The sequence below is a fragment of the Pinisolibacter sp. DMC100 genome, assembly GCF_056313705.1.
In genome coordinates, this window is record NZ_JBQUZT010000004.1 from 55,477 (window position 1) to 168,111 (window position 112,635).

General features: G+C 69.2%; 104 protein-coding genes and 2 tRNA genes (2 of these 106 cut by a window edge). 44 read left to right on the forward strand and 62 right to left on the reverse strand.

All coding sequences use genetic code 11. The features are described 5' to 3' along the window. Together ACT541_RS15770 and ACT541_RS15775 are read left to right on the forward strand one after the other, a co-directional pair. Positions 1 to 2,876 carry the 3' portion of an efflux RND transporter permease subunit gene (locus ACT541_RS15770; protein ID WP_476138052.1) on the forward strand. The gene continues 298 nt to the left of window position 1, outside the view, so only the last 2,876 of its 3,174 coding nucleotides appear in the window; its start codon lies off the left edge, out of view; its stop codon occupies positions 2,874 to 2,876. A gap of 88 nt (positions 2,877 to 2,964) precedes the next feature. Then, positions 2,965 to 4,935, forward strand: a complete 1,971-nt coding sequence (locus ACT541_RS15775; protein WP_476138053.1) for a PhoX family protein — start codon at positions 2,965 to 2,967, stop codon at positions 4,933 to 4,935. A gap of 78 nt (positions 4,936 to 5,013) precedes the next feature. Here ACT541_RS15775 and ACT541_RS15780 read toward each other — a convergent pair whose 3' ends face one another. The 3 genes from ACT541_RS15780 to ACT541_RS15790 form a co-directional block, all read right to left on the reverse strand. Beyond that, positions 5,014 to 5,313, reverse strand: coding sequence for a rubredoxin (locus tag ACT541_RS15780; protein WP_476138054.1), 300 nt, complete (start codon positions 5,311 to 5,313; stop codon positions 5,014 to 5,016). 71 nt (positions 5,314 to 5,384) lie between these two features. Further along, positions 5,385 to 5,978 carry a malonic semialdehyde reductase gene (locus ACT541_RS15785; RefSeq protein ID WP_476138055.1) on the reverse strand — a complete coding sequence of 198 codons (594 nt, stop codon included), beginning with the start codon at positions 5,976 to 5,978 and terminating at the stop codon, positions 5,385 to 5,387. A 112-nt stretch (positions 5,979 to 6,090) separates the two neighbouring features. Beyond that, positions 6,091 to 9,471, reverse strand: a complete 3,381-nt coding sequence (locus ACT541_RS15790) for an EAL domain-containing protein (protein WP_476138206.1) — start codon at positions 9,469 to 9,471, stop codon at positions 6,091 to 6,093. Positions 9,472 to 9,815: 344 nt separating this feature from the next. Here ACT541_RS15790 and ACT541_RS15795 point away from each other — a divergent pair, with 344 nt between their 5' ends. The 4 genes from ACT541_RS15795 (at position 9,816) to eutC (ending at position 14,601) form a co-directional block, all read left to right on the forward strand. Next, the gene (locus tag ACT541_RS15795; RefSeq protein WP_476138056.1) at positions 9,816 to 11,183 is read left to right on the forward strand and encodes a protoglobin domain-containing protein; all 1,368 of its coding nucleotides are present in this window, start codon (positions 9,816 to 9,818) and stop codon (positions 11,181 to 11,183) included. A gap of 127 nt (positions 11,184 to 11,310) precedes the next feature. Beyond that, positions 11,311 to 12,372, forward strand: a complete 1,062-nt coding sequence (locus ACT541_RS15800; protein WP_476138057.1) for an alkene reductase — start codon at positions 11,311 to 11,313, stop codon at positions 12,370 to 12,372. Between the two features lie 73 nt (positions 12,373 to 12,445). Beyond that, on the forward strand, positions 12,446 to 13,852 hold the full coding sequence (locus ACT541_RS15805) for an ethanolamine ammonia-lyase subunit EutB (protein ID WP_476138058.1): 1,407 nt from the start codon (positions 12,446 to 12,448) through the stop codon (positions 13,850 to 13,852). After that, on the forward strand, positions 13,849 to 14,601 hold the full coding sequence (eutC, locus tag ACT541_RS15810) for an ethanolamine ammonia-lyase subunit EutC (RefSeq protein ID WP_476138059.1): 753 nt from the start codon (positions 13,849 to 13,851) through the stop codon (positions 14,599 to 14,601). The genes ACT541_RS15805 and eutC overlap by 4 nt, the downstream gene beginning before the upstream one ends. Before the next feature lie 54 nt (positions 14,602 to 14,655). Here eutC and ACT541_RS15815 read toward each other — a convergent pair whose 3' ends face one another. After that, positions 14,656 to 15,300 (reverse strand): methyltransferase family protein, encoded by a 645-nt coding sequence (locus ACT541_RS15815; protein WP_476138060.1) that lies wholly within the window; start codon positions 15,298 to 15,300, stop codon positions 14,656 to 14,658. 452 nt (positions 15,301 to 15,752) lie between these two features. On the opposite strand from ACT541_RS15815, the gene ACT541_RS15820 reads away from it, so the two are divergent. Continuing rightward, on the forward strand, positions 15,753 to 16,544 hold the full coding sequence (locus tag ACT541_RS15820; RefSeq protein WP_476138061.1) for a hypothetical protein: 792 nt from the start codon (positions 15,753 to 15,755) through the stop codon (positions 16,542 to 16,544). Beyond that, a complete protein-coding gene (locus ACT541_RS15825; RefSeq protein WP_476138062.1) occupies positions 16,541 to 17,206 on the forward strand; it encodes an imm11 family protein in 666 nt (221 codons plus the stop codon). The genes ACT541_RS15820 and ACT541_RS15825 overlap by 4 nt, the downstream gene beginning before the upstream one ends. A gap of 242 nt (positions 17,207 to 17,448) precedes the next feature. Here the strand turns inward: ACT541_RS15825 and ACT541_RS15830 are convergent. The 8 genes from ACT541_RS15830 to ACT541_RS15865 form a co-directional block, all read right to left on the reverse strand. Then, positions 17,449 to 17,523, reverse strand: a tRNA-Val gene (locus ACT541_RS15830). A gap of 232 nt (positions 17,524 to 17,755) precedes the next feature. Then, positions 17,756 to 18,031 (reverse strand): HU family DNA-binding protein, encoded by a 276-nt coding sequence (locus ACT541_RS15835; protein WP_476138063.1) that lies wholly within the window; start codon positions 18,029 to 18,031, stop codon positions 17,756 to 17,758. A 333-nt stretch (positions 18,032 to 18,364) separates the two neighbouring features. Further along, positions 18,365 to 20,803, reverse strand: a complete 2,439-nt coding sequence (lon, locus tag ACT541_RS15840; RefSeq protein WP_476138064.1) for an endopeptidase La — start codon at positions 20,801 to 20,803, stop codon at positions 18,365 to 18,367. A gap of 488 nt (positions 20,804 to 21,291) precedes the next feature. After that, positions 21,292 to 22,554 (reverse strand): ATP-dependent Clp protease ATP-binding subunit ClpX, encoded by a 1,263-nt coding sequence (clpX, locus tag ACT541_RS15845; protein WP_476138065.1) that lies wholly within the window; start codon positions 22,552 to 22,554, stop codon positions 21,292 to 21,294. A 428-nt stretch (positions 22,555 to 22,982) separates the two neighbouring features. Continuing rightward, positions 22,983 to 23,615, reverse strand: a complete 633-nt coding sequence (gene clpP / locus ACT541_RS15850; RefSeq protein WP_476138066.1) for an ATP-dependent Clp endopeptidase proteolytic subunit ClpP — start codon at positions 23,613 to 23,615, stop codon at positions 22,983 to 22,985. Positions 23,616 to 23,963: 348 nt separating this feature from the next. After that, positions 23,964 to 25,313, reverse strand: a complete 1,350-nt coding sequence (tig, locus tag ACT541_RS15855) for a trigger factor (RefSeq protein WP_476138067.1) — start codon at positions 25,311 to 25,313, stop codon at positions 23,964 to 23,966. Between the two features lie 201 nt (positions 25,314 to 25,514). Then, a complete protein-coding gene (locus ACT541_RS15860; RefSeq protein ID WP_476138068.1) occupies positions 25,515 to 26,462 on the reverse strand; it encodes an AEC family transporter in 948 nt (315 codons plus the stop codon). 59 nt (positions 26,463 to 26,521) lie between these two features. Beyond that, a tRNA-Leu gene (locus ACT541_RS15865) sits at positions 26,522 to 26,606 on the reverse strand. Between the two features lie 137 nt (positions 26,607 to 26,743). Between ACT541_RS15865 and ACT541_RS15870 the strand changes: the two genes are divergently transcribed. Further along, a complete protein-coding gene (locus ACT541_RS15870; RefSeq protein WP_476138069.1) occupies positions 26,744 to 27,604 on the forward strand; it encodes a DMT family transporter in 861 nt (286 codons plus the stop codon). Between the two features lie 28 nt (positions 27,605 to 27,632). Here ACT541_RS15870 and ACT541_RS15875 read toward each other — a convergent pair whose 3' ends face one another. Next, a complete protein-coding gene (locus ACT541_RS15875) occupies positions 27,633 to 29,198 on the reverse strand; it encodes an NAD(P)H-hydrate dehydratase (protein WP_476138070.1) in 1,566 nt (521 codons plus the stop codon). 387 nt (positions 29,199 to 29,585) lie between these two features. Between ACT541_RS15875 and ACT541_RS15880 the strand changes: the two genes are divergently transcribed. Then, the gene (locus ACT541_RS15880) at positions 29,586 to 29,924 is read left to right on the forward strand and encodes a P-II family nitrogen regulator (protein WP_217926929.1); all 339 of its coding nucleotides are present in this window, start codon (positions 29,586 to 29,588) and stop codon (positions 29,922 to 29,924) included. Positions 29,925 to 30,026: 102 nt separating this feature from the next. After that, positions 30,027 to 31,436 carry a type I glutamate--ammonia ligase gene (glnA, locus tag ACT541_RS15885; RefSeq protein WP_476138071.1) on the forward strand — a complete coding sequence of 470 codons (1,410 nt, stop codon included), beginning with the start codon at positions 30,027 to 30,029 and terminating at the stop codon, positions 31,434 to 31,436. A 253-nt stretch (positions 31,437 to 31,689) separates the two neighbouring features. Here glnA and ACT541_RS15890 read toward each other — a convergent pair whose 3' ends face one another. From ACT541_RS15890 to ACT541_RS15970, 17 genes are all read right to left on the reverse strand, one after another. Beyond that, the gene (locus tag ACT541_RS15890) at positions 31,690 to 32,823 is read right to left on the reverse strand and encodes an acyltransferase family protein (protein ID WP_476138072.1); all 1,134 of its coding nucleotides are present in this window, start codon (positions 32,821 to 32,823) and stop codon (positions 31,690 to 31,692) included. Between the two features lie 232 nt (positions 32,824 to 33,055). Beyond that, positions 33,056 to 34,645 (reverse strand): peptidoglycan DD-metalloendopeptidase family protein, encoded by a 1,590-nt coding sequence (locus ACT541_RS15895; protein WP_476138073.1) that lies wholly within the window; start codon positions 34,643 to 34,645, stop codon positions 33,056 to 33,058. Positions 34,646 to 34,850: 205 nt separating this feature from the next. Beyond that, on the reverse strand, positions 34,851 to 35,543 hold the full coding sequence (locus ACT541_RS15900; protein ID WP_476138074.1) for a protein-L-isoaspartate(D-aspartate) O-methyltransferase: 693 nt from the start codon (positions 35,541 to 35,543) through the stop codon (positions 34,851 to 34,853). Between the two features lie 123 nt (positions 35,544 to 35,666). Further along, positions 35,667 to 36,428: a 5'/3'-nucleotidase SurE gene (surE, locus tag ACT541_RS15905; RefSeq protein WP_476138075.1), complete on the reverse strand. Its 762-nt coding sequence runs from the start codon at positions 36,426 to 36,428 to the stop codon at positions 35,667 to 35,669. A 61-nt stretch (positions 36,429 to 36,489) separates the two neighbouring features. Then, positions 36,490 to 36,624 (reverse strand): hypothetical protein, encoded by a 135-nt coding sequence (locus ACT541_RS15910; RefSeq protein ID WP_476138076.1) that lies wholly within the window; start codon positions 36,622 to 36,624, stop codon positions 36,490 to 36,492. A gap of 99 nt (positions 36,625 to 36,723) precedes the next feature. Beyond that, positions 36,724 to 36,993 (reverse strand): hypothetical protein, encoded by a 270-nt coding sequence (locus tag ACT541_RS15915; RefSeq protein WP_476138077.1) that lies wholly within the window; start codon positions 36,991 to 36,993, stop codon positions 36,724 to 36,726. Positions 36,994 to 37,266: 273 nt separating this feature from the next. After that, complete coding sequence (locus ACT541_RS15920; protein ID WP_476138078.1) at positions 37,267 to 37,968, reverse strand: glutathione S-transferase N-terminal domain-containing protein; 702 nt, start codon at positions 37,966 to 37,968, stop codon at positions 37,267 to 37,269. Between the two features lie 20 nt (positions 37,969 to 37,988). After that, positions 37,989 to 38,609 carry a glutathione S-transferase family protein gene (locus ACT541_RS15925; RefSeq protein WP_476138079.1) on the reverse strand — a complete coding sequence of 207 codons (621 nt, stop codon included), beginning with the start codon at positions 38,607 to 38,609 and terminating at the stop codon, positions 37,989 to 37,991. Between the two features lie 190 nt (positions 38,610 to 38,799). Next, positions 38,800 to 39,660, reverse strand: a complete 861-nt coding sequence (locus ACT541_RS15930) for a flagellar motor protein MotB (RefSeq protein WP_476138080.1) — start codon at positions 39,658 to 39,660, stop codon at positions 38,800 to 38,802. Positions 39,661 to 39,681: 21 nt separating this feature from the next. After that, the gene (locus ACT541_RS15935; RefSeq protein WP_476138081.1) at positions 39,682 to 40,452 is read right to left on the reverse strand and encodes a motility protein A; all 771 of its coding nucleotides are present in this window, start codon (positions 40,450 to 40,452) and stop codon (positions 39,682 to 39,684) included. Positions 40,453 to 40,647: 195 nt separating this feature from the next. Then, a complete protein-coding gene (gene gatB, locus ACT541_RS15940; RefSeq protein ID WP_476138082.1) occupies positions 40,648 to 42,129 on the reverse strand; it encodes an Asp-tRNA(Asn)/Glu-tRNA(Gln) amidotransferase subunit GatB in 1,482 nt (493 codons plus the stop codon). Between the two features lie 105 nt (positions 42,130 to 42,234). Next, on the reverse strand, positions 42,235 to 43,449 hold the full coding sequence (locus ACT541_RS15945; RefSeq protein ID WP_476138083.1) for an MFS transporter: 1,215 nt from the start codon (positions 43,447 to 43,449) through the stop codon (positions 42,235 to 42,237). Positions 43,450 to 43,614: 165 nt separating this feature from the next. Then, positions 43,615 to 44,583, reverse strand: a complete 969-nt coding sequence (locus ACT541_RS15950) for a hypothetical protein (protein ID WP_476138084.1) — start codon at positions 44,581 to 44,583, stop codon at positions 43,615 to 43,617. Continuing rightward, on the reverse strand, positions 44,583 to 46,073 hold the full coding sequence (gene gatA / locus ACT541_RS15955) for an Asp-tRNA(Asn)/Glu-tRNA(Gln) amidotransferase subunit GatA (protein ID WP_476138085.1): 1,491 nt from the start codon (positions 46,071 to 46,073) through the stop codon (positions 44,583 to 44,585). Before gatA ends, ACT541_RS15950 begins: the two co-directional genes overlap by 1 nt. A gap of 55 nt (positions 46,074 to 46,128) precedes the next feature. Then, positions 46,129 to 46,416: an Asp-tRNA(Asn)/Glu-tRNA(Gln) amidotransferase subunit GatC gene (gene gatC, locus ACT541_RS15960; RefSeq protein ID WP_476138086.1), complete on the reverse strand. Its 288-nt coding sequence runs from the start codon at positions 46,414 to 46,416 to the stop codon at positions 46,129 to 46,131. Positions 46,417 to 46,609: 193 nt separating this feature from the next. Further along, complete coding sequence (locus ACT541_RS15965) at positions 46,610 to 46,987, reverse strand: hypothetical protein (RefSeq protein ID WP_476138087.1); 378 nt, start codon at positions 46,985 to 46,987, stop codon at positions 46,610 to 46,612. 240 nt (positions 46,988 to 47,227) lie between these two features. Next, the gene (locus ACT541_RS15970; RefSeq protein ID WP_476138088.1) at positions 47,228 to 47,932 is read right to left on the reverse strand and encodes an alpha/beta fold hydrolase; all 705 of its coding nucleotides are present in this window, start codon (positions 47,930 to 47,932) and stop codon (positions 47,228 to 47,230) included. Between the two features lie 289 nt (positions 47,933 to 48,221). Here ACT541_RS15970 and ACT541_RS15975 point away from each other — a divergent pair, with 289 nt between their 5' ends. Further along, a complete protein-coding gene (locus tag ACT541_RS15975) occupies positions 48,222 to 49,826 on the forward strand; it encodes a DEAD/DEAH box helicase (protein WP_476138089.1) in 1,605 nt (534 codons plus the stop codon). 371 nt (positions 49,827 to 50,197) lie between these two features. Beyond that, positions 50,198 to 51,262, forward strand: a complete 1,065-nt coding sequence (locus ACT541_RS15980; RefSeq protein WP_476138090.1) for a GGDEF domain-containing protein — start codon at positions 50,198 to 50,200, stop codon at positions 51,260 to 51,262. A gap of 76 nt (positions 51,263 to 51,338) precedes the next feature. Here ACT541_RS15980 and ACT541_RS15985 read toward each other — a convergent pair whose 3' ends face one another. The 3 genes from ACT541_RS15985 to gyrA all read right to left on the reverse strand — a co-directional run bounded on the left by ACT541_RS15985 (position 51,339) and on the right by gyrA (position 55,370). Then, positions 51,339 to 51,896, reverse strand: a complete 558-nt coding sequence (locus ACT541_RS15985) for a peptidylprolyl isomerase (protein WP_476138091.1) — start codon at positions 51,894 to 51,896, stop codon at positions 51,339 to 51,341. Positions 51,897 to 51,936: 40 nt separating this feature from the next. Next, entirely contained in the window at positions 51,937 to 52,437 is a 501-nt protein-coding gene (coaD, locus tag ACT541_RS15990) for a pantetheine-phosphate adenylyltransferase (RefSeq protein ID WP_476138092.1), read from the reverse strand. A 176-nt stretch (positions 52,438 to 52,613) separates the two neighbouring features. Next, positions 52,614 to 55,370, reverse strand: a complete 2,757-nt coding sequence (gene gyrA, locus ACT541_RS15995; RefSeq protein WP_476138093.1) for a DNA gyrase subunit A — start codon at positions 55,368 to 55,370, stop codon at positions 52,614 to 52,616. Positions 55,371 to 55,652: 282 nt separating this feature from the next. Between gyrA and ACT541_RS16000 the strand changes: the two genes are divergently transcribed. Further along, positions 55,653 to 56,285, forward strand: a complete 633-nt coding sequence (locus tag ACT541_RS16000; protein ID WP_476138207.1) for a MarC family protein — start codon at positions 55,653 to 55,655, stop codon at positions 56,283 to 56,285. A gap of 356 nt (positions 56,286 to 56,641) precedes the next feature. On the opposite strand, the gene ACT541_RS16005 is transcribed toward ACT541_RS16000, so the two are convergent. Further along, entirely contained in the window at positions 56,642 to 57,238 is a 597-nt protein-coding gene (locus tag ACT541_RS16005) for a single-stranded DNA-binding protein (RefSeq protein ID WP_476138094.1), read from the reverse strand. Positions 57,239 to 57,652: 414 nt separating this feature from the next. Here ACT541_RS16005 and uvrA point away from each other — a divergent pair, with 414 nt between their 5' ends. After that, positions 57,653 to 60,625: an excinuclease ABC subunit UvrA gene (uvrA, locus tag ACT541_RS16010; RefSeq protein ID WP_476138095.1), complete on the forward strand. Its 2,973-nt coding sequence runs from the start codon at positions 57,653 to 57,655 to the stop codon at positions 60,623 to 60,625. Between the two features lie 590 nt (positions 60,626 to 61,215). On the opposite strand, the gene ACT541_RS16015 is transcribed toward uvrA, so the two are convergent. Continuing rightward, on the reverse strand, positions 61,216 to 61,917 hold the full coding sequence (locus ACT541_RS16015) for a hypothetical protein (protein WP_476138096.1): 702 nt from the start codon (positions 61,915 to 61,917) through the stop codon (positions 61,216 to 61,218). Positions 61,918 to 62,067: 150 nt separating this feature from the next. Between ACT541_RS16015 and trmFO the strand changes: the two genes are divergently transcribed. Then, on the forward strand, positions 62,068 to 63,504 hold the full coding sequence (trmFO, locus tag ACT541_RS16020; protein ID WP_476138097.1) for a methylenetetrahydrofolate--tRNA-(uracil(54)-C(5))-methyltransferase (FADH(2)-oxidizing) TrmFO: 1,437 nt from the start codon (positions 62,068 to 62,070) through the stop codon (positions 63,502 to 63,504). 4 nt (positions 63,505 to 63,508) lie between these two features. On the opposite strand, the gene ACT541_RS16025 is transcribed toward trmFO, so the two are convergent. From ACT541_RS16025 to yajC, 5 genes are all read right to left on the reverse strand, one after another. After that, positions 63,509 to 64,471: a phytoene/squalene synthase family protein gene (locus ACT541_RS16025; protein ID WP_476138098.1), complete on the reverse strand. Its 963-nt coding sequence runs from the start codon at positions 64,469 to 64,471 to the stop codon at positions 63,509 to 63,511. Positions 64,472 to 64,486: 15 nt separating this feature from the next. Continuing rightward, the gene (locus ACT541_RS16030) at positions 64,487 to 64,873 is read right to left on the reverse strand and encodes an Mth938-like domain-containing protein (RefSeq protein WP_476138099.1); all 387 of its coding nucleotides are present in this window, start codon (positions 64,871 to 64,873) and stop codon (positions 64,487 to 64,489) included. Continuing rightward, positions 64,870 to 65,802, reverse strand: a complete 933-nt coding sequence (secF, locus tag ACT541_RS16035; protein ID WP_476138100.1) for a protein translocase subunit SecF — start codon at positions 65,800 to 65,802, stop codon at positions 64,870 to 64,872. The genes ACT541_RS16030 and secF overlap by 4 nt, the downstream gene beginning before the upstream one ends. A 21-nt stretch (positions 65,803 to 65,823) precedes the next feature. Continuing rightward, positions 65,824 to 67,425 (reverse strand): protein translocase subunit SecD, encoded by a 1,602-nt coding sequence (gene secD / locus ACT541_RS16040; protein WP_476138101.1) that lies wholly within the window; start codon positions 67,423 to 67,425, stop codon positions 65,824 to 65,826. Positions 67,426 to 67,543: 118 nt separating this feature from the next. After that, positions 67,544 to 67,888, reverse strand: coding sequence for a preprotein translocase subunit YajC (gene yajC, locus ACT541_RS16045; protein WP_476138102.1), 345 nt, complete (start codon positions 67,886 to 67,888; stop codon positions 67,544 to 67,546). Positions 67,889 to 68,120: 232 nt separating this feature from the next. On the opposite strand from yajC, the gene ACT541_RS16050 reads away from it, so the two are divergent. The 4 genes from ACT541_RS16050 to ACT541_RS16065 all read left to right on the forward strand — a co-directional run bounded on the left by ACT541_RS16050 (position 68,121) and on the right by ACT541_RS16065 (position 71,124). Continuing rightward, the gene (locus ACT541_RS16050) at positions 68,121 to 69,059 is read left to right on the forward strand and encodes an ATP-binding protein (RefSeq protein ID WP_476138103.1); all 939 of its coding nucleotides are present in this window, start codon (positions 68,121 to 68,123) and stop codon (positions 69,057 to 69,059) included. A gap of 36 nt (positions 69,060 to 69,095) precedes the next feature. Continuing rightward, entirely contained in the window at positions 69,096 to 69,629 is a 534-nt protein-coding gene (locus ACT541_RS16055; RefSeq protein WP_476138104.1) for a DinB family protein, read from the forward strand. Between the two features lie 10 nt (positions 69,630 to 69,639). After that, complete coding sequence (ruvX, locus tag ACT541_RS16060; RefSeq protein WP_476138105.1) at positions 69,640 to 70,173, forward strand: Holliday junction resolvase RuvX; 534 nt, start codon at positions 69,640 to 69,642, stop codon at positions 70,171 to 70,173. Positions 70,174 to 70,485: 312 nt separating this feature from the next. Continuing rightward, entirely contained in the window at positions 70,486 to 71,124 is a 639-nt protein-coding gene (locus tag ACT541_RS16065) for a glycoside hydrolase family 19 protein (RefSeq protein ID WP_476138106.1), read from the forward strand. On the opposite strand, the gene dprA is transcribed toward ACT541_RS16065, so the two are convergent. The 6 genes from dprA to ACT541_RS16095 form a co-directional block, all read right to left on the reverse strand. Beyond that, positions 71,125 to 72,225: a DNA-processing protein DprA gene (gene dprA / locus ACT541_RS16070; protein WP_476138208.1), complete on the reverse strand. Its 1,101-nt coding sequence runs from the start codon at positions 72,223 to 72,225 to the stop codon at positions 71,125 to 71,127. 368 nt (positions 72,226 to 72,593) lie between these two features. Beyond that, positions 72,594 to 72,893, reverse strand: a complete 300-nt coding sequence (locus ACT541_RS16075; RefSeq protein WP_476138107.1) for a DUF3303 domain-containing protein — start codon at positions 72,891 to 72,893, stop codon at positions 72,594 to 72,596. A gap of 31 nt (positions 72,894 to 72,924) precedes the next feature. After that, positions 72,925 to 73,527, reverse strand: coding sequence for a glycerol-3-phosphate 1-O-acyltransferase PlsY (gene plsY / locus ACT541_RS16080; protein ID WP_476138108.1), 603 nt, complete (start codon positions 73,525 to 73,527; stop codon positions 72,925 to 72,927). Positions 73,528 to 73,541: 14 nt separating this feature from the next. After that, on the reverse strand, positions 73,542 to 74,876 hold the full coding sequence (locus ACT541_RS16085) for a dihydroorotase (RefSeq protein ID WP_476138109.1): 1,335 nt from the start codon (positions 74,874 to 74,876) through the stop codon (positions 73,542 to 73,544). 11 nt (positions 74,877 to 74,887) lie between these two features. Then, positions 74,888 to 75,844: an aspartate carbamoyltransferase catalytic subunit gene (locus ACT541_RS16090; RefSeq protein ID WP_476138110.1), complete on the reverse strand. Its 957-nt coding sequence runs from the start codon at positions 75,842 to 75,844 to the stop codon at positions 74,888 to 74,890. Between the two features lie 100 nt (positions 75,845 to 75,944). Next, the gene (locus ACT541_RS16095) at positions 75,945 to 76,151 is read right to left on the reverse strand and encodes a hypothetical protein (protein WP_476138111.1); all 207 of its coding nucleotides are present in this window, start codon (positions 76,149 to 76,151) and stop codon (positions 75,945 to 75,947) included. A 510-nt stretch (positions 76,152 to 76,661) separates the two neighbouring features. Between ACT541_RS16095 and topA the strand changes: the two genes are divergently transcribed. The 10 genes from topA to ACT541_RS16145 all read left to right on the forward strand — a co-directional run bounded on the left by topA (position 76,662) and on the right by ACT541_RS16145 (position 86,630). Continuing rightward, positions 76,662 to 79,349 (forward strand): type I DNA topoisomerase, encoded by a 2,688-nt coding sequence (gene topA / locus ACT541_RS16100; protein ID WP_476138112.1) that lies wholly within the window; start codon positions 76,662 to 76,664, stop codon positions 79,347 to 79,349. Between the two features lie 219 nt (positions 79,350 to 79,568). Beyond that, positions 79,569 to 80,351: a GGDEF domain-containing protein gene (locus ACT541_RS16105; protein ID WP_476138113.1), complete on the forward strand. Its 783-nt coding sequence runs from the start codon at positions 79,569 to 79,571 to the stop codon at positions 80,349 to 80,351. A 76-nt stretch (positions 80,352 to 80,427) separates the two neighbouring features. Beyond that, the gene (rnr, locus tag ACT541_RS16110) at positions 80,428 to 82,755 is read left to right on the forward strand and encodes a ribonuclease R (RefSeq protein ID WP_476138114.1); all 2,328 of its coding nucleotides are present in this window, start codon (positions 80,428 to 80,430) and stop codon (positions 82,753 to 82,755) included. Positions 82,756 to 82,766: 11 nt separating this feature from the next. Next, the gene (locus ACT541_RS16115; protein ID WP_476138115.1) at positions 82,767 to 83,384 is read left to right on the forward strand and encodes a glutathione S-transferase family protein; all 618 of its coding nucleotides are present in this window, start codon (positions 82,767 to 82,769) and stop codon (positions 83,382 to 83,384) included. Positions 83,385 to 83,435: 51 nt separating this feature from the next. Further along, positions 83,436 to 83,891, forward strand: coding sequence for a DUF983 domain-containing protein (locus ACT541_RS16120; protein WP_476138116.1), 456 nt, complete (start codon positions 83,436 to 83,438; stop codon positions 83,889 to 83,891). Then, entirely contained in the window at positions 83,891 to 84,661 is a 771-nt protein-coding gene (locus tag ACT541_RS16125) for an NUDIX hydrolase (RefSeq protein ID WP_476138117.1), read from the forward strand. The genes ACT541_RS16120 and ACT541_RS16125 overlap by 1 nt, the downstream gene beginning before the upstream one ends. A gap of 4 nt (positions 84,662 to 84,665) precedes the next feature. Beyond that, positions 84,666 to 85,277, forward strand: a complete 612-nt coding sequence (locus tag ACT541_RS16130) for a LysE family translocator (RefSeq protein ID WP_476138118.1) — start codon at positions 84,666 to 84,668, stop codon at positions 85,275 to 85,277. Between the two features lie 192 nt (positions 85,278 to 85,469). Next, a complete protein-coding gene (locus ACT541_RS16135) occupies positions 85,470 to 86,003 on the forward strand; it encodes an EF-hand domain-containing protein (RefSeq protein ID WP_476138119.1) in 534 nt (177 codons plus the stop codon). A gap of 141 nt (positions 86,004 to 86,144) precedes the next feature. Further along, positions 86,145 to 86,312 carry a 50S ribosomal protein L33 gene (gene rpmG / locus ACT541_RS16140; protein WP_131311142.1) on the forward strand — a complete coding sequence of 56 codons (168 nt, stop codon included), beginning with the start codon at positions 86,145 to 86,147 and terminating at the stop codon, positions 86,310 to 86,312. Positions 86,313 to 86,465: 153 nt separating this feature from the next. Next, positions 86,466 to 86,630, forward strand: a complete 165-nt coding sequence (locus ACT541_RS16145; protein ID WP_476138120.1) for a hypothetical protein — start codon at positions 86,466 to 86,468, stop codon at positions 86,628 to 86,630. Between the two features lie 75 nt (positions 86,631 to 86,705). On the opposite strand, the gene ACT541_RS16150 is transcribed toward ACT541_RS16145, so the two are convergent. Further along, on the reverse strand, positions 86,706 to 88,703 hold the full coding sequence (locus tag ACT541_RS16150; protein ID WP_476138121.1) for an OmpA family protein: 1,998 nt from the start codon (positions 88,701 to 88,703) through the stop codon (positions 86,706 to 86,708). Between the two features lie 190 nt (positions 88,704 to 88,893). Here ACT541_RS16150 and ACT541_RS16155 point away from each other — a divergent pair, with 190 nt between their 5' ends. Continuing rightward, complete coding sequence (locus ACT541_RS16155) at positions 88,894 to 89,109, forward strand: hypothetical protein (protein WP_476138122.1); 216 nt, start codon at positions 88,894 to 88,896, stop codon at positions 89,107 to 89,109. Between the two features lie 333 nt (positions 89,110 to 89,442). Here the strand turns inward: ACT541_RS16155 and ACT541_RS16160 are convergent, their stop codons facing one another. Both ACT541_RS16160 and ACT541_RS16165 read right to left on the reverse strand, forming a co-directional pair. After that, positions 89,443 to 90,813, reverse strand: a complete 1,371-nt coding sequence (locus tag ACT541_RS16160) for a PleD family two-component system response regulator (protein ID WP_476138123.1) — start codon at positions 90,811 to 90,813, stop codon at positions 89,443 to 89,445. 15 nt (positions 90,814 to 90,828) lie between these two features. Further along, positions 90,829 to 91,200 (reverse strand): response regulator, encoded by a 372-nt coding sequence (locus ACT541_RS16165; RefSeq protein ID WP_476138124.1) that lies wholly within the window; start codon positions 91,198 to 91,200, stop codon positions 90,829 to 90,831. Positions 91,201 to 91,309: 109 nt separating this feature from the next. Between ACT541_RS16165 and ACT541_RS16170 the strand changes: the two genes are divergently transcribed. The 3 genes from ACT541_RS16170 to ACT541_RS16180 all read left to right on the forward strand — a co-directional run bounded on the left by ACT541_RS16170 (position 91,310) and on the right by ACT541_RS16180 (position 93,718). Continuing rightward, complete coding sequence (locus tag ACT541_RS16170; RefSeq protein WP_476138125.1) at positions 91,310 to 91,618, forward strand: DUF3572 domain-containing protein; 309 nt, start codon at positions 91,310 to 91,312, stop codon at positions 91,616 to 91,618. Continuing rightward, positions 91,615 to 92,280, forward strand: coding sequence for a hypothetical protein (locus ACT541_RS16175; RefSeq protein ID WP_476138126.1), 666 nt, complete (start codon positions 91,615 to 91,617; stop codon positions 92,278 to 92,280). Before ACT541_RS16170 ends, ACT541_RS16175 begins: the two co-directional genes overlap by 4 nt. A gap of 73 nt (positions 92,281 to 92,353) precedes the next feature. Then, a complete protein-coding gene (locus ACT541_RS16180) occupies positions 92,354 to 93,718 on the forward strand; it encodes a DNA polymerase IV (RefSeq protein ID WP_476138127.1) in 1,365 nt (454 codons plus the stop codon). Positions 93,719 to 93,900: 182 nt separating this feature from the next. Here the strand turns inward: ACT541_RS16180 and ACT541_RS16185 are convergent, their stop codons facing one another. After that, complete coding sequence (locus tag ACT541_RS16185; protein ID WP_476138128.1) at positions 93,901 to 94,740, reverse strand: cell envelope integrity EipB family protein; 840 nt, start codon at positions 94,738 to 94,740, stop codon at positions 93,901 to 93,903. 193 nt (positions 94,741 to 94,933) lie between these two features. On the opposite strand from ACT541_RS16185, the gene ACT541_RS16190 reads away from it, so the two are divergent. From ACT541_RS16190 to ACT541_RS16220, 7 genes are all read left to right on the forward strand, one after another. Continuing rightward, the gene (locus ACT541_RS16190) at positions 94,934 to 95,392 is read left to right on the forward strand and encodes a RidA family protein (RefSeq protein ID WP_476138129.1); all 459 of its coding nucleotides are present in this window, start codon (positions 94,934 to 94,936) and stop codon (positions 95,390 to 95,392) included. Positions 95,393 to 95,406: 14 nt separating this feature from the next. Beyond that, positions 95,407 to 96,177 (forward strand): glycerophosphodiester phosphodiesterase family protein, encoded by a 771-nt coding sequence (locus tag ACT541_RS16195; RefSeq protein ID WP_476138130.1) that lies wholly within the window; start codon positions 95,407 to 95,409, stop codon positions 96,175 to 96,177. A gap of 90 nt (positions 96,178 to 96,267) precedes the next feature. Continuing rightward, positions 96,268 to 96,534: a hypothetical protein gene (locus ACT541_RS16200; RefSeq protein ID WP_476138131.1), complete on the forward strand. Its 267-nt coding sequence runs from the start codon at positions 96,268 to 96,270 to the stop codon at positions 96,532 to 96,534. Positions 96,535 to 96,726: 192 nt separating this feature from the next. Next, the gene (locus ACT541_RS16205) at positions 96,727 to 97,050 is read left to right on the forward strand and encodes a hypothetical protein (RefSeq protein WP_476138132.1); all 324 of its coding nucleotides are present in this window, start codon (positions 96,727 to 96,729) and stop codon (positions 97,048 to 97,050) included. A gap of 158 nt (positions 97,051 to 97,208) precedes the next feature. Next, positions 97,209 to 98,378 carry a GNAT family N-acetyltransferase gene (locus tag ACT541_RS16210; protein WP_476138209.1) on the forward strand — a complete coding sequence of 390 codons (1,170 nt, stop codon included), beginning with the start codon at positions 97,209 to 97,211 and terminating at the stop codon, positions 98,376 to 98,378. Between the two features lie 54 nt (positions 98,379 to 98,432). Beyond that, a complete protein-coding gene (locus ACT541_RS16215; RefSeq protein ID WP_476138133.1) occupies positions 98,433 to 98,858 on the forward strand; it encodes an HIT family protein in 426 nt (141 codons plus the stop codon). A gap of 32 nt (positions 98,859 to 98,890) precedes the next feature. Beyond that, positions 98,891 to 99,142 (forward strand): GlsB/YeaQ/YmgE family stress response membrane protein, encoded by a 252-nt coding sequence (locus tag ACT541_RS16220; protein ID WP_476138134.1) that lies wholly within the window; start codon positions 98,891 to 98,893, stop codon positions 99,140 to 99,142. Between the two features lie 4 nt (positions 99,143 to 99,146). On the opposite strand, the gene ACT541_RS16225 is transcribed toward ACT541_RS16220, so the two are convergent. The 6 genes from ACT541_RS16225 to ACT541_RS16250 form a co-directional block, all read right to left on the reverse strand. Continuing rightward, the gene (locus ACT541_RS16225; protein WP_476138135.1) at positions 99,147 to 99,515 is read right to left on the reverse strand and encodes an AzlD domain-containing protein; all 369 of its coding nucleotides are present in this window, start codon (positions 99,513 to 99,515) and stop codon (positions 99,147 to 99,149) included. Then, positions 99,512 to 100,432: an AzlC family ABC transporter permease gene (locus ACT541_RS16230; protein WP_476138136.1), complete on the reverse strand. Its 921-nt coding sequence runs from the start codon at positions 100,430 to 100,432 to the stop codon at positions 99,512 to 99,514. The genes ACT541_RS16225 and ACT541_RS16230 overlap by 4 nt, the downstream gene beginning before the upstream one ends. Positions 100,433 to 100,797: 365 nt before the next feature. Further along, positions 100,798 to 101,184, reverse strand: coding sequence for a VOC family protein (locus ACT541_RS16235; RefSeq protein WP_476138137.1), 387 nt, complete (start codon positions 101,182 to 101,184; stop codon positions 100,798 to 100,800). 664 nt (positions 101,185 to 101,848) lie between these two features. Then, on the reverse strand, positions 101,849 to 104,302 hold the full coding sequence (clpA, locus tag ACT541_RS16240; protein ID WP_476138138.1) for an ATP-dependent Clp protease ATP-binding subunit ClpA: 2,454 nt from the start codon (positions 104,300 to 104,302) through the stop codon (positions 101,849 to 101,851). A 10-nt stretch (positions 104,303 to 104,312) separates the two neighbouring features. Further along, positions 104,313 to 104,642 carry an ATP-dependent Clp protease adapter ClpS gene (gene clpS / locus ACT541_RS16245; protein WP_476138139.1) on the reverse strand — a complete coding sequence of 110 codons (330 nt, stop codon included), beginning with the start codon at positions 104,640 to 104,642 and terminating at the stop codon, positions 104,313 to 104,315. Positions 104,643 to 104,981: 339 nt separating this feature from the next. Then, the gene (locus ACT541_RS16250) at positions 104,982 to 105,305 is read right to left on the reverse strand and encodes a phasin family protein (protein ID WP_476138140.1); all 324 of its coding nucleotides are present in this window, start codon (positions 105,303 to 105,305) and stop codon (positions 104,982 to 104,984) included. Positions 105,306 to 105,647: 342 nt separating this feature from the next. On the opposite strand from ACT541_RS16250, the gene ACT541_RS16255 reads away from it, so the two are divergent. Continuing rightward, the gene (locus ACT541_RS16255; protein ID WP_476138141.1) at positions 105,648 to 107,444 is read left to right on the forward strand and encodes a serine hydrolase; all 1,797 of its coding nucleotides are present in this window, start codon (positions 105,648 to 105,650) and stop codon (positions 107,442 to 107,444) included. On the opposite strand, the gene ACT541_RS16260 is transcribed toward ACT541_RS16255, so the two are convergent. Further along, on the reverse strand, positions 107,438 to 108,238 hold the full coding sequence (locus tag ACT541_RS16260) for a DnaJ domain-containing protein (RefSeq protein ID WP_476138142.1): 801 nt from the start codon (positions 108,236 to 108,238) through the stop codon (positions 107,438 to 107,440). The two genes, ACT541_RS16255 and ACT541_RS16260, sit on opposite strands and share 7 nt — an antisense overlap. A gap of 243 nt (positions 108,239 to 108,481) precedes the next feature. On the opposite strand from ACT541_RS16260, the gene panC reads away from it, so the two are divergent. Next, positions 108,482 to 109,357: a pantoate--beta-alanine ligase gene (panC, locus tag ACT541_RS16265; RefSeq protein ID WP_476138143.1), complete on the forward strand. Its 876-nt coding sequence runs from the start codon at positions 108,482 to 108,484 to the stop codon at positions 109,355 to 109,357. A 65-nt stretch (positions 109,358 to 109,422) separates the two neighbouring features. Here panC and ACT541_RS16270 read toward each other — a convergent pair whose 3' ends face one another. The 4 genes from ACT541_RS16270 to ACT541_RS16285 all read right to left on the reverse strand — a co-directional run bounded on the left by ACT541_RS16270 (position 109,423) and on the right by ACT541_RS16285 (position 111,449). Further along, positions 109,423 to 109,851 carry a hypothetical protein gene (locus ACT541_RS16270; protein ID WP_476138144.1) on the reverse strand — a complete coding sequence of 143 codons (429 nt, stop codon included), beginning with the start codon at positions 109,849 to 109,851 and terminating at the stop codon, positions 109,423 to 109,425. A 59-nt stretch (positions 109,852 to 109,910) separates the two neighbouring features. Beyond that, positions 109,911 to 110,198, reverse strand: a complete 288-nt coding sequence (locus tag ACT541_RS16275) for a hypothetical protein (RefSeq protein ID WP_476138145.1) — start codon at positions 110,196 to 110,198, stop codon at positions 109,911 to 109,913. A 59-nt stretch (positions 110,199 to 110,257) separates the two neighbouring features. Next, positions 110,258 to 110,689 carry a DUF1489 family protein gene (locus tag ACT541_RS16280; protein WP_476138146.1) on the reverse strand — a complete coding sequence of 144 codons (432 nt, stop codon included), beginning with the start codon at positions 110,687 to 110,689 and terminating at the stop codon, positions 110,258 to 110,260. Positions 110,690 to 110,780: 91 nt separating this feature from the next. After that, complete coding sequence (locus ACT541_RS16285; RefSeq protein ID WP_476138147.1) at positions 110,781 to 111,449, reverse strand: glutathione S-transferase family protein; 669 nt, start codon at positions 111,447 to 111,449, stop codon at positions 110,781 to 110,783. A 145-nt stretch (positions 111,450 to 111,594) separates the two neighbouring features. On the opposite strand from ACT541_RS16285, the gene ACT541_RS16290 reads away from it, so the two are divergent. Beyond that, positions 111,595 to 112,344: a DUF599 domain-containing protein gene (locus tag ACT541_RS16290; protein WP_476138148.1), complete on the forward strand. Its 750-nt coding sequence runs from the start codon at positions 111,595 to 111,597 to the stop codon at positions 112,342 to 112,344. Here ACT541_RS16290 and ACT541_RS16295 read toward each other — a convergent pair. Further along, positions 112,299 to 112,635: the end of a YdcF family protein gene (locus tag ACT541_RS16295; RefSeq protein WP_476138149.1), read on the reverse strand. Its footprint extends 467 nt past the window's final position; only the last 337 of its 804 coding nucleotides appear in the window; its start codon lies off the right edge, out of view; the stop codon is at positions 112,299 to 112,301. The two genes, ACT541_RS16290 and ACT541_RS16295, sit on opposite strands and share 46 nt — an antisense overlap.

The window sequence follows — 112,635 nt, forward strand, 5'->3', positions numbered from 1 at the left end:
CCGACCTCAACAAGGCGCAGGTTCTGGTGCAGAACCGCGTCGCCGTCGCCCTGCCCCGCCTGCCGACCGCCGTGCAGCAGACCGGCGTCACCACCAACAAGTCGTCGCCAGACATCATGATGGTGCTGACGATGTACTCGCCCGACGGCACGCTCGACCCGCTCTACGTGTCGAACTACGCCCGCGCCAACGTCCGCGATCCCCTGCTGCGCCTCGACGGCGTCGGCGAGGTGACGATCTTCGGCGAACGGCTCTACAGCCTGCGCATCTGGCTCGATCCGTCGAAGCTCGCCGGTCTCGGCATGGTCGCCGACGACGTCATCAAGGCGGTGCAGGCGCAGAACGTCCAGGTGTCGTCGGGCACGCTCGGCGCCCAGCCGGCGCCCAAGGACAACGCCTTCGAATTCGTGGTGCGCACGCAAGGGCGCTTCGCCGAGCCGAAGCAGTTCGAGGACGTGATCGTGCGCTCGACCTCCGACGGCCGCGTGGTGCGGCTGAAGGACGTCGCCCGCGTCGAGATCGGCGCCCAGAGCTACACCAACACCTCCGCCTTCTCGGGCAAGCCCGCGGTCAATCTCGGCGTGTTCCAGCGGCCAGGCACCAATGCGCTCGCCGCCGCCAAGCAGATCCACGACCAGATGACGGAGCTCTCGGCGTCGTTCCCGCCGGGGCTCGCCTACACGATCGGCTTCAATCCGACCGACTACATCCAGGCCTCGGTCGACGCGGTCTACGAGTCGCTGTTCGAGGCGATCGTGCTGGTCGTCATCGTCGTCATCGTGTTCCTGCAGTCCTGGCGCACGGCGCTGATCCCGCTCGCGGCGATCCCGGTGTCGCTGATCGGCACCTTCGCGGCGCTGGCGGCGCTCGGCTATTCGCTCAACACGCTGACGCTGTTCGGCCTCGTGCTGGCGATCGGCATCGTCGTCGACGACGCGATCGTCGTGGTCGAGAACGTCGAGCGCAACATCCGCGACGGCATGCGGCCGCGCGATGCCGCCCATACCACGATGGACGAGGTCGGCACCGCCGTCATCGCCATCGCGCTGGTGCTGGCGGCGGTGTTCATCCCCACCGCCTTCGTGTCGGGCATCACCGGGCAGTTCTATCGTCAGTTCGCCGTCACCATCGCGGTGTCGACGATCATCTCGGCGATCAACTCGCTGACGCTGTCGCCGGCGCTGGCCGCGCTGCTGCTCAAGCCGCATGCGCCGGGCGAGCCGGAAGGCTTCCTGACTCACCTGTGGCACGGCTTCACCAACCGCTTCAACGCCGCCTTCGACGCCCTGTCGAACGCCTATGCGATCGGCGTCGGCTTCGTCGTCCGCCACCGGGTGACGGCGCTCGCGGTCTATGCCGGCCTGATCGTCGGCACGCTGTGGCTCGCCAAGGTCCTGCCGACCGGCTTCATCCCCAACCAGGACCAGGGCTATGCGCTGGTCATCGTCCAGCTGCCCGACGGCGCCTCGCTGACCCGCACCCAGGCGGCCGTCGACGAGGCCGGCAAGCGGGTGCGCGGCATTCCGGGCATCCAGGCGACGGTCGAGATCGCCGGCATCAACGCGTCGACCTTCACCCCGGCCTCCAACGGCGCGGTGCTGTTCACCCCCTTCATTCCCTTCGACGAGCGTCTGAAGAAGGGGCTGACGGCCGACAAGATCGTCGGCGACATCCTGAAGGCGCTGGCGCCGATGCAGGAGGCCTTCACCATCGCGGTGCCGCCGCCGCCGGTGCGCGGCCTCGGCAACCAGGGCGGCTTCAAGCTGCAGGTCCAGGAGCGCGACAGCGCCGACATGCGGCGCATCCTCGGCCTCACCTATCAGATGATGGGCGCGGCGGCGAAGGATCCGCAGCTGGCACGCGTCTTCACCACCTTCACCGCCTCGACGCCGCAGGTCTGGCTCGACGTCGACCGCACCAAGGCGCAGATGCTGAACGTGCCGATGGGCGCCGTCTTCGACGCCCTGCAGCAGAACTTCGGCTCGGCCTACGTCAACGACTTCAACGCCTTCGGCCGCGTCTACCAGGTCCGTGCCCAGGCCGACGCCGAGTTCCGCATGACCGCCGACGATCTCGCCCAGATTAAGGTCCGGTCGTCGAACGGCGCGCTGGTGCCGCTCGGCACGGTCGTCTCGGTGCGCGAGGTGGCGGGTCCGTCGCTGATCCAGCGCTACAACATGTACACCTCGATCCCGCTGCAGGGTCAGGCGGGTCCGGGCGTCTCGTCCGGCGTCGCGCTCGACCGGATGGAAGCGCTGGCGCGGTCGATCCTGCCGTCGGGCACCGGCTTCCAGTGGACCGAACTGGCCTTCCAGGAAAAGGTCGCCGCCGGCTCGACGATCGGTATCTTCGCGCTGTCGGTGCTCTTCGTCTTCCTGGTGCTCGCCGCCCAGTATGAGAGCTGGACGCTGCCGATGTCGATCATCCTGATCGTGCCGCTCGGCGTCGGCGCGGCGCTGCTCGGCGTCTGGGGCCGGGGGATGGACAACAACATCCTGACCCAGATCGGTCTCATCGTGCTGATCGGCCTCGCCGCCAAGAACGCGATCCTGATCGTCGAGTTCGCCGCCCAGCACGAGATCCAGAAACGCGACGGGCCGATCGCTGCGGCGATCGAGGCCTGCCGCCTGCGTCTGCGTCCGATCCTGATGACGGCCTTCGCCTTCATCCTCGGCGTCGTGCCGCTCGCGTTCGCCACCGGCCCCGGCGCCGAGATGCGGCGCGCGCTCGGCACGGCGGTGATGTGGGGCATGATCGGCGTCACCATCGTCGGCCTGTTCCTGACGCCGGTGTTCTACGTCGCGATCCGCAAGACCTCGGGCTGGTTCCGCACCCGGATGAAGCGCCGCGCCGTCGCCGACGCCCGCGGCGCCTGACGCCGACGCCCGCCCGACGGCGGGCGTCATTCCTCCGTCACCGGAGCCTTTCAAGACTGGCACACCCATTCTCGAGAGGACCCGGCCGATGACCGATCATCCGACTTCCCGGCACGTCGAAGGCGCGAGCGACGACGTCTCCAGCAACGACTCGGGCAACACGCCCTTCGCCGTCGTGCTCGAGCGGGCGCTGTCGCGGCGCGGCTTCCTCGGCGGCGCGACCTCGACCGCCGTCCTCGCCGCCGCCGGCGCGCTCTCCGGCACGGTCGGCGCCTCGGTGCTCGCCTCCAAGACGGCGGCCGCCGCGGGCGGCTCGACGCTCGGCTTCAAGCCGTTGCCGCACGGCTACGACGCGACCCACCACGTCGCCGAGGGCTACGACGCGACCGTCCTCATCCGCTGGGGCGACCCGGTGGTGAAGGGCGCCCCCGCCTTCGACCCGATGAAGCAGACCGCCGCGGCGCAGACGCAGCAGTTCGGCTACAACAACGACTTCGTCGGCTACACGCCCCTGCCCTACGGCTCGGGCGACCCGGCCCACGGCCTGCTCTGCGTCAACCACGAATACGTCAACCGCGAGCTGATGTTCCCCGATCCGGCGGATCAGGACCCGAAGACCCAGTCGAAGGCCTCCGTCGACATCGAGATGGCGGCGCACGGCCACTCGGTCATCGAGATCGTCCGCGACGCCGAGGGCAAGTGGGCGGTCGTGCCCGGCCCCTACAACCGCCGCATCCACGTCGGCACCGAAATGGCGATCTCCGGCCCCGCCGCCGGCCACGACCGGCTGAAGACCTCCGCCGATCCGACCGGCCGCAAGGTCTTCGGCACCGTCAACAACTGCGCCGGCTCGATCACGCCGTGGGGCACGGTCCTGATGGCGGAGGAGAACTTCAACAACTACTTCGGCGGCGACGCCGCGAAGACCAAGGAAGCGCGCAACTACAAGCGTCTGGCGCTCGCCTCGGGCGAGGCCGAATACGCCTGGAGCCGCTTCCACGACCGCTTCGACGTCGAGAAGGAGCCGAACGAGGCCAACCGCTTCGGCTGGATGGTCGAGATCGATCCCTACGACCCGACCTCGACGCCGATCAAGCGCACCGCGCTCGGCCGCTTCAAGCACGAGGGCGCCCATGCCCTCGTCGACAAGTCCGGCCATGTCGTCGCCTATTCGGGCGACGATCAGCGCTTCGACTACATCTACAAGTTCGTCTCGAAGAACAAGTACGACGCCAAGGACCGCAAGGCCAACTTCGGCATCCTCGACGAGGGCACGCTCCACGTCGCCAAGTTCTCCGACGACCACACGCTCGAATGGCTGCCGCTCGTCTTCGGTCAGGGGCCGCTGACCGAGGCCAACGACTTCCACAGCCAGGCCGACGTGCTGATCGAGACGCGCCGCGCCGCCGACCTCCTCGGCGCCACGCCGATGGATCGGCCCGAGGACATCGAGCCGAACCTCGTCACCGGCGTCGTCTATTGCGCGCTCACCAACAACGGCAAGCGCAAGAAGGAACAGGTGGACGCCGTCAATCCGCGTGCCGCCAACGAACACGGCCACATCCTGGAGATGATCCCGCCCGGTGGCCGCGGTGCCGACAAGGACCACACGGCGACGAAGTTCACCTGGGACATCCTGCTGCTCGCCGGCAACCCGGCCGATCCCAAGGACGGCGCCAAGTACCATCCGGCGGTCGGCGCCGGCGACTGGCTGTCCTGCCCCGACAACGTCGCGGTCGACACCAAGGGCCGGCTGTGGATCGCCACCGACGGCGCGCCGAAGTTCGGCATCGCCGACGGCGTGTGGGCGACCGACGTCGAGGGCGACGGGCGCGCGCTGGTGAAGCTGTTCTTCTCCACCCCGCGCGGCGCCGAACTCTGCGGCCCGTCGTTCAACACCGACGACAGCGCCTATTTCGCCACCGTCCAGCATCCCGGCGACGAGAAGGGCTCGACCTTCGCCAAGCCGTCGACCCGCTGGCCGGACTTCAAGGACGATCAGCCGGCGAAGCCGTCGGTCATGGTCATCACCAAGCAGGGCGGCGGCCCGATCGGCTGATCGCGCGGCGTACCGGATCCATGCACGAAAGGGCGGCCTCGCGGCCGCCCTTTCTCGTCTCTTCGAGCCCCGCCGCCCTCAGTCGAAGGGTTTCCAGGGGCGATCGGTCGGCGCGAACCACGCCTTCGGCGAGCCGCAGACCGGGCAGCGCCAGCCCTCCGGCAGATCGTCGAAGGCGATCCCCGGCGGGATCGGTCCGTCGCCGGCGATGTTCGCCGGATCGCCGTGGAGGGGATCGTAGACGTAGTGTTCGCACTCGTTGTAGGTGCAGAGCCAGCGCCCGGCTTCGGCCCGCGCCCCGCCTGCGGCCCCGGTGAGGAGGCCCAGGAAGGCGACGAGCCGGGCGAGGACACGGCGGCGGTTCGGGGGCTGCGGCATCGACGGGCTCGCGGGCGTACGGGACATGCGGTCAGCATGGCCCGCTTCCGCGAAACCCGCATGAACCGAGGTCAGGCGACGGCGGCGACGTCCTCGAAGGCGAGGCGCGGCAGGCGCGGATGCAGCTTGGCGGCATCGCCGTAGCCGATGTTGACCAGCATGAAGGACTTGGCCGAGCCGTCGGCGAAGAAGGCGGCGTCGCAGGCGGCGGCATCGAAACCGGTCATCGGGCCGGCGTCGAGGCCGAGCGAGCGCAGGGCGAGGATGAAGTAGCCGGCCTGCAGCGCCGCGTTCATGCGGGCGGTCGGCTCGGCGTGCGGCTGGCCGGCGAACCACGAACGGGCGTCGGCATGGGGGAAGAGTTTCGGCAGCTGGTCGAAGAACTTCGGGTCGTAGGCGACGATCGCGGTGACCGGCGCGGCCATGGTCTTGTCGACGTTGCCGGGGGCGAGCGTCGGGCGCAGCTTCTCCTTGGCCTCGGCCGAGCGGACGAAGACGAGGCGCAGCGGCACGCTGTTGGCGGCCGTCGGGCCCCACTCGGTCAGTTCGACGGCCTGACGCAGCGTGGCGTCGTCGACGGGGCGGTCCTGCCAGGCACCATGGGTGCGGGCTTCACGGAAGAGAAGATCGAGGGAAGCCGCGTCGAGGACGGGACGAACGGTCATCGGACACTCCTGGGAGAACATGCGACAGGGAGGCTGTCGCTTCCCCTCCCACATGCGCCCGACGGCACCGCGCGACTAGACCGCGGACGTCGAACGATGCGTCCAATTTCCCTCAACCGGCATCGCGGGCGGCGACGGGCGGCTTGCCGCCGAGCCGCTCGAGCAGTTCGGCGAGCGGTACCGGACGGGCGACGTGGTAGCCCTGCACCATGTCGACGCCGATGGCGCGGAGCTGCTCCAGCGTCTCCTCGTCCTCGACGAACTCGGCGATGGTGGTGGCGCCGATCTTGTGGCCGATGTCGTTGATGCTCTCGACGATGGCGCGATCGACCTGGTTGGTGGTCAGCTTGCGCACGAAGGAGCCGTCGATCTTCAGATAGTCGGCCGGGAACTGCTCGAGATAGGCGAAGGACGAGAGACCGGCGCCGAAGTCGTCGAGCATGATGGCGTAGCCGGCGGCGCGCAGCTCTTCGACCAGCTTGCCGGCGTGGGTGATGTTGTTGATCAGCGAGGTCTCGGTGATCTCGAAACGCAGCCGGTGCGGCGGCAGGCGCGAATCCTCGAGCTCGGCGGCGAGGAAGGCGAGCAGGCCGGGGTCGTCGAGGCTGTTGGCCGACAGGTTGATCGACACCGACAGGCGCGGCACCGCCAGGATCGCGTCGTCGAGGTGATGCAGCACGGAGTGGATCATCCAGCGATCGATCGACGCCATCAGGCCGTAACGCTCGGCGGCCGGGATGAAGGCGCCGGGCGGCAGGATCGCTCCCGCGTCGTCGCGCATGCGCACCAGCAGTTCGGCATGGGACTGGAGATGGCCGGCGGGGCGCAGGTCGAGGATCTCCTGGGCGTAGATCTCGAACCGATCGGTGTCGAGCGCGGCACGGATGCCGGCGGCGGTGTGCAGTTCGTGGTGATGGCGGCGGGCGTCGCCCTCGGAGAGATGATAGAGCGACACGCGGTTGCGCCCGGCGGCCTTGGCGGCGTAGCAGGCGACGTCGGCACGGCTCATGACGTCGGCGGCGAGCGGGATCTCGGCGTCGACGCGGGCGATGCCGACCGAAGCGCCGACCTCGTAGACCCGGCCGCCCCAGGAGAAACGGACCCGGCCGATGCGTTCGATCAGCCGCTCGGCGATCAGACGGGCATCCTCCATGTCGCAATCGACCAGCAGGAGGCCGAACTCGTCGCCGCCGAGGCGGGCGACGACGTCGTTGCGGCGCATCTCGCCGCGGATCAGCCGGCCGATCTCGCGCAGCAGTGCGTCGCCGGCGGCGTGGCCGGCGGTGTCGTTGATGATCTTGAAGCGATCGAGGTCGACGAAGCAGAGCGAATGGCGCGAGCCGTCGAGATGGGCCGCGGCGCAATAGTCGGAGAGCGTCTGCTCGAAGGCGGAGCGATTGCGCAGGCCGGTCAGCGCGTCGTGGGTGGCGAGCTGGGCGAGCTCCTTCTGCAGGGTGCGCGCGCGGGTCACGTCCTGGAAGACCAGCACGGCACCGAGCAGTTCGCCGTTCTTCTTCAGGACCGGCGAGGCCGTCGCCTCGATGTCGAGGCGGGTGCCGTCGCGGGCGACGAGAACGAGGCCGTCGTCCTCCGTGACGCGCTCGCGCTTGTCGAGCGCGCGAGTGACGGCGCAGACCGTGTCACGGCTCACCTCGCCCTCGCGCGCGACGCGGAAGACGGCGGAACAGATGCGCCCGAGGGCATGAGCCTCGCTCCAGCCGGTGAGCCCTTCGGCGATCGGGTTCATCAGCGAGATGCGACCGGTCTCGTCGGTGCAGATCACGCCGTCGCCGATCGAATGGAGGGTGATGCGCAGCCGCTCCTTCTCGGTCTGCAGTGCCTCGGTCAGGCTGCGGTTCTCGGTGATGTCGGTGTGGGTGCCGATCATGCGCAGCGGCTGGCCGTTCTCGTCGCGGGCGATGACGCGGCCGCGGTCGAGGATCCAGACCCAACGGCCGTCCTTGTGCCGCATGCGGAATTCGCACTCGAACTGCGTCGTCTCACCCTCGAGGTGGCGCTTCTCCTCGCGCAGCAGCATCGGCAGGTCGTGCGGGTGGACGAGCGAGAGCCAGGCGTCGGCCTCGCCCGAGATCTCGCCCGGCTCGTAGCCGATCATGCGCGCCCACATCGGCGAATAGAACGTGTCGCGGCGGCGATAGTCGTAGTCCCAGACGCCCTGGCGCGCGCTCTCCAACGCGAAGTTCCAGCGGCTCTCGGACAGTTCGAGCGCCTGTTCGACGCGGCGGCGGGCCTCGATGTCGTTGAGTTGGGCGATCAGATAGGCAGGCTTGCGCTCCGGCCCTTCACGCACGATCGCCACGGCGACGAAGGCCCAGATCGCCGAGCCGTCCTTGCGACGATAGCGGCGCTCGGCGGTGAAGACGTCGTATTCGCCGGCCAACAGACCGCGCAGACGGACGTCGAAGTCGTCCCGGTCGTCGACGGTGATGTCGCCGGGGCGCTTGCCGACGAGATCGCCCGGTTCGCAGCCGAGCATGTCGCAGAGCGCGCGGTTGACCGAGAAGCAGACGCCGTCGAGGCGCAGCAGCGCCATGCCGAAGGGCGAGTGCTCCATGGCGTCGCGGAAGCGGGTCTCGTTGCGGCGGGAGCGCGTGCGCTCCTTGTCGAGTTCCTCGCGCAGCAGGGCGAAGGCGACCGGCAGACCGGCGACGAGGGCGGTGGCGCAGAGCTGGACCACCGAGGCGGAGACCTCGACGTCGCCGAGGGCGACGATGCCCCAGTGGTGCGACCACGCGATGCCGATCGCCACGACGAGCGAGCCGGCCGCCGTCGCCGCGACCGAACCGCGAATGCCGACGATGGCGAGCGGCAGCACGCACATCGGCATCAGGGTCGGCAGGAAGGCCCGGCAGAAGCCGATGATCGCGAAGGACACGACGACGCCGAACAGCGTCTCGGCGATGCGTCGGACGAAGAGGTCGCGCCCGGCGCAGTGCTCGACGACGGCGACGGCCATCAGGACCATCAGCGAACCGGCGGCCTCGGAGCCCCATCGATCGAGAACGACGACGAGAAGGCCCTCCTCGACGTCGCCGACCACCATGCCGGCGGCGAGCGCTCCCAGACCGGGAACGAGAAAGCCGAAGGCGGCGACGCGGCGCAGCCAGTCGGTCGCCCAGCGCCCGGACCGCACCGAACGCGGCCCGACGAGCGCAACGAGGCCGCCGAGCAGCTCGACGACGGCGATCAGCGACAGCGGCAGGACACGGTCGAAGGGCTCGCCCGCGTAGGAAAGCGCGAAGAAGGTGGAGGCGAAGACACCGACCGCCGCGGCGACGAGACCGGCGCCGCCGAGGCCGGTGGCCATCAGCGTGGCGAAGCCGAGGGCGAACCACGGAATGTCGCGGGAGGCACGAAGGTCGTCCCAATGCACGGTGGCGAGCATCAGCACGAGGTGCCCGACGATCAGGGCGACGACCGCCCACGATCCGAACCGGCCCGTCGCCGCCGAACGTACAGGAAACCCAACCACCAAGACGGCCTCCGCAGGCGCAAACCCCGCCGGCCGACTCTCGACGATCATCCCTAACAATCGGTGAAGGTGCGGAAGGACCACCTAGACCAAAGCTCAATAATGGTTACGTTACGAAAACTCGCGAAATTTCACACGTCACACGTACCCATATTCGCCGAAAATGCGTACTGAATGCTCCATTAACTATACATTAACGTAGACATACCCAATATCACCGCGTCGCCCGTCCTCATTTGACGCAGACGAGCGCGCTGAATGATACAAAAAGAATAGAAATCGCGTAATTTGGCCGTTTTGACCAGACGACACGAAGCATCGAACAAGACGCGGAGATTGCAAGGATGGCCCCGACAAGCAATGCTGGCGATATCCAGCGGCGATTGACCTTCGCGCGGATCGACAAGACAGCCGTCGCCGATCTCCAGGCGGCCTGGAGCGCGATCGAACCGGAACTGGGACCGATCCTGAAGCGGTTCTACGAGCACGTGTCGGGCGAGCCTGCGCTCGCGCGTCTGGTCGGCTCGCGCGGCGCCAACCTCGCGGAAGCTCAGAAGCGGCATTGGGCACGCGTCTTCGCCGGCCGATTCGACGACGACTATGCCCGTTCGGTGACCGAGATCGGTCGGGCGCACCATCGCATCGGCCTCGAGCCGCGCTGGTACATCGCCGCCTATCAGTTCGTCCTCAACGAGATCGTGATGCTGTTGGCGCGCAAGGCGCGTTTCCGTACCAACGAGCTCGCGCGCACCATCACCGCCGTCAACAAGGCCGTGATGCTCGACATGGATTTCGCGATCTCGGTCTATCAGGACGTGCTCCTGGAGGAACGCAGCCGGCAGGCTGCCCATGTCGCGGCCGAGGTCGAGGCCTTCCGCGGCACCTCGACCGCCATGCTCGAGCAGGTCGGCAACAAGTCGCGCTGCCTCCTGGCGACGGCCGACGAACTCACCTCGATCGCCGGCGGGGCCCGGGAACAGGCGACCAACGCGGCTGCCGCGGCCGAAGAAACCTCCGCCACCGTCGCCTCGGTCGCCGGTGCGGCCGAAGAACTCAACGCCTCGATCAACGAGATCGGCCGCCAGATCTCGGCGGCGACCGGCATCGTCGAGCGGGCCAACGCGATGACCGGCCGCATGGCCGATTCGATCGACGTGCTGGCGCGCTCCGGCGAGAAGATCGGCGCCGTCGTCGGCCTGATCCAGGCGATCGCGGCGCAGACCAACCTGCTCGCCCTCAATGCCACCATCGAGGCGGCGCGCGCCGGCGAGGCGGGCAAGGGCTTCGCGGTCGTCGCCTCGGAGGTGAAGAACCTCGCCGGGCAGACGGCCAAGGCCACCGACGAGATCTCGCTGCAGGTCGGCGACATCCAGAACGGCACCGGCGCCGCGGTGGCGGCGATCGAGGAGATCGCCTCGATCATGCGCGACATCGGCGGCGTCACCGGCTCGATCGCCTCGGCGATCGTCGAGCAGTCGGCGGTGACGCGCGACATCGCCCAGTCGGTCACCCAGGCGGCGGAAGGCACGGCGGTGCTGGCCTCGACCGTCTCGGCGGTCGAGGGCGTCATCACCGAGACCAGCCGCAACGCCGGTACGGTCAACGAGACCGCCAACGCCTTCGGCGACCAGGCCAACGCGCTGGCGGTGGCGGTTCGCGAGTTCCTCGAGCGGCTGCACCGGCCGACGGAGACGACGGCGCGGCGCGCCTGAGGCAGATCAGGGTCGCAGGGATCACGGGTCGCGCGCCACTGGCGTGCGGCCCTTTCTGTTCCCATATTGGCGAGAGACGGTGCCTCCCGCGCCGGCTTCCCTCCCTTTCGTTCCCTCCCGAGGCCGCATGTCCCAACTCTTCACGCCGCTCGCGATCGGCGATCTGATCCTGCCCAACCGCGTCGTCATGGCGCCGCTCACCCGCTGCCGCGCCGGCGAAGGCCGCGTGCCGACGCCGCTGATGGCCGAATACTACGCCCAGCGCGCCGGGGCCGGCCTGATCCTGACCGAGGCGACTTCGGTGTCGCCGCAGGGCGTCGGCTATCCCGACACGCCCGGCCTGTGGTCGAAGGAGCAGGTCGACGGCTGGAAGGTCGTCACCGGCGCCGTCCACGCCAAGGGCGGGCGCATCTTCGCCCAGCTCTGGCACGTCGGCCGCATCTCCGATCCGGTCCATCTGCACGGCGACCTGCCGGTGGCGCCCTCGGCGGTCCGCCCGGCCGGCCATCCGAGCCTGCTGCGCCCGATGCGCGAATACGTGACGCCGCGGGCGCTCGAGACGATCGAGATCCCGGCGATCATCGCCGCCTATGCCAGGGGCGCGCGCAACGCGATCGCCGCCGGCTTCGACGGCGTCGAGATCCATGCCGCCAACGGCTATCTGATCGAGCAGTTCCTGGCGACCAAGACCAACCATCGCACCGACGCCTACGGCGGCAGCCTCGACAATCGCATGCGCTTCCTGCTCGAGGTGGTCGACGCGGTCGTCGCCGAGGTCGGCCCGCGCAAGGTCGGCGTGCATCTGTCGCCGCGCTGCGACAGCAACGATTCCGGCAACGACGATTCCGACGTGCTCTATCCGGCGATCGCCCGGGCGCTCGGCGAGCGCGGCATCGCCTTCCTGTTCACCCGTGAGCACGAAGGCCCGGATTCGCTGACCGCGATCATGCGGCGCGAATTCGGCGGTCCGGTCATCGCCAACGAGGGCTTCACCGTGGAGACCGCCGAAGCGGCCGTCGCGCAGGGCCGCGCCGATGCCGTCGCCTGGGGCAAGCCCTACATCTCCAACCCGGATCTGGCCGAGCGGCTGAAGGCCGGTCGCCCCTTCGCGCCCTTCGACACGACGACCTTCTACGGCGTCGGAGGTCACGGGCCCAAGGGCTACACCGACTATCCGCGCGACGCGTGACGACTGCCCACACGATGGGCTCCCCAACGGTCCGCCCGCCGGTCTATGCTCTCGCCCGACAAGGAGCGACGGCATGGCGGCGGGCGGACCTTTTCGAACGATCCACGGCGGCGAGACCCATGTCTTCGCCGATCTGAAGACTCTGCTCGCCTGCGCCTCGCCGCGCCGCTCCGGCGACGAACTGGCCGGGATCGCCGCTGCGACCGACGCGCGGCGGGTGGCGGCGCGGATGGCACTGGCCGATCTGCCGCTTTCGACCTTCCTCGCCGAGCCGCTCGTGCCCTACGACACCGACGAGGTGACGCGGCTGATCCACGACGGCCACGACGCGCGCGCCTTCGCGCCCGTCGCCTCGCTCACCGTCGGCGAGTTCCGCGAATGGCTGATGGCCGACGCGGTGGGGTCGCGCGAGCTCGCCGCTCTCGCCCCCGGCCTGACGCCGGAGATGGTCGCCGCGGTCTCCAAGCTCTGCCGCAACGGCGATCTCGTCGCAATCGCCGCCAAGGCACGCGTCGTCACCGCCTTCCGCTCGACCATCGGCCTCGAGGGCCGGCTGGCGGCGCGGCTCCAGCCCAACCATCCGACCGACGACCCGGCGGCGATCATGGCGGCGACGCTCGACGGCCTCGCCTTCGGCATGGGCGACGCGGTGATCGGCATCAATCCGGCGACCGACAACGTCGAGGCGACGATCCGCCTGCTCGCCGTGCTCGACGAGCTGCGGCAGCGGCTCGACATGCCGACGCAGAGCTGCGTCCTCGCCCATGTCACCACCTCGATCGCGGCGATCGAGAAGGGCGCGCCGGTCGACCTCGTCTTCCAGTCGATCGCCGGCACCGAGGCCGCCAACCGCGGCTTCGGCGTGTCGCTGGCGATCCTGCAGGAGGCGCAGGAGGCGGCGCTCTCCCTGAAGCGCGGCACGGTCGGGTCGAACGTCATGTATTTCGAGACCGGCCAGGGCGCGGCGCTGTCGGCGGATGCCCACCACGGGCTCGACCAGCAGACGGTGGAGGCCCGCGCCTACGCCGTCGCCCGCGCCTTCTCGCCGCTCCTGGTCAACACCGTCGTCGGCTTCATCGGGCCGGAATATCTCTACGACGCCAAGGAGATCACTCGCGCCGGCCTCGAAGACCACTTCTGCGGCAAACTCCTCGGCGTGCCGATGGGCGTCGACGTCTGCTACACCAACCACGCCGAGGCCGATCAGGACGACATGGACGTCCTCGCCCTGCTGCTCGCCCAGGCCGGCGTCAACTTCCTGATCGCGGTGCCGGGCGCCGACGACATCATGCTCAACTACCAGAGCCTCGCCCATCACGACGTGCTCCGACTGCGCCATCTGCTCGGTCTGCGCCCCGCGCCCGAATTCGAGGCATGGCTCGGCCGCATGGGCCTCCTCGACGCGCAGGGACGGCTGCCGCCGGTCCAGCCCGGTTCGACGGCGGCGCGGCGGCTGCTCGCGGCGGGAGGCACGCGATGACCGGTGACGGCTGGGACGCCCTCAGGGCGGCGACACGGGCGCGGGTGGCGCTGGGGCGGGCGGGCGACGGTCTGCCGACACGGGAGCTCCTCGCCTTCCAGATGGCCCATGCGGCGGCGCGCGACGCCGTGCACGGGCGGGTCGACTTCGACGCCCTCGCTGCCGCCTTCCCCGGCCGCGACGTCCTGCGGGTGGCGAGTGCCGCGCCCGACCGGGCGACCTATCTGCGCCGCCCCGATCTCGGCCGCAGGCTCGCCGAGGGCATGACCGAGCGCCTGCCGGCGGGGCCCTTCGACATCGTCTTCGTGATCGCCGACGGATTGTCGGCAGCCGCCGTCGAAGCCCATGCCGTTCCGACCGTGGCGGCGGCGACCGCCCGGCTCGGCGATCTCTCGATCGGGCCGATCGTCCTCGCCTCGCAGGCGCGCGTGGCGCTGGGCGATGCGATCGGTGCGGGCGTCGGCGCGCGGCTCGTCGCCGTGGTGATCGGCGAACGGCCGGGGCTCTCGGCCGCCGACAGTCTCGGCATCTACCTGACGCACGACCCGCGGCCGGGCCGCGTCGACAGCGAGCGCAACTGCATTTCCAACATCCACGGCCACGGGCTCTCGCCCGAGGCCGCCGCAGCCAAGCTCGCCTGGCTGGCGCGCGAGGCGCTGCGGCGCGGCCTGACCGGCATCGACCTCAAGGAGGCGGCACCCGACGCCCTCCCCCAGCCCGGTGTCACCCCGGCGATCGCGCCCCCCTAGACACGAAAAAGGCGGCCGAGGCCGCCCTTCGTCGATCGTCGGATGCGGGCCGCCTCAGAAGAGGCCGGGCACGAAGCGGTGAGGCACGCGCTCCATGTAGTCGGCATAGCCGGGCATGACGGTGGCGAGGATCTTCTCCTCACGCATCGCCCGGACGATCTGCATCTGATAGAGCAGCACGATCACGCAGACGTTCATCGTCGTGAAGTTCGCCGCCAGGAAGGCGACGTGGGTGATCAGGTAGCCGACATAGATCGGATGGCGCACCCAGCGGTAGGGACCGGAGGTCCGCAACGTGCGCGCCGCCGCCAGAATGCCGAAGGACCGGCCGAGCGACAGCTTCGCCCAGATCACCCAGACGATGCCGACGGCGGTGGCGGTGGCGGTCACCGTGCCGGGCAGGACGGCGGCGCCGTCCGTCGCCTGGATGAAGAGCGGCACCATGAAGGAGGCCGCGACGGCGACGGCGCCGTGGAACGGGCTCGCGTCGCGATGGCTGGCCTTGTGGGCGAGGATCATGATCACCAGCGTGACCACTTCCGACGTCATGAACAGGAGGAGCGTCAGATCGGTCGGATCGGCCCACCAGTGGCCGCCGATCCGCATGACGAACCACACCACGGTGGCCACGCCCGCCAATCGAAACACCGCCTCCGTCAGGTCGATGCGGCTCGGCGCATCGGCTGTCTGTATCGTCATGGCTCCCTCCACTCCGCCGCCAGCATCGCCGCGCGGTGTTGAGCTTCGGTAAATGACGACGGAGAAACGCCGGCGGGCGCTCGACCATCGATCGCGGCCCGAAACGAGACGATGGATAGCTCACGACCTGTCGGTCGAGCGCGGTCCGCATGCCTGCGGCCCCGGCTTCCGACCGCCGGATGTTCGGCCGTGCATTCGGATCGCGGTCACGGCCTCTGGAATTGCAGCGACTTCGTTCCCGACACCGGCGGGCGGACCGTCATGACCCCGACACCCGCGACGGACGAACTGGACGGCGGAGCGAAGGCCTGCCTGCCGACCACCCGAGGCGCGCGGCTTCGGTCGGTCGAGCGACGGGATCCGGCGGAGCCTGGTCCTTCGCCGTTCGGGAAGCACCGGCCGCGCATTTCAGTTTGCATCGAAGCCATTGCGACGAACATGGAGATACGATCATGGAAATCGATTTCACGAGCATCATTCTCTGCCGAGGCACCGTGGCCATCGACGCCGGCGCCGTCCGGCGGCAATTCGAAGAGATCGTGCCCGGAGCACGGCTCGAGGTCGCCTTGGCCGGCGCTTCTTCCGGTGCCGAAGGCGCCCCGAAGGGCGTGGTCGTGAGCTTCGGTGGGCTGACGGCAGCGATCCTGGCGACGGACGCCCCCCTACCGATCGAGTCGTTGATCTACGGTCCTTCGCCGACCCTCTTCTGGCCCTCCGCCGAGCAGGACCTGGCCGAGCATTCGGCGCATGTGCGCGTGATGCTCGTCGACGACGAAGCGTCGGGACAGTCGCCGGTCGATCGCGCCACGGCGTTGGCTCGTCTGACGGCAGCCGTCTGTAAGACCCAGGCGGCCGTCGGCGTGCTGTGGTGTGCGGCCGATCATCTGCTGAGCGCGGCTCGCTTCGTCCAGATCGCGACGACGCCAGAGGATCGAGGCGGAATGCTGAGCCCGATCTGGATCCGTCTTCTCGTGGCCGAGACCGATCGGGGGCTCGTGGTCGCCACGCATGGATTGGCAGCCCTGACCGGCTCTCGCGAAATCGAGTTCGCCCCCACCCGCAACCTCGATCTCGCCACGCTCGCCACCCGAGCGATCCAGCTCTCACACTACCTTCTCCAAGGCCCGCAGGCCCTGAAGGAAGGCGACGTCGTCGGCCCCGAGAGGTTCACGGTCATGACACGCGAGAGTGGCAGCTTCGAGGAAAGCGCCGTGTTTCAGTTGGTGCTGCCGACGGAACCGTGAGCGACGCCGAAGACTACGAGCGAAGGTATTGCGAAATGGCCTATCTGGCGACACCCAAAGAGCCCTATCACTCGCCGGACTTCGAATTCGAACCGGATTGGCCTGACGAATCTGATCTGGAGCGCAAGGACTCGCGTTGCTACCTGCATTTCTGGGGCCTCCCCATTCCGCGAGATCGGTTTCCCAAGAAGGTGATATTGCGCTCCAAGCACAACATTAAAAGCGATGTCATCTTTTGCGGGTGCAACAAGTGGGTCGTCTCCGAGCGCGTTCGGGACATTCTTTCGAGTGTTGCACCCGATCAAGTCGAGTACATTCCAATCGAAATTGTCAAAAAGAACGGAACCGCGATCAACGAGCACCGATATTGTTACACGAATTTTCTCAATTCGATCGAGACGATCCGTTGGAACGAGGTCGAATTTCGGGTCGACGTGGAACGGAAGACGGGGATTCGCTTCGTCGAATTACCGAGGGACTATTTCCTCGGCAAGAAGAAGCTCGGCATCAGGCTCGATCGGACCGGATACGAAGACATCCACATCTGGCACGAACGCAATGCGGACAGAATGTCGAACTGGGTCTTCATGTCGGACCATTTGGTCGACGCCATGCGGACGGCGAACATTCCGGACATGATGTACGAATACATCGAGGGATGAGCGACGTCACGCTTTTCGAGAACTCCACCGAGCCGAGGCATCGGCGATGCCATTCGCCGCATGCCGGCCATCGATCTGCACCCACTTGAAGCCGGGGCAAGTCGCGCCCCGATGCGTCGATCGCCGACAGCGCGAAGGCGTCGGCAAAGGCGCCACGATCGAGGTGCACCGTCGCGTGCAAGACAAGACCCGGACGAACCCTCGTTCGCTCCGGGCGGGCATTCGCTTTCACGACAGGATCATGGTGGGCGGTGAGGGGATCGAACCCCCGACCAACGGCGTGTAAAACCGTCGCTCTACCGCTGAGCTAACCGCCCCCGTGCCCGGATGACGCGCCGGGCTCGCCGTTCCGGTCGCGCGGCGCGTCGGGGTCGACGTGCGCGATCGGAGGCCGCGGTCGGGTCGAAGACAGGTCCGCGCCGCCTTCGCGGCCACGGCCGGTGTCCTTCGAAACCGCCGCGTTCCTCGACCGGCCACGACATGCGGGCCGGTCGAAAAACGAACCGGCCCCGCCACACGTGGGCGAGGCCGGAATTCGGTCAGGCCGGATCAGGCGTTGACGGCATCCTTGAGCGCCTTGCCGGCGCGGAACTTCGGAGCCTTCTGCTCCGGGATCTTGATCGTCTCGCCGGTACGCGGGTTGCGGCCCTCGGAGGCGGCGCGGGTGGCCACCACGAAGTTGCCGAAACCGGCGATCTTCACGTCGTCGCCCTTCGACAGCGCGCCCGTGATCGCGTCGAAGACGGCCTCGACGGCCTCGCCGGCGGCAACCTTGGTCTGGCCGGTCTTGCTGGCGACTTCGGCGATCAGGTCGTTCTTGTTCATCGTCTCAGGTCCTTCGTTCATCTTTAGCTGGACGGCGGTAGCCGTCGGTCGCCGATCGTTCGGTCGTCTCTCCGTTCGACCTGTGGTCGAAACGGGTGACCGACGGTGACGCCGACTCCACGCTACGCTCCCTGTGGAACGACGCGGGTCGGTCCATGGCCAAGAACCCCGAAAAGGTGGCTGTCCGCAAGGGTTTTTTCGCACCCGGAGGCGAATTTTCGACCGAAATCGGCTTTCGACCCGCCTCCCCCGCCCCGCTCCCCGGAGCCCGATACGAAAAACCCCGCGGGAGGTGCTCCCGCGGGGTCGATTTCGGCCGTGATTCGACCGATCTCAGTGCGCCGTGATTCCGGCCGCGTCGTCGTCGGCAGAGGACTTCGCCGGCGTCGCCGGCTCCTCCCACTCGATGCGCTCGGGCATCCGCGTCAGGGCGTGGGTCAGCACCTCGTCCATGCGGGAGACCGGCACGATCTCCAGGCCCGACTTCACGTTGTCGGGAATGTCGGCGAGATCCTTGGCGTTCTCCTGCGGGATCAGCACCTTCTTGATGCCGCCGCGCAGCGCGGCGAGCAGCTTCTCCTTGAGACCGCCGATAGGCAGGACACGGCCGCGCAGCGTCACCTCGCCGGTCATCGCCACGTCGTGACGGACCGGGATGCCGGTCAGCACCGAGACGATGCAGGTGGCCATCGCGGTGCCGGCCGACGGGCCGTCCTTCGGGGTGGCGCCTTCCGGCACGTGGACGTGGACGTCGCGCTTCTCGAACAGCGGCGGCTCGATGCCGAAGTCCAACGCCCGCGAGCGGACGTAGGACGCCGCCGCCGAGATGGACTCCTTCATCACGTCGCGCAGGTTGCCGGTCACCGTCATGCGGCCCTTGCCGGGCATGGTGACGGCTTCGATCGTGAGCAGCTCGCCGCCGACCTCGGTCCAGGCGAGACCGGTGACGACGCCGACCTGATCCTCCTGCTCCGCTTCGCCGTGGCGGAAGCGCGGCACGCCGAGATAGGCCTCGAGCTTGTCGTGGTCGACGACGATGCTCTCCGCCTTCTTCAGCACGAGATCCTTGGTCGCCTTGCGGGCGAGCGTCGCCATCTCGCGCTCGAGATTGCGCACGCCGGCTTCCCGCGTGTAGGTGCGGATCGCCTCGCGCAGCGCCTCGTCGGTGATGGAGAACTCGTCCGCCTTCAGGCCGTGATCCTTCATGGTCTTGGGGATCAGGTGCTTGCGGGCGATCTCGACCTTCTCGTCCTCGGTGTAGCCGGCGATGCGGATGATCTCCATGCGGTCCATCAGCGGCGCCGGGATGTTCAGCGTGTTCGCCGTGGTCACGAACATCACGTCCGAGAGGTCGTATTCGATCTCCAGGTAGTGGTCCATGAAGGTGGAGTTCTGTTCCGGATCGAGCACCTCGAGCAGAGCCGACGACGGGTCGCCGCGGAAGTCCTGGCCGAGCTTGTCGATCTCGTCGAGGAGGAACAGCGGGTTCGACTTCTTGGCCTTGCGCATCGACTGGATGACCTTGCCGGGCATCGAGCCGATGTAGGTGCGGCGGTGACCGCGGATCTCGGCCTCGTCACGCACGCCGCCGAGCGACACGCGCACGAACTCGCGCCCCGTCGCCTTGGCGATCGAGCGGCCGAGCGAGGTCTTGCCGACGCCCGGAGGGCCGACGAGGCAGAGGATCGGCCCCTTCAGCTTGTTGGCTCGGGCCTGCACCGCGAGATATTCGACGATGCGTTCCTTGACCTTGTCGAGGCCGTAGTGGTCGTCGTCGAGGATGCCCTGCGCGAAGTTCAGGTCCTGCTTCAGCTTGGACTTCTTCGCCCACGGGATGCCGAGCAGCCAGTCGAGGTAGTTGCGCACCACCGTGGCTTCCGCCGACATCGGCGACATCTGGCGCAGCTTCTTCAGCTCGCCGGTCGCCTTCTCGCGGGCTTCCTTGTTGAGGCGGGTCTTGGCGATGCGCTCCTCGAGCTCGGCCAGTTCGTCGCGGCCGTCCTCGCCGTCGCCCAGCTCCTTCTGGATCGCCTTGATCTGCTCGTTGAGATAGTACTCGCGCTGGGTCTTCTCCATCTGCCGCTTGACGCGGCTCCGGATGCGCTTCTCGACCTGCAGCACCGAGATCTCGCTCTCCATGAAGCCGAGCACCTTCTCCAGGCGCTCCGACACGGAGAGGATGCCGAGCAGCTCCTGCTTCTCGGGGATCTTGACCGCGAGATGCGAGGCGATGGTGTCGGCGAGCTTGGAGTGGTCCGTGATCTGCGTCACGGTCCCCAGAACCTCCGGCGACACCTTCTTGTTGAGCTTCACGTAGTTCTCGAACTCGGCGACGACCGAGCGGCCGAGCGCCTCGAGCTCGACCTTGTCGGCGACGACCTCCTCGACCACCTTCACGCGGGCCTCGAAGATGTCGGCGCGCTCGCCGAACTCGACGATCTCGGCGCGGGCGGCGCCCTCGACCAGCACCTTCACGGTGCCGTCGGGCAGCTTGAGCAGCTGCAGCACCGAGGCGAGCGTGCCGATGCGGTAGATGTCTTCGGGCGACGGATCGTCGTCGGCGGCGTTCTTCTGGGTCGCCAGCAGGATCTGCTTGTCGGCCTTCATGACCTGTTCGAGGGCGCGGATCGACTTCTCGCGACCGACGAAGAGCGGCACGATCATGTGGGGGAACACCACGATGTCGCGGAGCGGCAGCACCGCATGGACGTCGGGGCCCGAAAGGGGCTCACCGGTCGGGGGCACGCCGGAAGATTGGGTTTCGTCGGTCATGTCGTCGTCCTTTCTCGCCTCGGCGTCGCCTGACCGGTCGCGTCTCCCGCGCCCCGGATCGACACCGGATCGGCACCCGCCGCTCGTAGACCACCGGTACAGCGGTCCCCATGCAGGTTCCGCGCCGCACCGTTGGCCCGATCGGACGAACGAACGATCCCCGCTCATGCGCGAAACCGCTCGGACTCCTTCGACCGCACCGTTCCCCCATTAGGTGGCTACCCTGGGGGCGCAAGTCAAGGCGAGCCGACGCTGCGATGCGAAAGGTGAAGAACGAAGGCGATAAGCATTTCGATTCAATCGGATGGAACGCGGAAAGGGGTTCGTTTCCGATATCCCGCGGCGGGCGTCGGTGCAGCGGAACCGGCCGAAAGGACGATGCGGCGACGCGAGTCGTCGCAGCCGGCCGGCGATGCGTCCGCGACGAAAACGCCCGGCGACCTGTGGGTCGCCGGGCGTGTCGGTTTCATGACAGGGCGTCGCGGAACTCAGGCGGACGAGGCCTCGTCCGCCTCTTCCTCGTAGGTGTAGAGGGGCCGCGCGTTGCCGGTGACGACCTCCGGCGAGATCACGATCTCCTTGACGCCCTTCAGGCCCGGCAGCTCGAACATGGTCTCGAGCAGGATGCCTTCGAGGATCGACCGCAGGCCGCGCGCGCCGGTCTTGCGCTCGATCGCCTTGCGGGCGATGGCCTTCAGCGCGTCCTCGTGGAAGACGAGCTCGACGCCCTCCATCTCGAACAGGCGCTGATACTGGCGGGCGAGCGCGTTCTTCGGCGCGGTCAGGATCTCGACCAGCGCGTCGACGTCGAGGTCGCCCAGCGTGGCGATGATCGGCAGACGGCCGATGAATTCCGGGATGAGGCCGAACTTGACCAGATCCTCGGGCTCGACCTCGGCGAAGAGCTCGCCGGTGCGGCGGTCTTCCGGCGCCTGGACGCGGGCCTTGAAGCCGATCGAGGTGCCGCGGCCGCGGTCGGAGATGATCCGCTCGAGGCCGGCGAAGGCGCCGCCGACGATGAAGAGGATGTTGGTCGTGTCGACCTGCAGGAACTCCTGCTGGGGATGCTTGCGGCCGCCCTGGGGCGGAACCGAAGCGACCGTGCCTTCCATGATCTTGAGGAGCGCCTGCTGCACGCCCTCGCCCGACACGTCGCGCGTGATCGACGGGTTGTCGGACTTGCGGGAGATCTTGTCGACCTCGTCGATGTAGACGATGCCGCGCTGGGCGCGCTCGACGTTGTAGTCGGCGGCCTGCAGGAGCTTCAGGATGATGTTCTCGACGTCCTCGCCGACGTAACCGGCCTCGGTCAGCGTCGTCGCGTCCGACATGGTGAAGGGCACGTCGAGGATGCGGGCGAGCGTCTGGGCGAGCAGCGTCTTGCCCGAACCGGTCGGACCGATCAGCAGGACGTTCGACTTCGCCAGTTCGACGTCGTTGTTCTTCGAAGCGTGGTTCAGGCGCTTGTAGTGGTTGTGGACCGCGACCGACAGGACCTTCTTCGCATGGTCCTGGCCGATGACGTAGTCGTCGAGCACCTTGCGGATCTCGCGCGGCGTCGGGATGCCGTCGCGCGACTTCACCAGCGAGGACTTGTTCTCCTCGCGAATGATGTCCATGCACAGCTCGACGCATTCGTCGCAGATGAAGACCGTCGGGCCCGCGATCAGCTTGCGGACTTCGTGTTGCGACTTGCCGCAGAACGAACAGTAGAGAGTGTTCTTGGTGTCGCTTCCGGTGACCTTGCTCATCGCCAACCCCTATCGCGGCTTCCGTCGACCGTGGATCGTCGCCTCTCCACGCCGTCCGCTTTCGCCCTGTCGGGGCGCCCGCGAACGGGATCTGCCGCATACCCGTCGTCCATCCTAGGGGAGCGAAGATCAAAGCCGTCTTAACGGCGAAGCCTTCGTTTCCCATGGACAGGGAACCGATCGAAGCAACCCATATGGGGTCGGTTCGACCGAATTGCGACCACGTCGACCCGAAGGTCCCGCGCCTTTCCTCTTTCGAGCGTCCCGTCGGACCACCGACAATTCCGACAGGACAAGCCGCACCGACCGGGTCGATGCGATCTTCGTGCCACTGGACTCGGGATCTGCCGGGATCCCGGACCGACACGCCGGCGGGATCGCCGATCCCTGCCGTCGGATCCGGGCGCGCGAAGCGCCCGGAGGAGAAATCAGCTCGCGGCCGCCTCGAGGGCGGCGCGCGAGACGATCACGTCGTCGACCAGGCCGAAGGTCTTGGCACCCTCGGCGGTCATGAAGTTGTCGCGCTCGAGCGCGGCGTGGATCGCGTCGAGCGTCTGGCCGGTGTGCTTGACGTAGATCTCGTTCAGCCGCTGCTTCAGCGACAGGATCTCCTGGGCACGGATCTCGATGTCGGTCGCCTGACCGCGGAAACCGGCCGAGGGCTGATGCACCATGACGCGCGAGTTGGGCAGGCAGAAGCGCGAGCCCTTCTCGCCGGCGGCGAGCAGCAGCGAGCCCATCGAGGCGGCCTGACCGATGCAGAGCGTCGACACCGCCGGCTTGATGAACTGCATCGTGTCGTAGATCGCCAGACCCGCCGTGACAGAACCGCCCGGCGAGTTGATGTACATGGCGATTTCCTTGTTCGGGTTCTCCGACTCCAGGAACAGCAGCTGGGCGCAGACCAGCGTCGCCATGTAGTCCTCGACCGGACCGGTGATGAAGATGATCCGCTCCTTGAGCAGGCGCGAATAGATGTCGTAGGCACGCTCGCCGCGATTGGTGGTCTCCACCACCATCGGCACCAGCATGCTCATGTAGGCGTCGATCGGATCCTTCATCCCAGCACCAGGCCTTTCGAACCTTCTCGCGGGCGCCGCGACCGCCGGGAGGCGGGCGACGCCGACAGTGAAACAAGGGTCGCGGAACGTGGGAGCGCGCGACGCCGGGGGCGGATGCCCCCCTTTTCTCGATACATATAGCCTCGGACCCCGACGGGGAAGAGGCGGTGGCGATCGCTCGCCGCAGTCGCGAAAACATCGTCAACGTCGGCCCAAGCCGCTGACGTCGCGCCGGTTTCGGCCTTCGCCGGTGGGGACGAGAGGCGGGAAAAACGAAAGACCCGCCCGAAAGGGGCGGGTCTTCGTGTCGTTCGTGTGGCACCGCGGTGCCCCGAATCGGCTCGCGCCTCAGGCCTCCTCGGCCTCGGCGAAGAGTTCCTCGGGGGTGACTTCCTTGTCGGTCACCTTGACGCCGGCGAGGATGAGGTCGACGACCTTCTCCTCGAAGATCGGCGCGCGCAGCGAGGCGAGAGCCATGGCGTTCGAGCGGTAGAAGTCGAACACCTGCTTCTCCTGGCCCGGGAACTGGCGGACGCGCTCGATCAGGGCGCGCTGCACTTCCTCGTCGGTCACCTGGACGGCGTTCTTCTCGCCGACCTCGGAGAGGACCAGGCCGAGACGGACGCGACGGGTCGCGATCTTGCGATAGTCGGCCTTGGCCTCGTCCTCGGTGGTGCCTTCGTCGGCGAAGGACTTGCCCGACTGCTGGAGCTCGGCCTGGGCCTGGTTCCAGATGTTGTCGAACTCGCCGTCGACCAGCTTCTCCGGCAGGACGAAGTCGTACTGCTCGTCGAGCTTGTCGAGGAGGAGGCGCTTGACCTTGGCGCGGGTGGCGCCGGCGTACTGGGCGCCGATCTGCTCGCGGATGATCTCCTTGAGCTTGTCGAGGCTCTCGATGCCGAGCTTCTTGGCCCACTCGTCGTCGACCACGAGTTCGCCCGGCGAGGAGATCTCCTGCACCTTGGTGGCGAACTCGGCGTCCTTGCCGGCGAGGTGAGCCGCGCCGTAGTCGGCCGGGAAGGTCACCTTGACGACGACGTCGGCGCCGAGCTTGGCACCGATCAGCTGGTCCTCGAAGCCCGGGATGAACTGGTTCGAGCCGAGCACCAGGTCGACGCCCTCGGCCGTGCCGCCGTCGAAGGCGACGCCGTCGACGGTGCCGACGAAGTCGATCTTGACCTTGTCGCCCTTGGCCGCCTTGGCGGTCTTGGCCTTCTTCTCGACGAAGGGACGGTTGCCCTCGGCGATCTCTTCGACGCGCTTCTGGACGTCCTCGTCCTTGACGGTCACGACCGGACGCTCGACCTCGATCGACGACCAGTCCTTGATCTCGAAGGTCGGCAGCAGCTCGTAGGCGGCGGTGAAGACCAGATCGGCCTCGCCCGAGACGACCGCCTCGGCGGCGACGCCTTCGGCCAGCGCCACGTCGGGATTGAGGGCGGGACGGTCGCCACGGCCTTCGACGACCTCACGGATCGAATCGCCGATCACTTCGTCGACGATGCGAGCCATCTCCTGGGCGCCGACCAGACGCTTGAGGTGAGCGGTCGGCACCTTGCCGGGACGGAAGCCGTTGATGCGGACGGTGTTCTTCATCTCGGCGAGGCGCTTGTCGAGACGGCCGACGAGGTCGGCGGCCGGAACCGTGATCTTGAGTTCGCGCTTCAGGCCCTCGGAAAGGGTTTCGGTCACCTGCATGGGGGTCGACGTCCTGGTTGTTGTTCCGTGGATGGGGCAAGACCGGAGCGCATGCGCGCGTGAACGCGCGGCCCCGGGTCCGAACCCGCCGTGGTGGCGCTTCTTAAGCGCGGGACGGGCGAAGGACAAGAGAAAAAGCGGGGTCGACGACGGATTCGCGACGATCCGCGGCGGTTTTCCAGCCCTCCCGTCGTCCCGGCCTCAGAGGCTCGGCACCGCGGCCATCAGCGCGGCGAAGAGGACGAGCGAGACGAGGGTGTGGACCGTCAGCACGCGATGGACGAAGCGGCGTTCCTCGTCGTTCTCCCGCGCCTCCGGCATGAAGAGCGGCACGATGAAGGGCGGCGGCAGCAGCATCAGCGTCGCCAGCGCCACCGCGAAGCGCGGCTCGAGGCCGAGACCGAGCCTCAGCCCCGCCCAGCCGAGGGCGGCGAGCGGGATCTGGATCGCCAGTCGCGCCGCCACCACGCGCGCCACCGCGCCGAAGGCGCCGCCCTCGAAATGGAAGCCGTGGCCGACGACGATCAGGATCAGCGGCACGGTCATCGGCGCCAGCAGCTTCAGCGTCGCGACGAGGGCATCGACCAGCGGCAACTTCTCGAGATCGGCGACGTGGACGCCTGCGAGATCGAGCGCCAGGCCGGCGAGGATCGCGACGATCACCGGATTGGCGGCGAAGCGGCGCGCGAGGTCGCCGACGCTCGGGCGCCCCCCCCCTTCGGCGAGCAGCAGGGCGAAGAAGACGAACCAGATGAAGAGTTCGTGGCCGAGCGCGACGACGGCGATGGTCCCGATCGAGGCGAGGCCGAAGGCGCCGGCGAAGAGGCCGATGCCGAGCATGCCGTATTCGTAGCCGGTCATCAGGAACCGCGCCCAGCGGCTCGTCACGCCGGCCTGGCGCAGAACGATCGGTCCGACGAGGAGGCCGGCGATGCAGATGGCGAAGACGAGCCCGACGAGGGCGACGTACTGCGGCCGCAGATCCAGGTCGACGAAGGAGAGGAACAGCACCGCCGGCAGCACGACGCGGACGACGAGGAGCTTCAGCGCATTGCCGGTCTTGTCGTCGACCAGACCGCCGACCCGCAGGCCCCAGCCGAGCGCCAGCAACAGGAAGATCGGCAGCACACGCGGCAGCAGCGAGGACATGGGGGAAGGTCTCGACGTCTCGGGGAAAGCCGCCGCGACGCACCGGTCGATCGGCCGAATGGTGCGGGTGAAGGGACTCGAACCCCCAAGGCTTGCGCCGACGGAACCTAAATCCGTTGTGTCTACCAGTTCCACCACACCCGCACGCGGTGACCGAGGTAGCCCGAAGTGCCGCCTCGATGCAACCGCCTCCCGCGCCGCACGATTGACAGTTCCGTGCATGCCCGCCGAAGCTCGCGGGCAAAAGAGAACAAGACGGGCGGAACGACCGAGGGGGAACGATGACCGGAGTTCGCGTGGCGACGCTCACGGCGGCGGCGATGTTCGCCTTCGCCGGCAATTCGCTCTTCTGCCGGCTGGCGCTGCGCGACACGACGATCGACGCGGCGAGCTTCACCGCGATCCGCATCGTCTCGGGCGCGCTGGTGCTGGCCGCCCTCGTGGCGATGCGCAGACGCGCGCCGTGGCACGGCGGCGGATGGGTCTCGGCCGGGGCGCTCTTCGCCTATGCGATCCTCTTCTCCTTCGCCTATCTGACGCTGCCGGCGGGGACCGGCGCGCTGGTGCTCTTCGCCGCGGTGCAGGCGACGATGATCGGCCATGCCTTCGCGGTCGGCGAGCGCTTCCGCCCGGTGCAGATCGTCGGGCTGATCGCGGCGGCGGTCGGCCTCGTCGTGCTGGCGCTGCCGGGGCTCGGGGCGCCGGACCCAACGTCTGCGGCGGCGATGGCGGCGGCCGGCATCGCCTGGGGCGTCTATTCCTTACGGGGTCGCGGCGTCGGCGATCCGCTCGGGGCGACGGCCGGCAACTTCCTGCGCGCCGCGCCGATGGCACTCGTGGCTCTCGCGCTCTTCGCGCCGATGCGGGGGATCGACCCGGTCGGCGTCGGCTGGGCGGTCGCCTCGGGTGCGCTCGCCTCCGGGCTCGGATACGCCGTGTGGTACGCGGTGCTGCCGGCGCTCCGGGCGACGGTCGCCGCCACGGTGCAGCTGGCGGTGCCGCCGCTCGCGGCGGTCCTCGCCGTCGTCTTCCTCGGCGAACCGGCGACGCTGCGGCTGGCACTCGCGTCCGCGGCCGTCCTCGGCGGCATCGCGCTGGTCATCCTGACGCGCAAGAGACCGCCGGCGGCGCCGGCGCGGTGAGGCGGACGGAGAGCCCTCGCCGCTCGCCTCAGTCCGTCCCGCCGAGGAGATCTTCGTCGTTCTCCTCGTCCTCGTCGTCCCACGACCGGCGCCGGGCGTCGTCGTAGAGCGCGGCGAGCACCGGGCGCAGTTCGGTCGCCAAGTCCTCGGCGACGAGCCCCGGTCCGGCGCGGCGGCCGGCCTCGCCGTGCATCCAGACGGCGGCGCAGGCGGCCTCGAAGGGCGGCAGGCCGCGCGCCAGCAGACCGCCGAGAATGCCGGCGAGCACGTCGCCGGAACCGGCGGTGGCGAGATCGGGTGGGGCGTTGTCGGCGATCGCCAGTCGCCCGTCGGGAGCGGCGATCACCGTATCGGCACCCTTCAGCACCACGACGGCGCCCGAGCGCCGGGCGGCGGCGACGGCGCGATCGGTCTTGGGGCCGGCCTCCGCCCCTTCGGCGAGATCGGGGAAGAGGCGGGCGAACTCGCCCTCGTGCGGGGTCATGACCACGCCCGCCGAACGACCGGTGATCGTCGTGAAGACGGTTTGCGGATCGGCCGCCGCGACGGTCAGCGCATCGGCATCGAGCACCAGGGCGGCGGCGGAGGCGAGCGCCGCGTCGACGAGCGCCCGCGTCCCCTCCCCCGTGCCGGCGGCGGGGCCGAGGACGACGGCGTTCTTGCGTCGATCGGCGAGGATCTCGGCGAGGCCGGCCGCGCCCTCCATGCGGGCGAGCATGACGGCGGTCAGGTGGCCGGCATTGACCAGCAGCGCCTCGGGCGGCGAGGCGAGCGTGACGAGGCCGGCGCCGGCCCTGAGCGCCGCGCCCGCCGCCAGCCGCGCCGCACCCGTGCGGGTCGCAGGGCCGGAGACCACGACGGCATGGCCGCGGGTGTATTTGTGATCGGCGAGGCCGGGGGCGCGGAGATGATCGCGCCAGAGCTCCGGCAGGTTGCGCCGCGCCATCGGCGCGATCGTCTCGAGCACGCGGGCGGGGATGCCGATGTCGGCGACGAGCACCTGACCACAGTGAATTCGGCCGGGGAGCAGCAGGTGCCCCGGCTTCATGCGGAAGAAGGTGACCGAGAGCACCGCCTTCGGCGCGGCGCCCATGACGCGACCGGTCGCCCCGTCCAGCCCCGAGGGCAGATCGACCGCCACCACCGGGCGGCGCGAGGCGGCGAGCGTCTCGACGATCGCCAGGGCCTCGCCGTCGAGCGGCCGCGACAGGCCGGCGCCGAAGAGCGCATCGACCACCACGCGGCTGTCGGCGAGGGCGGCACGGACGCGGGCGGCGGTCGCGGCTTCGGTCTCGCCGCGCCAGGTGCCGGCCGCCCAGGCGGCGTCGCCGGCGAGGCGTTCGCGGTCGCCGAGCAGCATCAGGCGGACGACGAAGCCGCGGTCGCGCAGGATGCGGGCGACGACGAAGCCGTCGCCGCCGTTGTTGCCGGGGCCGCAGAGGACGAGGGCGCGGGTGCCGGCGGGCCAGCGGTGCGTCACAGCGTCCGCCACGGCGCGACCGGCGTTTTCCATCAGCACCCGGCCGGGCACGCCGGAGGCGATGGCGGCGGCATCGGCACGGGCCATCTCGGTGGGCGTCAGGAGTTCGAGCATGCGGGGGGCCTCCCGGGCGGAACAGGCGGCAATTCGGCCGTTTCGACGCCCTGTCTACCCCAAAACGCCGCCTCTCGCCCGCCCGTTCGTCGCTTTCGACCGGCAAAACCCGTCGCGGCGGCGACGGAACGCGGCATGCGCCGGCCGCAGACTTGGTGCGCTGCATTATCGGTGAACAGGAGCGCTGCACAAAAAGTTTTCAATTGCCCACGAAATGGCCTGCGATCTATTCTCGCAACGCCGAAAGGCGTAGTAGGCTTCTCGCGTTTCCCGGTTCGGCCGTCCCCCACGACGCCCGACCCGAGCTGGCACGGGGATTGCCAAGGTCCGACGCGAGCCGATCGTTCTGGTCGGCTCCTCCCTGTTTCTTCGGAGTATCGGAAGCCGATGAAGAAGATCGAGGCCATCATCAAGCCCTTCAAGCTCGACGAGGTGAAGGAAGCCCTCCAGGAGGTCGGCCTCCAGGGCATCACCGTGACCGAGGCGAAGGGCTTCGGCCGCCAGAAGGGCCACACCGAGCTGTACCGTGGTGCAGAATACGTGGTGGACTTTCTGCCGAAGGTGAAAGTCGAGATCGTCCTGCCGGACGAGACCGTGGAAAAGGCCGTCGATGCCATTCGCAAGGCGGCCCAGACGGGACGGATCGGCGATGGCAAGATCTTCGTTTCCAACGTCGAAGAAGCCGTACGAATCCGGACGGGCGAAACGGGTCTGGACGCGATCTGAGCCCGAGGCTAGATCACGACCCGTCTCTTCCGAATTCCAGGCGCGACACCTCCCGTCGCGCGACCCGGACCTGAGCACACCCAAGCGAAAGGGAATGATCCCATGACGAAGACCGCGAAGGACGTCCTCGCCCTCATCAAGGAGCAGGACGTCAAGTACGTCGATTTCCGTTTCACCGACCCGCGCGGCAAGTGGCAGCACGTCACCTTCGACGTCTCGCTGGTGGACGAAGACATCTTCGCCGAAGGCACCATGTTCGACGGCTCCTCGATCGCCGGCTGGAAGGCCATCAACGAGTCCGACATGGTCCTGATCCCGGACCCGACCTCGGCCTTCATCGACCCCTTCTTCGCGCAGACCACCCTGGTGCTGGTGTGCGACATTCTCGAGCCGTCGGGCGATCGCTACAGCCGTGACCCGCGCGGCATCGCCAAGAAGGCCGAGGCCTACCTCAAGTCGACCGGCATCGGCGACACCGCCTACTTCGGTCCGGAAGCCGAGTTCTTCATCTTCTCGGACGTCAAGTACGCGACCGACCCCTACAACACGGGCTTCAAGCTCGACGATCCGGAACTGCCGATCAACACCGACACCGACTACGAAGGCGGCAACCTCGGTCATCACGTGAAGACCAAGGGCGGCTACTTCCCGGTCCCGCCGATCGACAGCTGCCAGGACATGCGCGGCGAAATGCTCGCCATGATGGCCAAGATGGGCGTCGCGGTCGAGAAGCACCACCACGAGGTGGCCTCCGCCCAGCACGAGCTCGGCATCAAGTTCGCCCCGCTCACCACGGTCGCCGACCACCTGCAGATCTACAAGTACGCGATCCATCAGGTGGCCCAGGCCTACGGCAAGACCGCGACCTTCATGCCGAAGCCGGTGTTCGGTGACAACGGTTCGGGCATGCACGTCCACCAGTCGATCTGGAAGGACGGCAAGCCGACCTTCGCCGGCAACCAGTACGCCGATCTCTCCGAGACCTGCCTCTACTACATCGGCGGCATCCTGAAGCACGCCAAGGCGCTCAACGCCTTCACCAACCCGTCGACCAACTCCTACAAGCGTCTGGTCCCGGGCTACGAGGCTCCGGTTCTCCTCGCCTACTCGGCCCGCAACCGTTCGGCTTCGGTCCGTATTCCGTGGGGCAACTCGCCGAAGGCCAAGCGCATCGAGGTCCGCTTCCCGGATCCGACCGCGAACCCCTACCTCGCCTACTCGGCGATGCTGATGGCCGGCCTCGACGGCATCATCAACAAGATCCATCCCGGCCAGGCGATGGACAAGAACCTCTACGATCTGCCCCCGAAGGAGCTCAAGAAGATCCCGACCGTGTCGGGCTCGCTCCGCGAGGCTCTCGAGAACCTCCGCAAGGACAACGCCTTCCTCCAGGCCGGCGGCGTCTTCGACAAGGACTTCATCGAGTCGTACATCGAGCTCAAGTGGGAAGAGCTGATGCGCTACGAGATGACCCCGCATCCGGTCGAGTTCGACATGTACTACTCCTGCTGATCGGATCTCCGGATCTCTTCACGACGCGGGGCGCCTTCGGGCGCCCCGTTTTCGTTTGGAGGCGCGCGCCGGCGCGACGCGGGGCAGCCTCTGGCCGCCCCGTTTGCGTTTGGGATGCGCGCGTCGGCGCGACGCGGGGCAGCCTCTGGCCGCCCCGTTTGCGTTTGGAGGGCACGTCGGCGCGACGCGGGGCGCCTTCGAAGGGGCCGCGCACGCGGGCCGATCGGGATCTCGTCGAGAGGGCGGGCCGGCTTCACCGCTCGGCCGGACAGCTTCCCGGCAGCCGCGTCGCGGCGAAGCGCCTGACCCAGGTCTGGGCCGGTCGCTCGAACCGGCGGGACGCCCACCAGGCGATCGAGAAGACGGTCACGAGGAAGGCCACGAGCATGCCCGGGGCGTCGTAGATCGTCCGGGCGTATCCCAGCCGATCGGTGACCGTGACGAAGACGATCTGGATGGGGAAATGCACGAGGTAGGACGAGTAGGTCAGGTCGGCGAACGGCGCGAGGCGCCCGAAGAGACCGTGGACCGACCGCCAGCCGTCGATCCCGAGGAAGCCGTAGAGCAGCAGTGCCGCAAACGGGACCACGACGAGCGGCGGCGTCGTGACGTCGTCGCGGAACTTGAGCACGGCGATCGTGATCGCCACCGCGAACGCCAGGAGCGACATGACTCGGCGCGAGCCCGACGACGGGCGCTCGACGACGGCGTGGACGACGCCGCCGCCGAAGAAGCAGACGCCGCAGACAAGGAACGTTCTGGCCGCGTCCGAATGGAACAGTTTCTCGTTGACGATCCATGCCGCACAGGCCAGCGCCGAGACGATCAGGCGCCCGATCAGCCCACAACGGACGTGCGCCGACACGACGAAGAACAGGGCGTAGATCAGGACCTCGATCGAGACGCTCCAGATCGGTCCGTTGAACGACATACCGGCCTCCGCGCCCCACGCCGACACGAAGAACAGGTTGAGGGCGAAATGGCGCAGATCGAAGTTCTGGTAGACGAACGTCTCGCCACCGTGTCGCGACGCGAAGATCGCCTGCAACGCCGCCACCGCCAGAAGCGTCAGGAAATGCAGCGGATAGAGCCGCGAGAATCGTCGGACGAAGAACTCGAAGGCGCCGATCCTACGATCCGCGACGTCGTCGTGGTACTTCCAGAAGAAGATGAAGCCGGAGAGCATCCAGAAGATCGAGACGGCCAGGTATCCCCAATTGTAGAACGGCTTCAGGACACCCTGGAACGGCAGCATCTCCGGGGTGAACGGCACGATGTAGACCGAGACGGACCCCATGTAGAAGTGGCGGTAGTGCCAGAGCAGGACCGCGACCGCACTCAGGAAGCGGAGCGCCTCGACGCCGAGATATCGCTTGTCGTCGGTCATGCCGAAGGTTCCGCCATAGACGCCCGCGCCACTGCAATCTCTGCGCGAGCGCGATAAGAACCGATCCTTTCCGGGCGGTCAACACGGCATCTGCGTCGCCGCCGGCAAGGCGCCAAACGAAAAGGCGACCCCGGATGCCGCATCCGGGATCGCCTTGCCGTCGCGTCGAGAATGGCCTCCTCGCGCAGTTCCGTGATCGCTCGCGCCGTCTCGGGACGCCGCGAGCTGAGCCTCAGTTCGAGGCGAGATAGGGCTTGGGATCGACCGCCTTCTGGCCCTTGCGCAGTTCGAAGTGGAGCTGCGGCTGGGAGACCGAGCCGGTGGCGCCGGCGCGGGCGATGATCTGGCCGCGGGTGACCTTGTCGCCGCGGTTGACCAGCAGCTCGCTGGCGTGGGCATAGGCCGAGACGAAACCGTTGTCGTGGCGCACCAGCACGAGGTTGCCGTAGCCCTTGAGCTCGTTGCCCGAGTAGATCACCTCGCCGCCGTCGGCGGCCTTGACCGAGGTGCCTTCCGGCACGGCCAGATTGATGCCCTCGTTCTTCTCGCCGTTGGCCTTGGCGCCGTATTCCGAGATGATCCGGCCACGCACCGGCCAGCGGAACGTGCCGCCGGCCTTCTCGTCCTCGGCCACGGTGGGCTCGCGGGCGACGGCGATGGTCTCGGCCGCCTTCTGGTCGATCCTGGCGGCGTCCTTGCCGGTGGCGATGGTCGGCTTGATCGAGGCGGTCTGCACCGGCACGGCGGGCTTGGCCTGACCGGCCTTCGGCGGTTCGACCTTGGCGACCGTGGTCGGGGCGGCGGCGGCGGGCTTGCCGGCAACCGGCGGCTGGGTGGCGGCGGCCGGGGCCTGCGAGGTCTTGAGCATCAGCTTGGTGCCGGCGGGCAGCAGGATCTGCTGGCCCGGCGTCAGCGACGCGGTCTTCAGGTTGTTGCGCTCGCGCAGCGACTGCTCGCTGACCCCGTAGGTGCGGGCGATCGAGGCGAGCGTGTCGCCGTGCTTGACGGTATAGGCACCGACCAGCTTGACGCCGCCGGGCTGCGGCGCCGGCTGGGTCGAGGCCACCTTCGGCGCGACGGGCGCCGGGGCCGGCGCCTTGGGCGCGGCGGCGACCGGAGCCGGGGCCGGGACCGAACCGGTGGTCAGACGCGACGGCGGCGGAGCGACCGGGGCGGCGGCGGGGCGCGGCGGAGCGACCGCGACGGTGCGCACCGGCTGCGACTGCACGGCGGGCGCGGCCGGAGCGGCGGCGGTCGGGTGGCTGTAGACCGGGATGACGACGCGGTCGCCGGGGTTGGCGGTGCGGCCGGGCTGCAGGTTGTTGGCCTGACGCAGCGCCGTGACCGGCACGCCGTAGCGGCCGGACAGCGTGTCGAGCGTCTCGCCCTGGCGCAGCGTGACATAGGTGCCGCCGATCGGCGTCCAGCCGCCGTTGGCGGCGACCTGGGTCATGCCCTCGGTGCGGTTGCCGTCGGGCAGCGGACGGGCGACGGTCTCGGTGTAGGCGCCGGCGGGCGGCGGGGTCAGCTCGGCGCGGGCGACCGGCGCGGTGCCGGGCTCGATCGAACCGGTGGTATCGACGTTCTGCCACTGGCGATCGGCGGAGCCGCGGGCCGGCGGCGGAGCATAGGCATTGCCGGCATAGGCGTCGCCGCCGCCGCGCGAGCCGAGGATGGAGCGCTGATTGGGCGTCGAGCCGGTGTAGACCGGATCGTCGAAGCGACCGGTATCGCTCGAACAACCTGCCAGAGCGGCGGTTGCGGCCAGCAGGGCCGCGCGGGACACGTTGCCGGAAAGCAGCTCGAGGATCTGGATACGCATCGCAACACTCACGCCGTTGTGACGAATGTCTCGTCGTTCACGTGGTGCCATTGAAACCATCGTAACGTTGACGAAGGCTTAAGCGCCGACACGAAATCACCGGGATCCGAGCAGGACTTCGGATCTCCGGGCATGACGAAGTGGCCGGAATCCTCGCGGATTCGCGTCTTCGACCAGACGGCTCATGGTGAATCTCCACAGGCGCTCAGAGCGCCGCGGCGCGTCCCGGAATCAACGCGACGCGGCGCGTCGGGCCGAGATCCTCGCGTGCGAAGCCCTTGTCGGTTCGCGTGAAACGGGCGAGGACCTGACGTCCGCCCGCGGGTCCGACGGCGGCGACCAGAACCCCCTGCGGGGCGAGTTGGTCGAGGAGCAGGGTCGGCACCTCCTCGACCGCGCCGTCGAGCACGATGCGATGGAACGGCGCGTGGCGGGGAAAGCCCTCCAGCCCGTCGTGGACGGTGGGCACGACGTTGTCGAGACCGAGCGTGGCGAAGCGTTCGCGGGCGAGGTCGGCGAGCGTGCGGAAGCGCTCGACGGTGTAGACCTTGGTGCAGAGGCCGGCGAGGATCGCCGTGCCCCAGCCCGAACCGGTTCCGATCTCCAGCACCCGGTGCTCCGGCGCGATGCCGGCGGCCTGATGGGCGAGTGCGGTGACCGAGGGCGCATCGGAGGTCTGGCCGCATTCGATCGGCACGGGCCGGTCGGTCAGCGAGCGATCGCGATGGGGCGCGGCGACGAAGAGGCTGCGCGGCAGCGTCTCGATGGCGCCGAGCACGCGGCGGTCGTGCAGCCCCTTGGTGGAGAGCGCGAGGGCGAGCTTCGCCAGGGCCGTCTTCTCGCCGGCATCGACTTCGAGCTCGGCATGGACGAGAAGCGTGGCGTGACGGGCAGCCATGGGCGCGGCGCTCCCTTCTGGAACGGACGAGACGACCCGGACGGCCGGGGACGGCCGCCGCGATCGAACGGCCTTCCGCTCTAGCGCCAAATGGTTGATCAATTCGATACGGGCGACGTTACGTCACCTGCGAAAGACGGCATCGAGCCGTTCGTGTTCGGCTCGATCGGTCAGGTCGAGACGCAGCGGCGTCACCGAGATCTGGCCGCGCGACAGCGCCTCGAGGTCGGTGCCGCCACCCGGCGCGGTCGCCTGCGGCCGGTAGGAGATCCAGTAATAGGGATTGCCGCGGCCGTCGACGCGCGGCTCGATGCCGATGGTGGCGCCGTTGCGGGCGCCTTGCGTCGTCACCACGGTGCCGCGCACCTCGGCGGGGGCGAGCGGCGGGAAGTTGACGTTGAGCAGCGTGCCGGCCGGAATGCCGACCTCGAGCAGGCGGGAGAGCACCTCGGGACCATGGGTCTCGGCGCAGGTCCAGTCGGGCTGGCCGTCGATCGCCCAGGGGTAGGCCTGCGACAACGCCACCGAGGGAACGCCGAGCAGCGTGCCCTCCATGGCGGCGGCGATGGTGCCGGAATAGGTGACGTCGTCGGCGACGTTGGCGCCGCGATTGACGCCGGAGAGCACCAGATCCGGCTTTTCCGGCAGGATGTGGCGGATGCCCATGATGACGCAGTCGGTCGGCGTGCCGCGGACGGCGAAATGGCGATCGGAGATCTTGCGCAGGCGGAGCGGGTCCGACAGCGTCAGCGAATGCGCCTTGCCGGACTGGTCGGTCTCGGGCGCGACCACCCAGACGTCGTCGGAGAGTGCACGGGCGATGCGCTCGAGCACGCGCAGACCGGACGCATGGATGCCGTCGTCGTTGGTGATGAGGATTCGCATCGTGGGCCTCTCTCGAAGACCCCGAGTATCACGCCGCTTCGCAGGGCGGCAAGCCGGGCGATCACACCCAGAGGGTCGGCTCGTCGGCGGAGGGCCTGCGGTGGCGGCGGCGCAACAGGCGCCCGAACAGGCCGAAGCCGACCGCGAGAAGCAGAACGGCGACGACGATGCCGCCGATGACGTCGGAAGCCTTCATGACGCACCTCCCGTGCGGTTCACGCATCCTTCCCGGCCGTCGTCTCTTCGGGCACCGCCCAGGGGCGGCACCGCGCGGCACGGTCTCGGGTCGGTGCGATCAGTGGCAGCGGATCCACTCGCGCGCCTGACGCTGGGCCTCGGCGACCTCGGCCGAGGTCATCTCGGCGGCGATCTCCTGGCGGCGGACGGCGGCTTCGCGGTTGCCGCGGGCGGCGGCGAGGTTGAACCACATGTGGGCGGCGATCATGTCGACGTCGCCGTTGCGGCCGATCGAGCGATCGAGGCCCATCTGGAAGAAGACGTCGGCGGTGACGGCCTGCAGGCCCATGCCGGCGATCTCGGCGGAGTTCATTTCGAAGCGAGCCATGGTATTTCCCCTTCTGGTCCATGAGGCCGCCGATTTCTTCCGCGGCCGTCGTTCATGAGGGGAATACTGGCGAATTCGATTAAAATGCCCGTTAAATCCAATGGATAATCAAAGACGAACAACTTCGAAACGAACGGTGTATTTTACCGAGGATTCACGCTTCCGGCGCCGATTGTCGTTTCGATTCAAGGAAACCGTCGGAAGATCTGCGGAACCGCGGCAAGATTCGATTCACCGCGATTCCGCTTCTCGAAGAAAAGACGTTGCGCGACGTCAGCGCGCGCGCTGGCCGAAGAGCACCTTCTTGGCCTCGTCGTCGGTGGCGAGATCGAGCCTGAGCTCGCCGGCGAGCGCCAGACCGCGCCGGACGGCGGGACGGGCGAGGACGCGGTCGAGCCAGGCGGAGAAGGCGGGGAACTCCGCCTTGTCGATGCCCTGGCGCTCCCACAGCGTCGCCCAACCGACGATGGCGATGTCGGCGATCGAATAGTCGCCGGCGACGTAGTCGCGGTCCCTCAGCCGCTTGTCGAGCACGCCGTAGAGCCGGTGCGTCTCGTTGCGGTAGCGATCGATGGCGTAGGGAATCTTCTCCGGCGCGTAGATCGCGAAGTGGTGGTTCTGGCCGAGCATCGGGCCGAAGCCGCCCATCTGCCACATCAGCCACTGCTCGACCTCGACGCGGGCGCGTTCGTCCTTCGGGTAGAACGTCCCGAACTTGCGGCCGAGATAGAGCAGGATGGCGCCGCTCTCGAAGATCGAGATCGGCTTGCCGTCCGGGCCGTCGGGATCGACCAGCGCCGGCATCTTGTTGTTGGGCGAGATCTCGAGGAAGGCGGGGTCGAACTGGGCACCCTTGCCGATGTCGACCGGGATCACCTCGTAGGGAACCCCGAGTTCCTCGAGCATGACGGAGATCTTCCAGCCGTTCGGGGTCGGCCAGTAGTAGAGACGCAGCGGGGCGGCGGTTTCGGACACGGGTACCTCCGGGTTGCGGGTCAGGCGAGGAGAAGTTCGGCGGGCTCGGCCCATCCGGGCAGAGCCTCGACGCGGGCCATCCAGGCGCGGACGGCGGGACGGTTCTCGAGGTCGATGCGGGCGTCGCCGCAGTAGCGGACTGTGCCGTAGACATCGACGTCGGCGATGGTCGGGCGAACCCCGTCGAGCCAGGGGTTCGCGGCCAACCGGCTCTCGAGCAGGTCGAGCGCCATGCCGGCGAGCTGGAGGTAGTGCGCCGCGGTCGCGTCGTCGAGCGGGCGAATGCCGAGGACATGGGTACGGACGCGATAGACCGACGAGGCGAGGCGGTCGAAGTCCCAGTACATCCAGGCGCGAATGCGGGCGCGTTCGACCTCGTCGTGACCGCCGAGGCGGCCGGTGACGGTGGCGACATATTCGAGGATCGAGGCCGACTGGGCGATGTCCTTCCCCGCATGCTCGACCACCGGCACCTGCCCGAAGGGGGTGCGGGCGAGGAAGGCGGGCGTCTTCTGCTCGCCGGAGCGCAGGTCGACCAGCGTCACCTTCGGGCGGATGCCGCAGAGCGCCAGCATCAGCGCCGCCTTGTAGGACGGGCCGGACATCGGATTGGCGAAGAGGTGCCAGGAGGCGTCGGTCATCGGGGTCTCCCTGTCGTCGTTGTCGTCGTCGTCGTCGGAGCCGTGCTCCGGATGCGTCGAGACGAGCATGCAGGGCGGCGCCTGTCCATCGACGAGCGCCTCGCCCGGCCCTCACAAGGGCGTGACGACGCGAACGCCCGCGCGGGGTCGGTCGCGCGGGCGTCGGGGGACGACGGAGGTGGGGACCCCGTCAGTCGAAGGGCTTGGGCGGCAGCGGCGGCGGCTCGTGGACGAGCAGGATGTCGATGCGCCGGTTGGCGGCGAGCAGCGGCTCGTTGGGGAAGAGCGGATCGGTGTCGGCCTTGCCGACGACCGAATCGAAGCGGTCGTTGGGCACGCCGTATCCCGACAGGATCTCCTCGACCGCGACGGCACGACCGGCGGAGAGATCCCACGGCGACAGGCCCTTGCCGGCCCAGCGCGAACCGCCCGCCGTATGGCCGGAGACGCGGATACGGTGCGGCATGCGGGCGAGCGGACCGGCGAGCTTCGACAGGATGGTGCGGGTGAACTCGTAGGGTTGCTTGGAGCCTTCCGCGAACATGGTGCGGCCGTCCTGGTCGACGAGGCGGATGTTCAGGCCCTCGTCGGTCTCCTCGAACATGACGTGTTTGGAGACCTCGGTGATCTCCGGCATGTCCTGCAGCGCCTGACGCAGCGAGGCGGCGGCGGTGAGGAACTGCTTGGGCTTCTCCTCCTTGGCCTGCTCGAAGTCGTGGGTGTTGTTCTCGGGGCCCTGCTGCGAGCGCTTGTCGTTGGACAGCGCCGAGGTCTCGGCGTCGAGCTTACGATCGACGGCGGAGCTCTGCTTGATGAACTTGCGCACCGGCAGGCCGTCGCGCTCGATCATGCCGGCGGTACGCGGGATCGGCTGGACGCCGAAGGCATCCTTGAGCGAGCCGGAGGCGTCGGCGAGCTTCTGCTTGTCCTGGTTGGCGGAGGCCAGCAGCATGACGAAGAAGGCCATGAGCAGCGCCATCAGGTCGGCGAAGGTGATGACCCAGGCCCCACCGTGTCCGCCGCCGCCGCCGTGTCCCTTCTTCTTCGCCATGGGGGCTCCTCACCCGTCCGATCAGGCCGCTTCGGCGAAATCGCCGCGGTGCTTCGACGGCATGTAGGAGATCAGCATGTCGCGGATCACCGCCGGCGACTTGTTCTCGCGGATCATCAGCACGCCGTCGATGACGAGCGTGTGGTTGATGTTCTCCTCGAGCGACTTGATCTGCAGCTTGTCGGCGATCGGCAGCGCGACGACGTTGGCCATGACCGCGCCGTACAGGGTCGTCAGCAGCGCCACCGCCATGCCGGGGCCGATCTTCTTGGGGTCGTCCATGTGGGCGAACATCGACACGAGGCCGATGATGGTGCCGACCATGCCCATGCCCGGCGCCGCGTTGCCCATGAAGTTGAACAGCTTGTTGGCGTCGTCGATGCGCTCGATGTGCAGGTCGCGCTCGCGCTCGAGCGTCTCGCGGATGATGTGGAGATCGAAGCCGTCGGCGATCATCCGCATGCCCTTGGCGAGGAACTCGTCCTCGATCTCGACCGCCTCGAGGCCGAGCGGGCCCTGCTTGCGGACGATGTCGGCGAGTTCGGCGATCTTCTCGATCATGTCGCGCGGCTTGACGTGATGGTCGAAGGCGACGGTCTTGAGACCCGTGGTCAGCGCCTCGATGAAGCCCTTCATGGTGAAGCGCGCCATCGTCGTGGTGATGGCGCCGCCGATCACGACGTTGGTGGCGAGCAGGTCCATGAACATGGAGAGCTTGGAGCCCTCCATGAAGACGGCCAGGATGAGCACGCCGAAACCGCCGCCGATACCGAGGAAAGTCGCAATGTCCATGGATCACTCGCGCCCACGCGGGAAAGCCTGTCCTAGGCCTTCCTCGGGGCAGAGTGTCGGCGATCAAAGGTAACGAAGCGTTACCGAGGCGCGTTTTGCGTCAACCATGTCAGGGGCGAGAGGGGTGCCGCGGAGACGACGAAGCCGCGCCTTTCGAGGGGCGCGGCTTCGTGAAATCTTCCGGCGTCGTGGGACTCACTCGAGCCCGAGCTTCGCCTTCAGGATGTCGTTGACGGCCTGCGGGTTGGCCTTGCCGCCGGTCTGCTTCATCACCTGACCGACGAACCAGCCGGCGAGCGTCGGCTTCACCTTGACCTGCTCGACCTTGTCGGGGTTGGCCGCGATCACCGCGTCGATCGCCGCCTCGATGGCGCCGGTGTCGGTGACCTGCTTGAGGCCGCGCTTCTCGACCAGTTCCTTCGGGTCGCCGCCTTCGGCCCAGACGATCTCGAACAGATCCTTGGCGATCTTGCCGGAGATCGTGCCGTCGAGAATCAGGTCGATGACGCCGCCGAGCTGGGCGGCGGAGACCGGGCTCGCCTCGACCCCCAAGCCTTCCTTGTTCAGGCGGCCGAAGAGCTCGTTGATCACCCAGTTGGCGGCGATCTTGGCGTCGCGGCCCTTGGCGACCTCCTCGAAGAAGTCGGCGGAGGCGCGCTCCAGCGTCAGCACCATCGCGTCGTAGGGCGTCACGCCGTAGTCGGCGATGAAGCGGGCCTTCTTGGCGTCGGGCAGTTCCGGCAGTTCGGCCTTCAGCGCGTCGACGTAAGGCTGGTCGAACTCGAGCGGCAGCAGGTCGGGATCGGGGAAGTAGCGATAGTCGTGCGCCTCCTCCTTCGACCGCATCGAGCGGGTCTCGCCCTTGCCGGGATCGAAGAGCCGCGTCTCCTGCTTGATCGTGCCGCCGTCCTCGATGATGCCGATCTGGCGACGCGCCTCGTATTCGATCGCCTGACCGACGAAGCGGATCGAGTTGACGTTCTTGATCTCGCAGCGGGTGCCGAGCTCGCCGCCGGGCTTGCGCACCGACACGTTGACGTCGGCGCGCATGTTGCCCTTGTCCATGTCGCCGTCGCAGGTGCCGAGGTAGCGCAGGATGGTGCGCAGCTTCGAGAGATAGGCCTTGGCCTCGTCGGCCGAGCGCATGTCGGGCTTCGACACGATCTCCATCAGCGCGACGCCGGAGCGGTTCAGGTCGACGAAGGTGTGGGTCGGCGACTGGTCGTGGATCGACTTGCCGGCGTCCTGCTCGAGGTGCAGACGCTCGACGCCGACGGCGACGGTCTCGCCGCCCTCCATGTCGAGATGGATGGTGCCTTCGCCGACGATCGGGCTCTTGAACTGCGAGATCTGATAGCCCTGCGGCAGGTCCGGATAGAAGTAGTTCTTCCGGTCGAAGACGGACTTCAGATTGATCTGCGCCTCGAGGCCGAGGCCGGTGCGGATCGCCTGCTTGACGCATTCCTCGTTGATCACCGGCAGCATGCCGGGCATGGCGGCGTCGACGAGCGAGACGTGATCGTTGGGCGCGCCGCCGAATTCGGTCGAGGCGCCGGAGAAGAGCTTGGCGTTCGAGGCGACCTGGGCATGGACCTCGAGGCCGATGATGATTTCCCAGTCACCCGTCGCGCCCTTGAGGTACTGCGACGGCTTGGCGATACGGAACGCGGTGAACATGAGAGCCTCGAGTGGGTAGGAACGTCTGACTCACTGGGTAGTGCGGATCGAGCGGCGGTTCAAGGACTTCGGCGCGCGGAGGGCGTCCGCCGCGCGCCTCTCCCCTCACGCCCGCGCCTTCTTCAGGTTGGGCAGGAACACCGTGAGCAGGCCGATCGCCGGAAGCCAGGCGCAAACCTCGTAGACGAAGCCGATCGAGGTGCGGTCGGCCACCTCGCCCAGCACCGCGGCGCCGAGGCCGCCGAAGCCGAAGGCGAGGCCGAAGAACAGGCCGGCGATCATGCCGACGCGGCCGGGCACCAGTTCCTGGGCATAGACCAGGATCGCCGAGAAGGCCGACGACAGGATCAGGCCGATGGCGATCGACAGGACCAGCGTCATGGTCGGACCGACGTGCGGCAGCAGGAGGGAGAACGGCAGGACGCCGAGGATCGACACCCAGATCACCGCCTTGCGGCCGATGCGGTCGCCGATCGGGCCGCCGGCGAGCGTGCCGACCGCCGCTGCGCCGAGGAAGACGAACAGGTAGAGCTGCGCGTCCTGCACCGACATGTGGAAGGTCTCGATCAGATAGAACGTGTAGTAGCTGGAGATCGACGCCAGATAGACGTTCTTGGAGAAGACCAGCGCCATCAGGATGGCGATGGTGCGGATGACCACGGCGCGCGGCAGGGTCGAGGCGGGCCTGGCGGCACCGGCCGCATGGGCCTTGCGCTTCGAACGGCCCCAGATGCCGACGCGGGTCAGGATGGCGATGCCGACGAGCGCCAGCACGGCGAACCACGCGACCGACGAGCGCCCGTTGGGCAGCACCACGAAGGCGGCGAGCAGCGGGCCGAGCGCGGTGCCGGAGTTGCCGCCGACCTGGAACAGCGACTGCGCCAGACCGTGACGGCCGCCGGACGCGAGGCGCGCCATGCGCGAGCTCTCGGGGTGGAAGACCGACGAGCCGGTGCCGATCAGGCCGACGGCGACGAGCAGTACGCCGTAGGTCGGCGCCACCGCGAGCAGCAGCAGGCCGATCAGCGTCGAGCCCATGCCGATCGCGAGGCTGAAGGGCTGGGGATGGCGGTCGGTGAAGATGCCGACCAGCGGCTGGAGGATCGAGGCGGTCACCTGGAAGCACAGGGTGACGATGCCGATCTGGCCGTAGTCGAGCGAGAAACTGTCCTTGAGGATCGGATAGGACGCCGCGACGAGCGACTGCATCGTGTCGTTCAGCATGTGCGACAGCGACAGCATGACGAGGATCGACCAGGCGGTCCCCTCGGCGGCTGTCGGGCGGGCGGGACTTGCGGCGCTCTCCGTCGCGGCTGTCATCGGCGTGTCCTCGTGTCTCGCGTCGCGGGCGGTCGATCGACCGCGATCGGCGCCGCTCTCCGGCGGGCCGCGAAGTCTGCGTCGCGCGGGACGGTACGTAAAGATACGCCGGATGCAGAGGAGCCGAGCGGCCGGTGCAGAGGCACGGAGCCCCTCCCCGCCCGCTCACCGCGGCAGGTCGTCGCCCGCCCTGCCCTGCCAGCGTTTGACGATGGCCTCGTCGGGCGTCTCCGCGACGCATTGGCCGGCGACGAAGAGGCCCTTCTCGATCAGCGCGTGGTGGTCCTTGTCGCGCCCGCCCGTCGAGATCGCCACCGGGCGACCGCCGGCCTTGGCCAGCGCCAACACGAAGGGCAGCTGGAACTCGGCCGGAACCGCGCTGTCCTGCGGATCGGTCAGGACGAAGAGGCGGGTGCCGCCGTCGCCGGCGATCTTCGGGGCTATGGCGGGAACGTCGCCCATCGGGTCGTAATGCGCCCGCGCGCCCGACGTGCGGAAGGTGATGCCGTAGCGCTTGGCGAAGGCGCGGAAGTCGAGCGGGCCGGAGGCGATCACGGCGCAGCCGATGTCGTCGCGCGACGCCACCAGCGCCGGCACCAGCATGGCGCCGCCCGACTGGCCGACGAGGTGGAAGCCGGTCGCGCCTTCCTTCGCCGCGATGGCGTCGAGCGCCTTGGCGGTCACGTCGACTTCGAGCGCGGTGCGGCGGTCGCCGTGCCAGCCCGACGAGCCGTTGAGCCCCATGCGACCGAAGAAGATCACCGGAGACTTCAGCCTTCCGGCCCAGACCTTGGCGGCGATGTCGATGAACTCGGGCGCCTGGGTCAGATAGCCGGGGTCGACCTCGCGGCGGCCCTTGTCGTCGAGGCCGAGGACGTCGCCGGTGAAGAAGACGATGGGCGCAGCGCCCTTCATCGGCCCGGAGGCGTAGTAGCGGATGCAGATGCCCTTGCCGAAGCTCTCGACGTAGACGGTTCTCGGCGTCTTCGCGCAGGCCTCACGCGACACCGTCGTGCCGTTGATGACGTCGGCGGCGGAGAAGAGCTTGGCGACGGGCTGGCCCTGCGCGAAAGCAGTGCCGCCGCCCGAGAGGGCGGCGACGAGCAGGCTCGCGAGGAGGCCGGCGGCGCGCATCACCACCACTGCGCCGGCGTGAAGTGACCGGCCGACTGCTCGAGCACTTCGCCGACCTGGAACAGCGTCTCTTCCTCGAAGGGACGGCCGATCAGCTGCAGGCCGAGCGGCAGACCCTTGGAGTCGAGGCCGGCGGGCACCGTCATGCCGGGAAGACCGGCCATGTTCACCGTCACGGTGAAGATGTCGTTCAGGTACATCTCGACCGGATCGCCGCCCGACATCTCGCCGATGCCGAAGGCCGACGACGGGGTGGCGGGCGTCAGCACGGCGTCGACGCCGGCGGCGAAGGCGAGGTCGAAGTCGCGCTTGATCAGGGTGCGGACCTTCTGCGCCTTGACGTAGTAGGCGTCGTAGTAGCCGGCCGACAGCACGTAGGTGCCGATCATGATGCGGCGGCGGACTTCCGAGCCGAAGCCGGCGGCGCGGGTCAGCTCGTAGGTGTCGGTGATGTCGTCGCCTGTGACGCGCAGGCCGTAGCGGATGCCGTCGTAGCGGGCGAGGTTCGAGGAGGCCTCGGCCGGAGCGACGATGTAGTAGGCCGGCAGGGCGTACTTGGTGTGGGGCAGCGAGATCTCGCGGATCTCGGCGCCGGCCGCCTTCAGCCAGGCGATGCCTTGGCTCCACAGCGTCTCGATCTCGGCCGACATGCCGTCGACGCGGTATTCCTTCGGAATGCCGATGACCTTGCCCTTGATCGAGGTGCCGATCGAGGCCTCGTAGTTCGGCACCGGCAGATCGACCGAGGTCGTGTCCTTGGGGTCGACCGAGGCGAAGGACTTCAGGAGGATCGCGGCGTCGCGCACGGTGCGGGCGAAGGGGCCGGCCTGATCGAGCGACGAGGCGAAGGCGACGATGCCCCAGCGCGAGCAGCGGCCGTAGGTCGGCTTGATGCCGACGGTGCCGGTGAAGGCAGCGGGCTGGCGGATCGAGCCGCCGGTGTCGGTGCCGGTGGCGCCGGCGCAGAGGCGCGCGGCGACGGCGGCGGACGAGCCGCCCGAGGAGCCGCCCGGCACCAGCGGGGTCGGGTCGATCGAGCCGTCGGCGGCCTTGCGGCGCCAGGGGTTCACGACCGGGCCGAAGCAGGAGGTCTCGTTCGACGAGCCCATGGCGAACTCGTCGTTGGCGAGCTTGCCGAGCATCACCGCACCGTCGGCCCAGAGGTTCGACGTCACCGTCGACTCGTAGGGCGGCACGAAGCCGTCGAGGATCTTGGAACAGGCGGTCGTGCGCACGCCCTCGGTGCAGTAGAGGTCCTTGACGCCGAGCGGGATGCCCTCGAGCGCGCCGACGGTGCCGGAGGCGCGGCGGGCGTCCGACGCCTTCGCCATCTCACGGGCCTTCTCCGGCGTCTCGAGCACGTAGGCGTTGAGCGCGCGGGCCTTCCCCATGGCGGCGAGATAGGCGTCGGTCAGCTCGACGGCGGTGAAGGTCTTCTTCGCCAGCGCGTCGCGGGCTTCGGCAATCGTCAGGGCGGTCAGATCGGTCACGGGCGGAAATCCATCTGGTGAGGCAGGCGGGAGGATCGGCGGGCGTTCGCCCGGATCACTCGACCACCTTGGGAACGACGAAGAAGTCGTCTTCGGAGAGCGGCGCGTTGGCCGTCACCTTCTTCGGGATACCGCCGTCGGTGACGACGTCGGCGCGCTTCTTCATGGCGATGGGGACGATCGAGGTCAGCGGCTCGACGTCGGAGACGTCCAGCTCGGAGAGTTGCTCGACGAAGCCGAGGATCGAATTGAGTTCGCCCTGGAGCTTGTCCACCTCCTCTTCGGCGACGCGGATGCGCGCGAGATGGGCGACGCGGACGACGGTCGAACGATCGACGGACATGGGAACCTCGGGAACCACGGAAGACATCGGGAAGGCGCGCGAACCCGCGGGGTCGCGACGCGTGGCCGTTTCTAACACCCGCCGGAAGGGACGCGCAATCGCCGCGACCGCGGGCCGGCACCGCGCGATCCCGAACGCAAAAACGCCCCGGACCGGCCGGGGCGTTTGCGTCGGACGCGCGCGGTGCGTGCGATCACTCGAGCTCGGCCGAGGTCTGATCGGCCTTGCGGTTGTAGTGGATGGTGATCTTCGACACCTTGCACAGGTCGATGTTGTCCCAGATGGCTTCGGAATCGTCGTCGTCATAGACGACCTTCAGATCCCACATGCAGGGCTTGGCGGCGCGATGGAACTTGATCTCCCAGCTGCCGCCGTCCTCGAACGTGTCCTTGCCGAGCACGTCCTCTTCCCAGTCGTTCGACTTGGAGGGCGAGACATAGACCTCGGAAATCGTGTAGCCGGTCTTGTTGACGAGCATGAAGTTCTGCTTGCCCTCCTCCGAGACGGCCGGGGCGGCGAAAGCGAACGACAGGCCGAGCGCGGCGACGGCCGCGACGATGAACTTCTTCATGGGTCCTCCTCCCGCGGCGTCGGAGACGCATCGCGGACCACGTGACGTCGACATGCGGCCGCCGAACTGGTCGAGCCGGACGTCGAAGGCCCATCAAGAGGTTACGACACGGAAACGTCAACGGTGGGGGGCGCCGGAATCTGCCGAAATCGCGAGCAGATTACGTAAATGGACGGATGGACTGGAATATCAGCACCCTGAAGTTGCCGACCGCCAGATCCATCGACCGTTGGCATGCCGTCACCCTCGCCCTTCCAGCCAGTCTCGCAATGCCTCCGTCACCGCCGCGGGCGCCTCGATCGGCGACAGGTGGCCGGCGCCGGGCACGACGACGAGGCGGGCACCGGGAATGCGTTCGGCCATGTCGCGGGCGAGATCGGGCGGGGTGAGCTGATCGTCTTCGCCGACGAGCACCGTCGCCGGGCAACGGATCGCGGCGAGCGAGGGGCGGCTGTCGATCCGCGTCAGAATCGCCTTCTGCTGACGCACGAAGGCGTCGGGGCCGGTGTCGTCGGCCATGGCGCGGACGCGGGCCTGCAGCGCCTCGTCGTCGAGGCGGGCGGGGGCGACGAGACGGGGATACTGCATGGCGGCGATCTTGGCGAAGCCGCCCCGCTCGGTGATGTCGATCAGCTGACGGCGGACCTCGGACTGTTCCGGCGCGTCGGCATCGGCGCGGGTGTCGAGGAGGCAGAGGCGCCCGACGCGTTCGGGGGCGACCCGCAGGATCTCCATCGCGACGTAGCCGCCCATCGACAGGCCGGCGAGTGCGAAGCGCGGCGGCGCATCGGCGAGGATGGCGGCGGCGATCGCGGCGATCGTCTCGGCGCTTCCGTGATCGGCGACCATGACGGCCCGACCGGCACCCAGCGCCGCGACCTGATCGACCCACAGAGAGGCCGTGCAGTTGAGACCGGGAATCAACAGTAGCGGAAGCATCGTCATGTCGTTCTCCTCGATCGATCCGGTCGGCGCGGGCCGTTCGCGGCGCGCGCGACGGAGGACCCGACCTCGCCTCGCGTCAATAAACGCGAGCGAACGACTCGGCAAATCTCGACCCTACTCGACGGAAAGGGGCGAATCAGTTTGACTTTCGCGCGACCTCGTCTATTTTTCCGGCCGAGATCTCGCACTGCACAAAGATTCTGCCCGCGGACCTCGCTTCTCGTCGAGACGCCAGCAACCGTGCGCGTCGCGGGACGACCAGGTCGCAATCCCGGGCCCGATGGACAACATGACCTTCAACGAACTCGGACTCTCCGACAAAGTCCTCGCGGCCGTCGAAGCGGCCGGCTATTCCACCCCGACGCCGATCCAGGCCCAGGCCATCCCGATGGTCCTCGAACTGAAGGACGTCTGCGGCATCGCCCAGACCGGCACGGGCAAGACCGCCGCCTTCGTGCTGCCGATGCTGACCCGCCTCGAGCAGGGTCGGGCGCGAGCACGCATGCCGCGCACCCTGATCCTCGAGCCGACGCGCGAACTCGCCGCGCAGGTCGAGGAGAACTTCGACAAGTACGGCATCAACCACAAGCTCAACGTCGCGCTGCTGATCGGCGGCGTGTCGTTCGACGAGCAGCTGAAGAAGCTCGATCGCGGCGTCGACGTGCTGATCGCCACGCCCGGCCGCCTGCTCGACCTGTTCGGTCGTGGCCGCCTGCTGATGTCCGGCGTCGAGATCCTCGTCATCGACGAGGCCGACCGCATGCTCGACATGGGCTTCATCCCGGACATCGAGAAGATCTGCAAGCTGATCCCGCCGTCGCGCCAGACGATGATGTTCTCGGCGACCATGCCGCCGGAGATCCAGCGCCTCGCCGACCTGTTCCTGCGCAACCCGGTCCGCATCGAGGTGGCCAAGCCCGCCTCGACCGCCAAGACCGTGTCGCAGTTCCTCGCCGCCGCCGGCCGCGAGCCGCAGGACAAGCGCGACGTGCTGCGCCGGCTGATCCGCTCGGCCGAAGACCTGAAGAACGGCATCATCTTCTGCAACCGCAAGCGCGACGTGCAGGTCGTCTGGCGCAGCCTCGAGAAGCACGGTTTCTCGGTCGGCGCGCTGCACGGCGACATGGAACAGCGCGCCCGCATGGCGATGCTCGACGGCTTCCGCGGCAACAAGCTGACGCTGCTCGTCGCCTCCGACGTGGCGGCGCGCGGCCTCGACATCCCGGACGTCTCCCACGTCTTCAACTACGACGTCCCGATCCATTCCGAGGACTACGTCCACCGCATCGGCCGCACCGGCCGCGCCGGACGCTCGGGCACCGCCATCACGCTCGTCACCGAGCTCGACGGCAAGCATCTCGCCGCCATCAAGAAGCTGACCGGCGACGAGATCTCGTGGATCGGCCCGACGCTCGAAGAACTGCCGCCGAGCGACGGCACGTCGCGCAGCCACGACGGCGAACGCCGCGGTCGCGGAGGTGCGCGCGGTGGACGCGGCGAGGCGCGCGAGGACGGCCGTCGTCGCGACGGACGCCGCAGCAGCCCGCGTCGCGAAGAGGCCGAGACCGTCACTGCGACGGCCGGCGAGGAAGCCGCCGCTCCGGCGCCGCGTCGCGAGAAGGCACCCCGCACGAGCGACACCCCGCGCGCCGAGGCGCCCCGCGCCGAGCGCAAGAGCCCGCCGCGCGGCGAAGCGGGCGGCGAACGCCGCTCCGCGCGTCCCGAGAGCGGCCGCGTGCCGCGTCCGAGCGACGACCTCGGTCCGGTGCGCGCCGGCGATCGCTTCGCGGCCCGTCGCGGCCGCGACGAGGACGGCGGCGAGGAGACGCCGGTCGGTCTGGGCGATCACGTCCCGGCCTTCCTGCTGCGCCCGGTCCGGGCCGGGCGCTCCTGACGCGCCGAGCACGTTGTGCTCAGCGTGACATTACGCTTTTTCGGCGTATCCGGACAATGACGCATGCGCTGCATGCAATGCGTATCCACGCCGCCGCAACGCATCGTTGCGGCGGCGTTGCATTCGGCCGCGCCGATGCTCGATCGCATCTCGAGAACACTTTGTCGCAACCGCTCTCTTCCTGAGATCAATGGTGGGACGAAACACCGGCAACGCGTCGCGAGCGGTGCTTCTTCCAGCGAGGACTATTCTTCTCCCGGTTGTTTCTTTACCCTGGATTAAGCGATTCCTGCGATTCTGCACCGGTGTCGTGCAGGGGAGTGACGGCATCGAATTCGGCTGCTGGTCGGCCGGGCGGGAGAGCGGGACCGATGACGGACAGGGACGATTTCAAGCGGACGATCGTCTACGGTGAAAACGCCGTCGGCCACATCCGCAAGAACGAGCTCCCCGCCTATCCTCGCAATTACGAGCTCTGGTACACCTACGCCGCGGGCTTCAATCACGCCCTCAACAAGTCGATCAACGAGATCATCCGCTCGCGCGGCAAGATCACCGCGACCGAGATCGATCACCTCTACGACCAGTTCGTGGCACCGACGCGGATCGGCGAACGGATCGACGACGTCGGTGGGCGACTGAGCCGCGAGATCGCCGGTGTCGCCGGCATGCTCGAGACGCAGATGGCCTCGACCGCGGTCTACTCGACCTCGCTCGGCGAGGCGCAGGCGGCGCTGGCGGGCGCCCGCGACGGCGAATCGATCGAGACCATCGTCACCGGGCTGATCGACGCGACGCGCGATACGGTGTCGGCCAACCGGCAGCTCGAACAGCAACTCGTCGAATCGCGTCGCCAGATCACCGAGTTGCAGGAGAGCCTCGAGGCGATCCGTTACGAGAGCCTCGTCGACGACCTGACCACGCTCGCCAATCGCAAGCACTTCGACCAGTCGCTGGAGCGGATGAACGACGAGGCGGCCCATTCGGGGCAGCCCTTCTCGCTGCTCTTCACCGACATCGACCACTTCAAGAACTTCAACGACACCTACGGCCACCAGACCGGCGACCAGGTGCTGCGCCTCGTGGCGCTGGCGGTGAAGCAGAACATCAAGGGTCAGGACATCGCCTTCCGCTACGGCGGCGAGGAATTCGCGGTGATCCTGCCGCGCACGCCGCTCGATCAGGCGGTGATCGTCGCCGAACACATCCGCGAGGCGGTCTATTCCAAGGAACTGGTCAAGCGCTCGACCGGCGAGAACCTCGGCCGCATCACCATCTCGATCGGCATCGCCGAATGGCGGCCGTCGGACACGCCCGCCTCGATGATCGAGCGCGCCGACACCTGCCTCTATGCCGCCAAGAAGGGCGGACGCAATCAGGTCCGCTGGACCGTCGAGGCCCCGGCCGACGGCAAGCGCGGCACCAAGGTCGCCTGATCCGACCGTCTCCGACACGACACGAAAAAGCCCGGCCTCGCGGCCGGGCTTTCGCGTTTTCGGACGGGCGCGCCGCTCATTTCACGTCGGCGGCGACCTGCAGCTTCACGATCACGTCGGGGCCGTCGACCATGCCGTTCAGCTCCTTCGGACCCTTCTTGATCTGATCGACGAACTCCATGCCCGAGACGACCTCGCCGAAGGCGGTGTACTGGCCGTTCAGGAAGGAACCGTCGGCGAACATGATGAAGAACTGCGAGTTGGCCGAGTTGGGGCTCGACGCGCGCGCCATGCCGAGGGTGCCGCGCGAGAACGGCATCGGGTTGAACTCGGCCGGCAGGTTCGGCAGGTCCGAGCCGCCGGTGCCGTCGCCCTTGGGGTCGCCGGTCTGCGCCATGAAGCCGGCGATGACGCGGTGGAACTTGAGGCCGTCGTAGAAGCCGCGACGGGCGAGCAGCTTGATGCGCTCGACGTGCTTGGGGGCGATGTCGGGACGCAGGCGGATGACGACCTTGCCCGACTTCAGGGTCAGGATCAGCTGGTTCTCGCGATCGTCGGCCGCCGGGGCGGCGGCACGGGCGGTGGCGGCGAAGGGCAGAGCCGCAAGCGCGGCGAGGAGGGTTCTGCGAAGCAAGGCACGTACTCCGGATGGGCCGACGGTGTCGGCGGAAGGGTCAGGACGCGGACCGGGCCCGTTCGGCGAGGCGTCGGGCGACGCTCTCGGGGGCGAAGGGCCGGACGTCGCCGCCCATCGCCGCGATCTGACGGACGAGCGTGGCGGTGATGTGGCGGACGCCGGGGGAAGCCGGCAGGAAGAGCGTGCGGATCGTCGGCGCCATGGCGCCGTTCATGCCGGCCATCTGCATCTCGTAGTCGAGATCGGTGCCGTCGCGCAGGCCGCGGACGATGGCGACCGCGCCGACCCGGCGCGCCGCCTCGACCACCAGATCGGAGAAGGCGACGACGTCGACGCGGGCCTGATCGACGCCGAGGGCCTCGACCGTCTCGCGGATCATCTCGACGCGTTCGTCGAAATCGAACAGCGGCTTCTTGCCCGGATGGACGCCGATCGCCACCACGACGCGGTCGGCGAGATCGAGAGCCTGGGCGAGCACGTCGACATGGCCGTTGGTGACCGGGTCGAAGGACCCCGAATAGAGAAAAGTCCGGCTCATGCGCGTCGTCTCGCCTCCCCTCGCCGGCGCCGTTCGTTCGCGGCGCATCGGACGACTGTCTTAGGCCGAAACCCCGCCGGGCTCAACGCGTCGTGCCCCCATCGCCCGTCCGAGACGACGAAACCCGCCCGCGGAGATCCGCGAGCGGGTTTCGATGTTGGTTGCGACCGAGGCGATCAGACCTCGGCGTCGCCCTCGCCCGCCTCACCGTCACCGACGTCGACATCGGCGTCGTCGCCGGTCTCGTCGTCGCGGATGCGCTCGACGGAGACGACGCGTTCGGCGTCGGCCGTGTTGAAGACGATGACGCCCTGGGTGGAGCGGCCGGCGACGCGGATGCCGTCGACCGGGCAGCGGATCAGCTGGCCGCCGTCGGTCACCAGCATGATCTGGTCGGCGTCCTCCACGGGGAAGGAGGCGACCAGCTTGCCGTTGCGCGGGCCGGTCGACATGGCGACGATGCCCTTGCCGCCGCGTCCCGTGGTCCGATACTCGAAGGACGAGGTGCGCTTGCCGTAGCCGTTCTCCGAGATCGTCAGCACGAACTGCTCGGAGGCCGACATGGCGGCGTAGCGGTCGGTGTCGAGCTGACCGGTGCCGGCCGTGGCCTCCTCGTCGGAGCCGCCTTCCGCCTCGGTCTCGCCGCGCATCAGGCGCGCCTGCTTGAGGTAGAGCGAACGTTCGTCGGAATCGGCCTCGAAGTGGCGCAGGATCGCCATCGAGATGATGGTGTCGTCGTCGGCGAGGGTGATGCCGCGCACGCCCATCGAGTCGCGGCCCTTGAAGACGCGGACCTCGGGGACGGGGAAGCGGATGCACTGGCCGAGCGCCGTCGTCAGCAGCACGTCGTCGTTCTCGGTGCAGGTGTCGACGCCGACGATGCCCTCGCCCTCGTCGAGCTTCATGGCGATCTTGCCGTTGCGGTTCACCTGGGTGAAGTCCGACAGGGCGTTGCGGCGGACCGAACCCGACGTGGTGGCGAACATCACGTCGAGCGTCGCCCACTCGCCCTCGTCCTCCGGCAGCGGCAGGATCGAGGTGATGCGTTCGCCGGCCTCGAGCGGGAACATGTTGACCAGCGCCTTGCCGCGCGCCTGCGGCGCCGCCAGAGGCAGGCGCCACACCTTGGTCTTGTAGACCTGACCGCGCGACGAGAAGAACAGGATCGGCGTGTGGGTCGAGGCGACGAACAGGCGGACGACGAAATCCTCGTCCTTGGTCGCCATGCCCGAACGGCCCTTGCCGCCGCGACGCTGCGCCCGATAGGTCGACAGCGGCACGCGCTTGATCCAGCCGGCGTGGGTGACCGTCACCACCATGTCCTCGCGGGCGATCAGGTCCTCGTCGTCGACGTCGCCGGCGACGTCGAGGATCTCGGTCTTGCGCGGGGTGGCGAACTCGGCCTTCACTTCGGCGAGCTCGTTCTTGATGATCGTCAGCATGCGCTCGCGCGAGGCGAGGATTTCGAGATAGTCGGCGATCTCGGCGGCGAGCTTCTCGAGCTCCTCGGCGATTTCGTCGCGACCGAGAGCCGTCAGGCGCTGCAGGCGCAGGTCGAGGATGGCGCGGGCCTGTTCCTCGGAGAGCTTGTAGGTGCCGTCAGCGGCCACGACGTGGCGCGGGTCGGCGATCAGCTCGATCAGCGGCGCCATGTCCTTGGCCGGCCAGGCGCGCTCCATCAACTGGGCACGCGCGGTCGCGGGATCCGGCGCGGCGCGGATCAGGCGGATGACCTCGTCGATGTTGGCGACCGCAATGGCGAGGCCGACCAACACGTGGGCCCGGTCGCGCGCCTTGTTGAGCAGGAAGCGGGTGCGCCGGCCGATCACCTCCTCGCGGAAGGCGACGAAGGCGACCAGCATGTCCTTGAGAGTCATCAGCTGCGGGCGGCCGGCATTGAGCGCCACGAAGTTGCAGCCGAAGGTCGATTGGAGCTGGGTGAAGCGATAGAGCTGGTTCAGCACCACGTCCGACATGGCGTCGCGCTTCAGCTCGATCACCACCCGGTAGCCGTCACGGTCGGATTCGTCGCGAACCTCGGCGATGCCCTCGATCTTCTTCTCGCGCACCAGTTCGCCGATGCGCTCCACCATCGAGGCCTTGTTGACCTGATAGGGGATGTCGGAGATCACGATCGCCTCGCGGCCGCCGCGCGCGATCTCGGTCTTGACCCGACCGCGCATGGTGACCGAGCCGCGGCCGGTGGCGTAGGCCGAGCGGATGCCGGCGCGACCGAGGATGACGCCGCCGGTCGGGAAGTCCGGACCGGGGACGATCTCGGTCAGCTCCTCGATCGACATCTCGGGACGGTCGATGAGGGCGATCGTCGCGTCGATCACCTCGCCGAGATTGTGCGGCGGGATGTTGGTCGCCATGCCGACGGCGATGCCGCCGGCGCCGTTGGCCAGAAGGTTGGGGAAGCGCGCCGGGAGCACCATCGGCTCGCGCTCGGTGTTGTCGTAGTTCGACTGGAAGTCGACGGTGTCCTCGTCGATGTTCTCGAGCAGCTTGTGGGCCGGCTTGGCGAGACGCACCTCGGTGTATCGCATGGCCGCGGCGCTGTCGCCGTCGACCGAGCCGAAGTTGCCCTGGCCGTCGACCAGCGGCAGGCGCATCGAGAAGTCCTGCGCCATGCGCACCAGCGCGTCGTAGACCGCCTGGTCGCCGTGCGGGTGGTACTTACCGATGACGTCGCCGACGACGCGGGCCGACTTGCGATAGGCCTTGTTCCAGTCGTAGCCGTTCTCGTGCATCGAGAAGAGGATGCGCCGATGCACGGGCTTCAGACCGTCGCGGACGTCGGGCAGCGCACGGCTCACGATCACGCTCATGGCGTAATCGAGGTAGCTGCGCTTCATCTCGTCGGCGATGGAAATCGGCTTGATCTCGGAGGCGTCGCCGCCACCGATGGGGGTATCGTCTCGACCGGACAAAGGTGTCTCTTTCCCTCTCGCGAACGGGCGCGAATCTCTGCTTCGAAATCACGACCGGACAGTCGCGTCGGAATACACGATTTCGCCTCGAAAAGCCAATCGAAGAGCCGGATTTTCAAGGAAGATCGGCTTTGACGGAACGAGTTTCCCCGCCATTTCGGGCACCATTCGGGCAAAGACGTCGAGGCGGTGGAAAACACCCCGCGCAAAGCCTCTCGGGGCGTCCTTCCGCCCCCTCGGAAGCGCGGCCTCGGCATGCTAGAACCGGCCGCAACCCGAGGGATCCCCATGCTCGATTACCTGCTCGAAGCCTTCGTCACGCTGTTCGTGACGGTCGATCCCCTCGGGCTCGCGCCGCTCTTCATCGGGCTCACCGCCGGCATGGGGCCGAAGGACCGGCGGCAGGTGGCGCTGAGGGCGACGTCGATCGCCACTGCGGTGCTGATCGTGTTCGCGCTCGCCGGCGGCAAGCTGCTGGCGCTGCTCGGCATCTCGCTGCCGTCCTTCCGCATCGCCGGCGGCCTGCTCCTGTTCTCGACCGCGTTCCAGATGGTCTTTTCGCAGAAGGAGCCGCGCGACAAGTCGGACGCCGACCGCGCCGTGACGCTCGATCACATTCGCGACATCGCCGCCTTCCCGCTGGCGATCCCGCTGCTCGCCGGCCCCGGCGCGATCTCGGCCTCGATCCTCGCCGCCTCCAAGGCGCCGTCGGTCGCGGCGTTTGCCGGCTTCATCGGTCTGATCGTCGCGGTGATGGGCATCGGCCTCGCGGTCTTCCTGCTCGCCGACCCGATCGACAAGCGCATCGGCGAGACCGGCCGCGTCGTCATCGGCCGTCTGCTCGGCCTGCTGCTCGCCGCACTCGCCGTCCAGTTCGTCGCCGACGGCATCCGCGCGATCATCGCCGGCGGGTGAGGCGGGAGGGGCAGCGAGGCGCCCCGCCACCCGGACCACGTGCTCCTGGGAATTTCGCGGTGCATCCGCGCCCCACGCTCCCTTCGGGTCTCTTTGCACCATTCGGCCGAGCCGAGTTCGACGCCGTGCGTGATGCTTCGAGACGGCGTTCTTCGAACGCCTCCTCAGCATGAGGCGTTTGTCTTTCCTGAGAAATCTCCAGAACCTCATCCTGAGGAGCGCCGCAGGCGCGTCTCGAAGGATCGCGCACGGCGCCGATCCGAACCTCATCGAAGCGGCGCGAACGAAAACGCCCGCCGGAGCGGAGGGCTCGGGCGGGCGCCAAAAGGTCGATCGGTGCGATCGGTCGATCCCGATCAGAACGGGATCTCGTCGTCCATGTCGGAGGCCGGGGGCGGGTTGTAGCCGCCGCGGGCGCCGCCGGCGCCGCCCGACGCACCGCCGCTCGCCGACGCGCCGCGACCGCCGCCGTAGTTGCCGCGACCGCCACCGGAACCGCCGGCGCCACCGCCCCAACCGCCGCGCTCGCCGCCGCCGAAGTCGTCGCCGCCACCGAAGTCACCGCCGCCGCCACCGGCAGCCGCGCCGCCACGGCCGCCGCCGGGACCGTCGAGCATGGTCAGGGTCGAGTTGAAGCCCTGCAGCACGACCTCGGTCGAATAGCGCTTCTGGCCCTGCTGGTCTTCCCACTCGCGGGTCTGGAGCTGGCCCTCGAGATAGACCTTCATGCCCTTCTTCAGGTACTGCTCGCAGACCTTGGCGAGGCCCTCGTTGAAGATCACCACGCGGTGCCACTCGGTCTTCTCGCGGCGTTCGCCGGAATTGCGGTCGCGCCAGCTCTCCGACGTCGCGATCCGCAGGTTGACGATCGGGCGACCGTCCTGGGTGCGACGGATTTCGGGATCGGCGCCGAGATTGCCGACGAGAATGACCTTGTTGACGCTTCCGGACATCGCTTCCTCCTCGGCAAACCGGCCGTCGGCTTCCTGGGCGCCCACGACGGCGCCACCACGGGCGCGGCCGCGCGCCGGACGAGCCGGGCTGAGACCCCACCCTTAGCCCGTCGCGACCGCGATCGCGACGCCCTCGCCCACCGCACGGCGCAGCGGGCGGTGTTTTTCCACAACAGTCGGCGCGAACAGAGCCGATCCGCGCCCTCCGCCGTGGTCACGCGCGCGTCGTGCTCTAGACTGGGTCTCGAGACACCGTCTCGCCGCCGGGGAACGGGCTTGCATCCGTTCTTGTTGTGTTCTATTCCGGGCACGGCGGAAACGCAAGACGGATTCCCGAGGGTCCGGCAGCGATCGATCGGCGCCCACGGGCGACGAGACGGCGCGTCCGGCACGACCCGAGCGGCAGGAGCGACGATGAGCGAGCCGAAGGCGAAGCCCGGCAGGAAGAACGGCGCAGCGACGCCCAGCGGCGAGGCGGCGACGCGCGAAGCCGCCGCGATCGCGACGCGGCAGCTGTTTGACCATGCCCGCACGACGATCTCGATCCGCGGCGCGCGCGAGCACAATCTGAAGAACGTCGATCTCGACCTGCCGCGCGACAGTCTGGTGGTGATGACCGGCCTCTCCGGCTCGGGCAAGTCGTCGCTCGCCTTCGACACGATCTATGCCGAGGGCCAGCGCCGCTACGTCGAGAGCCTCTCGGCCTATGCCCGCCAGTTCCTCGAGATGATGCAGAAGCCGGACGTCGACCAGATCGACGGCCTGTCGCCCGCCATCTCGATCGAGCAGAAGACGACGTCGAAGAACCCGCGCTCGACGGTCGGCACCGTCACCGAGATCTACGACTACATGCGCCTCTTGTTCGCGCGCATCGGCGTCCCCTATTCGCCGGCGACCGGCCTGCCGATCGAGAGCCAGACGGTCAGCCAGATGGTCGACCGCGTGCTGAGCCTCCCCGAGGGCACGCGGCTGTTGCTCCTCGCCCCCGTCGTGCGCGGGCGCAAGGGCGAATATCGCAAGGAACTCCAGGACTTCCAGAAGAAGGGCTTCCAGCGCGTCAAGGTCGACGGGACGCTGTACGAGATCTCGGAGGCCCCTGCCCTCGACAAGAAGCTGAAGCACGACATCGAGGTGGTGGTCGACCGCATCGTGGTGCGCGGCGATCTCGCCACCCGCCTCGCCGACAGTTTCGAGACGGCGCTCGGCCTCGCCGAGGGCATCGCGTTTGCCGAATTCGTCGACGAGAAGGACGACAAGGGCGCGCCGAAGCGCCTCGTCTTCTCCGAGAAGTTCGCCTGTCCGGTCTCCGGCTTCACCATCGCCGAGATCGAGCCGCGGCTCTTCTCCTTCAACAACCCGTTCGGCGCGTGCCCGACCTGCGGCGGCCTCGGTTCGGAGCAGAAGATCGATCCGGAGCTGGTCGTCCCCGACGTGTCGCTGAGCCTCGCCAAGGGGGCGATCGCGCCCTGGGCGAAGTCGGCGTCGCCCTTCTACGGGCAGACGCTCGAGGCGCTCGCCAGGCACTACGGCTTCGCCATGACGACGCCCTGGCGCGACCTGCCCGAGGTCGCCCACAAGGTGATCCTGTGGGGGACGGGGCGCGAGGCGATCGAGTTCGCCTACGACGACGGCCTGCGTCACCACAAGACACGCAAGACCTTCGAGGGCCTGATCCCGAACTTCGAACGGCGCTGGCGCGAGACCGAGAGCGAATGGTCGCGCGAGGAGATCGAGCGCTATTTCGCCACCACCCCCTGCCGCGACTGCGGCGGCCATCGGCTGAAGCCCGAGGCGCTGGCGGTGAAGATCGACGGACGCCACATCGGCGAGGTCTCGGCGCTGTCGATCCGCGCGGCGCTGCCGTGGTTCCTCGGCCTGCCGGAGCGCCTGACTTCCAAACAGAACGAGATCGCCGCCCGCATCCTCAAGGAGATCCGCGAGCGGCTGCAGTTCCTCGACGACGTCGGTCTCGACTATCTGACGCTCGCCCGCAACTCCGGCACGCTGTCGGGCGGCGAGAGCCAGCGCATTCGCCTCGCCTCGCAGATCGGCTCGGGGCTGACCGGCGTGCTCTACGTCCTCGACGAGCCGTCGATCGGCCTGCACCAGCGCGACAACGAGCGTCTGCTCGAGACGCTGAAGCACCTGCGCGACCTCGGCAACACCGTCATCGTCGTCGAACACGACGAGGACGCCATCCTCGCCGCCGACTATGTCGTCGACGTCGGTCCGGGTGCCGGCATCCACGGCGGCGAGATCGTCGCGCGCGGCACGCCGGCCGAAGTGATGGCCGATCCGAACTCGCTGACCGGAAAGTATCTCTCGGGCGTGCTCGAGGTGGCGGTGCCGAAGAAGCGGCGGCGCGTCGATCCGGGCCGGGCGATCAAGGTCGTCGGGGCGCGCGGCAACAATCTGAAGAACGTCACGGCGGAGATCCCGATGGGGGTCTTCACCTGCATCACCGGCGTCTCGGGCGGCGGCAAGTCGACCTTCCTGATCGACACGCTGTTCCGCGCGGTCGCCCGCAAGCTCAACGGATCGAAGGAGAATCCGGCGCCGCACGAGCGCATCGAGGGGCTCGAGCTGCTCGACAAGGTGATCGACATCGACCAGTCGCCGATCGGCCGCACGCCGCGGTCGAACCCCGCGACCTATACCGGCGCCTTCACGCCGATCCGCGAGTGGTTCACCGGTCTGCCGGAGGCGAAGGCGCGCGGCTACGGGCCGGGGCGCTTCTCGTTCAACGTCAAGGGCGGGCGCTGCGAGGCCTGTCAGGGCGACGGCGTCATCAAGATCGAGATGCACTTCCTGCCGGACGTCTACGTCACCTGCGACACCTGCAAGGGCAAGCGCTACAATCGCGAGACGCTCGAGGTGACGTGGAAGGGCAAGTCGATCGCCGACGTGCTCGACATGACCGTCGACGAGGGCTGCGAGTTCTTCGCCGCCATGCCGGGGATCCGCGACAAGCTCGAGACGCTGTCGCGCGTCGGGCTCGGCTACATCCACATCGGCCAGCAGGCGACCACCCTGTCGGGCGGTGAGGCGCAGCGCGTCAAGCTGTCGAAGGAACTGGCGCGCCGCTCCACCGGCCGCACGCTCTACATCCTCGACGAACCGACGACCGGCCTCCACTTCCACGACGTGGCCAAGCTGCTCGAGGTGCTGCACGAACTGGTCGACCAGGGCAACACGGTCGTCGTCATCGAGCACAATCTCGAGGTGATCAAGACGGCCGATTGGCTGGTCGACCTCGGCCCCGAGGGCGGCGACGGCGGCGGCGAGATCGTCGCGGTGGGTCGCCCCGAAGACGTCGCGGCCGAGCCGCGCAGCCACACCGGCCGCTTCCTCGCCGACCTGCTGAAACGGCGGCCGGGCAAGCGCTGAACGGGGCCGAACGCGGCGCGCGCGCCGCGTCGGCGGGCGTCGCGGCGGACTTCACGATCCCGCGAGCCCTGCGGGCAGCGTGGCTCCCATGGGCCACGCCCACGCCGGCGGCATGGCGCGAAAGACGGCGGTTTTCGCCGCTTTTCGCCCCATCCCATACGAAAAAGTCATACGTTGTTTACGAGCCATGCGTTTTCGCATGATCGACATGCGATCATGGCTCTATTTGGGACAGGGCGTCTGTCCTATCCTCTTTCGTGTCGGACGGGCGGTCACCTCCCAGATCGCTCTTCGGCATTTGGAATCGAATTCGGGTCCAGGCATCTCCTCCCTGCCGGATCCGACGACCGGACGAGCTCTCCTCCCTGCTCGGATCGGTTTCGAGCGCCCGCCGGCTCCTCCTCCCTCCGGCGGGCGCCTCGATTCCGGGGGTACGCCAGCGCCGTCCGCCCCCTCCTCCCGCTCCCTTTCCCGTCGACCGTCGCCGACCGATCGGCCGCGAAGCCGCATGTCCGCCCGGCTCTGTGCCGACGCGAAGAGGCCGCGGACGCTCGCGCGCCGCGGCCTTGGAGACGAACGGGGTCGATCGATCAGGACACCGGGTCGACGTAGGCGAGCGAGAACCAGGTCTCGAGCGGCATGACGTCGATCGGATCGCCGCTGTCGCGCATCCAGCTGTCGGCGACCCAGTCGATACCGGTGGTCTTGTCGGTCATCACCGCGGTGGCGTGGGCATAGAGGAAGGCGCCGCGTGATTCCGGCCGGCGGACGTGGTGATACTTGAGGAAACCGTTGCGCTCGAGCCAGACGAGCAGCGTCGTGGTGTTGGTCGCCTCGTCGAGACAGTCGGTCTGACCGAGGGTGTGGGCGTCCTTCAGCTCCGAACCGCGACGATCCGGCGGGCCGCCGAGCTGCGGCGCGGCGAGCTTCTCCCACATCTGGTCGGCCTGATCGACGGCGCGGCGCTCGGCCTCGGGCGAACCGGCGTTGCGGGCGAAGATCCCGGCCAGTTCGGCGCGCTCGCTCGGGCCGATGGCGATCGCCGTCTTGAACTCGCAGCCGAAGCCGTGGCAGTAGGCCAGCCGGTCGCCGTGCGGCAAGGCCGCGCCGCGCTCGTCGAACCAGCGCGAGACGCCGCCGTCGATGGTGGCGCGCGGTGCGATCGAACCGGTGGCGATGGCGTCGGTCTCCTCGACCAGGGCCATCTTCCGATCGGGCGCGTCGCCGCCCGTCTTGCAGCCCGCGAGTCCCAGCATCATCAGCAGGACGGGAACGATCTTGGCGGCCGACATCGGATCTCCCGTTCGAATCGAGCGAATCAACGAATTTCGACGACCAATTAGGAGGGTTTTCCACAGCCCGGAAACAGGCAATTTTTGCCGATCCGACGCGATTGTCCCCGACTCTTGTCCACAGGGGCGGGGAAGTGCTAGCACCCGGGGATGAAGAACATCGATCAAGTCCTTTCGCCCGTTCACGTCGTCGGCGGCGGCCTCGCCGGTTCGGAAGCCGCCTGGGCGCTGGCGACGCGCGGCGTGCCCGTCGTGCTGCACGAGATGCGGCCGGTGCGTTCGACCGAGGCGCATGCCACCGACCGGCTCGGCGAGCTCGTCTGCTCCAATTCGCTGCGCTCCGACGACGCCGAGACCAACGCCGTCGGCGTGCTCCACGCCGAGCTTCGCGCCTGCGGTTCGCTGGTGATGCGGGCGGCCGACGCCCACCAGGTGCCGGCAGGCGGCGCGCTGGCGGTCGACCGCGAGGGTTTCGCGGCCGCCATCACCGAGGCCCTCGAGGCCCATCCGCTGATCGAGATCCGCCGCGAGGAGATCGACGGCCTGCCCGATCCCGCCTGGGACAGCGTGATCGTCGCCTCCGGCCCCCTCACCTCACCGGCGCTGGCCGCGGCGATCGCCGGGCTGACGGGCGAGACGCAGCTCGCCTTCTTCGACGCGATCGCGCCGATCGTCCATTTCGACAGCGTCGACATGTCGATCTGCTGGATGCAGTCGCGCTACGACAAGGCGGGCCCCGGCGGCACCGGCGCCGACTATCTCAACTGCCCGATGAACAAGGAGCAGTACGAGGCCTTCGTCGACGCCCTGCTCGAGGGCGAGAAGGTGTCGTTCAAGGACTGGGAGGCCTCGACGCCCTATTTCGACGGCTGCCTGCCGGTCGAGGTGATGGCGGAACGCGGTCGCGAGACGCTGCGCCACGGGCCGATGAAGCCGGTCGGCCTCACCAACGCTCACGAGCCGACGGTGAAGCCCTATGCCATCGTCCAGCTGCGTCAGGACAACGCCTTCGGCACGCTGTGGAACCTCGTCGGCTTCCAGACCAAGCTCAAGCACGCCGAGCAGGTCCGGGTGTTCCGGATGATCCCCGGCCTCGAGAAGGCGGAGTTCGCCCGGCTCGGCGGGCTCCACCGCAACACCTATCTCAACTCGCCGGTGCTGCTCGGGCCGACGCTGGCGCTGAAGAGCGAGCCGCGGCTGCGCTTCGCCGGCCAGATCACCGGCTGCGAGGGCTATGTCGAGAGCGCCGCGGTCGGCCATCTCGCCGGCCGCTTCGCCGCCGCCGAGCGGCTCGGGCGCACGCCCCTGCCGCCGCCGGCGACGACCGCCATGGGGGCGCTGCTCGGCCACATCACCGGCGGCCACGTCGCCGAGAGCGAGGCGGAACAGGCCGCCGGCAAGCCGCGCGCCTTCCAGCCGATGAACGTCAACTTCGGCCTCTTCCCGCCGATCGTCGCGCCGAAGGTCGACGCCGACGGGCGGCGCTACAAGGGCACGGAGAAGACGCAGGTGAAGAAGCGGGCGATGGCGGCCCGCGCCCGCGCCGATCTCGCCGCCTGGAACGCCGCGGAGAGCGGCGAGGCGTGAGACCTCAGGCGGCGCCGCAGCGGGTGGCTGCGCCGGCGGCGCGCCACAGGCGCCAGATGCGCAGCCACGCCGGCAACTCGGCGGAACTGCGGAACGGGTCGTGATCGGCCCGGCCCATGCGATCGAGGATCGGCTCGACGAGGCCGAGCGGCAGCAGCACGCAGGCCGCCTCGCCCGGCACTTCGCGTACATGGGCGCGCATCTCGGCGAGGTTCGTGCGGGCACGGGCGGCGACTTCGGCGAGGACCGCCTTCAGGCCCGGCGACGAACGGCCGGCGAGGATGTCGGCGCGGTCGACGCCGTGGGCGTCGAGCCGGTCCTGCGGCAGGAAGATCTGACCGCGCGCAGCGTGGAAGGCGAAGGCGCGCAGCAGGCCGGTCAGGCCCCAGGCACGGCCGGCGGCGGTCAGCGCCGCACCGGCTTCCGCCGAGACGTCGCGACCGGCGAGCACATGGGCCATCAGCGCCGCGAGATCACCGGCGGTGTCGTCGCAATAGGTCTCGAGCTCGGCGAGCGTCGGCATCGGGTCGTCGTAGAGATCGAAGATCCGCGCCTCGAGCAGCCGATCGAGACGTTCGAGCGGCAGGTCGAAACGGGTGATCGCGTCGGCGAGACAGGCGGCGATCGGATGACCGGAGCCCTCGTCGCCACGCCGGCCGGCCAGCATGTCGGCCCACCACCGCACGCGGACCTCGCCCGGAAGCGGGTCGGAGACGACGTCGCGGATGCGGGCGATCTCGGCGGCGAAGGCGATCAACGCATGGAGATGCGGCCGTGCCTCGGCGGGCGCCCACAGCGTCGCCCACCAGCGGTCGGGATCGTGGCGGCGCGCCAGATCGGCGACGACGGTGCGGGAGGCGGCGAGCGCATCGCCCGACGCGGCGCCCGACGGGGCATCGAGGGCGGTCGCGAGGACGGCCGGATCGGGACGAGGTGAGAGGTTGGACGTCGGCATGGGCCGGGACATAGGGTGCTCGCCGCCTCAGTCCACCGCCGTCAGCGCGGCGGCGACGCGACGCCCCTCGCCGAGCAGCACGTTCCAGGTGCGCAGCGCATGGCCGGTCGCCATCGGATCGGCCGAGATGCCCAGTTCGCGGCAACGCTGCTTGAGTGCCGCCGGCAAGGGCACGAGATCGCGGCCGGTGCCGACCAGCAGGATGTCGATGCGTTCGGCCTCGGCGAGCACCGGGGCGAGCGTCGCGACGTCGTAGACCGGCGGGGAGCCGGGATCCCACGACCACATGCCCGAGGGCAGGCAGAGCAGCGAGCCGCGATGGCTCATGCCGCCGAAGCGGAAGCCACCGAGGCCGTAGCTCTCGATGGCCGCCGGTTGCGGCAGGTGGCCGGTGCGATCGGGTTCGTCGCTCACGCCTTGACGGCCTTGGCGGCCTCCCCGGTCTCGCCGCCACGGCGCAGGCCGAGGGCGAGGAGGAAGGGCGCGGAGACGACGATCGACGAATAGGTGCCGACGACGACGCCGACCACCAGGATGAAGGAGAAGCCGTGCAGCGCGTCGCCGCCGAAGAGCAGCAGCGAGAGCGAGGCGATCATCACGGTGATCGAGGTGACGACGGTGCGCGACAGGGTCTCGTTGATCGACAGGTCGATCAGTTCGACCATCGGCATCTTCTTGTACTTGCGCATCATTTCGCGCACGCGGTCGTAGATGACGACGGTGTCGTTGAGACTGTAGCCGACGATGGTCAAGATCGCCGCGAGGATCGGCAGGTCGAAGGGCACCTGGAAATAGGCCATGAAGCCCAGGGTCAGGAGCACGTCGTGGATCGTCGTGGCGATGGCGCCGACGGCGAACTGCCATTCGAAGCGGAACCACAGATAGGCGAGGATCAGCCCCAGCGAGGCGAACACCGCCCAGACGGCACCCATCTTGAGGTCCTTGGAGACCGCCGGACCGACCACTTCGGTGCGGCGGAACTCGTAGCTCGGGCCGAGGCCGAGGCGGACCTTCTCCACCGCCGCCTGCTGCGCGAGCTCGCCGCCGGGCTGTTCGCCGAGGCGGATCATCACGTCGGTGCCGCCGCCGATGCCCTGGATCTGGGCGTCGCCGAGGCGCAGGCTCTCGATGGTGTGGCGGATCTGGCCGAGATCGGCGGCGCCCTGGGTCTGGCGTACCTCAATCAGCAGACCGCCGGTGAAGTCGATGCCGAAGTTGAAGCCCTTGGCCGCCCAGCCGACCAGCGACAGCGCGACCAGGACGATGGCCAGCGGAACGGTGAAGCGGCGCGCCGCCATGAAGGGCAGCGACAGACCGTCGGGAACGAGGCGAAGAAGTTTCATGGATCCGTTCTCCCCTCGATCTCAGATCGGCACGCGCGTGGGACGGGCCCAGCGCAGCCACTGCGTCACCATCAGACGGGTCACCGTCACGGCGGTGTAGAACGAGGCGACCGTCGAGACCGCCAGCGTCAGGGCGAAGCCCTTGATCGGACCGGTGCCCATGAAGAAGAGCACCAGCGCGGCGATGAGGTGGGTCGAGTTGGTGTCGGTGATGGTGGCGATGGCTCGGCGGAAGCCGATGTCGATCGAGGCCACCGGCGATTGGCCGAGCATCTGCTCTTCTCGAATGCGCTCGTAGATCAGCACGTTGGCGTCGACCGCCATGCCCACGCCGAGCACGATGCCGGCGATGCCGGGCAGCGTCAGCGTCGCCTGGAACAGCGACAGGATGCCGATGGTGAAGAGCACGTTGACCACCACGCCGACGTTGGCGAAGAGGCCGAACAGGCCGTAGTTCGCCAGCATGTAGAGGATGATGCCGACGACGCCGATCACCGCGGCGCGCTGGCCGGTGGCGATGGAGTCGGCGCCGAGACCGGCGCCCACGGTGCGTTCCTCGACGATGGTCAGCGTCGCCGGCAGGGCGCCGGCACGCAGCAGCAGGGCGAGTTCGTTGGCGCCCTGGACCGAGAAGTTGCCCGAGATCTGGCCCGAGCCGCCGAGGATCGGCTCACGGATGACGGGATAGGAGATCACGTCCTTGTCGAGCACGATGGCGAAGGCGCGGCCGACGTTGGCCTGCGACAGCTGGGCGAACTTCTGGGCGCCGGAGGTGTTGAAGCGGAAGGAGACCACCGCCTCGCCGGACTGCTGCGAGAAGCTCGCCTGGGCGTCGACCAGCTCTTCTCCGGTCAGGATGGCGCGCTTCTGGATCAAGACCGGAACCGGTGGATCGTCCTTGGAATAGAGCACGTCGGTGTCCGGCGGGCGGGTGCCTTCCAGCACCTGCGGGCCGACCGCCTCGACCAGATGGAAGGTCAGGCGCGCGGTCTGGGACAGGATGTTCTTCAGCCCGCCGGTGTCGTGCAGGCCGGGGACCTGGACGAGCAGGCGGTTGCCGCCCTGGCGCGCGATCACCGGCTCGGTGGTGCCGAGCTGGTCGACGCGGCGGCGGACGACTTCCATCGACTGTTCGACGACGCGCCGCGAGCGGAACTCGAGGCCCTGCGGCGTCAGCGAGACGCGGAAGAGACCGCCCTCGCCGCGCGTCACCTCGGTGTCGACGACGTTGTTGCCGGTGAAGAGGGTGTCGGACAGCGTCTGGATCAGGCCGCGCAACTTCTTCTCGGCGTCGTCGATGCGGGCGAGATCGGTGATGCGGACCTGCACGCCGGTGCCCTGGATGCCGAGACCGGTGTAGCCGATCTTGTCCTCGCGCAGGACGCGGCGGACGTCGTCGCGCAGCACGTCGAGGCGTTCCTTCACCATCGCCTGGGTGTCGACCTCGAGCAGGAGGTGGGCACCACCCTGGAGGTCGAGGCCCAACGTCAACTGCCGATGCGGCAACCAGTTGGGAAGAGCGGCCAGCTGTTCGCGGCTCATGAAGTTGGGAGCCACCAGGAACAGCGACAGGACGACGGACGCCATGATCGCCCAGATCTTCCAGCGCGCGAAGTGAAGCATCGAAGAACGCCCTCGGGGTTCGGTGCGGGCGGCCTCGGGCCGCCGCGATACGGCCGCCGCCCCGGGGGCGGCGGTCGCGAAACGTCCGTCGCCCCAACCGGGCGGCGGACGGTCGAAATCACTCGTTGGCGGCCTTGACCGGCTCGCCCTTGGCGCGGATCTCGCCGATGGTGGAGCGCACCACGCGGATCTTCACGCCTTCGGCGATCTCGATCTCGACCTCGGTGTCGGTCACGACCTTGACCACCTTGGCGATGATGCCGCCGGAGGTCACCACCACGTCGCCACGACGCAGGTTCTTGACCATCTCCTCGTGCGCCTTCTGGCGCTGGCGCTGCGGCCGGATGATCATCACCCACATGATGACGAGGATGAAGACGAAGGGCACCAGGGACATGATCACGTCCTGGGCGCCGCCCGGAGCGGCGGCTGCGCCTTGAGCGAAGGCGGGGGTCACGAACATCGTTTACTCCTCGAGGGCGGGAAGCGGTCGACCCGTCCGGGCGACCGTTCGACACGGCCGTGGCCCACGCGATCGACCTCGGGCGAGGTCGACCTCACATGGGCATGCGAAATCGCTGCGACAAGGGGGATTCCCCGATCGCGGCCGGACTATAGCTGCCGCTCCGGTCTTTGCAAACGCCGTCGCCCGCGACGCGTTCCAGACGGCGGTCGCGCGTGCTAAACCGGCTCGCATGCCGCATCATCGGAGCCTCGCCGCCTTGTCCTCGTCATCGTCCTCGACCTCGCACGCCGCCGCGACCGCCGCAGATCTCGCGCCGCTCCTCGCGCGCATCGATGCTCTCGTCGCGCTCGTCGCCCGCGCCGTGCCGCCGGCGCCGATCGCCCCGGACTTCGACGCGGCCGAGGCCTTCGTCTGGTCGGGTCGCGAGGGACGGCTGGTGCCGGTCGCCCGCGTCAACCGCGTCGAGATGAAGCTGCTCGAGGGCATCGACCGCGCCCGCGACCAGCTGACCGACAACACCCGCCGCTTCGCGCGCGGCCTGCCGGCGAACAACGCGCTGCTGTGGGGCGCGCGCGGCATGGGCAAGTCGTCGCTGGTCAAGGCGGCGCACGCGACGGTCGCCGCCGAGACGGCGGCGGAGGGCCGGCCGGCGCTGAAGCTGGTCGAGATCCACCGCGAGGACATCGAGACGCTGCCCGCTCTGCTCGCGCTGCTCGCCCCCGACGCCCGCCGCTTCCTCGTCTTCTGCGACGATCTCTCCTTCGATGCCGGCGACACGTCCTACAAGTCGCTGAAGGCGGTGCTCGAGGGCGGCATCGAGGGGCGGCCGGAGAACGTGCTGTTCTACGCCACCTCCAACCGCCGCCACCTGATGCCGCGCGAGATGATCGACAACGAGCGCTCGACCGCGATCAACCCGTCGGAGGCGACGGAGGAGAAGGTGTCGCTGTCCGATCGCTTCGGCCTGTGGCTGGGCTTCCACAAGTGCAGCCAGGACGACTATCTCGCCATGGTGCGCGGCTATGTCGCCCATCATGGCCTGACGATCGACGACGACACGCTGGTGCGCGACAGTCTGGAATGGGCGACGACGCGCGGCGCCCGCTCCGGCCGCACCGCCTGGCAATACGTGCAGGATCTCGCCGGGCGGCTCGGCGCGACGCTCTGAGGGCGGTTCGACCGGTATGGCACGAGGAGGCACACGATGACGCAGATCGCGCAGCTTCGGCTGATGGCCCGCTACAACGGCTGGATGAACGAGAGGCTCTACGACACCGCGGCGACGCTCACCCACGAAGCTATCGTCGCCGATCGCGGTGCCTTCTTCCGCTCGATCCTCGGTACGCTCGAGCATCTCGTCGTCGCCGACACGCTTTGGCTGAAGCGCTTCGCCGACCATCCGGCCGGCAGCGCGCTGGCGCCCGTGCGCGACCTGCCGATGCCGACGTCGCTCGACCAGATCCAGTTCGGCGCGATCGGACCCTTGCGCGAACGACGCGGGCTCCTCGACCGGATGATCGAGGGCTGGTTGGCCGGGCTCGATCCGAAGGCGCTCGAAACCGTGCTCTCCTACCGGAACAGCCGCGGCGAGCCCCATGCCAAGGAACTCGGCCTGGTGCTCGCGCATTTCTTCAATCATCAGACCCATCACCGCGGACAGGCGACGACGCTGCTGACCCAGGCCGGCGCGGAGGTCGGGCCGACCGATCTGGTGCTGCTCGTCCCCGCGGCGATCTGAGACAGGACGCATGGCCAAGATCGAACCGACCCTTCCGCTCGCCGACCTCTTCGCGAGCCTTCCGGTGGCCGCCCGCGTGCTGGGGCTCGACCTCGGCACCAAGACGATCGGGCTGGCGCTGTCCGACCTCGGCCGCCGCATCGCCACGCCGATGGAGACGATCCGGCGGCGGAAGTTCACCCTCGACGTCGCCGAACTGCTGGCGATCTGCGAGAAGCAGGACGTGCGGGCGCTGATCTTCGGCCTGCCGCTCAACATGGACGGCTCGGAAGGCCCGCGCGCCCAGGCGACGCGCGCCTTCGTCCGGACGCTCCGGCCGCTGACGGCGCTGCCGATCGCCTATTGGGACGAAAGGCTCTCGACCACCGCGGTGACGCGGACGCTGCTCGAGGCCGACACCTCACGCGCCAAGCGGGCGGAGGTGGTCGACAAGATGGCGGCGAGCTTCATCCTCCAGGGCGCGCTCGACCGGACGCAGGCCGACGCCCGCCGCCTCCGCGAGGCGGCGGAAGAGGCCGCCATGCGGGCGGGGTCGGAGGGGTGACGGTGCGCGGGTGAAGCTCCTGCTCGGGTCCCACCGTTCGGCTTCATCCTGAGGTGCTCGGCGAAGCCGAGCCTCGAAGGGCGAAGCCACGACGGGCCGTGCCTCTCGGCCCTTCGCGTTTCGAGGCTCGCTCGCGCTCGCACCTCAACATGAAGGGCCTCCACGAGAGGCCGAGACCGACCGAATGTCGCCCGTTCGGTTCGAGAGCGAGGACTTCGCGGCGACTTCTCCGCCCCCTTCGCAAGCCGTGCGATGATCGCTTCCGCATGACCGATGCGGCGGACGGGACCCACCGACGGAGGTCCCTCCCCCATGACACGCCAACCGATCACCCGTAGCGACATCCTGCGCCTCGCCCCCGACGCCCGCTCCGCCTATCTCGCCGCCTTCGACGACGCGGGCGCCGCGCTCACGCCCTTCGGCGTCGACGCCAACCGGCTGCGCCTCGCCCATTTCCTCGCCCAGATCGCCCACGAGACCGACGGGCTGACGATCCGCGTCGAGAGCATGAACTATTCGGCCGCCCGCCTGCCGCAGGTGTGGCCGTCGCGCTTTTCCGACCCGGAGGTGGCACGCGCCCATGCCCATCAGCCGGAGAAGCTCGCGAACTTCGTCTACGGCGGGCGGATGGGCAATGAGCACCCCGACGACGGCTGGCGCTTCATCGGCCGCGGGCTGCTGCAGATCACCGGGCGCGAGGCCTACGAAAAGTACGGCCGCGTCCTCGGCATCCCGCTCGCCGAGAACCCCGATCTCGCCTTCTCGCCCGAATGGTCGCTGAAGATCGCCGCGGCGGAATGGGCGGCGTCTGCCCGCAAGGGACGCACCTGCAACGAGATGGCGGACGCCGACGACCTCGAGGGCATCACCATCGCCGTCAACGGCGGGCGGATCGGCCTTTCCTCGCGGCGCGACTGGCTCGCCAAGGCCAAGCGACTGTTGGGGCTCTGATCACATCAGCAGGCTGACGCGGCCGCCGGCGTGGCGCTCGAGCCGGCCGGCGATCGCCAGTTCCATCAGGATCAGGTGCAGCTCGCCGGGGCGTACGCCGGTCGCGCGCAGGATCTCGTCGACGCCCACGGGCGTCGGCCCCAGCGCCTCGACCACCTTGCGGCGGGCGGTCTCGGGCACGTCGAAGGGGCGATCGAAGTCGTCGTCGCCCTCGGAGGCCACCGGCGGCTCGAAGCGCCGGCCGATGATCGGGGCGAGCGCCTCGACCACGTGGCCGGCATTGGCGACCAGCGTCGCGCCGTTGCGGATCAGCTCGTTCGCCCCTTCCGCCCGCGGGTCGAGGGGGCTGCCGGGAACGGCGAAGACCTCGCGCCCCTGCTCGGCGGCGAAGCGTGCGGTGTGGAGCGAGCCGGAACGCAGGGCCGCCTCGACCACCACGACGCCGAGCGCCATGCCGGAGACGAGGCGGTTGCGGCGGGGGAAGTCCTGGGCGCGGGCCTGCCAGCCGAAGGGCATCTCGGAGACGAGCGCACCGCCGGTCGCGACGATCTGGTCGGCGAGGCCGGCATGCTCCGGCGGATAGAGCCGGTCGAGCCCGCCGGCGAGCACCGCCACCGTGCCGGTGTCGATCGAGGCCTCGTGGGCGGCGGCGTCGATGCCGCGGGCGAGGCCGGAGACGATGACGAAGGCGGCTTCACCCAGCCCGCGGGCGATCAGACCGGCGATCTTGCGCCCCGAGAGCGAGGCATTGCGCGCGCCGACGATCGCCACCATCGGTCGGCGGAAGACGCCCGAGCCGCCCTTGACCGCGAGGAGTGGCGGCGCGCCCTCGATCGCGGCAAGGCGGGCGGGATAGTCGGCCTCGCCCATCGCCACGAAACGGGCGCCGCAGGCGGCGGCGGTCGCGGCCTCGCGCGTCACCTCGTCGAGACCGGCGATGCGGATGCGGGCGCGGGCCCCGCCGCGGCGGGCCAGTTCGGGCAGCGCGTCGAGCGCGGCGGCGGCCGAGCCGAAGTGGTTGACGAGCTGACGGAAGGTGGCGGGGCCGACGTTCTCGGAGCGGATCAGCCGCAGCCAGGCGAGCCGGCTCGCCTCGGTCATCGGCGGCGCGGCGGACCGCGGCGGCGCCTCGTCGGTGTCGTCGAAAGAACAGCGGTCCACGCGCGCCCCCCATCCGATCGGCGCACTATGGAAAGGGGATGGAGAAAATACAACCCTGAATTAAGGTCGCACGATCCGGGTTGCGGCGGGGGCAGCCTGCGGAGAGCCTTCGTGCTGCGCCGGCGCGAGGCAGCGAGGCAGTGCGTGATCCTTCGAGACGGCGTCCTTCGGCCGCCTCCTCAGGATGAGGCGCTGGAGAATGCCGCAGCAAAACAAGCGCCTCATGCTGAGGAGGGCGACCATCGGTCGCCCGTCTCGAAGCATCGCGCACGAACGCCGATCCGCACACGCTCGCCGTCAGGCGGAGGTCACCCCTCGGCGTCGCCCTTCGGCGCCAGATGCGGCGCGACCACCGCGCGGGTGGTGGCGGAAGGCACCACCGGCACGATCTCGAAGCGGCAGCCGAGCCCGCGCCAGTGCAGCACCCATTGCTGCAGGAGGCTCGCGTCGTCGCATTCCATCAGCTGGAAGCAGCGGGCGAAGTTGGGCTCGACCCAACTGTCGACGTAGGTCAGCCCTTCCGGCAGACCGCGGCCGGCGTCACGGACGCGCTCGTAGACCGGGATCATGTCGTCGTTCGCGAAATGCTCGATCACCATGAAGAGCATGGGCGATCTCCCGGTCGGCGCGGCTCTCGCCTCAGGCCGCGTCCTTCTTCTTGCCGATCTTCGGCTCGGTGCCGGCGAGGAGACGGGCGATGTTCTCCTTGTGTCGGTACCACACGAGCACGGCGAGCGCCGCCAGCACCAGGGTCATCGTGCCCGAGGCCCAGCCGCCGAGGAAGAGGCCGAGCGGCACCACCACGCTGGCGACCAGCGCCGACAGCGAGGAGATGCGGAAGGTGAAGGCCATCGCCAGCCACACCGCGCCGAAGGCGAAGGCCGCCGGCCAGAACAGGCCGAGCAGGCAGCCGATGTAGGTCGCCACCCCCTTGCCGCCCTTGAAGCCGAGCCAGACCGGGAAGACGTGGCCGAGGAAGGCGCCGACCGCCGCAGCCATGGCCGCGCCCTCGCCCGCGAAATATCGCGAGACGAGGATCGCCACCGTGCCCTTCAGCGCGTCGCCGAGGAAGGTGGCGAGCGCCAGACCCTTGCGGCCGGTCCTGAGCACGTTGGTGGCGCCGATGTTGCCGGAGCCGATCGACCGGATGTCGCCGAGGCCGGCGAGACGGCAGAGGACGAGGCCGAAGGGGATCGAGCCGAGGGCATAGCCGAAGACGGCGGCGACGAGGATCACGAGCATCTCCGGCGTCTCCCTCAGGCGTCGAGCGTGTGGACGGTGCGGCCGCCGACCAGCGTGCGCAGCACACGGCCGGTGAAGCGCGCCTCGTCGAAGGGCGTGTTCTTGGAGCGCGAGGCGAGTTTCTCGGCCTCGGCTATCCACGGCCGATCGGGGTCGATCACCGCGAGATCGGCCGCCGCCCCCGGCGTCAGCGTGCCGCCCGGCAGGCCGAGGCGACGGGCGGGCGCCAGCGACAGCGCCTCGACGAGGCGGGTCCAGGTGACACGGCCGTCGTGGACGAGACGCAGGCTGGCGGCGAGCAGCGTCTCGAGACCGACGGCGCCGTCGGCGGCTTCGGCGAAGGGATGACGCTTCATCTCCACGTCCTGCGGATCGTGGGAGGAGACGACGATGTCGATGGTGCCGTCGGCGACGCCCTCGATCAGCGCCTGGCGCTCGTCCTCGCAGCGCAGCGGCGGCGAGAACTTGAGGAACGAGCGATAGGTGCCGATGTCCATCTCGTTCAGCGTCAGATGGTTGATCGACACGCTGGCGGTGACGTCGAGGCCGCGGGCCTTGGCGGCGCGCAGGATCTCGATCGAATCCGAGGTCGAGATCTGGCTGGCGTGGTAGCGCCCCCGCGTCAGCGCGACGAGGCGCATGTCGCGCTCGAGCATGATGATCTCGGCCTCGCGCGGGATGCCGGGAAGGCCCATGCGGGTGGCGAACTCGCCTTCGGTCGCAACCCCCGAGCCGACCAGCGTCGGATCTTCGACGTGATGGACGATCAGCGCGCCGAAGTCGCGGGCATAGGTCAGCGCCCGGCGCATCACCAGCGCCGAGGGCACCGAGCGGCGGGCATCGCCGAAGGCGACGGCACCGGCATCCTTGAGGAGGCCGAACTCGGTCGTCTCCTTGCCTTCCTGGCCCTTGGTCAGCGCCGCCATCGGGTGGACGCGGACGGAGGCCTGTTCGGCGGCACGGCGCAGCACGAAGTCGACCAGCGCCGGGTCGTCGATCACCGGGTCGGTGTCGGGCATGGTGACGATGGTGGTGACACCGCCGGCGGCCGCCGCACGGGACACCGAGGCGAAGGTCTCGCGGTGTTCGTGGCCCGGCTCGCCGATGAAGACGCGCATGTCGACGAGGCCGGGGACGATGACCTTGCCGGTGGCGTCGACGGTCTCCCAGCCCTCGGGGCTGCCTTGGTTCATCACCTCGGGACCGGCGGCGAGGATGCGGCCCTCGGCGACGATCACCGAGCCGACGGCGTCGAGGCCGCGGGCGGGATCGACGATGCGGGCGCCGGCGAAGACGACGGGGCGCTCGTCCGAGGCGCGCCGGGCGGAAGCGGTATGGCTCGGGCTCATGGCGCGCGACCTCAGGCGTTGGGCAGGTGTTCGGCGAGCGTCTCGAGCACGGCCATGCGTACGGCCACGCCCATCTCGACCTGTTCGGAGATCAGCGACTGCGGCCCGTCGGCCACTTCCGGATCGATCTCGACGCCCCGGTTCATCGGCCCGGGATGCATGACCAGCGCATCCTCCGCCGCCCAGGAGAGCTTCTCCTTGTCGAGACCCCAGTAGTGGAAGTACTCGCGCACCGAGGGCACGAAGGAGCCGTTCATGCGCTCGCGCTGGAGGCGCAGCATCATGACGATGTCGGCGCCGTCGAGGCCCTTCTTCATGTCGGTGAAGGTCTCGACGCCGAGCCGGTCGGCGCCCGCCGGGATCAGCGTCGAGGGGCCGACGAAGCGGACCTTGGCGCCGAGCGCAGAGAGGAGCAGCAGGTTCGAGCGCGCGACGCGGGAATGGACGATGTCGCCGCAGATGGCGACGGTCAGGCCTTCGATGCGGCCCTTGTGGCGGCGGATGGTCAGCGCGTCGAGCAGCGCCTGGGTCGGGTGCTCGTGGGCGCCGTCGCCGGCGTTGATCACCGAGCAGGAGACTTTCCGCGCGAGCAGATGCACCGCGCCGGCGGCGTGATGCCGCACCACCAGGATGTCGGGGCGCATGGCGTTGAGGGTCGCCGCCGTGTCGATCAGCGTCTCGCCCTTCTTCACCGAGGAGGAGGCGACCGACATGTTCATGACGTCCGCGCCGAGCCGCTTGCCGGCGATCTCGAAGGACGACTGGGTGCGGGTCGAAGCCTCGAAGAAGAGGTTGATCTGCGTGCGACCACGCAGAACGTTCTTCTTCTTCTCGATCTGGCGGGAGACGAGGACCTCCTCCTCCGCCTTGTCGAGAAGATGCAGGATCTGCAACGGCGTCAGCCCCTCGATACCGAGGAGGTGGCGGTGCGGGAAGGCGGGGGCCGGGGTCGATGGTGCGTTCGTCATCGAAGAGAGCTTCTTATGCGCTCCCCTCCCCCCCGGCAAGGCCACGACGCGGGTTTCCGCGGGTTTTCCTGAGAAATGCGCGATCGGCGGAAAAGGCCGATCAGGCCGAGCCGTTGCGGCCCTCGAAGACGGCGACGCGCGGCTGGGTGAGTACTTGCGAAGCCGCCTCCATCCGCGCCATGTCGATCAGATAGGCCAGGAAGGGCATCCCCGACTTGGTCGCCAGATCGCGCAATTCCGCCGCGGCCTGCTCGATGTAGGCGGCGGCTTCGTTGGCTTTCGCCGGTGAACGGACCGTCCCGGTCATTCGCACCTTTCCGCCCCGACCCGTCTCCCGTCGCGCCGAAGCCATCCGATTCGTCGTGCGCGTCGCGAAGCCGGCCGATGCGACCTCGACGCACGATCCACACGTCGACAATCGTAGATGTTGCACAATACAAGTCCATCTATTTCTGGTTGTATTTTGTGCCTTCCGGGTTGGAAAATCGGGCGCCGGGGCCGTGTCGGGGCACTGGGGCTTGACCCCCGCCTCGCGGCACCCCATTCAAGGAGCCGCCGCGCATCGGCCGAGAACACAACTCGCAGTGGTTGCGTTCGGTTGTGCGATGCACTTGAAAGTATCGCATTTATCGTCGATCCTCTCAATGCCGCTCTTCGCGATCGGCAGGACGGGGCCGACGGCTCGTCCGCTTTCCCCGATGCTCGGGCGCGCCGAAAGGCGTGCGTGGCGACGGGGATCGCCGTTTCGCTCCGACATCCGTCGGCGCGGGGCGGCCACGATCCCGCGCCGGAGCGCTTTCGGAGGTCCTCGCCCGCCATGAACGTCGTCATCGTCGAGTCCCCGGCCAAGGCCAAGACCATCAACAAGTACCTGGGTCCCGGGTACGAGGTGCTGGCGAGCTACGGCCACGTCCGCGATCTGCCGGCCAAGGACGGCTCGGTCCGGCCGGACGACGACTTCGCCATGGACTGGGAGGCCGACGGCAAGGGCGCCAAGCGGCTCTCCGAGATCGTCCGCGCCGTCAAGGGTTCCTCGCGCGTCATCCTCGCCACCGACCCGGATCGCGAAGGCGAGGCGATCAGCTGGCACGTGCTGCAGGTGCTGAAGGAGAAGCGCGCGATCAAGGACCAGAAGGTCGAGCGCGTCGTCTTCAACGCCATCACCAAGAACTCCGTGCTCGAGGCGATGAAGAACCCGCGCGAGATCGACGTCGCGCTGGTCGACGCCTATCTGGCGCGCCGGGCCCTCGACTATCTCGTCGGCTTCAACCTGTCGCCGGTGCTGTGGCGCAAGCTGCCGGGTGCGCGGTCGGCCGGCCGCGTCCAGTCGGTGGCGCTGCGCCTGATCTGCGACCGCGAACACGAGATCGAGACCTTCAAGGCCCAGGAATACTGGTCGATCGTCGCCCGTCTCGCCACGCCCCACCGCGAGGAGTTCGACGCCCGCGTCGTCGGCTTCTCCGGCAAGAAGCTCGGTCGCCTCGACATCAAGACCGGCGACGAGGCCGGCACCATCCGCTCGGTGCTCGAGCGGGCGACCATCTCGGTCACGTCGGTCGAGAAGAAGCCGGTCAAGCGCCATCCCTTCCCGCCCTTCACCACCTCGACGCTGCAGCAGTCGGCGAGCTATGCGCTCGGCCTCTCCGCCGCGCGCACCATGCAGGTGGCGCAGCGGCTCTATGAAGGTGTCGAGATCGGCGGCGAGACGGTCGGCCTCATCACCTACATGCGTACCGACGGCGTCGACATCGCGCCCGAGGGCATCGCCGGCATCCGCAAGGTGATCGGCCAGGACTTCGGCGACGCCTATCTGCCGCAGGTGCCGCGCAAGTACACCGCCAAGGCCAAGAACGCCCAGGAAGCCCACGAGGCGATCCGCCCGACCGACCTCACCCGTCGGCCGAAGGACGTGGCGCGCTATCTCGATGCCGAACAGGCCAAGCTCTACGAGCTGATCTGGAAGCGCACCGTCGCCTCGCAGATGGAATCGGCCATCCTCGACCGCACCACCGTCGAGATCGCCGCCACGCTGGGCGCCGAGCGCGTCGACCTGCGCTCGACCGGCTCGGTCGTCCAGTTCGACGGCTTCCTCAGGCTGCATGCCGAAGGCCGCGACGACGAGGAGGACGAGGAGAACCGCCGTCTCCCCGCCATGGCCGAGCGCGACCCGCTCGAGCGGCGCAAGATCTCCGTCGACCAGCACTTCACCGAGCCGCCGCCGCGCTTCACCGAAGCGACGCTGGTGAAGAAGATGGAAGAGCTCGGCATCGGCCGGCCGTCCACCTATGCCGCGACGCTGCAGGTGCTGCGCGACCGCGAATACGTCACGCTCGACAAGCGCCGCCTCGTCCCCGAGGACAAGGGGCGGCTCGTCATCGCCTTCCTCGAGAGCTTCTTCCTGCGCTACGTCGAATACGACTTCACCGCCGATCTCGAAGAGAGCCTCGACAAGATCTCGGCCGCCGAGATCGACTGGAAGGCCGTGCTGCGCGCCTTCTGGGCGGACTTCTCGGCCGCCATCGAGCAGACCAAGGAACTGCGCGTCGCCGACGTGCTCGACGCGATCAACGAGCTCCTCGGCGCCCACGTCTTCCCCGACAAGGGCGACGGCTCGGATCCGCGCGCCTGCCCGTCCTGCGGTTCGGGCAAGCTGTCGCTGAAGCTCGGCAAGTTCGGCTCGTTCATCGGCTGCTCGAACTATCCCGAGTGCCGCTACACCCGCCAGATGCAGGCCTCCGGCGCCGAGGGCGACGGCGAGGCCGGTCCCAACGGCGACGGCACCAAGGTGCTCGGCACCGATCCGGCGACCGGGCTCGAGGTCAGCCTCCGCGCCGGCCGCTTCGGCCCCTACGTGCAGCTCGGCGAGGGCGACAAGCCGAAGCGCTCGTCGCTGCCCAAGGGCTGGACCGCCGCCTCGATCGATCTCGAGAAGGCGTTGAAGCTCCTGTCGCTGCCGCGCGAGGTGGGTGCCCATCCGGAGACCGGCAAGCCGATCACCGCCGGTCTCGGCCGCTTCGGACCCTTCGTGCTGCACGACGGCACCTATGCCAACCTGCCGACCGCCGAAGAGGTGTTCGACATCGGCATCAACCGCGCCGTGACCCTGATCGCCGAGAAGAAGGCGGGCGGGCGCGGACGCGGCGCGCCGGCGGCGCTGAAGGATCTCGGCGAGCATCCGACGCTGGGCGGGCCGATCACCGTGCGCGACGGCCGCTACGGCCCCTATGTCGCCCACGACAAGGTCTACGCCACCCTGCCCAAGGGCATGGATCCGCTCTCGGTGACGCTCGACGTGGCCGTCGCGCTGGTCGCCGAAAAGGCCGCCAAGTCGCCGGCCAAGGGCAAGGCCAAGGCCGCACCGAAGAAGGCGGCGCCGAAGAAGGCCGCCGCCGCCGCGGAGGCCGACGGCGAGGCCGTACCGAAGAAGACCGCCGCCAAGAAGCCCGCGGCCAAGAAGGCGCCGGCGAAGAAGCCGGCCGCCAAGAAGACGACGAAGGGCGCCTGAGGCCCCCTTCGTAACGCTCCGATCGCCGTGTGCCCGTGAAATTCCGGGCCACGGCGCTCGCGACGACGTGAAACGATCCGTAAAACACCGTATGATACCGTCTTCGCGTCGCGGTGATCTGATTCGCCGCGCCCCTCGGGGGGGCTTCGCATGTCGGATCGAACCACCATCCTCGACTTTGCCTCACGTAAGACCATTCGTTCCGAGGAAGATCTGCGCTTGTACATCGCGCGGATCGCACTCTACGTGGCGATCATCGCGACCGCCGCGGCGGCGGTGCACGAAGGGCCGGAGCTGTCGTGGCACTCGGCCCCGACACTCGCCGGCGTCTTCCTCGCCGCCGCGATCTTCGCCGTGCCGATCGCCTGGGAGTTCGGCCGGATGTACCTCGAGTTGTGGGAGACGACGCGCTCGCTGCACCGGCTCGCCACCACCGACCACCGCACCGGCCTGCTCAACAACCACGCCTTCGTCTCGCGGGCGAGCGACCGCATCGACGACGGGCGCCGGATCGCGCTCCTCGTCGGCGATCTCGACCGCTTCAAGATGATCAACGACCGCCACGGCCACCCCAAGGGCGACGAGGTGATCGCCGCCGTCGGTGCCGCGATGTGCGGTCTGTTCGGCGACGACATGGTCGGCCGCATGGGCGGCGAGGAGTTCGCCGCCATCCTCGACTGTCCCTTCGAGGACGACGCGAGCGCGGCGAGCCACTGCGAGCGTTTCGCCGAGGAGCTGCGCCGCCGCGTCGCCGCGATCCGCATTCCGGCCGAGCGCGGCACGATCCGCCCGACCATGTCGATCGGTGTCGCCCGAGTCCGCGAGGGCGAGGATTTCGGCCAGATCTACGCCCGAGCCGACAAGGCGCTCTATCTCGCCAAGGCCTCGGGGCGGAACCGGGTGATCGACGAAAATCGTTTCGAACTCGACGAGACGACGCCGCCGCGGCTGCCCGACGACTGCGCCAACTGCCCGCTGCTGAGCGGCGCGGCGCGCTGCTGACACCCACGCGAACCGGGACAGGCGTCGGCCGAGGGTCTATGCTTTGCCCATCGACCACGATCCGGATCATCGACATTTGGCCCGCCGCCCCGACGACACCCCCGCCCCCGGCCCGCGCAAGCGGCTCGGCGATGCCCTGCCCTCGCGTGACGAGATCCTGAGCTATCTCGCCGACCATCCCGGCGAGGCGGGCAAGCGCGACATCGCGCGCGCCTTCGGCATCACCGGCGGCGCCAAGATCGCGCTGAAGCGCATCCTGAGGGACCTCACGAGCGAAGGCGTCGTCGAACGCAAGCGGCGCAAGCTCGCGCCCAAGGGCACGCTCGCCACCGTCTTCGTCGCCGACATCACCCGGCGCGACGCCGACGGCGAACTCCTCGCCGAGCCCGACGAGTGGGACGAGGAGGAGAACGGCCCAGCTCCGGTCGTGCTGATTCTCGCCGAACCGAACGCGCGACGCGGCACCCCGCGCGCCGCCGTCGGTATCGGCGACCGGGTGCTGCTGCGCATCACCGACATCGACGACGAACTGCCGCCGGGCGTCGCACGCGCCGCCCGCATCCTGCGCGTGCTCGACAAGAAGCCGCCGGACGTGCTCGGCATCGTCCGCCTCGTGCCGGGCGGCGCCCGCATCGCGCCGATCGACAAGAAGGGCCGCGAGTGGAACGTCGCCGAGCACGACATGAAGGACGCCAAGGAAGGCGACCTCGTCTCGCTCGACCTCCTGAAGTCCGGCGGACGCCTCGGCCTCGGCCGCGCCAAGGTGCGCGACGTGATCGGCTCGATGGCGTCGGAAAAGGCGGTCTCCGAGATCGCCCTCCACGTCCACGGCATTCCCCACGTCTTCCCCGTCGCGGTGATCGCCGAGGCCGAGGCCTGCGAACCGGTCAAGCTCGGCAAACGCGAAGACTGGCGCGATCTGCCGCTCGTCACCATCGATCCGCCCGACGCCAAGGACCACGACGACGCGGTCCACGCGACGCCGGATCTCGATCCGGAGAACCCCGGCGGTCAGGTCGTCACCGTGGCGATCGCCGACGTGGCGCACTACGTCCGCCCCGGCACCGCGCTCGACCGCGAGGCGGTCCATCGCGGCAACTCGGTCTACTTCCCCGACCGCGTCGTGCCGATGCTGCCGGAGAAGATCTCGACCGACCTCTGTTCGCTCCGCGAGAAGGAGGATCGCCCGGCGATCGCGGTGCGGATGATCTTCGACGCCGAGGGGCGGAAGCGCTCGCACACGTTCCACCGCATCCTGATGCGCTCGGCGGCGAAGCTCTCCTACCAACAGGCGCAGGCCGCCATCGACGGCCGCGTCGACGACAAGACCGACACGCTGATCGAAGGCGTGCTGAAGCCGTTGTGGGAGGCCTATGCGGTCCTCAAGCGCGGGCGCGACAGGCGCGAGCCGCTGGAGCTCGACCTGCCGGAGCGCAAGATCCTGCTCAATCCCGACGGCACGGTCGACAAGGTCATCGTCCCGGAACGCCTCGACGCCCACAAGCTGATCGAGGAATACATGATCCAGGCGAACGTCGCCGCCGCCGAGACGCTGGAGGCGAAGAAGGTCCCCCTGCTCTTCCGCATCCACGACATGCCGTCGGACGAGAAGATCAACGCGCTGAAGGAGTTCCTCTCCACCCTCGACATCAAGGTGGCGGCGAAGGGCGGGCTGAAGCCCGCCGCCTTCAACGCCATCCTCGCCAAGGTCGCCGACACGCCGAAGGCCGGGCTCGTCAACGAGGTGGTGCTGCGGTCCCAGGCGCAGGCGGAATACAATCCGCACAACATCGGCCATTTCGGCCTGCATCTGCGCCGCTACGCCCACTTCACCTCGCCGATCCGCCGCTATGCCGACCTCATCGTCCATCGCGGTCTGATCCGGGCGCTCGGCTTCGGTTTCGACGGGCTGCCGGAGACCTGGGACGACAAGCTCGAGGCGATCGGCACCGAGATCTCGGCCTGCGAGCGGCGCGCCATGCTCGCCGAGCGCGACACGATCGACCGGCTGATCGCCCGTTGGCTCGCCGACCGGGTCGGCGCCAGCTTCAGGGCCAAGATCTCCGGCGTCACCAAGTCGGGCCTCTTCGTGCGGCTCGACGACACCGGCGCCGACGGTTTCGTCCCGGCGGCGACGCTCGGCGACGACTACTACGTCTACGATCAGGTCACCCACGCGATGATCGGCCAGCGCACCGGCGAGACTCATCGTCTCGGTGACGCCGTCGAGGTGAAGCTCGTGGAGGCACAGCCCTTCGCCGGCGCGCTGCGTTTCGAGATGCTGTCGGAGGGCGCCATCGAGAAGGGCCTCGGGCGCAAGCGCCTCGCCGCCCTGTCGCGCGACAAGACGAGGGTTCGGGGCGCCCCGAGCCGCGGCCGCAAGGGGCCGCCGAAGCGGAAGTGAGGGATCGGACGATGATCGAAGTCTGGGGACGCCCCAATTCCTCCAACGTCAAGAAGGTGCTGTGGACGCTCGAGGAACTCGGGCTTCCCTACACCCGCCACGACGCCGGCGGCGCCTTCGGCGTGGTCGACACGGCCGCGTTCCGCGCCATGAACCCGAACGGGCTGGTGCCGGTCGTCACCGACGGCGACATGGTTCTCTGGGAATCGAACACCATCGTGCGCTGGCTCGCCGCCCGCCACGGCGACGGCCAGCTGATGCCGCTCGACCCGGACGGGCGTGCGCGGGCCGAACAATGGATGGACTGGGGCCATTCCTTCGCCGCCCCGTTCCGCCCGGTCGTCTTCGGCCTGCTGCGCACGCCGCCGGAGAAGCGCGACCTCGCGGCGATCGAGGCGGGGCGGCGGATCTGCGCCGATCTCTGGCAAATCGCCGACGCGACGCTCGCCGATCGACGCTTCATCGCGGGCGACGACTTCGGCGTCGCCGACATCGTCCTCGGCCCCTTCGCCTATGTCTGGTTCGGTCTCGACATCGAACGACCGGCGACGCCGAACCTCGATCGCTGGCTCGGTGAATTGCGTACGCGACCGGCCTGGGCGAAAGTGGTGGCGATCGGGCTCTCCTGAGCCCGGGCACGACGAGAGCCGGGCAACCGGCCGAACGGAAACGTCCGTCCCATGAAGGTCATTCACCACGGCAGCGGCGGCGGCGCGCCGCGTGGCCCATCGCGATCGGAGACGCGCGAACCGCGTCGCGCGATCCTGCGCGGTTTGCGCGGGCTCTGCCCGGAATGCGGGGTGGGCGCGCTGTTCGACGGCTATCTGACGGTGCGGCCGACCTGCAAGGTCTGCGGCGAGGCCTTCCATCACCACCGCGCCGACGATCTGCCGCCCTACCTGACCATCCTGGTGGTCGGCCACGTCGTGGTCTCCGGCCTGCTCGTCACCGAGAAGCTGTGGCAGCCGGCCGACTGGGTCCAGGCGGCGATCTGGCTGCCGGTGACGCTCCTTCTCTCGCTCCTGCTCGTCCGCCCCTTCAAGGGCGCGGTCGTCGCGCTGCAATGGGCCTTCCGCATGCATGGTTTCGCCAAGCGGTCGCCCGCCCCGTTCGATCCGTCGTCCAAGGCTTCCTGATGCGCCCCGTCTCCGACATCCTCGCCGAACTCAACGCCCTCGACCGCACCGGCAAGGCGCCCTACTACCGCCCGCGCGACGCGGCGACGCTGCTGATCCTCGATCGCTCCGGCGACGACGGCGCGCTGCGCGTGCTGATGGGCAAGCGCCACATGCGGCACAAGTTCATGCCCGGCGCCTGGGTCTTCCCCGGCGGACGGGTCGACGCCGCCGACAGCCGGGTGAAGCCGGCCGACGACTACGAGGCCCCGGTCGCCACCCGGCTGATGACCGAGGCGGGCGCGCGGGCCTCGGCGACGCGGGCGCGGGCGCTGGCGATCGCCGCCATCCGCGAGACCTGGGAGGAGGCCGGCATCCTGATCGGCACGCCCTCCCCCGCCGGCCCGACCGGCGAGGACCACGATCCGCACGACGCCTTCGCCGCCTTCCGGGCGCGCGGCTTCCTGCCCTCGATCGCGGCGATGCGCTTCGTCGCCCGCGCCATCACCCCGCCGGGGCGGCCGCGCCGCTTCGACACGCGATTCTTCGCGGTGCCGGCGAGCGCCGTCGGCGGACGGATCGAGACCGGCGTCGGCCCCTCGGGCGAGCTCGAGGACGTCGCCTGGGTCACCTTCGCCGAGGCCCGCGCCCGGCCGGAGCTGCCGCCGATCACCAAGGCGGTGCTCGACGAGCTCGACGGGCGGCTGATGCACGATCCCGCCTTCGGTCCCGACCATCCGGTGCCGTTCTATCGCTGGGTGCGCGACCGTTTCGTCCGCACGGAGATCTGAACCGATGAGCCTCCTCGCCCTCGCCATCTTCGCCGGCGCGCTGTTCCTCAACGCCGGATCGCCCGGACCGAGCGTCGCGGCGCTGGTCTCGCAGGTGCTGTCGCGCGGCGCCCGCTCGGTGCTGCCCTTCCTCGCCGCCATGTGGATCGGCGAGGCGCTGTGGCTCGCCGCCGCGGTCGCCGGGCTGGCGGTCGTCGCCGAGCGACTTCACGAGGTCTTCGTCCTCGTGAAGTGGGCGGGCGTCCTCTATCTCCTGTGGCTGGCGATCGGCCTGTGGCGCGATCCCGGCGCGGCGGAGGGCGAATCGACCGCCCCGACCGGCGGCTGGCGCCTCTTCGCCACCGGCATGGCGCTGACCATCGGCAATCCCAAGATCATGGTCTTCTACGTCGCGCTGCTGCCGACCCTGCTCGACGTGCGGGCGATCGGCCTCGCCGACTGGGCGCTGCTCACCGCCGTGCAGGTCGGCGTGATGGCCTTCGTCGACCTCTCGTGGGTCGCGGCGGCATCGGGCGCGCGGCGCTTCCTGACGTCGCCGCGGGCGGTGCGTTGGACGCGGCGGGCGAGCGCACTCGCCATGGGCGGGGCGGCCGCCACCATCGCGGCGCGGGCGTGAGCCACATTAAGCCGAGTTAACTGGAAAAGTTATACGTCGCGTCTTACTATTCGGGGCGTGGAAGAACCCGCCGTGGCCGACCGGTCGACGGCGCGAGGTTCTCGGAAGAAACATCGATCGATGCCGTCGCGACGGCACGGAAGGCGTGGGCTTTCCGTGGAGGGCGCGCGCGCGTCGACGAAGGAGGCCGTCATGAAACGCAGGACCCTCGCCCTCACCATCCTCGCCACCGGCGCCCTCGCGGTCGCCTTCGCCACCGTTCCCTCGGCCGATGCTCAGCCCGGACCCGGCATGGGCTGGGGTCAGGGCGCCGGGCGCGGCCAAGGCGCCGGCATGGGCGGCGGCATGGGGATGGGCCGGCCGGACGCACCGTGGCGCGAGCGCTTCGCCGCGATCGACACCGACGGCAGCGGCGCGATCTCGGCCGTCGAGATGCGCGAACAGGCCGAAGGCGTCTTCGCCGCGATGGACGTGAATTCCGACGATCGCCTGACGCGCGAGGAATACATGGCCGTCCGCATGGGCGCGCAGCGCGGGTACAATCCCGATCGGCAGGCGCAGATGCAGAGCCGCAAGGCCGCCCGCTTCGGCACCTGGGACACCGACCGCGACGGCTTCGTCAGCGCGGCGGAATTCGCCAAGGGTCACGAGGCGGAGTTCCGGGATGCCGACCGCAACGGCGACGGCGCGCTGACGCCGGTCGAATTCCGCGGCCGCAACTGGTGAACGGACCGGCCGAAAGGGCGTCTCGCGCTTGACAGCGCCGGCCTTTTCGGTCAGGTATGCCCCACTTCGAGATCGGCGCGAGGCCCGGTGCGCGAGCACGCGGGCCTTCGCTTTCGAGATTGTTTTCCAGAGGGACCGGCCATGGCCAAGGCGACCACCATCAAGATCAAGCTCGTGTCGACCGCGGACACCGGCTACTTCTACGTGACCAAGAAGAACTCCCGCACCATGACGGAGAAGTTCGCCGCGAAGAAGTACGACCCCGTCGCGCGCAAGCACGTCGAGTTCAAGGAAGCCAAGATCAAGTGATCTGAGGCTCCTGAATTCCGTGATCGACGAAAGCCCCGGCCTGCCCGGGGCTTTTCTTTTTCATGTCCGGTGGTTCGCATTGTCCGGATCCGGGAGAGCCTTCCTCGAGGAATCGCGCTCATCCTCGGATGACCCCCGAGGAGACCCACCCCGATGAGCAGTTCGATTTCCGCGGTCGGCTCGGCGCCGATCCGCACGGCCGAAAGGGCCGAAGGACCCGGCCGCGACCGTACCCCCGACAACGATGCCGACGACGGCAAGCAGACGAAGGCCAGTCCGCCGGCCGGACAGGGCCGCCTCGTCGATCGCTACGCCTGACCCCGCGCCGCGTCGCACCGGCACGAATCGAAAGGGCCGCCCCGAGGGGCGGCCCTTCCCGTCTTCGAAGGCCGGTCAGCGTCCGGCCGTACCGATCAGCGGCGTGATGCGGCGGACGGTGACGCGGCGGTTGACCTGCGACGGACCGTCGGTCATCTCCTTGGGGAACTGGGCGCCGTAGCCCTGGGTCACCAGGTTCTCCGCCGGGATCGAGAAGTCGCGGGAGAGCACCGCGGCGACCGCCTGGGCACGACGATCCGACAGCGACAGGTTGTCGACGTCGTTGCCGACCAGGTCGGTGTGACCCTCGACCAGGAAGATCTCGTCCGGATTGCGGGCGAGCGCGCGCGAGATGCCGCGGGCGATCCGCGCCAGCCGGCCGATCTCCTCCGGCTCGACGGTCCAGGCGCCGGTCGGGAAGGTGATCGTGTCGACGTCGATCGCCGGCATGTAGGCGCGCAGGTCGCGGCTCGAGCGGACCTCGTCGAGCGTGTAGCGCCGCGGCAGCGGACCGAGCGGCGGCGCCTCGAGCGTCTCCTCGATCAGCCGTTCGTCGGCACGGTCCGATTCGATCACCCAACGCTCGCGCGGCGCCGGCGGCGGCGGCAGGACCACGATCTCCTCGCGGAAACCCGGACCGCGCGGACGGAAGCCGTCGTCGATCAGCACCTCGCGGCGGCCGTCCGGCCATTCGCGGATGCGGCGGATCAGGCGGCCGTCGGCATCGGTGACGGTGACGATGCGCACGCCGTCGGGACGGCGCCACACCGACACGGTCTCGTCGCCGCGCCGCTCGACCGTGCTCTCGCCGCCGAAGTCGCGGAAGCGCGCGGTCTCGTCGTGACGCAGGAAGAGGCCGCCGCGATCGCGCACGATGACGCGGCCGTCCGGCTCCGAATAGAAGGTCGCACCGTCGCGGTCGATCTCGCGGCGCTGGCGGCGGACGTCGTCGAGGCCCTGGGCCTGACCACCGCTGCCCAGCAGCACGCCACCGACCACGCCGACCGCGGCACCGGCGGCCGCCGCGCCGAGCACGCCGCCGACACCGGGGCCGCGCGGACCTTCGGCATGGGGCGGGCGACCGGGTTCACCGGGACGACCGGGCTGGAACTGGGCGCCGGGCTGCGGCGGCACCGGTTGGACCTGCGGGGGAACCGGCGCGACGCCGGGACCCGTTCCGGGCACCGGCGGACGACCGGGGCCGGCGCCGGGAGTACCGGGAGCACCGGGCGCGCCGGGAGCACCGGGCGGCGGAACCGGCGGCGGGGCCGAGGACGAGGCCGGAGGACGCGATCCACCGGGCGCGGGCGCCTCGAAGGGAGCGGCGGGCGCCGGTGCCGCACCGACGGGCGGTGCCGGCGGGCGAACCGCCGGGGCCTGACCACTCGGCGCGGGCGGGGCGGGCGGACGCACGACCGGAGCCTGACCGCTCGGCGCGGGCGGGGCCGGCGGACGCACGACCGGAGCCTGACCGCTCGGCGCGGGCGGGGCCGGCGGACGCACGACCGGGGCCTGACCGCTCGGCGGCGGCGGCGGGGCGGCGGGACGGACCGCCGGGGCCGAACCGCTCGGTGCGACCGACGGCGCGGGCGGGGCAGCGGGGCGCTCGATCTTCGGCGCGGTCGGCGCGGTCGGCGCGACGTGAGCGGGCGGCGGGGCCACGTGAACCGGCGGCGGGGCGACACGGGTCGGGGCCGGCGGCGGCGGCGGCGTGCGACGTTCGATCTGGGGCGGCGGGGCGGCCGGGCGCGACGGCGGGGCTTCGCGCATCACCGGAGCGCTCGCCGGCGGACGCGACGGCGCGGGCGGCGCCACGTGGGGAGCGGCCGGCGGACGCGGCGGCTCGACGCGGGCGGGCGGCGGCGGCGCAGCCGGGCGCTGCGCGCCACCGGAGGCGGGCGGACGCTTCAGGGGATCTTCCTCGGGCTTCGTCGCCTGGGCGACGCGGATCGTGCCGTCGGTGGGGCCCGCGAACGTCCCCTGCCCGGCCGATGCGGCCCCCGCCCCTGCGCCGGTGGCGAGCAGGGTGGGCAGGATCGTGCCGATCGCGAGAAGGTCCTTCAGGGTCTTCATGTCGTCTCTCCCTCTGCGCGCAAAAGGCGCCGGACCACCATCCGACACCCCGATCGGGGCCGATCGATGTCGAAGATCGATCGTCTTTCGGCGGATAGAGGGCGAAAACGCGGCGGAAGGGCGCGGTCGGAGCCGTTGCCAAGGCGTGCGAGGGGTGTATGGTGCGCCTCTCGTCGACGGAGGACGCGTGATGGCCAATGACACGACCGGGTTCCGCTCGCTCGTCGAGCAGATTCAACAGCGCGATCGCGAGGTCGCCCCCACCGTCGGACGTCCGCGCGCCCGCGCGGCAGAGCGCAGCGAGAAGACCGAGCGCCCCGCCCGTCGCCGCGAGGCCGCGACCGCGGCCGAACGCGCGGTGCTGCGCGACGATCTGCCCGCCTTCCTGACCCGACGCTGGCTCTGAAGCCGCCCGTTCCGCCCGCGAGGGGCGGAGGGCCGGCCGAGCGATGGTGACCGGCGAGGAGGCCACTCGCGATCTTCGCTCGACCGGCACGACCCGATGGACCCGGGCGTTTGCGGCGATCCCGAGCCGTCGGGCTCCGAGACCTTCGTCCGCCGGCGCCGATCGGGGCGGCCGACGGGCGCGGCTTTCGGGACGAAGGCCGAGGAAAACCCTAGCGAAGCTCGCCGCGACGGCAAAGCCCCACGGCCTCCCCGCTCGCCGAATTCGCGAATGTTCGTAAATCGTTGAGGTTAACGCGCGGCATGTACGGCCGAGCCGGGGCGTGCCCGCGCCTCAGGCGGCGCGCAGCACCACGCGGTTGCGACCGCCTTCCTTGGCCTCGTAGAGGCCGGCGTCGGCGCGCTTCATGATCGTCTCGACGGTGTCGTGGGCGCTCTCGAGCGCGCCGATGCCGATCGAGATGGTGCGCGGCAGCAGGCGGCCGTCGGGCAGGCGGAAGGGCTCGCCGGCGACGCGCTCGCGGATGCGCTCGCCGACCACGCGGGCCGAGGCGAGATCGGTGTCGGGCATGATCACCACGAATTCCTCGCCGCCGTAGCGACAGGCGAGATCGGCACCGCGGATCGAGCTCTCGATGCGGGTGGCGAGGTCGCGCAGCACCGCGTCGCCGGCATCGTGGCCGTAGGTGTCGTTGACCGCCTTGAAGTGATCCATGTCGGCGATCAGCACGGCGAGCTGCCGCTGGTGGCGATGGGCCTGCTCCAGCGTGTGCTCGAGATGCGTCGACATGAAGCGGCGATTGTGCAGGCCGGTCAGGCCGTCGGTGACGGCGAGTTCCATGGTCTGCTGGACGCTGTCGCGCAGGCGGTCGGTGTAGTGCTTGCGGCGGATCTGTGTGGCGACGCGGGCGAGCAGCTCCTGGCGATCGACCGGGCGGACGAGATAGTCGTTGACCCCGAGTTCCAGGCCGCGCAGCAACCGGGCGCGATCCTCGAGCTCGGCGAGGAGCAGGATCGGCAGCATGCGGGTGCGCTCGAGGCCGCGGATCTGCGAGACGAGACGCAATGCGTCGAAATTGGCGAGGCCGAGCGACACGATCACCAGATCGAAGTCGCTCTCGGCGACGCGGAACAGCGCCTGCTGCGGATCGGTCTCGATGGTCAGGCGATGGCGGCCGTTGCAGGCCGCGACGAGACGTTCGGCGCTGGAGCGGCGATCGTCGACGAGCAGGATGTTGCCCTCCGCCACCTCGGCGAGGAGGCGCGGATCGTCGGCATCGTCGAGCCCGAGACCGCGACTGCCGGGCGCACGCAGGCGCAGCTCGTCGGTCAACGCCTTGAGGCGGACGAGGCTCCTCACGCGGGTGACGAGCGCGGTGTCGGAGACCGGCTTGGTCAGGAAGTCGTCGGCGCCGGCCTCGAGCCCCTTGACCCGATCGGCGACCTGATCGAGCGCCGTCACCATGACGACCGGCACATGCATGGTGCGCGGATCGGCCTTGAGACGACGGCAGACCTCGAAACCGTCCATGCCCGGCATCATCACGTCGAGCAGCACGATGTCCGGCGGCATCTGGGCGCATTTCGCCAGCGCCTCCTCACCCGACATGGCGGTGGTGACGTCGAAATACTCGGCGGTCAGACGCGCCTCGAGCACCTTCACGTTGGCGGGAATGTCGTCGACGACGAGAACGCGACCGGTCATTTCGATCCACCGAACTTACGCATCACCGAGGTAGGATTTGACCGTCTCGAGGAACTTGGCCACCGAGATGGGCTTGGAAATGTAGGCCTCGCAGCCGCCCTGGCGGATGCGTTCCTCGTCGCCCTTCATGGCGAAGGCGGTGACCGCGATGACCGGGATCGATCGCAATTCGTCGTCCTCCTTCAACCACTTGGTCACTTCGAGGCCCGACACTTCGGGCAACTGGATGTCCATCAGGATGAGGTCGGGGCGATCGGCGCGCGCAACGTCCATCGCATCGAAACCGTTGCGCGACTGCAACGTCCGATAGCCGTGCGCCTCGAGAAGATCGTGGAAGAGCTTCATGTTGAGCTCGTTGTCCTCCACGATGAGGACGGTCTTCGCCATCACCACACCCCCGGACCTTCCGGCCCTCCATCGGCGAGATCGTCGCCGGTGCTTTTCCCTGCAAACGACGCTAGCATCGAAACCCTACCGAAGTTGTTAAGGACGGAAAATGCGATCTTCGCCAAGGTTTCCGAGTCGTGAAGGCCTGACGCCGGACAAGGCCGCCGAGATCGCCATCGCGGCACTCGGGCATCTGGCGAGCGATCCCGAGTCGATCGGCCGGTTTCTCGCGGTCAGCGGCATCGGGCCGGAGAACCTGCGTCTGGCGGCCGCCGAACCCGGCTTCCTCGCCGGTGTGCTCGCCTATTTCCTCGAGGACGAGAGCCTGCTTCTCGCCTTCTGCGAGAGCGAACGACTACGCCCGACGCTGATCGCGGCGGCGCGCCATGCCCTCGATCCGATCTCCGACCACACATGAGCGGCGTCCGCCTCCTCGGGTCGGTGGCGGATTTCCGCGCCGACGGGCGTCCCCTGATGGTGGTCGACGTCGACGAGGTGGTTCTGCGTTTCGTCGCGCCGCTCTCCGCCTACGTGGCGCGTTTCGGCTACCGGTTGGAGCCGCGCTCCTTCGCCATCACCGGCAACGTGGTGCGCGAGGGCGGCGGCCAGGCGATCGCGGGCGAGCTGGTCAAGGAACTGATCGACTGCTTCTTCCGCGACGAGGTCGAGAACCAGCCTGCGGTCGACGGCGCCCTCGCGGCGCTGGCGACGCTCGGCGCCACCTGCGACATCGTGCTCCTCACCAACGTGCCGGCGCGACAGGCCGAACGCCGGGCGGCCCACCTCTCCCGTCTCGGCCTCGGCTGCCCGATGATCGCCAACGAGGGCTCGAAGGGCGGACCGATCGCAACCCTCGCCACGGCGGCGCGGGACGTCGGCGGCGAGGCGCTGGAGGTGGTCTTCGTCGACGACGGGCCGAACCATCTGGCGGCTGCCCGCGGCGCGGTCGATCGGCTGCGGCTCGTCCACTTCGTCGCCGACCCCGCGTGGTTCGCCATGGCGCCACAGGTCGGCGGCACGTGGCTCCGGACCCGCGACTGGGCCGAAGTGACGCGCGCGATCACGGCGCTCGCGGGATGAGCCCGGCGATTGCCGCCCCGACCCGGCCCGCGTAGACTCCACGTCCCCGCTTCGGGCCTGCGGATCGACACGCGTGACGACATTCGACGATCAGGCGGGCGTCCCCCGCCCCCTCGCCTTCTGCCGCGAGTGCCTCTCGCCCGCGCGGCGGGGCGCGACGCGTTGTCCGAAGTGTGGTTCGCCGCGACTGATCGAGCACGACGAGCTGGGCGTGCTCTCGATCGCCCATGTCGACTGCGACGCCTTCTATGCCTCGATCGAGAAGCGCGACGACCCGAGCCTGCTGGACAAGCCGGTGATCGTCGGCGGCGGCAAGCGCGGCGTCGTCGCGACCGCCTGCTACATCGCCCGCATCCACGGCGTGCGCTCGGCGATGCCGATGTGGCAGGCGCTGGAGCGCTGCCCGCAGGCGGTCGTCGTCCGCCCGAACATGGAGAAATACGCCCGCGTCGGCCGCGAGGTGCGCAAACTGATGGGCGAACTGACGCCGCTGGTCGAGCCGCTGTCGATCGACGAGGCCTTCCTCGACCTCTCCGGCACCGAGCTCCTCCACCACGGTTCGCCGGCGCTGTCGCTCGCCGCCTTCGCCAAGCGGGTCGAGAAGGAGGTCGGCATCTCGCTGTCGATCGGCCTGTCGCACAACAAGTTCCTCGCCAAGATCGCCTCCGACCTCGACAAGCCGCGCGGCTTCTCGGTGATCGGGCGGGCGGAGACCGAGGCCTTCCTGGCGCCGCGGCCGGTCACCACCATCTGGGGGGTGGGCAAGGCGACGGCGGAGGCGCTGTCGGCGATGGGGCTGCACACGATCGCCGACATCCGCCGCGCCGACGAAGGCGAGCTCTTCCGCCGCTTCGGCGTGCTCGGCAAACGGCTGAAGGACCTCTCCTTCGGCCGCGACGCCCGGGTGGTCGACCCGTCGGACGAGATCAAGTCGATCTCCAACGAGATCACGCTCGACACCGACGTCGGCGACTTCGTGGCGCTGGAGAAGATCCTGTGGCGGCTCTCCGACAAGGTCGCGGGGCGGCTGAAGGCCCATGCGATCGGCGGTTTCACCGTACAGCTCCGCCTCAAGACGCCGGACTTCAAGGCGATCAGCCGCGGCCGCCGCCTCGCCGACCCGACGGCGCTCGCCGACCGGATCTTCCGCACCGGCGTCGACCTGCTGCGCAAGGAATGCGACGGGCGACGCTTCCGCCTGATCGGCATCGGCGTCTCCGACCTGACGGGGATCGAGTTCTGCGATCCGCCCGATCTCGTCGACGAGGCGGCGGGCCGGCGGGCTCGCGCGGAAGCGGCGATCGACGATCTGGCGAAGCGCTTCGGCGCCGGCGTGGTCGAGCCGGGCCTCGTCTTCGCGCCGAGACCCAAGGCGAAGCCGGCGGGCGAGGCGCCGGGCCCTGACGCCCAGCCTCGTGGCGGATCGACGAAACCCTGACGTCTCTGCCGTTCGCGGAGGCCCTTCATGCCGAGGTGCCCGACCGCAGGTCGGGCCTCGAAGCGCGAAGGGTCCGAGTGGCACGGCCCGTCGTGGCTTCGCCCTTCGAGGCCCGGCGTTGCCGGGCACCTCAGGGTGAAGCCGAACATGGAGGGCGAACGCTGGAAGGCGTTCGTTCGGTCTCAGCGGCAGGCAGCGGCGGGCAAGGCCTCGAGCGAGGTGAGCGAGCCCTTCAGGACGAAGGAGCCGTAGTCGAAGCGCATGCGGCGGGAGACGCCGTTGTCGTAGAGCAGGAAGTTCAGCCGGTAATCCGGCAGTTGCGCCGCGTCGGCCGCCTTCGACATGTCGTAGAAGGCGATGTCGATCGGCCAGCGGCGATGGCCCTTCAGGAGATCGTTCGCGGCGGCCGGTTCGTCGGCGGTGTCGTCGGCGCCGGTCTGCTCGCGGCCGATGACGATCGTCGTGCGATAGGGCTTCTCGCCGCTCTCGGTGCCGTCGTAGAGGTCGATCTCGGCGATCGTCTTGCCGGCCTTGGCGGCGTCGAGCACGGCGGCGAGGTGGTCGGTCGGAAAGCGCACGGCGGCGGGCAGCGACACGCCCTTCTCGCCCGGCTGCGCCAGCTTCACCTCGACCGCGTCACCCTTGCGCAGGGCGCGGCCCTTGGTGGTCTCGACGGGCACGCCGTCGACCCAGTTCTCGTTGACGAAGTCGTAGGACGAGCCGTTCGCGTCCTCGAAGGCGGTGGCGCGGATGTCGGTCAGCCGCGCCCGGCCCTCCGTCGGCTCGAGCCGCGTCACCATGCGGAACTTCGAGGCCCAGCCCTCGCAGGGCGAGCCGGCGAACTCGTAGACGAGGCGGCCGGAGACGGCGCCGATGGTGTCCCCCTTGCCGGCGTCGCCGAGGCTCATCTCGTAGATCGCGCGATGCGGCGAGAAGGGCGCGATGCGCGCCTCGGCGGCGAAGGCGGCGGGGGCGGAAAGACACAGGGCCACGGCGAGAGCCGGGCGGCGGAGGCACTTCATCGATCGTCCTCGTGGCAGGCGGCGCGCAGGCAGCCGGTTCGGGGGGAGCCTGCTGGCCAATCGTGGCAATTCGACGCCGAGCCCGAACCGCGCGACGCCGGGCGGCGGCCATGCCGCGAGACGATTGCGGGCGACGGCGGAATCCGCCAAGAAAGGCGCTCCCCGGCATTGCCGCCGAACTCGGAGACCGTTCATGACCATCGCCGCCCGCCTCGCCGAACTCGGTATCGACCTGCCCACCCCGGCTCTGCCTGCCGCCAACTACGTGCCCTTCGTCCAGTCGGGCAACCTGCTGTTCGTGTCGGGCCAGATCCCGATGGGCGCCAAGGGCATCGAGTTCGTCGGCAAGCTCGGCGCCGATACCGACGTCGAGACCGGCCGCGCCGCCGCCCGCCTCTGCGCGATCAACCTGATCGCCCAGGTGAAGGCCGCCACCGGCGATCTCGAGAAGCTCGTCCGCGTCGTCAAGCTGACCGGCTTCGTCAACTCCACCCTCGAGTTCGGCGATCACCCCAAGGTCGTCAACGGCGCCTCCGACCTGATGGTCGAGGTGTTCGGCGACAAGGGTCGTCATTCGCGTTCGGCGGTCGGCGTCGCCGCCCTGCCCTTCGGCGTCGCGGTCGAGATCGAAGGCATCTTCGAGATCGCCTGAGAGGGGGAAGTCCCGTGACCGAGCCCGACTTCGCCTGGCTGACGGCACGCCCGATCGCCCACCGCGGTCTGCACGACCGGGCGGCCGGCCTGATCGAGAACTCGCTCGGTGCCGCCCGCGCGGCGGTCGACCGCGGCTATGCGATCGAATGCGACGTGCTGCTCTCGGCCGACGGCGAGGTCGTGGTCTTCCACGACGACACGCTCGATCGGCTGACGGTCGAGACCGGGCCGGTCGCGGCGCGCACCATGGCGGAGCTCCGGGCCATTCGCCTGACCGGCTCCGACGACACCATCCCCTCGCTCGGCGATCTCCTTGCGGTGATCGGCGGGCGGGTCGGGCTGGTGATCGAGCTGAAGTCGACCTTCGGGGCGACGACCGAGGCGGCGCTCGCCGAGCGGGTCGCCGCCGCGCTCGCCGGTTATGCCGGTCCGGTCGTCACCAAGTCGTTCGACCCGCGCCTCATCGTCGCGGCGCGCCGCGCCATGCCGGGGCTCGCCCACGGCATCGTCGCCGAACGGGCACGCGATCCGGTCGACTACGGCGGGCAGGGGGCGGCGACGCGTTTCGCGCTGACCCATCTCCTGCATGCCCCGTGGAGCCGGCCGGACTTCGTCTCCTATTCGATCGCCGACCTGCCGGCGCCCGGCCCCTCGATCGCCCGATCGCTCTTCGGCCGGCCGGTGATCACCTGGACGGTGCGCACGGCTGCCGACGTCGCCAAGGCGGCGCGCCACGCCGACCAGATCGTCTTCGAAGGCTTCCTGCCGCCGCTCGGCGCCTGACGGGCACCAAAAACGTTTCCGTAACGGCAATCGGCGATGTTACGCTCGAATTGCACGGGCAGTCGGGATCGGCAGGGAGAGGTCGACGACATGTATCTCAAGAACGTTTCCATGGCGGCGGCCGTCGCCGCCACGCTTCTCGCCGGAGCCGTCGCGACGCCCCTGCCGGCCAGGGCCAACGACGCGGCCGCAGCCGCGGCGGTCGGTTTCGTCGGCGGCATGGTGGTCGGCGGCGCACTCGCCAATCAGAACGCCGGGCCGGCCTACTACGAGCGGCGCCACCACGTCCGCCGCTGCTGGATCGAGCGCTGGCGCGATCGTTGGGGCTATGTTCGCGAACGGCGCGTCTGCCGCTGATCGCCGGCCCCTTCCGTCCCTCGGAGGCCATCGCGACCACGTCGGCGTCCGCGTCGTCCGGAGCGAGCCTGCCGCTGCGTCCGGCGGAGCCGCGCGGGCTGCCGCATTTCCGCCGGATCGTGCGGCGATGATTCCTCCAACGCCCCGAGGCCGTCGAGGGGCCGAAGCGAATTCCCGTCGGAGTCGGAAGCCATGATCGTCAAGTCGTTCACTCTCGCGGTCGCCGTCGCCGCGGCCTTCCTCGCCACCACCGCCACGTCGGTCACGCCGGCGCGGGCGGGCGATCCCGGTGCGGCCGTCGCGGCGGGTGCCGTCGGTCTGGTCGGCGGCATGATCCTGGGCGGTGCGCTCGCCGACAGCGCCCGGGCCGAGCCGGTCGAGGAGGAGGTGATCGTCCGTCGCCCGCCGCCGCGCCGCGTCTATGTCGAGGAAGAGGTCGTCGAGCCGCGCCGCTGCTGGCGCGAGGAGTGGCACGACCGCTGGGGCGACATCCACTTCCGCCGCGTCTGCCGCTGAGGCCCGACGCCGATTTCGAGGGCCGGTTTCCGCAAGGGACCGGCCCTCTTCGTTTTGCGGGTCGGCACTGGCGCGCGGGGCGCGAAGACCCATATGTTTCGAAGGGCGGCTGACGGAGGCTCGGCGTGACGGCAGAGGACGACGGCATCGCGGTGCGCATGGTCGGATCGGTCGCCGAAATCGGCCGCGCGGCCTGGGACCGGCTGGCCGCCGCCCGCGGCGCGCTGCCCGACGGGCGGCCGGGCGATCCGTTTCTCTCCTTCGACTTCTTCCAGGCGCTCGAGGCCTCCGGCTCGGTCGGCGGCAAGAGCGGCTGGCATCCGCGCCATCTCGTCGTCGCCGACGAACACGGCCGGCCGACGGCCATCGCGCCGGCCTTCCTCAAGACCCACTCCTACGGCGAATACGTCTTCGACCACGGCTGGGCGGAGGCGTGGACACGGGCGGGCGGGCGCTATTACCCCAAGCTCCAGGTGGCGGTTCCCTTCACGCCGGTGCCGGGGCCGCGGCTCCTCGGTCTGCCCGGCGACGACATCGGCGCGCGGGTGCTGGTCGCCGGCCTCGAGGCGATGGTCGGCGAGAGCGGCCTGTCCTCGGCGCACGCGACCTTCCTCTCGCCCGACGACGTCGACGTCTTCCGCGCCGCCGGCTGGTCGCTCCGACGCGACCGGCAGTACCACTTCCCCAATCGCGGCTACCGCGACCATGCCGACTTCCTGTCGACGCTGATGGGGCGCAAGCGCAAGCAGATCCTGCGCGAGCGGCGCGAGGCGCAGGCCGGGCTCGACATCGTCGCACTGACCGGCGGCGACATCGACGATGCCCATTGGGACGCGTTCTTCGCCTTCTACATGGACACCGGCGCGCGCAAGTGGGGACGGCCCTATCTCAACCGCGCCTTCTTCTCGGCAATCGGCGAGACGATGGCCGACCGCTGCCTGCTGGTGATGGCCTTCGACGGCAGCCGACCGATCGCCGGCGCGCTGAACTTCATCGGTTCCGACGCGCTCTACGGCCGCTGGTGGGGGGCGATCGAGGAGCGGCCCTTCCTGCATTTCGAGCTCTGCTACCATCAGGCGGTCGAATGGGCGATCGACCACGGGCTCGCCCGCGTCGAAGCCGGCGCTCAGGGCGAACACAAGATCGCCCGCGGCTATCTGCCGATCGCCACCACCTCGGCCCATTTCATCGCCGATCCGGGCTTCCGCGCCGCCGTCGACCGTTTCCTCGAGCGCGAGCGGGCGGAGGCCGAGGCGATCGACGCCGAACTGGCGGCGCTGTCGCCCTATGCCGACCGGCCGACCGCGTGCGGCGCAGGATCGACTTGACCCGGAACGCCGAGCCGTCGACAGTCGCGGTCACGAACCCGAGGAGTACGCCCGATGACCGCCTACGACGACAGCAACGTCTTCGCCAAGATCCTGCGCGGGGAGATCCCTGCCCACGTGGTCTACGAGGACGCGGCGACGCTCGCCTTCATGGACGTCATGCCGGCGGTCGACGGCCACGTGCTGATCATCCCGAAGGCCAAGGCGCGCAACATTCTCGACGTCGCGCCCGCCGACCTCGCCGCCGTCGTCGAGACGACCCGCAGAATCGCGATCGCGGCGCAGAAGGCCTTCCTCGCCGACGGTATCACCATCCAGCAGTTTTCCGAGAAGGCGGGCGGGCAGGAGGTGTTCCACCTCCATTTCCACGTCATGCCGCGTCAGGCGGCCGACACGCCGCGCAAGTTGCCGCGCCCCTTCGCAGACCAGCAGATTCTCGCCGCGCACGCAGAGAAGATCCGCGCGGCGCTGGCGGGGTGATCCGCGGCCGCACACCCCACGAGGAGACGCCCATGATCGGAATCATCGTCTGGATCGTCGTCGGCGCGGTCGCCGGCTGGATCGCCGGGCTCATCGTCGCCGGCGGCGGCTTCGGCTTCATCGGCAACGCGGTGCTCGGCATCGTCGGTGCGGCGGTGGCGGGCTTCGTCCTGCCGCGCCTCGGCTTCGGCTTCGGCACCGGCATCGTCGGCGAGATCATCCGCGCCACGATCGGCTCGGTGATCATCCTCGTGCTGCTGTCGCTGGTACCGCGGCTGCGCTGAGGCCTCAGAAGCCGAGCAGCCGCCCCGCGACGAAGACCGTCTCGCCGGCCAGCACGCCGAGGCCGATCGAATCGCGCCCCAATCGGAATGCGCCGAAACCGGCGACGAGGGCGGCGAGCCGCAGGGCGAGCGTCGCCTGGGCGAGTTCGCCGCTCGGGCTCAGGATCAGCTTGGCCACGACGCCGGCGACGAGCGCCGTGGCGATCGCCTTCACCGCGGTGAAGAAGGGGCTGTCCTCGGTCAGGCGACCCGAGAAGGCGACACCGAGGAAGCGCCAGACGTCGTTCGCCGCCCAGCCGGCGATCGCCAGGAAGAGCCACTGCCACCACCAGGCATCGATCGAACGGAAGTCGAGGTCGAGCCAACCGATCATCGGGAGCCCTCCCCTCGCCCGGCGGGCGCGTCGCCTCCGGCATGCGGCTTCGATGCCGGGCCGAGATCGGCGGTGATGTCGGCGGCGGCAGCGACGACGCGGGCCTCGGCGCGACGCGCGAGGATGCGGCCACCGGCGAGCGCCAGCCCGCCGCCGACGAGGCCGGTGAGCAGGAGATCGATCGACGGGGCGATCGTCTGCATCACCGGGGTGACGAGCGCGCCGAAGACCAGCGCCAACCGATCGGTCGGCGCCTTCACCGCGGCGCGCCACAGCGACAGGGCGAAATAGAGCGGCGTCAGCAGCACCAGCGCGGCGGCGGCGAGCGGCGGAAGTTCGGCCGAGGCGATCCACGAAGTGGCGCCGACGATCATGCCGGCGCTCGTCAGGGTGATCGCGAAACCGGCGAAGAACGGCGCCCGCCCGGCGCGCGGCAGGCTCGGCAGCGTCGTCATGCCGAAGACCCAGGCGGTGATGGCGACGAAGTGCGACAGGAAGTAGAGCACCCAGCGCGGTGTCCTGTCGTCGCGCACCACCGGAATCAGCGACATGGTCATCGGCATCAGCCGCGCCGCGGAGAGCGCGACGGCGAACATGGTGGCGACGAGCGACATGCCCGAATGGATGGCGCCGACCACCACGATCGCGGACGGAAGGGCCCAGACGAAGCCGATGAGGAAGATCGTCTGCGCCAGCGTCAGCCCCGAGGCTTGCGCCAGACCGCCGAAGCCGACGAAGGCCATCATCAGGATGAAGGCCGGCAGCGAGAAGAACTGGCGCTGGCCGGCGAAGAACCAGCCCAGCGCCGAGCGTTCGACCTCGGAGGCCGGGGGCGGAACCTTGACGGTCGGGACGGTGACGGGTGCGCCGTCTTCGGATCGGGAATGCTCGGGCGATGCGGGCGGCGTCGGCGACATGGGCAGGCGGGGTCCGGCGGGCTGGCTGGGAGCGGCGAAGAGACGCGACCCTAGCATGCCGCCGCGCGCCCCGCGCGCCGTCGTCCGCCGATCCGCCGTGCAAGGTCGCCAGCCGAACGGCGGGCGGGAGGCATCGCGGGCCGCGGCGCAACCTCGCGGGTGGCGTCGGCGAGTCCGACGAACGGGGGGGGCCGGCCGTGGCGCGACCGACGCCGAAGGGAGCGGCGCCCGTCGTCCGTGATCATCTGCCCCACGGCTGGCTCGATCGTCTGCGATCGGGCGATGCGGCGGCTCGTGTGGCCGCGTGCGATCGGGCGACGCGAGGGCGGAGCGGCGGCGCGGCGCCGCCCCGCTCCGCCGTCCGTTCACTCGGGCAGATGGCAGACCGCCTCGATGTTGTGGCCGTCGGGGTCGAGCACGAAGGCGCCCCAGTAGTTCGGGTGGTAGTGCGGACGCAGACCGGGGCCGCCGTTGTCGATGCCGCCGGCGGCGAGTGCCGCGGCGTGGAAGGCCGTCACGGTGGCGCGGTCGGGCGCGGCGAACGCGACGTGGATGCAGCCGGCGATCGCGCCGCCCGAGGAGAGCCAGAAGTCCGGCTTGCCGTCGGCGCCGAAGCCGACATGGGCCGCGCCACCGGTCTCCTCGGCGCTCACCGCCATGATCACGCCGTAGCCGAGCGGCGCCAGCGCCTTTTCGTAGAAGGCGCGCGACCGCGCCAGATCCGCGACCGGGAAGCCCAGATGATCGATCATGTGTCTCTCCTCGTTTTCATTCTTTTACCAGACCTGGGCGATGCCGGGTCGGATTGCCGATGAATGACGCAACCCGACGCTCGCCCGCTCGCACGACGGGCGAGGCCGAAAGCCCGCATCGATACGTTCACGCCGACGGGTCCACACCGGGCGAGAGCGGAGCCCTCTCCCGCAGCACGTCGAGCCATGAACCGTCTGCCGCCGACCGCCGATGAACCGTCAGATGACGGCCACCTCCCGTGAACCGCGACCTACGAACACCGTTTCTTCGATGCTCCTTACTATCGAACAAAACATGAACATCGTCAAGTGCGGCCGATCGACGCCTTGGGCGAGATCGAGGCCCCGGGGACGCGCGGCGTCGAGCGGGCGATCTCCTCGGATCTCGGCCGACGAGACGCCTCGCCCGGCCGAAGAGCCCCCTCATCCGGCCCCGCGAGCCACCTTCTCCCGCGGAGGGGAGAAGGAAGAGGTGCCGACCGCGGGGCGTGCGAGCACATGGGGTAGCGGCGACGGGCAAGGACGGGGGCGGAGGATCGGCGCCTTTCGGGCCAACGGCCGCTCCGACCGCAATCGCCCTCCCCGACCGCATCGCCCGCCCACCCCGAAACGAAAACGGCCCGCCACATCGGGCGGACCGTCGTTCGTTCGTCGCGACGCCGGATCAGTGCCGGGTCGGTTCCTTCTTGACCACCGCGCGGGTCTTGGCCGGGACCGGCAGACCGGACCTCGGCTTGCGGGCCTTGGCGGTCGCCGACTTGGTCCCGGCCGCCTTGGCGGCCTTGCCACCGGCCTTGACCTCGGGCTCGGGCGCCGGAGCGGCGACGGCGGTCACCGCCGGGATCGCCTCGAGCTTCAGCTCGTCCTTGCCGTCCTCGCCGGGGCCGACGGTCACCTTGACCACGCCGCCGCGCTTCAGCTTGCCGAAGAGGACCTCGTCGGCGAGCGGCTTCTTGATGTGCTCCTGGATGACGCGGCCGAGCGGACGGGCACCCATCTGGCGGTCGTAGCCGTGGGTGGCGAGCCAGTCGGTCGACGCCTGGTCGAGCTCGAAGGTGACGTTGCGGTCGGCGAGCTGCGCCTCGAGCTGCATCACGAACTTGGAGACGACCTGACGGATCACCTCCATCGGCAGGTTCTGGAAGGTCACCACCGCGTCGAGACGGTTGCGGAACTCCGGCGTGAAGAGGCGATTGATCGCCTCGGTGTCGTCGCCCTTGCGCTCGACCCGGTTGAAGCCGATCGGCGCACGGGCGAGATCGGCGGCGCCCGCATTGGTCGTCATGATCAGAATGACGTTGCGGAAGTCGACCTTCTTGCCGTTGTGGTCGGTCAGGCTGCCGTGGTCCATGACCTGCAGCAGGATGTTGAAGAGGTCCGGGTGGGCCTTCTCGATCTCGTCGAGCAGCAGGACGCAGTGCGGATGCTGGTCGACGCCGTCGGTCAGCAGGCCGCCCTGGTCGAAGCCGACGTAGCCGGGGGGCGCGCCGATGAGGCGGCTGACCGTGTGGCGCTCCATGTACTCCGACATGTCGAAACGCAGCATCTCGACGCCGAGCAGCGTGGCGAGCTGCTTGGCGACTTCCGTCTTGCCGACGCCGGTCGGACCCGCGAAGAGGTAGGAGCCGATCGGCTTCTCCGGTTCGCGCAGGCCGGCACGGGCGAGCTTGATGGCGGAGGCCAGCGCCTCGATCGCCTTGTCCTGACCGTAGACGACGCGCTTCAGATTGGCGTCGAGATGGGCGAGCACCTCGGCATCGTCCTTGGAGACCGACTTCGGCGGGATCCGCGCCATGGTGGCGATGGTCTCTTCGATCTCCTTGACGCCGATCACCTTGCGCCGCTTGTTCTCCGGCACCAGCATCTGCGCCGCGCCGCTCTCGTCGATCACGTCGATCGCCTTGTCGGGCAGCTTGCGGTCGGAGATGTAGCGCGCCGCCAGTTCCACCGCCGCCTTGACGGCGTCGTTGGTGTAGCGGACGTGGTGATGCTCCTCGAAATAGGGCTTGAGGCCCTTGAGGATCTCGATCGCGTCGGGGACGGTCGGCTCGTTCACGTCGATCTTCTGGAAGCGGCGGACGAGCGCCCGGTCCTTCTCGAAGAACTGACGGAACTCCTTGTAGGTGGTCGAGCCGATGCAGCGCACGGTGCCCGAGGAAAGGGCAGGCTTGAGCAGATTGGAGGCATCCATCGCGCCGCCCGAGGTCGCACCGGCGCCGATCACCGTGTGGATCTCGTCGATGAACATGATGGCGCCGGGGTATTCCTCGATCTCCTTGACCACCTGCTTCAGCCGCTCCTCGAAGTCGCCGCGATAGCGGGTGCCGGCGAGCAGCGCGCCCATGTCGAGGGCGAAGACGGTGGCGCCGAGCAGCACCGCGGGGACGTCGCCCTCGACGATGCGGCGGGCCAGACCTTCGGCGATCGCCGTCTTGCCGACGCCGGGATCGCCGACATAGAGCGGATTGTTCTTGGAACGGCGGCAGAGCACCTGGATGGTGCGCGAAATTTCGGCATCGCGCCCGATCAGCGGGTCGATCTTGCCCTTCTTGGCCTTCTCGTTGAGGTTGACGCAATAGGCCTCGAGGGCGTCGGTCTTCTTCTTGGTCTCCGCGGCATTTTCGGTGGTCGACATGTCTTCCTCCGCTCCGCGAGGAGGCTTCGCCTCCGACATGCCGGCCCGCTTGGCGATGCCGTGGCTGATGTAGTTGACCGCGTCGTAGCGGGTCATGTCCTGCTCTTGCAGGAAGTAGGCCGCATGGCTCTCGCGTTCGGCGAAGATGGCGACGAGCACGTTGGCGCCCGTCACCTCCTCGCGGCCGGAGGACTGGACGTGGATCACCGCGCGCTGGATGACGCGCTGGAAGCCCGCCGTGGGCTTGGCCTCGTCGTCGCCGTCGCTGACGAGATTGTCGAGCTCGGTGTCGAGATATTCCACGAGGTTGCGCTTCAGGACGTCGAGATCGACGTTGCAGGCGCGCATGACGGCGCCGGCGTCCTGATCCTCGATCAGCGACAGCAGGAGGTGCTCGAGCGTGGCGTATTCGTGATGGCGTTCGTTGGCGAGATGGAGGGCGTTGTGAAGGGCCTTTTCCAGGCTGCGCGAGAAGGACGGCACGTGGGGAACCTCACTGCTTTTCCATGACGCACTGCAGCGGATGCTGGTTCTTCCGAGCGAAGTCCATCACCTGGGTGACCTTGGTCTCGGCCACCTCGTAGGTGAAGACGCCGCATTCCCCCACACCGTGGTGGTGGACGTGCAGCATGATGCGGGTCGCCTCTTCACGGCCCTTGGAGAAGAAGCGCTCGAGGACGGCCACGACGAACTCCATCGGCGTGTAGTCGTCGTTCAGCAGCAGCACGCGATACATGCTGGGCCGCTTCACCTTCGGTCGCGTCTTCGTCACCACGCCGAGATCGGGATCGTCTTCGCCGGGGTGACGGGGGTCCTGTGCCATGATCTTCTTCGACACGCATCGCTTCGCCGTCGAACGCTCGTCCGGAGCGGATACGGCAGGGGTTGAACGTGGCCCGAAGGCCGGTGAGACGTCCTGAAACGCCGCCCCTCCCGGAGACGCGGCTCCGGTACAGATGGGGATGACATCACCGACATTGTAGGGCATCGCCGCGCACTCGCAACGGCCCGCCGTCGACGTCACCCCCGATCGGGGCGAGAAATGCCATGCATCGTCCGTGCCGCGGCGGCGCAGGGCGGAGCCCGAGCGGACACGAAAAAGGCCCGGCCGTCGCCGGCCGGACCTCTGATCGCTGGATCGGAGAGCGAACGCTCTCGACGATCACTTCTTCGGGATGAAGTTCTCGAAGGGCTTGGCGATGTCCTTGGCGATGTCGGTGTAGAGCTCGCCGATCTTGGTCGACTGGGCGACGAGGCCCTCGTAGACCTTCTTGGCGTAGTCCGACTGGATCTCGACGACCTTGTCGAGGCTCTTCGCGCCGGAGAGCTGCTCGAGCAGGGCGGAGCCTTCCTCGAAGGACTTCTTGGAATAGTCGGCCATCTCGGTGGCGATGGTCTGGAGGCCCTTGGAGAGCGTGCCGAAGGCCTTCTGGGCGTTCTCGGCGTTTTCCTTGGCGAGCTTCTGCAGATCTTCGACGGACGTCATCGGGGCTTCCTCCAGTGGGTCGTTCCGCGGCCGGCCACCCCGGTTCGCGGCATCGCCGACGGTCGCAACCGTTCGGCGATGTTGCGATGCAATATGCCTGCATTTTGCGCTGCGGTCAATTTCATTTCGCGTCGCAACAATGCGTAATTCGTCTTCGCCGGTTTACCGATCATCAACCTCGACGGCGGCATCTTGGAGACTGTGGACGGGAGATCACGCTCGCCGTCGCGTTTCCGGCGTATCGGAGGCGCGCGGCCGGCCCCTCGGGGTCGTGACAAGGGCAGACCTTCCGATCGAACGGCGTCCGCCAGAAGGCGGACTGCGGCTTCGAGGAATGGAACAGTGCAGTATCCGCGTATCTTCGAGCCGGCGCGCCTGGGCAAGGCGCTCCTGGTCGGCATGGCCCTGTGTCTGGTGACGGTCGGATCCGCCGAAGCGAAGCGGAAGATCCGCCATCCGCATCAGAGTCACAGCGTCTCCCGCTCGTCGCGCGACGACGGCGGCATCACCTCGTCGCCGCGCTACGCGGCCTTCGTGATCGACGACAAGACCGGCCGCGTCCTCTACGCCAAGAACGAGAACGAGCTGCGCCACCCGGCCTCGCTGACCAAGATGATGACGCTCTACGTCCTGTTCGAGGACCTCGAGCGCCGCCGCTTCACGCTCGGTTCGCGCTTCACCGCCTCGGCCAAGGCGGCGGCGCAGTCGCCCTCCAAGCTCGGCATCCGCCCCGGCCAGACGATTTCCGCCGAAGACGCCATCCGCGCGCTCGTCACCCGGTCGGCCAACGACGTCGCCGTGACCATCGCCGAGAACGTGGCCGGCTCCGAACAGGCCTTCGCCAAGCGCATGACCGCGACCGCGCGGCGCATCGGCATGAGCCGCACCACCTTCCTCAACGCCTCCGGCCTGCCCAACGGCGACCAGTGGACCACCGCCAAGGACATGGTCACGCTCGGCCGGGCGCTGCAGGAGCGGTTCCCGGTCTACTATCGCTATTTCAACACGCGCTCCTTCGCCTGGGGCGGCGAGGTGATCGGCAATCACAATCGCCTGCTCGGCCGCGTCGAAGGCGTCGACGGCATCAAGACCGGCTATACCCAGGCCTCGGGCTTCAACCTCGTCTCGTCGATCCGCCGCGACGGCCGCCACCTCGTCGCCTCGGTACTCGGCGGTTCGTCGGGCCGCGAGCGCGACGACCACATGGCGTCGCTGCTGGCCCGCCACATCGGCTCGGCCTCGACCGGCGCCAAGGTGTCGTCGGTGCTGCGGCTCGGCAAGTCGGCCGACGCCTCGGACGACTTCGACGCCGACGACTACGGCGCGGCCGATCCGATCGCCACCGCCTCGATCCCGCCGGCTTCGGCCGCGCCGGTCGCCCTGCCCGTCCCGGCGCCGACGCCGGTGGTCGCCGAAGCGCCGGTCCCCGCCCCGGCCGCGCCCGCTCCGGCCGAACCGGTGAAGCTCGCGGCCCTCGACCAGGCCGCCCCGACCGCGCCGATCCCGACCCGTTCGGTCAACCGTCCGCGCATCGCCCACACGGAAGTGATCGATCCCGGTCCGCTGCCGCTCGCCGAGACGCGCGGCTCGAACGATCACGGCGCCGCCGTCGCCATGGCCCGCGCCATCCTGCTGCCGCAGAGCATCACCCAGGCCGCCGCCCGTCCGGCCGCCCCCGCGCCCGAGGCCCGCGTCGCCGCCGTGGCGCCGCGCGCCGCCGAGCCGGAGACGCCGCCGTCGCTCGCCCATGCCACCGTCTCGATGTCGGAAGTGGCGGCGCTGACCACCGGCTCCGTGCCGGCCCGTGCCGCCGAGCCCGCTCCGGCCGCTGCCGCCGCGCCCGCCCGTCCCGTCGAAACCGCCGTCCCGTCGCGCGCCGTCGAGGCCGCCCGCGCCGGCTGGCTGGTGCAGATCGGCGCCTTCGACGAGGAGGCCAAGGCCCGCGCCGCTCTGGTCGACGCGCGCGTCAAGGGTGGCCGATCGGTCGCCCTCGCCGATGCCGTCACCGAACAGATCGGCGGCGGCTCGGGCAAGCTGTGGCGGGCCCGTTTCGCCGGCTTCGAGAGCCAGAACGCCGCCGACGGCGCCTGCAAGGCGCTGAAGCGGAAGAAGATCTCCTGCCTCGCCTTGCGTCAGTGACCGGAGGGACCGCGATGATTGCCGATCAGACGATCCTTGGCGGCGTTGATCTCCGCGGCGAGGAAGTTCGACCCGCCCCGATCCGGGTGCACGGCCTTCATGAGCCGTCGGTGAGCAGCCCGCACTTCGGCTTCCGAAGCGCCTGGGCGAAGGCCGAGAATCTGATGGGCCTCCTCGTCGGTCATCGCGCCCGGGCGCGCCGGTCGGGACTCCCCCGGTGCCGCGTCCTGGTCAACGTGCTGACGCCAGAGGGGCACCCGGCGGTCGAGATACGCCTCCAGCAGTGAACGGCCGTCGGGGTCGAAGGCGATGTCGCGCCGGAGCGCGAACAGGTCCTCGACCGACAGATGCGCCAGTTCCCGACCCTCGAAGCGCCCGGCGAGGACACGGCCCGACAGGATGCCGCTGCCCCGGTCGATCTCGACCTCCAGCGCGGCGGTGCGGATCATCGCCCGCCCCCCGACATCGCGGCGGCCGGCGCCGAAGAGATCGCCCCAGCGGCCGAGGAAGGGCCTGACCCAGCGGGCATAGCCGCCGGCGGCGGGGCCGGCCACCATCAGCGCGAAGACGAAGAAGGGCAGCGCCGCCAGAAACTTGCCGGTGACGAGCAGCGCCACGGCGAAGGCCATCAGCGCGGCACCGCCGGCGCGGCGGAGCTTCGCATCCATGGACGAGCGATCGCCCGAGAACACCGATTGCGCCAGGACGGCCAGCCCCACGGCCAGCGCCAGCGCGAAGAACGTCGCATTCATCGTGTCGTCCGCATCCCCGAACCGCTTCGCCGCCCAAGGCATAGCATCCCCGCGCCGGGCACGCAGCCCCGCGGACCGGCGACGTGCTACCAAGGCGGGCACGATCGCGACGGCCGCGACGGAGCGGCGCCGCGACGCGGTCTCATTCGTTCGTTTCAATCGATGAGATCGGACTGGAATCGGAAGCGCGCTTCCGACATAGTGCCGCACTGCAACAAAGCGGGTCCCGGCCGCGCCCCGGAAGGACGACGGCGACCCGATCGCGCAACGAAGGTCGAGAGACTCATGTCCGGACAGTCCATGCCGTCGCCTGCCGCCCGTCCCGCCGTCGTGCGGACGATCGCCGATCTGCGTGCCCAGGTCGCCCGCTGGCGCAAGGCCGGCGAGACCGTCGCCATGGTGCCCACCATGGGGGCGCTGCACGCCGGCCATCTGGCGCTGGTCGCCGAAGGCCTGAAGCGCGCCGACCGCGTCGTCGTGTCGATCTTCGTCAACCCGACGCAGTTCGCCCCGCACGAGGACTTCCAGACCTATCCGCGCACCGAGGCCGCCGACGTCGAGAAGCTCTCGACGCTCGCCGCCGACCTCGTCTTCGCGCCGTCGGCACTGGAGATGTACCCGCTCGGCAACGCCACGCGGATCGAGATGGGCGGGCCGGCCAAGGGGCTCGAGACCGACTTCCGGCCGCACTTCTTCGGCGGCGTCGCCACCGTCGTCTCGAAACTCCTGATCGCCTGCGGCCCCGACGTCGCGCTCTTCGGCGAGAAGGACTATCAGCAGCTCGCCGTGGTGCGCCGCATGGCGGCCGATCTGGTGCTGCCGGTCGAGATCGTCGGCGCCGCCACCGTGCGCGAGGCCGACGGGCTCGCGATGTCGTCGCGCAACGCCTATCTCTCGGCCGAGGAACGGGCGATCGCGCCGCGGCTCGCCGTCGAGATGGACCGCGTCGCCGAGACGGTGCGAGCGGGCGGCGACGTCGCCGCCGCCGAGAAGGCCGCGGGCGAGGCGCTGCTCGCCGCCGGTTTCCGTCAGATCGACTATGTCGCGGTGCGCAATGCCCAGACGCTCGAGGCGCCCTCGGGCGAGGCGGGCGAGCCGCTGCGCGTGCTGGTCGCCGCCTGGCTCGGCAAGACGCGGCTGATCGACAACCGCGCCGTCTGATCGACGCACGAGACACGATCGAGGCCTCGGACACCCACGCGGGTTTCAGGGGCCTCTTTTTTCGGTCAGCGGTTGATGGTGGTGCCGAGACGGACCGAGGAACGGCTGCCGGAGAGCGTCACCGTGGTGTCGCCCTTCGTCCATTTGACGCCGCCGCCGAAGCTGCGGTTCCAACCGGGTTCGTCCTGGACGGGGCGATCGGGCAGCGTGCCCTTGGGGCGCAGCGGGCCTTCGAGCGGCGGCGGCGCCTCGGGCAGCGTCGCGACGTCGGCCGGCGGCTCGCCCTCGGCATCGGGAGCGGCGGTCGCCGCGTCGGCCGGCGGCACCTCGGCGGGAGCCGCGGCATCGGCCTGCGCCGGGGTGGCTCCGACCGGCGGCAGCGGCGTCACCTCGAACTCGGAACGCGGCGCCGGCTCGTCGGCGCGGGCCGGCAGGGCGGCGGCGAGGACGAGGGCGAGGACGGCCGAGAGGCGGACGAGGGCGACGGCGGGCAAGGGGCGATCTCCGTGAGGTCGCGGCGACAGTGACCGCCGATCGTGGCGATCCTCGGGCGTCAGTGACGCGCCGTGGCGGCGAAGCCGGCGGAGACCTCGCCGGAGACGGTGACGGTGGTGTCGCCGTTCTGGAAGACCAGTCTTCCGTCGGGCGAGCGCGTCCAGCCCGAACCGTTCGACCGGCCGACCGGCTTCAGCGGCGCCTCCGCCCGCGCCTTGGGACGCAGGCGGCTCGACGAATCGGCGGGACGGGGCTCGGCCGCCTGCACCGTCGCGGCGACGAGGCCGCCGACGGCGAGCAGGCCGACGAGCGCGAGAGGGAACCGGACGAGGCGGATGGCGGACAAGGGAGCACTCCTTCGCGACGGGGACCGTCGTGCCACGCGAACGTGGCGAGGATTCGACGTCAGAGCAGGCCGAGGCCGGCGAGTTCGCGCAGGAACTCGATCGGCAGATCGGCCGTCCCCTCGCCGATCAGGTCGCGCGGCGCGACGGCCGGATCGAAATAGCGCCAGCCCTGGAACGGCCGATAGGGCCGCGCCTCGACCTCGATCGGCTTGCCGGAGAGGACGATGTCGCAATGGCCGACGCCGGCCTCGTCCTTGACGGCGCGCAGGTCGAGGATCGCCTCGCGGACGCGGACCTGGCCCTTGATGATCCAGTAGAGCGAGCCGCCGTCGAGGATCTCGTCGACCTTCTTCGGCATCATCCGGGTGCGGTGGATGTGGACCGGCTCGAGGCCGCGACGCCGCTTCTCGGCGATGGTCACGTCGATCCAGTCGACGAGATCGGCGATCCCGTCGCATCCGACGCAGAGCTTGACGAGATGAAGCGGCATTCGTCCTCCTCGAGAGGCGGACGAGACTAGCGCCGGCGGCGGGTCGGCGCCACCGGTCGCGGGGCGCCGTCCACCGGCGATGGCGCGGGGCTCACTCCGCGAAGTCGATCTCGTCGTCGGCGACGTAGGAGGTCTCGGCCGCGGCACCGGCCGCCCAGGCGGCGACCGCCGGCAGGGCGAAGAGCGCGTCCATCCACGCCCGCGTCACGTCCGAGACCGGCCAGGAATAGCCGGCGAGGCGGTAGGCGACGGGGGCATACATGGCGTCGGCGGCGGAGAACGCGCCGTAGAGGAAGGGACCACCGGCGCCGAAGCGGCCGCGCGCCTCGGCGATCAGCGCCTCGATGCGGGCGACGTCGCGGGCCGCCGCCGCACCACCCCAGTCGCGCCAGGGGAAGCTGCGGCGCAGGTTCATCGGGCAGGCGGAGCGCAGGGCCATGAACCCGGCGTGCATCTCGTTGGAGATGGCGCGGGCATGGGCACGCGCCAGCCGATCCTTCGGCCAGATGGCGAGATCGGGCCGGCTCTCGGCCCACCATTCGATGATCGCCAGCGTCTCCCAGACCTTCGCCTCGCCGTCGATCAGGCAGGGCACGCGGCCGGAGGGCGACCACGTCAGGATGTCGGCCTTGAGCGTCGGGCTCGCGAGATCGATCGGGATCTCGTCGAAGGCGATGCCGAAATGGGTCGCGACCAGCCAGGGGCGCAGCGACCACGAGGAATAGCGCTTGTTGGCGAGGACCAGCTTCGGGCGCGACATGGGGAACCTCCGTCGTTCGTCGCCGGTACCCTCGCGCCGTCGCGCGCCCGCGTCCAACGGATAGTCCTGAAGGGGGGCATCACGCGGATTGATCGATCGCCGATCGAAGGTTCCATGCCTGCGACTTTCGGCTTATGAAGACGTCATGCTCCAGTTCACCACGCTCGACTACGTCGCCCTCGTCTGGTTCCTCACCGCCTGGCTCGGCTTCGGCCTGATCGTCGACGCCACCCATCTCGCCGGCCCGTCGCTGACCCAGCTGATGGACCGCGAGCGACGGGCGTGGATGGAGGTCGTGCGGCTGCGCGACAACCGCATCGTCGACGCCGGCATCATGTCGAGCCTGCAGAACGGCACCGCCTTCTTCGCCTCGTCGTCGATGATCGCGCTCGGCGGCTCGTTCACGCTGCTCAACCAGACCGACCGGATGATGGAGATCTTCTCCGATCTGCCGTTCCACGTCGCGGTGTCGCGCGGCATGCTCGAGACCAAGATCGTCGGGCTGGTGGCGATCTACGGCTACGCCTTCTTCAAGTTCGGCTGGTCCTACCGACTGTTCAACTATTCGGCGATCCTGATCGGCTCGATCCCGCTCGCCCGCGACGCCGACACCGCCGAGAGCTGGGGCGCCGCGCGCCGTGCCGCCGAGATGCAGATCGACGCCGGCCACCATTTCCACTGGGGGCTCCGGGCGCTGTTCTTCTCGATCGGCTTCTTCGGCTGGTTCGTCAACGCCACCGTCTTCATCCTGGCGACGACCGTCGTGCTGCTGGTGCTGTCGCGCCGGCAGTACCTGTCGCGGGCGCGGGCGGCGCTGATCGCCTCGGACGGTGCGTCGGCGGCGGTGCCTCAGGGCGACGGGAACAGCGCCGACGAGCGGCCGAGCAACCGGTAGAGCGCGAGCCCGGTCCATTCCCGCGTCACGACGTCGACGACCTGCAGCCGGGTGCCCGGCGCGGTGTTGTAGGAGCTATGGGCGAAGGTCTCGCCGAGCGACGGCCAGGCGACGATGCCGTCCCAGCCGGCGGCGCGGAAGGCGCCGATCGACCGCGGCATGTGCCAGGCCGGCGTCACCAGATACCAGCGGGCGCCGGGGCGCGGGGCGATCATGGCGTGGGAGAGCTCGCCCTCCTCCCAGGTGGTCCGGGCGCGGGGGAGCAGGATGATGCGGTCCCTGGCGACGCCG

Excerpts from the sequence above, each read along its gene's own strand:
- tig (WP_476138067.1), bottom strand. The coding sequence starts at position 25,313 with ATGCAGGTGACCGAAACCCTTTCCGAGGGCCTGAAGCGCGAACTCAAG.
- ACT541_RS15910 (WP_476138076.1), bottom strand. The coding sequence starts at position 36,624 with ATGAAGGCTTCCGACGTCATCGGCGGCATCGTCGTCGCCGTTCTGCTT.
- ACT541_RS15965 (WP_476138087.1), bottom strand. The coding sequence starts at position 46,987 with ATGAAGAAGTTCATCGTCGCGGCCGTCGCCGCGCTCGGCCTGTCGTTC.
- plsY (WP_476138108.1), bottom strand. The coding sequence starts at position 73,527 with ATGCTCGTGATCCTCGTCGCCGCCGTCTTCGGCTATGCCCTCGGCTCG.
- ACT541_RS16175 (WP_476138126.1), top strand. The coding sequence starts at position 91,615 with ATGAGCGGCGTCCGCCTCCTCGGGTCGGTGGCGGATTTCCGCGCCGAC.
- ACT541_RS15915 (WP_476138077.1), bottom strand. The coding sequence starts at position 36,993 with ATGGCTCGCTTCGAAATGAACTCCGCCGAGATCGCCGGCATGGGCCTG.
- ACT541_RS16150 (WP_476138121.1), bottom strand. The coding sequence starts at position 88,703 with ATGAAGACCCTGAAGGACCTTCTCGCGATCGGCACGATCCTGCCCACC.
- dprA (WP_476138208.1), bottom strand. The coding sequence starts at position 72,225 with ATGACCGAGGCGAGCCGGCTCGCCTGGCTGCGGCTGATCCGCTCCGAG.
- ACT541_RS16285 (WP_476138147.1), bottom strand. The coding sequence starts at position 111,449 with ATGTCGCGCCCGAAGCTGGTCCTCGCCAACAAGCGCTATTCCTCGTGG.
- clpX (WP_476138065.1), bottom strand. The coding sequence starts at position 22,554 with ATGAGCAAGGTCACCGGAAGCGACACCAAGAACACTCTCTACTGTTCG.
- ACT541_RS16095 (WP_476138111.1), bottom strand. The coding sequence starts at position 76,151 with ATGACCGGGACGGTCCGTTCACCGGCGAAAGCCAACGAAGCCGCCGCC.
- ACT541_RS15890 (WP_476138072.1), bottom strand. The coding sequence starts at position 32,823 with ATGACCGACGACAAGCGATATCTCGGCGTCGAGGCGCTCCGCTTCCTG.
- ACT541_RS16235 (WP_476138137.1), bottom strand. The coding sequence starts at position 101,184 with ATGATCGATCATCTGGGCTTCCCGGTCGCGGATCTGGCGCGGTCGCGC.
- ACT541_RS16200 (WP_476138131.1), top strand. The coding sequence starts at position 96,268 with ATGTATCTCAAGAACGTTTCCATGGCGGCGGCCGTCGCCGCCACGCTT.
- ACT541_RS15945 (WP_476138083.1), bottom strand. The coding sequence starts at position 43,449 with ATGACAGCCGCGACGGAGAGCGCCGCAAGTCCCGCCCGCCCGACAGCC.
- ACT541_RS15805 (WP_476138058.1), top strand. The coding sequence starts at position 12,446 with ATGGCGGCGGGCGGACCTTTTCGAACGATCCACGGCGGCGAGACCCAT.
- ACT541_RS15795 (WP_476138056.1), top strand. The coding sequence starts at position 9,816 with ATGGCCCCGACAAGCAATGCTGGCGATATCCAGCGGCGATTGACCTTC.
- ACT541_RS16215 (WP_476138133.1), top strand. The coding sequence starts at position 98,433 with ATGACCGCCTACGACGACAGCAACGTCTTCGCCAAGATCCTGCGCGGG.
- ACT541_RS16065 (WP_476138106.1), top strand. The coding sequence starts at position 70,486 with ATGACACGCCAACCGATCACCCGTAGCGACATCCTGCGCCTCGCCCCC.
- ACT541_RS15980 (WP_476138090.1), top strand. The coding sequence starts at position 50,198 with ATGACGGACAGGGACGATTTCAAGCGGACGATCGTCTACGGTGAAAAC.
- ACT541_RS16290 (WP_476138148.1), top strand. The coding sequence starts at position 111,595 with ATGCTCCAGTTCACCACGCTCGACTACGTCGCCCTCGTCTGGTTCCTC.
- ACT541_RS16125 (WP_476138117.1), top strand. The coding sequence starts at position 83,891 with ATGCGCCCCGTCTCCGACATCCTCGCCGAACTCAACGCCCTCGACCGC.
- ACT541_RS16205 (WP_476138132.1), top strand. The coding sequence starts at position 96,727 with ATGATCGTCAAGTCGTTCACTCTCGCGGTCGCCGTCGCCGCGGCCTTC.
- coaD (WP_476138092.1), bottom strand. The coding sequence starts at position 52,437 with ATGAGCCGGACTTTTCTCTATTCGGGGTCCTTCGACCCGGTCACCAAC.
- ACT541_RS15860 (WP_476138068.1), bottom strand. The coding sequence starts at position 26,462 with ATGTCCTCGCTGCTGCCGCGTGTGCTGCCGATCTTCCTGTTGCTGGCG.
- gatB (WP_476138082.1), bottom strand. The coding sequence starts at position 42,129 with ATGTTCACCGCGTTCCGTATCGCCAAGCCGTCGCAGTACCTCAAGGGC.
- secF (WP_476138100.1), bottom strand. The coding sequence starts at position 65,802 with ATGAAACTTCTTCGCCTCGTTCCCGACGGTCTGTCGCTGCCCTTCATG.
- ACT541_RS16090 (WP_476138110.1), bottom strand. The coding sequence starts at position 75,844 with ATGACGAACGCACCATCGACCCCGGCCCCCGCCTTCCCGCACCGCCAC.
- ACT541_RS16185 (WP_476138128.1), bottom strand. The coding sequence starts at position 94,740 with ATGAAGTGCCTCCGCCGCCCGGCTCTCGCCGTGGCCCTGTGTCTTTCC.
- ACT541_RS16220 (WP_476138134.1), top strand. The coding sequence starts at position 98,891 with ATGATCGGAATCATCGTCTGGATCGTCGTCGGCGCGGTCGCCGGCTGG.
- ACT541_RS16025 (WP_476138098.1), bottom strand. The coding sequence starts at position 64,471 with ATGTCCCGGCCCATGCCGACGTCCAACCTCTCACCTCGTCCCGATCCG.
- ACT541_RS15975 (WP_476138089.1), top strand. The coding sequence starts at position 48,222 with ATGACCTTCAACGAACTCGGACTCTCCGACAAAGTCCTCGCGGCCGTC.
- ACT541_RS15875 (WP_476138070.1), bottom strand. The coding sequence starts at position 29,198 with ATGCTCGAACTCCTGACGCCCACCGAGATGGCCCGTGCCGATGCCGCC.
- ACT541_RS15930 (WP_476138080.1), bottom strand. The coding sequence starts at position 39,660 with ATGGCGAAGAAGAAGGGACACGGCGGCGGCGGCGGACACGGTGGGGCC.
- ACT541_RS15925 (WP_476138079.1), bottom strand. The coding sequence starts at position 38,609 with ATGACCGACGCCTCCTGGCACCTCTTCGCCAATCCGATGTCCGGCCCG.
- ACT541_RS16280 (WP_476138146.1), bottom strand. The coding sequence starts at position 110,689 with ATGCCGCTTCATCTCGTCAAGCTCTGCGTCGGATGCGACGGGATCGCC.
- rpmG (WP_131311142.1), top strand. The coding sequence starts at position 86,145 with ATGGCCAAGGCGACCACCATCAAGATCAAGCTCGTGTCGACCGCGGAC.
- ACT541_RS15880 (WP_217926929.1), top strand. The coding sequence starts at position 29,586 with ATGAAGAAGATCGAGGCCATCATCAAGCCCTTCAAGCTCGACGAGGTG.
- ACT541_RS16165 (WP_476138124.1), bottom strand. The coding sequence starts at position 91,200 with ATGGCGAAGACCGTCCTCATCGTGGAGGACAACGAGCTCAACATGAAG.
- ACT541_RS15970 (WP_476138088.1), bottom strand. The coding sequence starts at position 47,932 with ATGACGATGCTTCCGCTACTGTTGATTCCCGGTCTCAACTGCACGGCC.
- ACT541_RS16170 (WP_476138125.1), top strand. The coding sequence starts at position 91,310 with ATGCGATCTTCGCCAAGGTTTCCGAGTCGTGAAGGCCTGACGCCGGAC.
- ACT541_RS16250 (WP_476138140.1), bottom strand. The coding sequence starts at position 105,305 with ATGACGTCCGTCGAAGATCTGCAGAAGCTCGCCAAGGAAAACGCCGAG.
- ACT541_RS16190 (WP_476138129.1), top strand. The coding sequence starts at position 94,934 with ATGACCATCGCCGCCCGCCTCGCCGAACTCGGTATCGACCTGCCCACC.
- ACT541_RS16155 (WP_476138122.1), top strand. The coding sequence starts at position 88,894 with ATGGCCAATGACACGACCGGGTTCCGCTCGCTCGTCGAGCAGATTCAA.
- ACT541_RS16135 (WP_476138119.1), top strand. The coding sequence starts at position 85,470 with ATGAAACGCAGGACCCTCGCCCTCACCATCCTCGCCACCGGCGCCCTC.
- ACT541_RS15835 (WP_476138063.1), bottom strand. The coding sequence starts at position 18,031 with ATGAACAAGAACGACCTGATCGCCGAAGTCGCCAGCAAGACCGGCCAG.
- clpP (WP_476138066.1), bottom strand. The coding sequence starts at position 23,615 with ATGAAGGATCCGATCGACGCCTACATGAGCATGCTGGTGCCGATGGTG.
- ACT541_RS15785 (WP_476138055.1), bottom strand. The coding sequence starts at position 5,978 with ATGACCGTTCGTCCCGTCCTCGACGCGGCTTCCCTCGATCTTCTCTTC.
- topA (WP_476138112.1), top strand. The coding sequence starts at position 76,662 with ATGAACGTCGTCATCGTCGAGTCCCCGGCCAAGGCCAAGACCATCAAC.
- ACT541_RS16130 (WP_476138118.1), top strand. The coding sequence starts at position 84,666 with ATGAGCCTCCTCGCCCTCGCCATCTTCGCCGGCGCGCTGTTCCTCAAC.
- ACT541_RS15950 (WP_476138084.1), bottom strand. The coding sequence starts at position 44,583 with ATGCGCGCCGCCGGCCTCCTCGCGAGCCTGCTCGTCGCCGCCCTCTCG.
- ruvX (WP_476138105.1), top strand. The coding sequence starts at position 69,640 with ATGGCCAAGATCGAACCGACCCTTCCGCTCGCCGACCTCTTCGCGAGC.
- ACT541_RS16210 (WP_476138209.1), top strand. The coding sequence starts at position 97,209 with ATGGTCGGATCGGTCGCCGAAATCGGCCGCGCGGCCTGGGACCGGCTG.
- ACT541_RS16145 (WP_476138120.1), top strand. The coding sequence starts at position 86,466 with ATGAGCAGTTCGATTTCCGCGGTCGGCTCGGCGCCGATCCGCACGGCC.
- ACT541_RS15775 (WP_476138053.1), top strand. The coding sequence starts at position 2,965 with ATGACCGATCATCCGACTTCCCGGCACGTCGAAGGCGCGAGCGACGAC.
- ACT541_RS16115 (WP_476138115.1), top strand. The coding sequence starts at position 82,767 with ATGATCGAAGTCTGGGGACGCCCCAATTCCTCCAACGTCAAGAAGGTG.
- ACT541_RS16120 (WP_476138116.1), top strand. The coding sequence starts at position 83,436 with ATGAAGGTCATTCACCACGGCAGCGGCGGCGGCGCGCCGCGTGGCCCA.
- uvrA (WP_476138095.1), top strand. The coding sequence starts at position 57,653 with ATGAGCGAGCCGAAGGCGAAGCCCGGCAGGAAGAACGGCGCAGCGACG.
- ACT541_RS16055 (WP_476138104.1), top strand. The coding sequence starts at position 69,096 with ATGACGCAGATCGCGCAGCTTCGGCTGATGGCCCGCTACAACGGCTGG.
- ACT541_RS16230 (WP_476138136.1), bottom strand. The coding sequence starts at position 100,432 with ATGTCGCCGACGCCGCCCGCATCGCCCGAGCATTCCCGATCCGAAGAC.
- secD (WP_476138101.1), bottom strand. The coding sequence starts at position 67,425 with ATGCTTCACTTCGCGCGCTGGAAGATCTGGGCGATCATGGCGTCCGTC.
- ACT541_RS15815 (WP_476138060.1), bottom strand. The coding sequence starts at position 15,300 with ATGACGATACAGACAGCCGATGCGCCGAGCCGCATCGACCTGACGGAG.
- eutC (WP_476138059.1), top strand. The coding sequence starts at position 13,849 with ATGACCGGTGACGGCTGGGACGCCCTCAGGGCGGCGACACGGGCGCGG.
- lon (WP_476138064.1), bottom strand. The coding sequence starts at position 20,803 with ATGACCGACGAAACCCAATCTTCCGGCGTGCCCCCGACCGGTGAGCCC.
- ACT541_RS16085 (WP_476138109.1), bottom strand. The coding sequence starts at position 74,876 with ATGAGCCCGAGCCATACCGCTTCCGCCCGGCGCGCCTCGGACGAGCGC.
- panC (WP_476138143.1), top strand. The coding sequence starts at position 108,482 with ATGTCCGGACAGTCCATGCCGTCGCCTGCCGCCCGTCCCGCCGTCGTG.
- surE (WP_476138075.1), bottom strand. The coding sequence starts at position 36,428 with ATGCGAATCCTCATCACCAACGACGACGGCATCCATGCGTCCGGTCTG.
- ACT541_RS15820 (WP_476138061.1), top strand. The coding sequence starts at position 15,753 with ATGGAAATCGATTTCACGAGCATCATTCTCTGCCGAGGCACCGTGGCC.
- trmFO (WP_476138097.1), top strand. The coding sequence starts at position 62,068 with ATGAAGAACATCGATCAAGTCCTTTCGCCCGTTCACGTCGTCGGCGGC.
- ACT541_RS16160 (WP_476138123.1), bottom strand. The coding sequence starts at position 90,813 with ATGACCGGTCGCGTTCTCGTCGTCGACGACATTCCCGCCAACGTGAAG.
- gatC (WP_476138086.1), bottom strand. The coding sequence starts at position 46,416 with ATGTCCGTCGATCGTTCGACCGTCGTCCGCGTCGCCCATCTCGCGCGC.
- ACT541_RS16005 (WP_476138094.1), bottom strand. The coding sequence starts at position 57,238 with ATGTCCGGAAGCGTCAACAAGGTCATTCTCGTCGGCAATCTCGGCGCC.
- ACT541_RS15800 (WP_476138057.1), top strand. The coding sequence starts at position 11,311 with ATGTCCCAACTCTTCACGCCGCTCGCGATCGGCGATCTGATCCTGCCC.
- clpS (WP_476138139.1), bottom strand. The coding sequence starts at position 104,642 with ATGGCACAGGACCCCCGTCACCCCGGCGAAGACGATCCCGATCTCGGC.
- yajC (WP_476138102.1), bottom strand. The coding sequence starts at position 67,888 with ATGTTCGTGACCCCCGCCTTCGCTCAAGGCGCAGCCGCCGCTCCGGGC.
- ACT541_RS15780 (WP_476138054.1), bottom strand. The coding sequence starts at position 5,313 with ATGCCGCAGCCCCCGAACCGCCGCCGTGTCCTCGCCCGGCTCGTCGCC.
- ACT541_RS15895 (WP_476138073.1), bottom strand. The coding sequence starts at position 34,645 with ATGCGTATCCAGATCCTCGAGCTGCTTTCCGGCAACGTGTCCCGCGCG.
- ACT541_RS16225 (WP_476138135.1), bottom strand. The coding sequence starts at position 99,515 with ATGATCGGTTGGCTCGACCTCGACTTCCGTTCGATCGATGCCTGGTGG.
- ACT541_RS15900 (WP_476138074.1), bottom strand. The coding sequence starts at position 35,543 with ATGGCTGCCCGTCACGCCACGCTTCTCGTCCATGCCGAGCTCGAAGTC.
- ACT541_RS16075 (WP_476138107.1), bottom strand. The coding sequence starts at position 72,893 with ATGCTCTTCATGGTGATCGAGCATTTCGCGAACGACGACATGATCCCG.
- glnA (WP_476138071.1), top strand. The coding sequence starts at position 30,027 with ATGACGAAGACCGCGAAGGACGTCCTCGCCCTCATCAAGGAGCAGGAC.
- ACT541_RS16015 (WP_476138096.1), bottom strand. The coding sequence starts at position 61,917 with ATGTCGGCCGCCAAGATCGTTCCCGTCCTGCTGATGATGCTGGGACTC.
- ACT541_RS15935 (WP_476138081.1), bottom strand. The coding sequence starts at position 40,452 with ATGGACATTGCGACTTTCCTCGGTATCGGCGGCGGTTTCGGCGTGCTC.
- ACT541_RS16260 (WP_476138142.1), bottom strand. The coding sequence starts at position 108,238 with ATGCCTTGGGCGGCGAAGCGGTTCGGGGATGCGGACGACACGATGAAT.
- ACT541_RS15870 (WP_476138069.1), top strand. The coding sequence starts at position 26,744 with ATGACCGGAGTTCGCGTGGCGACGCTCACGGCGGCGGCGATGTTCGCC.
- ACT541_RS16050 (WP_476138103.1), top strand. The coding sequence starts at position 68,121 with ATGCCGCATCATCGGAGCCTCGCCGCCTTGTCCTCGTCATCGTCCTCG.